A 114,447-nucleotide genomic window follows, 5' to 3' on the forward strand; every position below is an offset into this window, starting at 1 on the left:
GGCACGAGGCGGTCGGCGAGGTCGTGGAGACCGGCGCCGACGTGCGCACCGTACGGCCGGGGGACCGGGTCCTGGTCTCCTGCATCACCGCCTGCGGCCGCTGCTCCTACTGTCGCAAGACCATGTACGGCCAGTGCCGGGGAGGCGGAGGCTGGATCCTCGGTCACCTGATCGACGGCACCCAGGCCGAGTACGTGCGCGTGCCACACGCCGACCTCTCCGTGCACGCGCTGCCCGGCACGCTGGACGCCAAGGACGCCGTCCTGCTGGCCGACATCTTCCCGACCGCCTACGAAGTAGGCGTGCTCAACGGGCAGGTACGGCCCGGTGACACCGTCGCCGTGGTCGGTGCCGGCCCGATCGGGCTCGCCGCGATCGCCACGGCCCAGCTGTTCGCACCCGAGCGGATCGTCGCCGTGGACCTGGCCGCCACCCGTCTGGAGGCGGCCCGGCAGTTCGGTGCCGATGCCGTGGCCGACGCCCGCGAGGCCCCCGAGCAGCTTGTCGCCGACCTCACCGACGGGCTGGGCGCCGACGTGGCCATCGAGGCCGTCGGCGTGCCCGAGAGCTTCGAGATGTGCACGCGCATGGTCCGGCCCGGCGGCCACGTCGCCAATGTCGGCGTACACGGCAAGCCCGTAACCCTTCACCTTGAGGACCTGTGGATCAAGAACGTGACCATCACCACCGGTCTCGTCGACACCCATTCCACCCCCACCCTGCTGCGCATGGCTGCCGCCGGCCGGCTGCCCACCGCGCCACTGGTCACTCACACCTTCCCGCTCGACCACATGGAAGAGGCGTACGACGTCTTCGGCCGGGCCGCCGACACCGGCGCCCTCAAGGTCGTCCTCGCCGGGGAGCAGCACGACGTGATCGCCGTCCGGGCGGACTGACGAGAGGAAGTGACGAGCCGTGGCCGAACAGGTCCCGTCGAGGGCGACCGATTCGGCAGCAGTGGGTGACCTCGGACGCAGTCTCGCCCGGCGACCACGGAACTCGGCAACTCCCCGGAGGAGACCGCCACCCGGGCGGGCATGGCCCCGAGCTATCTGCTGTCGACCCACGGCGGCGGACGCATCTTTGTGCCCACCGTCACCGGGCCGGTCATCGTTCCCGTCAACTACAGTGTCGTCGGCGGTGTCATCGCGTTCCGGACCGCCCCGGCACGGCACCGTCGCAGGCGGCCGGCTGCCAGGTCGCCTACGAGGTCGACCGCATCGACGAGGCGTTCGCCCAGGGCTGGAGCGTGCTCCTACGGGGACACGCCCGGACCGTGACGGACCCCGACGAGGCGCGTCGGCTCGATCGAGGAAGAGGCATACAGCACGCCCTGGGCGGGTGGGCGGCGCGACCGGTGGGTGCGCATCGATCCCGTTGGTATCACCGGCGGCGGATCACGGCGTGAAAAGGGCTGTTGTCCGGCATCTCCGGGACCGATGGCCCTCGCCCGTAGCCCTCGTACGGCGAACGATGGAGTTCACAGCGCACCGCTGCATCAGGCGAAAGACGGACTGACTCATGTACCGCAACGACGGATTCCGCGAACTCGAACGGCAGGAGTGCCTGCGACTGCTGGCGAAGGTGCCCGTAGGCCGGATCGTGCACACACGCCAGGCCCTGCCCGCGGTACTGCCCGTCAACTTCTGCCTGGACGCCGACGGCGCCGTGCTGCTGCGCACCGCGGTCACGTCCGAACTGGTGCGTGCGGTCGATGGCGCGGTGGTCGCCTTTGAGGCCGACGAGGTCGACGCGGTCACACACTCGGGCTGGAGCGTCGTCGTCACGGGCACCGCCACCTTGGTCACCGATCCGGACGAGCACGAGCGCCTGGCCCGCACCGGTCCGTGTTCCTGGGTGCCCTCGCCTCGCGAGGTCTTCGTCCGCATCGACCCCGAGCTGGTGACCGGTCGCGAACTGGTCGGCGGACGCAGCATGTACGGGCTGGACCTCTCCTCCTGACCGGGTCTACGACCTCTCGCATTCGTCCGCTGCGGGGCCGAACGGCCCTGTCGCAGGGGTCGTACGGCATGTCGCCGGGTTCGCGTGGCCCCTGCTCGCGACGTCGCGGAAGGACGAGCATCGGCAGCACGGAGCAGAAAGGAGAGGGAGATGACTCTCCACCATGTGGTCGTTGGAGTGGACGGTTCCCTGAATGCCGTACGAGCCCTTGACTGGGCCTCTTCCGAGGCCGTACGCCGCGGTGCCGAACTGCGCGTCGTGCACGCGGTGCCGGACCTTGACGAGGCCGGACCCGTCCTCGCGTCGGCGGCCGCGCGCGTCGGAGAACGTCACCCCCGCCTGCCGGTGGTGACCAGGGCCGTCACGGGCAGTGCCGTAGGGGCGCTCGTGCGGGAGAGCGACGGAGCGGAACTCACCGTCGTCGGCACGCGGGGTCACGGCGGAGTCGCCGGGCTGCTGGCCGGATCGGTCAGCCTGCGGCTGGCCGCGCACGCGTACGGCCCACTGCTCGTCGTACGCGGCGACCACCGGTGCGATGGCAGGCGCGAAGTCCTGCTGGGCCTGGAGAGCGACTCCGACGCCGACGCGGCCTCCTACGCCTTCCACGAGGCGCAGCGGCGCGGTGTCCGGCTGCGGGTCCTGCACTCGGCCCACCGGCACGTCACCCCCGAACTGCCCTCGCTGATCCCCGCGACAAGTCCCGGGCAACGGCAGCTCGTCCAGGACGACCGGGCCGAGGAGGCGGTACCGCGCTTCAGCCTGGTCCGGCTGCGGGAAGAACACCCTGACGTCGACGTCGAGACCCGCACGGTGCGCACCGGACCGGGGCATGCCCTCGTGGACGCCACGCGTGAGTCCGCCGTGGTCGTCATCGGCGCACACCGACGCGCGAACGGGCTGGGACCGCAGCTCGGCCCGGTCGCCCACACCCTGCTGCACCATTCCCACTGCCCGGTGGTGCTGGTACCGATGACCGGCTGAGCGGCATACACCCTGTCGCTCCGGTGCCACTGACTCCTCAGACACCTCCACGTCCGTCAGGACGGCCGTCGCAAAGGCCGATCGGCTGCACTCAGGGACTTGTGGGCCCTCCTGGCACGGAGCTCGGGACATAAGTGTGGGGTTACACACCGAAGGAGGCCCCCCATGTCCCGTACCGTCACCGTCGGCCTCGACGGCTCCCCGGAGAGCCTCGCCGCTGCCGACTGAGCAGCCTGCGAGGCACGCCTGCGGGCGGTCCCGCTGCGTGTCGTGCACGCCGGGGAACAACAGCCGCACGCCTACGAGCCGTTCGCAGCGGAGGCCGTGGCGATGCCGGGCGAGGACCGGTCCGCCCGCATGCTGCACGACGCCGAAGTGTCCTTGACGTACCGTCTCCCCGGTCTCCGAATCACCGCCGAGCAGCTCGCCGGACAGCCCGCGGCGGTCCTGTCGTCTGCCGCGCGAAAGGCCGAGGTTCTGGTGCTGGGGTCGCGAGGGCTCGGGCGGGCCGCCGGACGTCTCTTCGGCTCCGTGGCACTGGCCGTGGTGGGCCGGGCCGAGGGACCTGTCGTCCTCGTCCGGGCCGGAGCCGGTGTCGCGGACGAACACCGGCGGGAGCGCCTGCGCGGGCACCCCGTATCGCGACGTCGTACTGGGCCTGCACTTGCGGGAGCATGCCGACGGGGTGGTTCTCGATTTCGCCTTCGACGCGGCCGCGCGGCGCGCCACCAGGCTGCGGGTCGTGCACGGCTGGAACGCGGCACCGTCTCCGTGGGTGGGGGAGACGGACCAGCCGGTCATGGAGGCCGAGGGGATCCTGACCGAGACATTGCGTCCGTGGCGGGAGAAGTTCCCCGGTGTCGAGGTGGCTGAGGAGGCCGTCGTCGGCAGGCCGGGCGCCCATTTGGCGGACGCCTCCCGAGACGGCTCGCTGGTCGTCCTCGGGCGCAGGCGCCGTCACGCGTTGGTCGGACCGCACATCGGCCTCGTGACGCACGAAGTGCTCCATCGCGCGACCGCACCGGTCGCCGTGGTGCCGCACGACTGATCGGGGGTGACGGATCACGCCTCGGTGGGCGCGAGCCGGACTCCGGTGACCAGGCCGGGGCGGATCCGGACCGTATAGTCCATGGCCTGTCCCACCCAGGGATGCAGCAAGTCCTGGTAGCGGGACAGATCGCGGGCGTCGGTCACGAGGTGGGCGTAGCCGGTGACGACCACGCTCCAGCCGAGGTGCGTGTCAGGGTCGATGGCGTCGGCCTCGTACGCCACGACCACCCCCGGCGCGCTCGCGTTCCGGGCCCGTGACGTCAGGGCCGCTCCCTCGTGGGTGCGGATGACGATGTCACCGTCATCCAGGACGTGGTTGACCGGGCGGATCGTCGGCAGGGCGTGCTGGGTGAAGACGATCCGGCCGAAGGACATGCTGCCCAGGAGCCGCAGCGCCTCGGCGCCGTCGAGGTCGATGCTCCGGCGCGGTCCTGGGGCGACCGGCAGGGTGTTGTCGCGGGCCATGGTGGGTTTCCGTAGCTGTTCGTCTCTCACTGGTTGATGTCTCCGACGGGCTCACCTGGTCCGTCACGCGGCTCAAGGCCGTGGTGGCCGCTGGTCGGGTGAGGCGACTTCATGTGTGGGTTGCTGTTCGATCAGATCATTCGAACCGCGGCGTCTCCGCGGACGCTAGGGCCGTTCGGCCCTCGCCGGTGGCCGGGCGTCCTGTTGGAGGGGTGTGTCGGGGCCGACGCCGCGTGGGGCGGCTCCGCGGAAGACCGGCACTGTTTGTACCGGTTTCGCGTGTGGCCAGTCCGCACGACGGTGCTGGTTCCGCATGGGGCAGGGGACTGGCTCGCGCGGGATCGAGCCCGCGCGGCACTTGGCCCGCGCGCATGCCTCCTCGATCGGCGCCGTGGGGGACTGGGGCCGACCCTGGCTACGCGTCCTGCCTGTTCTGTCCGACCCCCTCGTGGCCCGAAACATCCTGAGTGTCCTGCCCCTCTAGGCCACGGCGGCGGCGTCGCCGAGCTGCGCTTCGCCGCGCCCCGGTGTGCCGCACGGTCGGCCTGGCCGCGGAACCGTCCCGGAGGCGGTCCGCGAGTTCGTGGGCTGTCGCCTCGCGGGCGTGCACGACCACCAGGGCGTTGCCCACCTGTATCTCGGCCGCCGCCGACCATGGTTGCTCGACGTGCCGTGCCGTGCCGCGGTTCGGGTGACCCGCACCTCGCCGTCGACGCCCGCCACCCGCACAGTCGAACAGGACCCACGGTCCGGGCCGCGGGGCCGGATGGCCCTGGGGCCGAGCCGGTCCGCGCAGGAAGGTGGAGCCCCCTGATCAGAGGGACTGGGTCGCATGACGGGAAGGCGTTGGCATCCCGCACGGCAGAGCCGAATTGAGGGCCGTCCGGCCCTGGCCCGAAGACGGGGAAGCGAAAAGGATCTCCGTCGTTACGGGTACTCGAAACGCGCACGCGGATCACAGGACGAGGAGCATCCGATGACGGAGGGCGGACAGCCCGGCACCGACGGCCCGATCCGGGTCTTCCTGCTGGACGACCACGAGGTGGTACGGCGAGGAGTGCACGACCTGCTGAACGACGAGCCGGACATCACCGTGATCGGCGAGGCCGGCACCGCGGCACAGGCCCTGGTACGGGTGCCCGCGCTGCGCCCCCAGGTCGCGGTGCTCGACGTGCGCCTGCCTGACGGCAACGGCGTGACCGTGTGCCGGGAACTGCGCTCGCGAATGCCGGAGCTGGCCTGCCTGATGCTCACCTCGTTCGACGATGAGGAGGCCCTGCTGGACTCGATCATGGCCGGTGCCTCGGGATACGTGCTGAAGCAGATCCAGGGCTCAGACCTGGTGTCGGCCGTGCGGACCCTCGCCCGGGGCCAGTCCCTGCTCGACCCGAGCGCCACCACCAAACTGATGGAACGGCTGCGCCACGGGCGGGAGCAGGAGGAGGAGCCGCAGGCTCTGCCCGGCCTCACGGACCGGGAGATCCTCGCCCTGATCGGCGAAGGATTGACCAATCGGCAGATCGGTCAGCGCCTCTTCCTCGCGGAGAAGACCGTCAAGAACCACATCTCCCGTCTGTTGGCCAAGCTGGGCGTCGAACGGCGCATCCAGGCCGCAGTCATCGCCACCCAGGCCCAGGACCGGCTGAAGCAACAGGGCCGCTGAAGGGCGGTCCGCCGGCGACGGAGGTGGGGCCGGACGTCCCGTACCTCAGCCCCGTGCGGCCCCTCCCGCACCGGGTCCGCAGATCGGAGCCTGGCAGCGCGCCGGACACCGGTCGGGAGGGCGACGGACGTGAGCGTGCGCGTGGGCATCAACGGATTCGGTCGGATCGGCCGCAACTACCTGCGCTGCGTACTGGAGCGCGCGGAGACCGCCGCCGGAACCTCGGTGGGGGCCGTGGCGGTCAACGACATCACCTCGCCGGCGGCGCTGGATTATGTGCTGGAGTACGACTCGACGTACGGCCGCATCGGTCGCACCGTCGAGCACGACGACGACTCCATCACCGTGGACGGTCGCCGCATCGCCGTGACCGCCGAGCGCGACCCGCCGCACTGGCCTGGGGCGACCTCGGCATCGTCATCGAGTCGACCGGCCGTTTCCGCACCCGGGAACAGGCCGGCCGGCACCTGAGGGCGGGCGCTCGCAAGGTGCTGCTCTCCGTGCCGGGCAGTGACGTCGACGCCACCCTGGTGATGGGCGTCAACGAGGGAACGTATGACCCGCAGAGCGACCACGTCGTCTCGAACGCCTCCTGCACCACCAAATGCGTGGCCCCCATGGTGAAGGTCCTCGACGAGCACTTCTCGGCATCGTCAAGGGGCTGATGACCACTATCCACGGCTACACCAACGACCAAGTCGTCCTCGACGGGCCGCACACAGACCTGCGCTGCGGCCGCAGCGCCGCCTCAACATCATCCATACCTCCACCGGAGCCGCCCGCGCCGTCGGTCTGGTCCTGCCGGAGCTGGCCGGGACCCTGGACGGCATCGCCGTACGCGTGCCTGTCGAGGACGGCTCGCTGACCGATCTGAGCGTGGTCCTCGAAGGGCCGGTCACCCCCGAGGAGATCAACGCCGCGTTCCGCGAAGCCGCCGACGGACCGCTCATGGGAGTGCTGCGGGTGTCCGACGCCCCGATCGTCTCCCGCGACATCATCGGCGACCCCGCATCCTGCTTCCTGGACGCCCCGCTGACCCAGGCGCACGGCGAGCTGGTGAAGGTGTTCGGCTGGTACGACAACGAGTGGGGCTACACCAACCGGCTGCTGGACCTCGCCGAGTACGTCGCCGCCCGGCTGCCGCGTGGCTGACTGATATCACGCCCGGCCACCATGGCTGATCCCGTACCGTCCCCCGCCCCCGACCGTTACCGTGGCACTTGACCGCAATGGTCGGCTGTGGGCGTGCGGACGGGACGTGGAGGATCACCGGTGGAGAGCCAGGAGCAGGCCGGGGAGGCCCGTGTACGGCTGCCGCAGCTGAAGCTGGACGAGCTGCTGGAGGAGCTGCAGGCCCGCCTGGACGCGGCCCGCGGCACGCGTGACCGGGTGCACAGCCTCCTGGAGGCGGTGCTCTCGGTCGGCCGGGAGCTGGATCTCGAACAGGCGCTGCACAGCATCGTGGAGGCCGCGGCCGTGCTTGTTGACGCGCAGTATGCCGCGCTCGGTGTGATCGGCTCCGACGGTAAGCGGCTGTCCGCCTTCCACACCGTAGGGGTCGACGAGGAGCAGATCGCCGGCATCGGCCACTATCCGGAGGGCCACGGCATCCTGGGCGAGCTGATCCGCCACCCCGAGCCGCTGCGGTTGACGAAGATCTCCGAGCATCCCGCCTCGTACGGCTTCCCGGCGCACCACCCGCCGATGAACACCTTCCTCGGCGTACCCATCAGGGTGCGCGACCAGGTCTTCGGCAATCTGTACCTGACCGAGAAGCGGGGCGGGGCGCAGTTCGACGAGGAGGACGAGTCGGTCCTGTCGACCTTGGCCGTGGCGGCGGGCGTCGCCATCGACAACGCCCGCCTGTACGAGGAGTCCCGGTTGCGGGAACGCTGGCTGCAGGCCAACGCGGAACTCACCCAGAGTCTGATGTCCGGCAGCGAACCTGGCGAGGCCCTCGGCATGATCGCCGAACGTGCCAGGGAGATCACCGGGGCGGCGCTCGCCGTGGTTGCCATGCCTCTGGAGGACACCGAAGCGCTGAGGGTGGAACTGGCCGTCGGGCACAGCGCCGAGGCCCATCGCGGGCTCGTGCTGCCCATGAACGAGAGCCTGATCGGCCAGGCCTTCTCCGCCGCCGCTCCCGTCACCAGCCCGGACGTCACCCGCGATGAGCGCGTGCCGTCCGCCTCGCCCCGATTCGACGGGCTCGGGGCCGCCGTGGCCGTGCCCATCGGGGCGGGCGACGGGGTGCGCGGCGTCGTGCTGCTGGTGCGCGAGGCGGGGCACACGGTGTTCTCCGAGAAGGAGATCGAGCCACTCCGGGGCTTCGCGGCGCAGGCCGCGATCGCGATGGAACTGGCCGAGCGCCGCGAGGACTCGGAGCAGGTCGCCCTGCTGCAGGACCGCGACCGGATCGCCCGGGACCTGCACGACCTCGCGATCCAGCGGCTGTTCGCGACGGGTATGACGTTGCAGAGCGCCGGCCGCTTCATCGAGCACAAGGAGGCCTCGGACCGCGTGGCCCGGGCGGTGGACGACCTGGACGAGACCATCAAGATCATCCGCTCGACGATCTTCGGCCTGCTTGCCCGCGACGGCGACTCCCGGACCGGGCTGCGGGCCAGGGTGGTCCGGGCGGCCGGTGACGCCGCCACCGTGCTGGGCTTCGCGCCCAGCGTGCGCATGGAGGGCCTGGTGGACACCGACGTACCTCGGGAGATCGCCGACCATGTGGTGGCCGTGCTCTCCGAAGCCCTGACCAACGTCGGGCGGCACGCCCGCGCCGACCGTGCCGACGTCGCGCTGCAGACCGACGGCCGTGAGGTGCGGCTGACGGTGTCCGACAACGGCGTGGGCATCCCGGCCGAGGGGCGCCGCAGCGGCCTGGCCAACTTGGCCGAGCGGGCTCAGCAGTTGGGCGGTGAGCTGGAGGTGATCACTCCCGAGGGCGGCGGCAGCACGCTGGTGTGGCGGGTGCCACTGGCGGCGGAAGAGCAGTAGGCGGCACTGGGCGCATGGGTCCATCGGGCCTCTCTTGCGGGCCCTTCGGTCCTGTCGGGGCACGGTGCGCGGTGCTGGGCTGACGTTCCCGTGTTGTCGGCGAGCACGCCGACGACACCGTCCCCTACGGCGTTCTCACGGGCGACACCCTCTTCATCGGCGACATCGGCCGGCCCGACCTGCTTGCCTCGATCGGCGTCGCCGCCGACGAACTCGGCCGGATGCTCTACGACAGCGTCCAGCAAAATCTGATGGCACTGCCCGACGCCGTCCGGGTCTTCCCCGCGCACGGCGCCGGGTCCGCCTGCGGCAAGCCTCTCCACCCAGCGGCAGTCCACCATCGGGCAGCAGCGCGGCGCCAACTACGCCTGCCGGCCCATGGGCGAGGAGAGGTTCGTCGAGTTGGTGACCGCGGGGCAGTCTGCCGCACCCGCCTACTTCGTCTACGACGCCATCCTCAACCGCAAGGAGCATGGTCTGTTCCACCCGGTCGCCCTGCCCAGGCCGCTGTCCGTGGCGGAGTTCATGGACCGACGCGCGGCCGGAGCGGTCGTGATCGACGCCCGTTCCCCGCAGGACTTCGCCGCCGGACACGTGCGCGGTTCGGTCAACGTGCCCCGCCCCGCTGCACCACCTCGACGAGGACGTCGTCCTCACCTGTCGCTCCGGCGCCCGCGCCGCCCAGGCCGAACAGGCCCTCGCCGAGGCCGGACTGCCCAATCTGCGCGTCTCGACGATGGCATCCTGGCCTGGGAGAGCGCCGGCGGCCCGCTCACCCGGGGCCCCGAACGCTGGGACCTGGAGCGCCAGGTGCGCCGTCGCCGGAAGCATCGTCCTGATCACCGACATCGCTCCAGGAGCCCCGGGATATGGGAACAATCGGGGCGTCGCGGGCGCTGCCCCTAACACCCCGTTGGGTATACGGCACCGAGGACGTGTCGCCCGAAGGGGCGGAAGCCGAGGGTCTGTCCCCCAAGGAGGGTGTGAGACCGATGGTGACGGTGCGAGAAGGGCGGTCGCCGACGGTCGGCGACGCGCCTTTGGCGACGACTTGCGGCCGGCGGATCGCAGTGAGGTGCCTGAGGCTCGGGTCAACGGACCGGCCGATCAGCCGGGTCGCCCTGGACGTGGGCCGGGACCAGGGCGGTGAGCCGGGAGTCTGGGCGGCACTGACCCCGGACGAGGCACGCGATCTCGCGCGCCGCCTCCTCGCCCACGCCGCGCTCGCGGAGCGCGGCCCCGGGAACGACGCCAGCTGACGGCTCGGGCCGCTCAGTCGTGGATGCCGGTGTGCGGTTCACCCCGGACGGTCGGCTCGCGCTCCCCGGACCGGCACGACGCAGGCTCGGCGAGAACGTGCTCGCGGACCGGCTCGCCCGCTCCCGGGAACTGCTCTTCCCGCGCTGATCGGCGGCACACTGCTGTCCTTCTACGACTGGTACGCCGACCTGCCCATCGCCTCCCCGTAGATCTTCGGTGACCAGACCGACGTGCCCGAGGCCGCGGACTGGTGGAACGCGGGCTACCTCGTGATGCGGGGCTCCAGCATCCCCGGTACCCCCACACCCGACGCGCACTTCCTCACCGAGACCCATTACAAAGGCACCAAGATCCTCGCCGTCAGCCCCGACCACGCCGACAACGTCAAGCACGCCGACCAGTGGCTCGCCCCGCATCCGGGCACGGACGGCGCGCTGGCGATGACACGGGCCATGTGATCATCCGCGAGAGGGCCGGACCATAGCGATGACATCCGGCGAATCCCGCACAAGTGCCCACTGGGAGCCTGGACAAGGGCCGCTCAGCCCATGCCCTCCCCGCGCGCATGACCGAGGCTGAAGCCAGGCGACGTACGTCCACGACGACGGCCTGTCGGCCGACGCACCAGGAGGCGCACCATGACGACCGTGACCACGCCCCGGTTGACGAGGACGCTCTCCGCGGAGTACCGCGGACGGCTCATGGGCCTCGCACACGAGGCGCGTTTCCCTGCGGGCATCCGCCTGTTCAACGAGGGCGTCCGGGCCGACCACTCTGGATCATCCAGTCCGGCACCGTGGCCCTGGACATGCGTGTGCCCGGCCGCCGGCCGGTCGGGCTGGAGACCCTGGGTCTCGGTGAACTGCTCGGCTGGTCCTGGCTGTACCCGCCTCACGTGTGGCAGTTCAGCGCCGAGACGGTGGGGCCGGTGCGCGCCCACGAGTTCGACGCCGGGGCCGTACGTCGGCTGTGCGTGGACGATCCCGCGATGGGCCACGCGGTCACGCTGTGGGTCGGCGGGGGTCGTGGCCCGTCGGCTGCACGTCGCACGCACCCGCGTCCTCGACCTGTAGGCCCCCTACGGGAGCGGAAGCCGGGGCTGATCCCGGGCTGGAGCGCCGACCCCACCCGACTCCGCCGGAGGACGCCATGTCCGGCACTCCGAGCATCGTGAGCGATGTCATGACCCGCCCCGTCGTGGCCGCCCGGCGCGGGGCGACGGCCGGCCGTCGCCGCCGAGGCGCACCACACGCTCGCACAGACTGCGCGGAGCATTGCGCATTGTGGGGTCGAGTTGCCGCCGGTCGTCGACGGCGAGGGCGTGCTGAAGGGCATCGTCAGCCGGTCCGACCTGCTCAAGGACCGCGAGCTGCTGGGACCACGTCGCCGCCCCGATCTCGACCTGGATCCTCCCGACGACGGCTCGCCCGCACGGTCGTCCGGAGCCCTGGGCACCGCGCGACGAGCTCACCGTGCGGCAAAGGGCCGACCGGGTCTCCCAGAGGGCCGTTCGGCCCAGGCGCACCCTGCACCAGGGCGTGACGATGGAAGTGGGAAGAAGGGAGGGTGACATGAGCGGCATGATCGAGCGGCTGCCCGGCTGGCCGACTCTTCCCGACTTGTTCGGCTGGGGCGAGGGTGGGTTCCCTGCAGCGCACACCGTTCCGGGAACCCACGGTATCCGCGTCGAGGAGCGCCTGGTCGAGGGGACGTACGTGCTACGGGCCGAGCTCCCGGGCATCGACGCCGCGAAGGACGTCGAGATCACCATCACGGAAGGTCTGCTCACCCTGCGGGCCGAGCGCACCGAAGAGACCAAGGAGAAGCACCACACGGAATTCCGCTACGGCACGTTCACCCGTTCCGTCCGGCTGCCGGCCGGAGCCAAGGGGGACGACGCGACCGCGGAATACATGGATGGAGTCCTGACCATCAAGGTTCCGGTCCCGGAGGAGAAGACGGGCACCAGGACCATCCCCGTGCGGCACGTCTGAGCGCCGTTGCGCGCTGAGACCGCACGGCGTGTGCGTGGCCGGCCACCCGGCCACGCACACGCGTCTGCCTCTGCCCGCGACGCAACCGCCACCCAGTCCGCCGCCTACCGGGTCACCGACGGCGCCGTCCGGGAGCGCTGCCTCACGGCGATCGCCGCGTCGGGCCGCACGAGAGGTTCCGCGATGTCCCGGAGCTTGAATCGCTGACCGGTTACCTGAGTTGCGACTCCAGCTCGATGTCGATCTCGGGCGGCTGGCGCAGCGTGTTGTGGATCGTGCAGTGCGACGCGACCGCGAGGAGGGCCGCGTGGCGCTGCGCGGACAGTGCGGACGGCGGGGTGAGGATCACGCGGACGGACGCGACGCGTGCGGGGCGGTCGACGGACATGGTGAACTCCGCGCGCACCCGCAATCCGGTGTGGTGCAGCCCGTGGCGCCGCAGATAGCGGCCCGCGTAAAAGGCCACGCAGGTGGCGAGGGAGGCCGCGAACAGTTCGGTGGGTGTGGGCGCGGTGTCCTTGCCACCCGCGTCCGTGGGCTGGTCGACCAAGAGCTGGTGACCACGCACGTCGACGGCGTACGCATCCCCGTCCAGGTGGGTGACCTCGAGAACATGGGCCGCGGCGTTCTCCGGTCGCGATGTCGTCTCCGGCACTGTGCTCGTCATGGCCGCGCCTCTCTCGTGGACATCGGTTGATCCGGTTTCCAGTGGAACGCGGACGACACGGCTCGCACAGGGGCCGAGGGGAGCAGTGGCCGGGGCCGTTCGGCCCCGATGGACGACCGCCGACGCTGAGTGACCCGGTGTCCCGGACGCAGTTGCTGCCCCCTTAACTGAGATACCCCCTAGGGTATCTCGGTGGCGGCCCCGCCTCGCATGGCACCTATCCGGTGCGCAGGGAGCCCGACGCGGCTGAGGCGCTGCGCGACCACTTTGACCGAACGCTGGGCTGGACCGCAGTCGTCCCGCGCTCCGGGGAGCGGGTCCTCGTCCGCTGAGCGACCGGGCCCGGTCCAGGCTCAGTACGGAACGGGCCGCGCGGAGGGAGTGCCCAGATCCGGGGGTCGCGGCAGCTGCGGTGTCCGGGGCGCTTGGCCGCCTGTCTCCGAATAGCTCCGAGAAGCTGTGGCATGGCGGCACTCGGCGGCAGGGGCGAGGCTGGAAGGACAGGGAACGGACGGCGGGGCGGAGATCTCCTGGAGGTGCCATGACTGGTGCGGGCGGGCGTCGGCCGATCGTGGTGGGTGTCGACCCCGATCCTTCGAAGCGGCTGGCGCTCGCCTGGGCCGCCGACGAAGCGGATCGACGTGGCCTGCCGTTGCGGCTCGTCCACGCGCAGGGCATGCCGACCCGGGGATACCGGTCGGGCGAGCCACGGCCGTCCTGGGAGGAGTGGAACCGGGCGCTGCACGGCGTGGGCGACCAAGTGCTCAAGGAGGCGGTTGCCTTCGTCGAGTCGCGGCAGCCGACGGTGGAGGTGTCGACGCTGCTGGCGGAGGGTGAGCCAGCGTGGGTCCTGCGCGAGGAGGCGCGGACCGCCTCCCTGGCCGTGGTGGGGTCCTGGCACCTGAGCAGACGGCGTGAGATGTTCTCGGCCACCTCGGTGGCGCTCCCGCTCACTGCCCACGCTCCCTGCCCGGTCGCCGTCGTACCGGAGCCGGAGCACGTTGCTCAGAAGCCTCCGTACTTCGTGGTCGGCGTCGACGGCAGCGAGCATTCGGCCGCGGCGGTGGACATGGCCTTCGAGGAGGCGGCCCTTCGTGGAGCGCTCCTGCGGGCCCTGTACGTGTGGCATCCGCCGCTCCTCGGTGCGCTGGACGAGGACACCGCAGAGCAGGAATGCCGCCGTGTGCTGTCCGAGACGGTCGCGGGCCGCGCTGCGAAGTACCCGGACGTGGAGCTGCACCATGAAGTCGTCCGCGGGCACCCGGTGCAGATCCTGACGGGCGCCTCGGAACATGCCCTGGGCCTGGTCGTGGGGACCCGGGGGCATGGAGGATTCACGGGCATGTTGCTGGGCTCGGTGAGCCAGGGAGTACTGCACCACGCTCACTGCACCGTCATCACGGTCCCGGTGTGAGGGGGCTAACGGCCCGGGCCTCTGCCCCGGACGGCCCTGTCGGCGTCGTCCGGCCCGTCACACGATGAGCAGGCGCCGCCGATCGAGGGCGGCGAACCGGCGAAACGTCCGCCGACGTCCCTGGAGTCCGTGATGGCAGCCTCGTCCAAGTTCCTCCGTGCAACCCGGCCGATTCCATCGGTGACGCGGATTTTGTCACCGCACGGGATCTGATGATGCGCACCGGTACCGACCCGCTGGTACCGGGCGGAGCGGGGGACGAGGCGGTCGGCGCCGCGTCCGATTCGAGCCCGCCTCCTGCCGTACGACAACTCGCTGCCGACGAGGTCTTCGCCGCGCTGGACACGTCACGGCGTGGCCTGTCGGCAGCGCAGGCACGCGCCAGGCTGGCGCGGTACGGGGCCAACGAACTGCCCCCTGCGGGGCGCCGCGCCGTGTGGCGGCAGCTGGGGGCGCAGTTCACCGACCTCTTCGCGGTCGTGCTGATCGTCGCCTCGGGGATCACCTTCCTGGCGTACGGGCTGGAAGAGCCGAGTGACATCGGCACTTTCCAGCTGGCGGTGGCGATCCTGGGCGTCGTCGTGCTGAACGCCGCCATCGGCTTCGCCCAGGAGTACTCGGCCGAGCGGACGGCCCAGGCGCTGGAGGCGATGGTGCCCCACACCTGCCGGGTGCTGCGCGGCGGCGAGCGGCTGGAGGTGCCCGCTCAGGAGCTGGTGCCGGGCGACGCGGTCGTGCTGGAGGCCGGGGACGCGGTGTCGGCGGACTGCAGGGTGGTGGAGGCGCACGAGCTGGCCGTGAACAACGCCCCGCTGACCGGCGAGAGCAACGCCGTCGGCCGCACGGCCGACCGGGTGGCGGCCGGACCGCCGTTGGAGGCCCGCAACTGCGTGTTCATGGGAACCGACGTTGTCGCCGGATCGGGGCGGGCCGTGGTCTTCGCGACCGGTGCGAGGACCGAGTTCGGGCGGATCTACCGGCTGGCCGCGGCGGCTCCCCGGCAGAAGACCCCGCTGCAGCTCCAGGTGGCATCCATGGCCCGGCGGGTGGCGGGGGCGGCCCTGGCGATCGGAGCGCTGATGTTCGCCGTACGGCTGCCCACCGGGGAGCCCGTGGTGACGTCGTTCGTGTTCGCGCTGGGGGTGATGGTGGCGCTGGTTCCGGAGGGGCTGCCGGCCACCCTCTCGGTGTCGCTGGCGATCGGGGTACGGCGGATGGCGCGCCGCCACGCCTTGATCAAGCAGCTGCTGGCGGTGGAGGCGCTCGGGTCGACCACGGTGGTGTGCACCGACAAGACCGGGACGCTCACCCAGGCGGAGATGACGGTCACGCAGGTGTGGGCGGGGAGCGTGCCGTACCCGGTGAGCGGTGTGGGGTACGCCCCGAGCGGTGAGGTCGCCGATGCGGCTCCGGTACGTGCGCTGCTGCGGGTGGCGGCCCTGTGCTGCAACGCCCGTTTGGTTCCACCCGAAGGCGCCGGCGGTCGGGAACACTGGCGCGTGCTCGGTGACACGACCGAGGGCGCGCTGCTCGTCGTCGCCGCCAAGGCCGGCCTCGAACTGGACGCGGAGGAGGCGGCGGCCCCGCGGGTGACGGAGTTCCCCTTCGACTCGGACCGCAAGCTGATGACCACGGTGCACAAGACCGGCGCGGGCTACCAGGCGTGCGTCAAGGGAGCACCGGGGGAGCTGCTGGCGCGGTGTACCGACGTGGAGTGGCAGGGGCGGCGCGGTCCGCTGACCGAGGAGGACCGCGCGGCAGTCGTGGCGGCGAGTGACGCGCTGGCGTCGCAGGGGCTGCGGGTGCTGGCCGTCGCGAGGCGGGAGCTGGACGGGCCACGCCCCGCGCAGCACGAGGCCGAGTCCGGACTCGCGCTGCTGGGACTGGTCGGCATGCTGGACCCGCCGCGTCCCGAGGTCACCGACGCGGTCGCCGCCTGCCGCCGGGCCGGCATCCGGATCGTCATGGTCACCGGCGACCACCCGCTGACCGGGGAGGCCGTGGCCCGCCGGGTCGGGATCGTACGGCGACCCGATCCGGTCGTGATGACGGGTGACCGGCTCGACGCGATGGACGACGAGGCGCTCGACGCGCTGCTCGCCGAGCCGTCAGAACTGCTGCTGTGCCGGGTCAGCCCCGAGCACAAGATGCGTGTCGTCACTGCCTTCCAGCGGCGGGGCGAAGTGGTGGCGGTCACCGGGGACGGCGCGAACGACGCACCGGCGCTCAAACACGCAGACATCGGCGTGGCGATGGGAGCGTCGGGGACCGATGTCGCCCGGGAGGCGGCCGCCATGGTGCTGCTGGACGACTCGTTCGCGTCCATCGCGGCGGCGGTGCGGCTCGGCCGGGCGGTCTACCAGAACATCCGCAAGTTCCTCGTCTACCTCTTCAGCCACAACATCGGGGAGCTGGTCCCGATCCTGGCGGCGACTTTCGTCGGCTTCCCGCTGGTGCCGATCAGCGCGGTACAGATCCTGGCGATCGATCTGGGATCCGATGTGCTGCCCGCCCTGGCCCTGGGGGCGGAGCCGCCGGAGCCCGACGTGATGGACCGCCCGCCGCGCTCCCGCCGGGAACGCCTGTTCTCGGCCGCCGTCGTGGGGCGGATCCTGTTCCTCGGTGGCATCCAGGCGGTCTGCGTGAGCGCCGTGTTCTTCTGGCACATCGGCTCCTCGGGCATCCCGTTCGACGACTTCACCGAGGACACCCTCGCCTACCAGGAGGCGATCACCATGGTCCAGGCCGGGATCGTGCTCAGCCAGTTCTTCAACGCGCTCGCCGTGCGCACCGATCGGCAGAGCATCCTGAAAGTGGGACTGCTGTCCAATCCCGCCCTGCTGGCGGCGGGCGGCTTCGGTGTCGCCCTCATGGCGGCCATCAGCTATCTGCCGCCTCTGCAGGCCGTGTTCAACACCGCCCCGCTCGACGCCGCCGACTGGGCGGTCCTCGCCGGTCTCGGCACCCTGCCCCTGCTCGCGGACGAGGCCCGCAAGGCGTGGCTGCGTCGCCGCGCCGACCGCCGGAAAGGAGCCCCACGGTGAAGGTGATCGTCGTCGGCTGCGGACGGGTGGGATCCACGCTCGCCGGTCTTCTCGCCACGGAAGGGCACGACGTGGGGGTCGTCGACCGGCGTCCCAAGGCCGCCCGGCGGCTGCCCGACAGCCCCCGCATCCGCTTCCACGAGGGCAACGGCTACAGCCGCGCCGTGCTCCAGGCCGCCGGGATCGAGCACGCGGACGCTTTCGTCGCCGTCACCTCCGGGGACAACAGCAACATCGTCAGCGCACGGACGGCGAAGGAGACCTACCGGGTGCCGATCGTCCTCGCCCGCATCTACGATCCCCGGCGCGCCGACATCTACCGCGACCTCGGCATCCCCACCATCGCCAGCGTCCGCTGGACCGTGCACCAGATCCACCAGATACTGCTGCACCGCCACCTGAGCCCCGAACTCAGCTTCGGCAACGGAGAGACGCTGCTCGTCCGTTCCGAGGTGCCCGACTATCTCATCGGGCGGCGGCTGACCGAGTTCGACGTAGACGGCGAGGTCCGCGTTGTCGAGGTCACCCGCGGGGGCTGCTCCCTGATCCCCGCGCACAGCACGCCCGCGCAGGCGGGCGACCTGGTCACCTTCGCCGTCGCCGCCACCGCGCTGGGCAGGCTGCGCGGCTTTCTCGACAAGGAGCTGGGGACGTGAACGTGCTCATTGCCGGCGCGGGTCGGCTCGGCACCCAGATCGCCCAGGTGCTCTCCGCGGCCCGCAACGAGGTCACTCTGATCGACATTGACGACGACCGCGTGGCCGAACTGGAGGGCCGCATCGCCGTGCGGCTGGTCGCCGGGGACGCCTGCGAACCGGCCCTCCTGGAACACGCCGGTGCACTGACCGCCGATCTCGTCATCGCCACCACGGGGGACGACGAGGACAACCTCGTCATCAGTCTGCTCGCCAAACGGCAGTTCTCGGTCCCCCGCGTGGCCGCCCGGGTCAACGACGCCGACAACGCCTGGCTGTTCGACGGGCGCTGGGGCGTCGACGTCGCTGTTCCCGCCGCCACGCCGCTGATCTCCCTCATCGAGGAGGCGACCGGCGCCACGGACACGGTCGCCCTGCTACGGCTCAGTAAGGCGGGCGTCGACGTCATCGAAACGGCCATCACCCCGCAGTCCAGGGCGGTGGGCCGTGCCCTGGGAGACGTCCGTCTGCCCGAAGGGACGGTCGTCGCCACCGTCGTCCGCGACGGACAGCCCACGGTGCCGGATCCGTCGATACTGCTCCGCCCCGGCGACGAACTCCTCCTCGTGTCCCACTCCGCGACCGAACAGGAGATCCACGCGGCGTTCCAGTGAACCGCCCCCCCCGGATGTGGAGCACTGCGGAGCCCGCAACGGTCACTGCCCGGCCGCCGCCCCGTCGTCCTCGGCCGTCCTGGCGGCCCAGCGCCGGCGGACGGTGTCCTCGTGCTCGGCCTGCTCCAGGGCCAGGTCGGACCGGTCGAGTGCCTCCCGCAGACGGGGGATCCAGTGGCGCCGCAGGGCACGGACCCGGTGCCGGGTGCTGATGACCTCCGCTCCCAGCAGCTCGGCGGCGGCGTGCGCGGCCCCGTACTCCGCGGCGGCGCGCAGGGCACGGCCGTAGGCCGCCTCGGCGTGCACGAGGGCCGTGTTGGTGGGAGCGGCGGCGGTGGGCGGCCGGGCGGGTACGGATGTGGCGACCGCCGCCGGGTGGCGTACCCCCATGGAGGTCGCCCACTCCACCCTGATCTCGGCGGGATTGATGCCCGCAGCGGCCGAGTCGAGGGCTCGTTCGCCGCTCAGGAGCAGACCCAGCAGCAGCCATCTCTCGGCCTCGGGCAGCAGGTCCCGCCAGGCTCTGGCGGCTGCCTCCTCCGCGCGCAGCAGCCGCTGGTGTTCCGAGCGGAGGATGCGCAGCTTCTGTTCCAGCAGGTCGGCTCCGCGCTCGGCGACTGCGAGGCTGTGCCGCAGCCGCAGGCGTCCCGCACGACCCGGCGGCGTACGGCGGGCGCCGGTCATCGGGACACCCCCTCATCGAGACCGCCGAGATCGTCGAGGTCCTTCGCCCCGTGGGCGTCGAGGAGCCGCGCGGGGAGCATGGAGAGCTGGCTGCGGGGCAGGGTGAGGAGGGCCCGCCAGCCGCGTTCCAGCGAGGTGTCGAGGTCGCGTGGTTCGTCGGCGCGCTGGTCGGCGAAGTTCCGCAGGAACGCCTCCTCGAAGTCCAGGTAGCGGCGGTCGGTGGGGCTCAACGCCGCCCGGCCGACCAGGTCGGCGAGGTCGCGGACCTGCCGGGCGCGGGCCAGCGCGGCCAGCAGTTGGGCCGCGACGTCGAGGTGATCGTCACGGGTACGGCCGGGGCCTGCGCCCTTGCGCATCAGCCGGGACAGCGAGGACAGCGCGTCCAGCGGCGGGTACACGCCCCGCGCGTGCGTCTCGGGCGAGAGCACGATCTGGCCCTCGGTGATGTAGCCGGTCAGGTCCGGCACGGGATGGGTGATGTCGCCCGCGGGCATGGTGAGCACCGGCAGCACGGTGACCGAGCCGGGACGGCCCTTGATACGCCCGCAGCGTTCGTACAAGGAGGCCAGGTCGCTGTACAAGTAGCCGGGGTAGGCGCGGCGGGCCGGGATCTCCCCTCGGGCGGCGGAGACCTCGCGCAGGGCTTCGGCGTATGTGGTCATGTCGGTCATCACCACGAGGACGTGCCGTCCCTCGGCGAAGGCGAGGTGCTCGGCGACGGTGAGTGCGATGCGGGGGGTGAGAATCCGCTCGATCACGGGGTCGTCGGCGGTGTTCAGCAGCAGCACGAGCTCCCCGGCCGCGGACCGCTCCTCCAGGGCGTCGCGTACGAAGGAGGCGTCGGCGTGGGTCAGTCCCATGCCCGCGAAGACGACGCTGAACGCCTCTCCCGCGACGGTGGCCTGGGCGGCGATCTGGGCGGCCAGTTCCAGGTGCGGCAGTCCGGCCACGGAGAACACCGGCAGTTTCTGTCCGCGTACCAGGGTGGTCAGGGCGTCCACGGCTCCGACCCCGGTGAGGACCGGCTCGGACGGCGGTTCGCGCCGCACCGGGTTGATGGGGGCGCCGCCCACCTCGGCGGTGTGGGAGCCGAGGACGGGCGGGCCGCCGTCGAGGGGCGCGCCCCGGCCGTTGCAGACCCGCCCGAGCCAGTCCGTCCCGACGGGGACGCGCAGTGGGCTGCCCGAGAAGGCCGCGCGGACGCCTTCCGGGTCCATACCCGCGGTGCCTTCAAGGACCTGGACCACCGCCAGGTCGCGGTCGGCATCGAGGACCACGCCGTGGCGCCGTTCGCCCGAGGCGAGGGTGATGCGTACGTACTCGTCCCAGCCGATCCCGGCCACGCCTTCGATGATCGCGAGTGGCCCTCGCAGTTGCCGCACCTTCGTGTACTCGATCTCGTCGGACGGGCTCATGGCCGCACCTCTCCCAGCCTGGCGAGCGTCGCGTCCCGCCGCGCCACCACCCCGGCGGCGTCGTGCGGGCCGGTATCCTCCCGGGCCCGCAGCAGCGGACCGAAGTCGACCTCCTCGACCGAGGCCGCCGGAACGCCGGAGTCCACCAGCTCACGGCAGCGGTCGGCGACCGTGAGGACGGTGTCGGCCAGTGCGGCCGTCTTCTCCGCGCCGCAGTACGCGTCCCGCTCCGACAGCGCGCTCTGCTGCAGCACGCCCTCGCGGACCAGCGTGCCCGCCAGCACGCTGATGCGCTCGCGCGCCGGAAGGGCGGCGATGCCGATCAGATCCACCAGATCGGCCAGCCGGTCGGCCTCCGCCAGCACCGCTCCCACCCGTTCGCGGCGCCGGGCCCACGCCGGATCGCCGGCCGTCCGGTGCCCTGCCGCGAGGACCGGTACGTCCCGGGAGAAGGACCCGGCCCAGGAGACCGCCGGGTAGTGGCGGGCGTAGGCGAGGTCGCGGTCGAGGGTCCACAGGCAGCGGACGAATCGTTCGGTGTGCGCGGTCACCGGTTCCGTCATGTCCCCGCCTGGCGGGGACACAGCGCCGATCACGGTCACCGAGCCCCGGTCGCCGCCGAGGGTGGTCACTGCGGCGGCCCGTTCGTAAAAGGCCGCGATGGCGGACGCCAAGCCTGCCGGGTAGCCCTCCTCGGCGGGCAGCGCGCCGGTGCGGGAGGCGAATTCACGCAGTGCCTCCGCCCACCGGGAGGTCGAGTCGGCGATGACGACGACGTCCAGGCCCATGTCGCGGAAGTACTCGGCGACCGTCACCCCCGTGTGGACGCTCGCCTCACGGGCCATCATCGGCATGTTCGAGGTGTTGGCGATCGTCACGGTGCGGTCCGCGAGACGTCCGCCCGTGCGCGGGTCCTGGAGTTCCGCCAGCTCGGTGATGACATCGGCCATCTCGTTGCCGCGCTCCCCGCAGCCGACGTACACGATGACGTCCGCGTCGCACCACTTGGCGATCTGCTGCAGCAGCACCGTCTTGCCGGTGCCGAAGCCACCGGGCACCGCAACTGTGCTGCCCCGGGCCACGGGGAAGAGCAGGTCGATCACCCGCTGGCCGGTGTCGAGGGCCTCATGGCTGTCGACGCGCTCCCGCACCGGGCGTGGCCGACGCACCGGCCACAGGGCGCCGACGGACACCTCCGTGCCACCCATGACAGCGACCGTCGCGTCGCTCGGACGGTCCCCGGCGACGGCGATCTCTTCGACCGTGCCCCCGCAGCCGGACGGCACGAGGACCTTCACCGGCACCGGCCCCGCGTCGCGGAGCTCACCGAGCGCCTGTCCCTCGTCCACCTGCTCGCCCTGCGCCACCAGGGGGAAGAAGGACCATGTGCGTTCTCCCGCCGCGTCCCGCTGCGCGCCGGGCAGCAGCCAGTCGCCGGCACCGGACAGGGGGCGCAGGAGGCCGTCGAAGATCCCGCCGAGCAACTCAGGGCCGAGCCACACCGACAGCGGACGGCCCTGAGGCAGAGCCGTCTGCCCCGGAGCGAGCGCGCCGGTGTACTCGTAGGCCTGGACGGTGACCACGTCACCGCTGATGGCCACGACCTCGCCCGGCAGCCCGGCCGGGCCGAGCGACACCAAGTCGTACATTGCGATGCCGCTCGTGTACTCCATCTCGACCAGCGGCCCGGTGACGCGCAGGATCCGCGAGGCCCGTTGCCGGGCAGCAGGCGGCTGAAGTGTCCCAGCGGCCTGCGTCACTCCTCCCACAGGCTCCGCACCTCCGCTCCCATCCGGTCCAGCACGCGGTCGGCCAGCGCGGTCAGTGAGAGGTCGACCCGCCTCCCCGGCGCCCGGCCCACCACACCTCCGTCGGCGTGCTCGCTCACCTCGACGCCGGGCCCCAGCAGGACACGCGCCCGGCGTTCCAGCCGCTCCCGCAAGGACGTGTAGCCACTCGTCCCGCGCAGCTCCCGGACCCGTTCGGTGGCCTCGCGGCGCAGCCGCTCATGTGCCTCCCGGCGTGCGGCGAGCGTGCGCGACCTGGCGTCGCGCCGGGCTCTGACGAGGAGGTCGCGGGCAGCGTCCGCACCGTCGGCCTCGCCCTGCCGCCGGGCCTCGTCGAGGATCGACCGGGCTTCAACACGAGCCTGGTCGAGCAGGGCGTCGGCCTCCCGCTCGGCGCGGGCCAGGACCGCTTCCGCGTCGGAACGAGCCGCCCGCAGCAGCTCCACCCGGACCGGGTGGAGGGCGTCTGCCGTCCGGTCGGGGGCCGGGGTCGTCATGGCGGCATCACGGCGATCAGCGGGCGGCGGGCCCCGGGCGCCGCGAAATCGGACTCCAGGGCCTCGGCCGCGGCGGGAGTGAGGATGACCAGGTCGATGCCGTCCGGCAGGCTCCGCCAGGCCCGGCGCACGGCGTCGGGGTCGTCGGCGAGGAGGACGACGGCTCCGGCCAGGGCCAGGCCGACCACGCGGGCCCGTTCTCCTAGCGCGGCGACATACCCCATGGTCACGCCTTCCCGATCAGGATCACCGCGACGACCAGACCGTAGATGGCGATGCCCTCAGCCAAGCCGACGATGACCATGGCCCGGCCGAAGAGTTCCGGGCGTTCGCTGAGCGCCGCGAGGGCGGCCGCGCCGGTGTAGGCCACGGCGATGCCCGCGCCGATCGTCGCCCCGGCCACCGCGATTGCCGCGCCGATCAGGGCGGCGGATCCGGAGCCGGAGTCCTGTGCCACCGTGGTCGCGGCCTGCGCGGATCCTCCGCCGAGCGCCAGTGTCAGCACCACGGTGGCGGCCGCCAGGAGCACGGCGTCGGCGGCGACCATCCACCCCAGGGCCGTCCGGCCCGAGCGCCGCAGCACAAGACGTACGGCCACGAACCCCGCCACGATGACGGGCAGGGCCAAGAACCAGGTGATCACGATTACTCCTCCCCTGCGGGGGCGTACGAGAGGGCTGCTTCCCCGGCCGGCGGCGGCCCGGTGTCGACGGCCGGACCCGTGCGGAGCTCCACAGGCAGATGCCAGGGCCGGAAAGGGCGGCCCTCGCCCTCGAACAGCCGGGAGAACAGTTCGTAGAACTCCAGGCGCAGTGCCTGAACACCCGCCACCAGCGCCTCCAGTGCGAAGGCCAGGGCATTGCCGAGCAGGAAGACGAACGCCGCGGCGACGACGCCCACCGGCCCCCGCCCCGCCAGCGCCGTCGTGCCGTCCCAGACGATCGCGCCCAGCGCCGCATGCGTCAGGCCGAAGGCCGCGAGCCGCGCGAAGGACACGACGTTGGAGCCGATCCGCACCACCGCGTCGAAAAGCTGGATACCGGTCTGCACAGCACCGGCCGGACCACCCGCCGTGGTCGCGAACAGCCCCACCCCGGCCAGTGCGAGCCCGGCGGCCGCGATCACGGCCCCCACGACCCCGTACACCGCCTGGCCGAGCCACACATACCCGGCGACGACCGCGAGACCGAGATAGAGCACGGCCCCGGCGATCCCGGTCGTCGCATACAGGGCTGCCGCCGGCCCGCCCTCCCGCCACCGGTTCACGATCCCCGCGGCGTAGGCGAGGGCGAGCAGCACGGCGCCGAGCCCGACGGCGGCGGCCAACAGCCGCATGGGCTCCTCCAGCGGCTCCAGCCACAGCACGGGCAGCACCCCGGTCGGGCCGAAGAACTCGCCGTACGCCACCCCCGCCAGGGTGGCGGCCAGCCCGGCCCCGGCGACGAAGGGCCACAGCGGGCGCAGCGCCGCCGCTCGGCGCGGCCGGCCCGCGCGCAGCAGGAGCGCGATGGCGACCAGCAGCAGCCCGTGTCCGGCATCGCCGAACATCAAACCGAATATCACCACGTAGACGATCCCGGCCGCCATGGTGGGATCGAGGTCGGCGTAGGGCACCGTTCCGTATGTGCTGACCAGAGGCGTGAAGGAGTGGCGTACGGGACTCGCCGCGTATGCCGGGGGAGCGGCGTCGGCTCCTGTCAGCAAGGTCGGCGGATCGACACCACGGGGGGTCCGCAGCGGCACCAGCGCGCCCCCGGCACCGGCGATGCGCGCCGCCATGGAGCCCATCTCGGTCTCGGGGCACCAACCGGCCAGTGCCGCGACCGTTCCGTGCCGGACCGCGCTGCCGAGGCGCTCCTCCAACTGAGCCTCGCCCGCCAGCAGGTCCGTCCGGCCCTCGCGCTCCAGGGCATCCAGGTCGGGTGGGGCCTCGCTGAGAGCGGGTTGCGCAGGCTCGGTGCGCAGACGCTGGAGCCGCGTCGCCGCGGCCCTGCGGACATCCGGCCCGGCGTCCCCGGCCAGGTCGATGTCCACGCAGCCCGCCTCGGCGATCCGCACCAGGCTCTCCCGCAGTGCCTTCTCGGGGGCCACGACGGCTACCCTGCGCATCCGGACCGGGATCGCCGTCTCAGCCCGGAGCATTGAGCACCTCCGGCGGCCAGTCCCCGAGGCCGCCGCCCCGGGCGGCCAGTTCCAGCGCGCCGCGGATCCGCCACGCGTCGGCGGACAGCAATGCCACGGCCCCCACCACCGGCTGCGGACCGAACCCCGACCGGTGCAGCAGTTCATGGCCGTCCCGCTCGACCGCGTCCCACCACCGTGCCTCCGCGCGCCACAGGCCCGCCGCCTCGTCGACGTCGTCCAGCACCCATCTCGCGGTGACCGGCAGCGACTGCCGGAAGTCGGCGTACGCCCCAGCGCCCAACGCTCGCGTGCCGAGCAGCCCGGCCGCCCGGCGGGCGGAGACCTCCGGCACCGGGCGGCCGACGACGAACACCTCACGGCCGAACAGCAGGGCGAGCCGTGCCGCCGCCCAGCGCGCCGCGTCGGGGACGGTGGTGGCGAGCCGTACGGCGGCGGAGACCCGCATACCGGTGGCGACCGCGGCCGGGGAGTCGCCCCCGGGGTCACCCCAGACGGAGGCCGCCAGCGCGGTGCGCAGCTCCGACGGCGTACGAGTGCAGGCGAGCCGGGTCCAGGCCATGGCCAGTGCGCCCAGACGGTAGGGCGGGGCATGGTGCCGTTCTGCGGGTGACTGTCGCGGGTCGGCCACAAGAGCTCTCAGATGGTGCTCGGTGTTGGAGATCTCGAATCCGGCGGCGAGTGCCCGGATGACGTCCGCGCCGGTGGCCGGTTGCCAGCCCGCGAGGACCCGGAGATGCCACAGCAGTGTCGCCGAGACCGCCCGTTGGGCCTCGTCCGGCGTGGTGCCCGGGGAGACAGCGTGCCGGTACGGCGTGGCCGCCAAGTAGCGCAGGGCGTCATCGAGGGCGCGGGACGCGGCCACCTCGCTGACGCCCTCGGCGCCCAGACACCTGGTCCGCAGAGCCCGTGCGCGGGTCACGCCGGCCACCCATCCGGCACCCATCAGAGACCTCCCTCCGGTGGACTCTCCGGGCCTGGAGCCGGTTGATCCGCCGGCGTGAGTGGCGACTCCTCAGCCGAGAGGCCCTCCACCACGAGCGCGAGCACTCGATCGGCGAGCGCGGGTGTCCGGCTGCCGGCGCGTTCGCGGACGGCGACCGCCTCGCGTGAGGCCTCGGCGAGCAACTCCGCCGCCTCGGTCTCGGCCGCACGCTCCACCTGCTCGGCGGCGCGTGCCCGCACCCTGCCGGCCTCCTCCTGCGCCTCGGCAACGATCTCCTCCGCCTGCTGTTCGGCTTCGCGTCGGCGCGCCGCGGCGGCTGCCTCGGCCCGATCGCCGACGGACCGGGCTTCCGCCTCCACTTGTTCGAGCAAGGCCAGGGGCGGTGCGAGCTCCGCACGGAGTTCGGCCGAGCGGTCCGCGGGGACACCGCTTGGTGCGGCACGGCCGGGCGATGCCGCCGGCCGGAACCTCGTAAGAAAGTCCCGGAAACCCGTCACGAGCTCTCCTCCAGGTGGCCCCAGGCCCCGCTTCCCAGTCTCCTTTGTAGGCGATGGCATGTCGCGCCGCGCTGGGCCAGTCGTCCCTGATCGGGGCCGTTCGGCCCGGAGGACGCACCAGTGGATCGATGCGAGACTGACCGCGTAGAGGGACGGCGTCCACGGGAGGCAGCCGTGAGCGACTTCGAGCAGAGCTCCGCGCAGAAGGAAGCCCGCCGCACCACGCCGGGCCGCCCCTGGACACCTCAGGAGGAGCCTCGCCAGGAGGCGTTGGGCCGCTACCTCATGGCAGTCGCCGCCGCCGCGTCGGCGAGGAGCGCCGAGGAGCCGGAGCGTGCTCCCGGTACCCAGCCGCGCACCCCTGACGTACCCGAGCCGCCCGCCGGAGGACCGGCTGTACTCCGGGTACGGGATGTCATGCAGGTACCGGCGGCCTCCGTCCCCGGTGACATGCCGTTCCGGGACGTGGCCCACGCTCTCGCCCGCGAGCACGTGAGCGCCGTACCGGTCGTCGATGCCGACGACCACGTGATCGGTGTCGTCTCGGAGTCGGATCTGCTGGCCAAGGCCGCCGTCACGGCGGAACCACGTCGGCACGGACCTGTCGGCAGGCTGTGGCAGCACCACCTGTACGAGAAGGGCCACGGGGACACGGCTGCCAGTTTGATGACCTTCCCGCCGGTCACCGTCCACCCGGCGGAGCGAGTGGCGGATGCCGCGTGGACCGCCGCCCACGCCCGGTTGAAGCGGCTGCCCGTGACCGACTATCGCGGCAGGCTTGTCGGCGTGGTGAGCCGGCGCGATTTGCTGCGGGCGCTGATCCGTGACGATGCCGAGATCCGGGCCGAGGTCGAGTCGTTGGTCGGTCAGCACCTGCTGGATCCGCGCGCTGTCGAAGTGAGCGTGGAGAACGGCGTGGTGACGATGAGGGGGAGGCTGGACAAGGCTCCCGCCCCCGAACTGCTCGCGTCGGTACGGGACATCGACGACGTGGTCGGTGTCGTCGACGACACCGAGGCGGTCTGAGGCGTGACCGTCCCCGGGGCGCACGTCACCGCGTGTAGGCGACGAGGAAGTCGGCGCTGCCCGACAGCGTGGTGAGCCGGGGCGTGTCCTCGTCCTCGATGCGGATGCCGGATCTTTCGCTGAGCACCTCGACAAAGCTCAGGAAGTCCAGCGAATCCATTTCCAGAGCGTCGCGGAACGCCTCGTCGGGCCCCAGGGCGGCGATGTCGGCGCCGGGGATGACGCGAGAGATTGACTCCCTGACCATGTCCAGTGCATCGGTTCGGTTCATGTTCACAGCTGCTCCGGATTCTGCAGGAGGCGGGTGACCGCCATGAGGTAGCGGGCACCGACGGCACCGTCCGTCGCTCGGTGGTCGGCCGAGAGGGTCGCCGTGACCACGGGCCGCACGCCCAGCAGGCCGTCGACGGCGCACGCCCGGTCGACCACCCGCCCGAAGCCGACCAGGGCCACTTGTGGCGGGTGGATCACGCCGAAGACGGTCTCCACGCCCTGATCGCCGAGGTTGGTGACCGTGACCGTGGCGTCAGACACCTCGGAGCCGCGCAGTCTGCCCGTGCGGGCCCGGGTGACCAGGTCTTTGAGGGCGGTCATCAGCTGCGGAAGCGCCAAGGTGTCGGCGTGGTGCAGCGCCGGGGCGACGAGCCCTCCGCCGCGCAGGGACACGGCCACGCCGAGGTGGACGCCCTGGCCCGCGGTGAAGTGCTCGTCGGTCCAGAAGCCGTTGAGTTCGGGTACTTCCCGGGCCGCAAGGGCCGCTGCCTTCAGCAGCAGGGCCGCGGGGAGCAGCCGTTCACCGACCGGGCTGCGCCGGTTGTGGTCGTGCAGCCAGTCCATGGCGGTCGCCATGTCCACGGTCGTGGAGAGGTAGTAGTGGGGGATGTCCCGGTTGGCGCGGGTCATCAGGGCCGCGATCGCCTGGCGCACGGCCGCCGTCCGTGCTTCGGACGGACGTGCGGAGCGTTCCGGGGTGACGCCCACATGAGCGGGCGGGGGCGGGGCCGCCGGGCCGGGGGCCGCCCGGCGCACGTCCGCGGCACGGACGGCCGACTCCTTGCCTGTCCCCGTCACCGTGGTCAGGTCGACGCCCAGTTCGGCGGCGAGTCGCCGGGCGAGGGGGGTGGCGCGCACGCGCGGTGGCAGCGGAGTGGCCCGGGCGGCCGCAGCTTCCTCGACGTCGGTTCGGGTGACGCGCCCTCCTGGGCCGGAACCGTGCAGCGTCTCCAGATCGACGCCGCTGTGCTCCGCGAGATGCCGGACCAAGGGGCCGGCCTCCATGTGGCCGCCCTGCTGGGCGGCGGACGGCATCGCCACCGGGATCGCCGGGCTCGGGAGTGGAGCAGGTTCGGGTGGCGGGGACGGGGGCTGGGGCTTGCGCTCGGAGGGCTTGCCCTTCTTCGGTGCGTGAGGCACCGGTCGTCGCTCCTCCGCCTTGCGGGGTTTCTCCGGTTTCCTTGGCATTTCCGCCAGCGGCTCTATCAGCGCGAGCGGCGTCCCCACCGGCACCGTCGTGCCGGGCTCGACGAGCATCTCCGTCATGGTGCCGGTTTCGAAGCACTCCACCTCGATGGTCGACTTGGCGGTTTCGACGACTGCGACGGGTTCGCCCTTGTGCACGAGGTCACCGGGTCCCACCAGCCATTCCAGGAGCATGCCCTCGTCCATGTCGGCACCGAGGGACGGCATGGTGAACTCGCCCATGGTCAGTCCACCGCCCGGTGGACCGCCGCGACGATGTCGGCGGTCTGTGGCAGGGCGGCCTCCTCCAGTCGCCGCGCGTACGGCATGGGTACCTCCGCGCTGCACACCCTCTCGACGGGCGCGTCCAGTTCGTAGAACGACCCTTCCCCGATGCGGGCGGACACCTCGGCGGCGAGGCTTCCCGTCCGCCATGCCTCGTCGATGACCACCGCACGGTGGGTCCGGGCCACGGAGGCCGTGATGGCCGCGTCGTCGAGGGGGCGCAGCGTGCGCAGGTCGATCACCTCGCCGCTGATGCCCTCGGCGGCCAACTCGTCGGCTGCCGCGAGCGCCTTGGGCAGCGAACCGCCGTACGTGATCAGGGAGATGTCGGTGCCGGGCCTGCGGATCGCGGAGTGGTCCAGGTCCACCGGCGTGGTGGGCGGGAGGAGTTCGCCGGAGACGTTGTAGAGGCTTCCGTGCTCGAAGATCAGTACGGGGTCGGGGTCGGCGAGCGCAGGAGCCAGCATGTGGCGTGCGTCCTCGAGGGTGGCGGGGGCGAGGACGCGGATGCCGGGGATGTGCGCGTACCAGCCTTCCAGGCTGTGCGAGTGCTGGGCGCCGAGTTGCCGTCCGGCGCCCGTGGTCATGCGGATGACCAGCGGAACGGGCAGTTGGCCGCCCGACATGTGCAGCAGGGTGGCGGCGTTGTTGAGGATCTGGTCGAGGGCGAGCAGGCTGAAGTTGACCGTCATGATCTCGACGATGGGCCGCAGACCGGCCAGGGCCGCGCCGATGCCGGCGCCCACAAACGCGGACTCCGACAGCGGGGTGTCGCGAACGCGTTCGGGGCCGAACTCCTCCAGCAGGCCGAGGCTGACGCCGAAGCAGCCGCCGTACCGGCCCACGTCCTCGCCCATGAGGAAGGCACGGTCGTCGGAGCGCAATGCCTCGCGCAGCGCCTCGCGCATGGCCTCGCGGTAGGTCGTCTTCGCCTCTACCGTCGCTTCGGCGCCCATGGTCAACTCACCGCCTCCGACGAAAAACTGGTGACGTGGCGGAGAAGGTGCTCGACAGGCTCCTCTGGTGCCTGTTCGGCCGCTTCCACGGCGTGGTCGATCTCGTCGGCGATCCGCTGCTCGATCCGGGCGAGTTCCTTGTCACCCAGCTCACCTGTCTCGCGCATGCGGTCCATGAGCAGGCTGACCGGGTCCCGGGACTTCCACTGCTCGACCTCTCCCTTCTCGCGGTACCGGTCCGGGTCGTACATCGAGTGGGCGCGGAAGCGGTAGGTGCGCAGTTCCAGGAAGTGCGGTCCGGTGCCGGCCCGGATGCCCTCGACGGCCCGTCCGGCGGCCTGCTCGACGGCCTCGACGTCCATGCCGTCCACGGCCCAGGCGACCATGCCGTAGGAGGCGGCGCGCATGGCCAGGTCGGTCTGTGCCTCGTGCCGTTCGAGGGCCGTGCCCATCGCGTAGAGGTTGTTCTCGCAGACGAGCAGCAGGGGCAGCTTCCACAGGGCCGCCAGGTTGGCCGTCTCGTGGAACTCGCCTTCGGCGAAGGCCCCGTCGCCGAAGAAGCAGCAGGTGACGTGGGACTGTTCGCGCATACGATCGGCGAGCGCGAGGCCGGCGGCCAGGGGGAGTCCGCCGGCGACGATGGCGTTTCCGCCGTAGAAGCGCCGGCTCGCGTCGAACAGGTGCATGGAACCGCCCCGGCCTCCGCTGCACCCCGTCGTCCTGCCGTACATCTCGGCCATGACGGCCTCGGCCGTGATCCCGCGGGCCAGGGCGTGGCCGTGTTCCCGGTATGTGGAGACGACCGCGTCCTCGGGGGTCAGTACCTCGTTCACGCCGACGGCGACGGCCTCCTCGCCGATGTACAGGTGGACGAAGCCGCGGATCTTCGCGGCGCTGTACAACTCGACGCACCGCTCCTCGAAGCGTCGGATGCGCAGCATCGCCTCCAGCAGGTTCGTCCGGTGCCCGGGACCCGGCCGGCCGACCTGCCCGGTGCTCGCTTTGCGCTTACTCGTCTTGGCCGTCGCGGCCTTCTTGCCGGACTTCGGGGGCGCCGGGTCCTTCCGCGTACGGTTGGCGCGGGCCACGCTCATGTGGATCCCTCCAAGGTCGACAAGTCGCCGGTGGGCAGGCCGAGTTCACGCGCACGCAGCAAACGGCGCATCACCTTCCCGCTGCGGGTCTTGGGCAGGTTCTGGTCGAACACGATCTCCCGGGGCGCGACGGCGGGGCCCAGCTTGCGGCGGCCGAAGGCCAGCAGCTCCCGCTCCAGCTCCGGGGTCGGCTCGACACCAGGGCGCAGTGACACGAACGCCTTGACGACGTTCCCGGCGACCGGATCCGGCCGTCCGATCACCCCGGCCTCAGCCACTGCCGAGTGCTCCATCAGCGCGCTCTCCACCTCGAACGGGCCGATCAGATGCCCCGCCGACTTGATGACGTCGTCGGCCCGTCCCACGAACCAGTACCAGCCGTCCGCGTCCCGGCGGACAAGGTCTCCGGTCAGGTACCAGCCGTCCGCGAACGCGGCGTCATAGCGCTCCTTGTCGTGCAGATAGCCGCGGAACATCGACGGCCAGTCCGGCCGCAGCGCCAACTCGCCCTCGACGTCGGGGCTTTCCACCTCGGTGATCCTGCCGTCGGTGACCAGTGCCCGGCCGTCCTCCCCCTGCTTCAGCACGGTCGCCTCGACGCCGGGCAGCGGACGGCCCATCGAGCCGGGCCGGATCTCGCAGGCCGCGAAGTTCGCGATCATGATGCAGCCGGTCTCCGTCTGCCACCAGTTGTCGTGCACCGGCAGTCCCAGGACGTCCCGGCCCCACACGACGGCCTCCGGGTTGAGGGGCTCGCCGACGGAGGCGATGAAGCGCAGCGCCGACAGGTCGTGGGAGCGCGGCAGGTCGTACGGGCCCTGGCGGGGTGTGGCGCGCATGAGCATCCGCAGGGCCGTGGGCGCGGTGTACCAGACGGTGACCCGCTGTTCGCCGAGGATCCGGTACCAGCGCCGGGCGTCGTAGTCGCCCTCGTCGACGACCACCGTCACACCGTGGACCAGGGGCGCGATGATTCCGTACGACATACCGGTGACCCAGCCGGGGTCGGCGGTGCACCAGTACACGTCCTCGGGGTGCAGGTCGAGCGCGTACGCGGCTGTGGCGTAGTGCGCGACCACGGCCTCGTGCACATGGACCGCGCCTTTGGGGGTGCCGGTGGTCCCGCTGGTGAAGTGCAGCAGGGCCATGTCGTCGGTCGAGGTCGGCGGGATGGTGAAGGTGTCCGGGGCGCCACTCATCAGATCGTCGAAGGATGCGGTGCCGGGCAGGTCCTCCGCGCCGGGTCCGACGATCAGGACGTGTTTCAGCCCGGGGAGCGATGCCCGGCGCTCGGCGACCTTGCGCCGGTAGAGGGCCGCAGTGGTGACCAGGACCTGCGCATCGCCGAGACGCAGCCGCTGCTCTACCGGATCGGGTCCGAACGCGGAGAAGAGCGGGCAGAGCACGCTGGTGTTCTTCAGCGTGCCCAGCACCGCCGTGTACAGCTCGGGACAGCGGCCGAGCAGGGTGAACACCCGGTCCCCGTGGCCGGCGCCGAGTGACCGCAGGACGTTCGCGAAGTGGGCCGTACGGCGGGCCAGTTCCGCGTAGGTGACGGTCGAGACGGAGTCGTCCCGGGCGACGCACCGCAGCGCGATCTTGTCCGCGTGGTCCGAGGCCGCGTGCCGGTCGACGGCCTCGTGGGCCATGTTCAGCCCGCCGTCGGGCAGCCCCGTCAGGGCCGTGCGGGCCTGCACCCAGGTGAATTCGGAGCGGGCCAAGTCGTAGTCGGTGAGACGGGGCGGGACGACCTGTGTGGTGTCTTTGCGGATCGTTTCCCAGTGCATGGGTGCTCCTCCCGGCACTGCCCCCGATCTCCAGGGTCGTCGAGCCGGGCCGCGGCTGCACTTCGGCCACAGGAGACGACCCGACGGGACGGCGTGCGGAGCACAGCCGACGTGTATGGGGCCGAGGGCCGCCCGCTTCTTGTGGGCCCGAATTGCACGGTGCGCGGTGTCGCTCCGTTTCGCCGTGCCTCCTTGTGGCCCTCGGCTCACTTCCATGGCACCGCCGTCGGCCGGCGAGTGGTAGGGCCGAACGGGCCGGGACAAGGGACTGGACGGCCTTGTTCGGACTCTGCGGACCGGGCTTCACTCAGGATGCAGTACGACTTTGAGGGCGCCCGAGGTGGTGCTCTGCGCGGCCGCTTCGTAGGCGTCCTCCATCCGATCGAGGTCGAAGGTGTGGGTGACCAGCCGGGAGACGGGCAGGTGCCCGAATCGCACCAGCTCCAGCAGCCACGGCGTGGAGGACGTGTCCACCTGGCCGGTACTGATCGTCACGTTCTTGCGCCACAGGGACTCGAGATGCAGAGTGACCGGTTTGCCGTGGGTGCCGATGTTGGCGATGTGCCCTCCGGCGCGGACGGCGCGGGTGCACAGGACGAAGCCGTCCGGTTCCCCCGACGCCTCGATGACCACGTCGGCGCCCGGTCCCTCGGACAGATCGGCGATCATCGTTCCCGGTGGTTCGGCGGCATCGGCACCCACCCGGGCCGCGGCTTGCAGCCGGGCGGTGGACAGGTCCGCCACGATGATCCGGCGGGGCGAGTAGAGCCGTGCGAGGATCACCACGGCGAGACCGACGGGACCTGCGCCGACGACGACGACGGTGTCTCCAGGGCCCACGTGCCCGTTCCGCACTCCGACCTCATAGGCGGTGGGGAGGAGCTCGGAGAGCAGGACCGCGTCATCGAGGGGGAGCGCGTAAGGCCGCTGGGTCGTGGAGCAGTCGGCGAAGGGCACCCGCACGAACTCGGCCTGGGTCCCGCTGATCTGGTTGCCGAGGATCCACCCGCCACCCCCACTGCACTGGCCGAGCTTGGTGTCACGGCAGGCCGGACAGTGGCCGCAGGCCGACACCGAGGACACGATCACCTGACTCCCGGGGGTCAGGTCGTGGACGTCGCGGCCCACCTCCACGACCTCGCCGACTGCCTCGTGGCCGAGGACCGTCCCCGGCTTCACCTCGGGCAGGTCTCCGCGCAGGATGTGCAGATCGGTGCCGCAGATGGTGGTGGCGTCGACGCGCACGACCGCATCTGTGGGTTCCTCGATCGCCGGATCCGTGACAGTGTCCCAGGAGATCTGCCCGTGGCCGTGGTAGACGAGGGCTCGCATGGTCACCCACTCCCTGGCTACTCGGCCGACTCTCTCCACCGTCGCTCCGGAAGGACGCCAGGGCAACCGGGGCCATTTGGGCGTCGGGCTGCTCAGGACCATTGACTCCGTGGCCAGGCGGTCATGAGCCCGGTGTTCACGGCCGGACGCGTGGAGTTGCCGCTGCGCCGATCAGTGCCAGCCAGCTGCTCAGCCCGGCCGGGTCGGCGTTCCCGCACCGGAAGCCGACATGCCCGTCCGGACGGACGGCCACGAGACCGCGACCGGGGCTGTTCGCCAGCCGGAGGACAGTGATGTGCGGACCGGCCACCGCGTCCGGGGGCGGGTCGGCGTCGCCCTGCAGCAGGAGGTGCACACCCGGGCGGGCCAGCAGCTCGTGCAGCCGCCTGGGAGGTCCTCCGACGCTGACGGTCGCGTCCGGCAGGCGGTCTCCGGAGCGAGGAGCACCTCGCAGGCGCGGTGTTCCCTCCACCGACAGAGGGCTGCGCCGGTAGTTGACCCGCAGTTGGGAGACGAGACGGATACCCTCGGCGACAAGCCGTCGCCGGTCCAGGAGGGCGGGTATGGCCGGGGCTGCGCGCGGAGCGGCAACTGCCCTCAGCCATGAGGGGATCCGGCCGGTCGATGCCTCTGCCCAGAACGCCGTGTGAGTGAGGATCAGCCGTCGGTGCGCAGCAGGCCTGCGCTCCTCGTCGTAGGAGTCGAGCAGCACTTCGGCACCGAGCCCGTTCCCGGACTCGTCCCAGGAGTGGCCTGCCGCGAAGCCGAGCTTCCAGCCGAGGTTGGCCGCGTCCTGGATGCCGGCGTTCATGCCCTGGCCGGTGGCCGGTGAGTAGTTGTGGGCCGCGTCTCCCGCGAGGAAGAGCCGCCCGCTGCGGAAGCGCCGGGCGAGGCTGCATTGCAGCGACACCCGCGCGGACCACGCGAGACGCTCGATCCGTGCCTGAAGCCCCGCGTCGTTCAGGAGGCGCTGGAGCTCGGCTCTCGGGACGGCGGGTCCGGGCTGTCCGAAGTTCTGTCCGGCCCCGCCGTCAGATGCCCGCGTGGCCAGCAGTCGCCAGGTGGCCTGCTCTCCGAGCGGGAAGAGGAACAACAGTCCTTGGCGTCCCGCGAACACCTGGGCACCGGAAGGGCCGGGGACGCCGCCGAGGCCGAGGTCGAGGTCGGCGAGGACCACTTCTTCGCTGTAGGGCCTGCCGTGCCACCCGATGTCGGCACAGGCCCGCACGGTACTGGCCGGGCCGTCGCAGCCGACGACGAAGGGGCAGCGGATCTCCTCGATGCCGTGCCGCGAACGCAGCACGGCCCGCGCGCTCTGCCCGTCGTCGTGGGCAGTGATCAGTTCGGTGCCTCGTTCCACCGTCACCCCGCGGTCGGCGAGTGCCTGCGTCATCGCTCTTTCGACGTCCATCTGCCGCACGAGAGACAGATGGGGGAACGCCGTGTCGGGCAGCGCGAGGTCCGCGAGCCGGGTTTCGACGACGCGGGAGCCGAGATGAAGGGCGACTGCCGGGGCGGTGTCCGCGAGCTCGAGCAGGGCGTCAGTGACGCCGAGTGGACGCAGGACTTCCAGGGTGCGGGGGTGCAGAATGAGCGCGCGGGAGGGCCGGAACGGCTCGGGCCGCCGCTCGACCACCCGGATGCGTGCTCCATGGTCATGGGCCTGTAGCGCCAGCGTGAGGCCGGTCGTACCGGCTCCGACGACCAGGATGTCCACCGCTGTCGTCACGTCCCGGCCTGTATGCGCGACCATGCTTCGGCGTCGTGTGAAGCCGAGCCCTCGATCAGCCCTGGGTCTGCGATCACGTCGTCTCGGCGCAGCCCGGGCAGAACGGCGTAGCGGATCGAACCCGGCACGCTGACCAGCGCCAGAACCCGCCACAGCGACCGCGCGTAATGTTCGGCTCGCTCCGGGCCGTCCCACTCGTACACGCCGCGGTAGCGACCGTGCTCGTCGTGGGCCAGCCACAGCTTCGAGGTGAAACCGGGGAAGCCGACGAACAGCGGGGTATTCAGCATGCTCTCCTTGCGGAACAGCGCGTGTGCGGGCCCACGGACCAGGCGCAGGGTCCCTCGCCAAGCCGCTGCCGAGACGTGTTTCCCGGTACACCCGGGCGGAGGTGTCGTCGGCGAAGCGGAGTCGCATCCCCAGCCGTTCCTTCGACAGGTGGACCTGGTGCCGCGCGAGCAGCGCGAAGCTGGCGAGAATGCATGCGGCCACGGCCCGCCATGCCTCGCCAGGAGCGAGCGGTGTCTGTTCACCCGTGGTGGCGCCCATGGTGGCCTCCTCCCGAAGGGCCGAAACGGGCGTACGACGCCCAGTTCTGCCGCCCCGGCCAGACCGGCCGGGTTCCCCCTCCTACAACCCACCGTGCGGGAATGCGCCACGTCCCGCGAACCGTGGCGGCTTCCCGCTTATCTAGTCCGGCTCCATGTAGGGGCGGCGGAAAACCGGGGCCTGGCCGGTGCCCCACGGGCGTACGGTTGCCAGTGCCTGGGCGACCACGGACTCCAACGGACCACTGGTGTCGACCGCGACGGCCTCGGGCCACGGCGGTTCCGCGGCCGCCATGGCGGAGGCGATGTCGAGGTCGGCGTCGGATGCTCCGGGGGCACGCGCGCTCAGGCGGGCCGCTGACACCTCGCCCGGTACGTGGCAGTGCAAAGCCACCAGGTCGGCACTGGTGCGTTCGGCCACGCGCAGAGCCGCTTCGCGCTGTTCCGCGTCGGACCAGGTGGCGTCCAGGACGACGGATTCGCCGGAGGACAGCAGGGCGGAGGCGTGGTCGAGGAGGGTGGTGTAGGTCCTGGACGTCCACTCGGGGGTGTACAGGCCCTCGCCATAGCCGGCCGCTGCGGACTGCTCGGCGGGGATGCCCGCCAGCTCCTTGCGGAGGCGGTCGCTGCTGAGCAGTGTGACCCCCAGCCGGTCGGCCAGAGCTCCGGAGAGGGTGGACTTCCCACTGCCTGGCAGCCCGCCGACAAGGATCAGGCCGACGGCGGAGGTGCGCAGGTGACGCAGCGCCGTCGAGACCAGGCGCCGCGCCACTGCCTCAGCGCCGGGCACGCCTTGTCGTGCCTGGATCAGGGAGACCTTGGCGCGGACGAAGGCACGGTAGGCGACGTAGTGGTGCCACAGGGAGGGGGGCGCGGGGTCGCCGGAGTACTCGCTGTACTGGGCGAGAAAGTAGGCCGCGGCTTCCGGGGCGCCGAGCTGTTCCAGGTCCATGGCGAGGAAGGCCGCGTCGTCGAGGCCGTCGACATACCGGAGGTGGTCGTCGAACTCCAGGCAGTCCAGGACACGAGGACCGTCGTCGAGACAGAAGATGTCCTCGGAGAGCAGGTCACCGTGGCCGTCGACCACCCGCCCATGTTCGATACGGGAGTCGAACAACCGCTTGCGGCCGGCGAGATAACGGCGTACCAGCCGCTCGACCTCCGCCACGCCCTCGTGTATGAAGCCGTCGTCGGCCAGTGTCCGGACCTGCGCGAAACTGGCCTCCCAGCGCGATGACAGCGCATCCCGCGTGCCTTGCTCGTCCACCTCGCGGCCGCGGGGCGCCTCGGCGTGCCATGCAGCGAGGTGCCGGGCGACGGCCCGCAGGATGTCGTCGACGGAGGCCCCTTCTCGCACCAGGCGGGAGAGGCGACGGTCCGCCGGCATGCGGCGCATCACCACGAGTGGTTCGGCTTCTCCCGCGTCGGGGCTGTGGATCTCGCCCAGGCCCAGGTAGACGTCGGGGGCGAAGCGGCGGTTGAGGGCGACTTCGCGTTCGCACGCGGCCCGGCGAGCCGTCACCGTCGTGTAGTCCAAGAACTCCAGGTCCACCGGTTTCTTGAGCTTGTAGGCGCGGTCGCCGGCGAAGAACACGATCGCCGTGTGGGTCTCACGTACCTCCGCGCGTGGCAGTGGCGTGCCGTCGTGGTCGGCACTGGGCCGGAGCACGGAAGCGTCGGCCCACCCCACCGACCCTGCCGATTTCTTGCGCAGTCCAGGCTCAGCCATGAGGAACGACGACGACGGGGCAGCGCCCGTGGTGAATGGCGGCCTGGGCGACGGGACCGAGGTGAGGCGCGAGGCCGCGACGGTGCTCCCGCCGGCCGACGACCAGCAGCGCGGCACCTTCGGCGGCCTGTACGACGGCCTTGGCAGGGCTTGCGAGACGGATGCTGTCGGCCACCTCCACATGCGGGTACTTCTCGCGCCATGGGCGGAGCGCCGCGCTCAGCTGCGCCTGCGCGTCCCGTGTCATCTCCTCGGTGACGTCGTGGTCCACACCCCAGGGCACACGCGCGTGGAGCGGCACGCTTCGGCCGTGGACGGCCAGGAGAGGGACGCCCCTGGCCGCAGCGGTGTGGAAGGCGAAGTCGAGCAGGTCCTCGGAGGACCCGTGCAGTTTGAGGGCCACGACCACGCGGCTCGCCGGTGCCGGAACCGGTCCCTCCTCCTGGGTCTCAGCGCGGACCAGGACCACCGGCCGCTCGGCCCGTGCCACGACAGCCATGCTGACGTCGCCCAGAAAGTAGCTCTGGACGAGCTCCAGTCCCCGCGAACCGAGGACGATCATCTCCGACTCCGACGCCGCCTGGAGCAGGGCGTTCTCCGCGTCGTCGGCGACCAGGCTCTCGACGATGGACAGGCCGGGGTGGCGTGCTTGGAGTTCCGCTCGCGCGGTGTGGACGAGACGCTTCGCCCAGTAGTTCTGATCGACTTCGGAGGGGACGCTGGTCGGTTCCGGCGCCAGCATCGGCCAGGCGTGCAGCAGGCGCAGGGTGAGCCCCCGCTTCTCGGCCTCGTCGGCGGCCCAGCGGGCAGCGGCAAGACTCTCGGGTGAGCCGTCGAGGCCCACGGTGAGGACGGGTTGCATGGCGGCTGCCTCCGTGTCGTAGGAAGCTGGAAATGACGGTTGATGAGTCTCAATGCCGGACTGTTCGGATGGTGCCGACAAGCCGAGCGTGGCGCGTTCCCTCATTCGAGGAGTACCCCAATCCCCTCCGCGGCGCATGTGGACCTGTGAGTGAGGGGGGGCGGAGGCGTGAAGTCCGGCACGAGAGGAGACAGGGGCGGTGACGATTCCCCTGGTGGCCGGCGTCGACGGGTCCGAGGCGAGCCTGGAGGCGGTGGACTGGGCCGTTGACGAGGCGGTCCGCCACGCGGTGCCACTGCACCTCCTGCACGCGGCGGCGCGAGACCACGAGGTGTCCGACGTGATCGGCCACGCCTTGGAACGTGCCACGGAGAGGGGTGCCGCGGTGCGGCTGTCGAGTGAGGTGCTGCATGAGGACGCGGCCTCCGCACTGATCGACAGGGGGCGCAACGCCTTCGCCCTGGTACTCGGGTCCAGGGGGCTCGGAGGCCTCGCCGGAATGCTTTTGGGCTCGGTCAGCCTGGCCGTGGCGGCACGAGCGGACTGCCCGGTGGCCGTGGTGCGTGGCACGGCGGAGCACCGGGGTGCCCGGTTCGGGAGTGTCGCCGTCGGTGTCGAGGACGGGGAGGGAAGCGGCACGGCCGTGCAGTTCGCGTTCCGCGAGGCCCATGTCCGGCAATGTCCGCTGGTCGCGGTGCACGCCTGGAGCGCACAGTACGGTGCTCTCACCTCACCTCAAGCCCCCTCGCGGTACGCCGTGGAGGCCCATGGCCGCTCGCCGGCGCAGGTACTCGACGACGCCCTGCGCGACCCGGCGGAGCGTTACCGCGACACCTCGGTGAGCCGGCGGGTGGTCGAGGGACCGGCACGCCGGGCACTGTTGGAGGCAGCGTCGGAGGCGGACCTGCTGGTCGTCGGCGCCCGTAGACGACAGGGGCACCTGGGCCTGCAACTAGGCCTGACCAATCACGCGGTACTGCATCACGCGCCGTGTCCCATCGTGATCGTTCCCCAGATGTGACCGCGGACAACCGGAGACGGACCACGTCGACGGTCGGCGCCCGCTGGGCCGGAAGTCGGTCCCACAGGGACTTTCGGCCCTGTGGCCGGAGGCAGCTGCCGTCGGATGCTGGGACGACGAAGCGGGGGAACGGACCAGCAAGTTGCTGGAGGCCGACTCATGAGCGCAGAAGATTCGCCGCACGCGTCCGGCCCGCACCCGTCGCGCCAGGAGCACACGTCAAAGGAGGCGAACCCTCTGCGACGTACATCCGACAGGTTCGAGTCCTGGATCCGCGGCTTCCTGATGCTGCTCCTCGTCCTCGGCCTGCCGGTGGCCGCGCTCAGCGCGGGGCTGACGGCGTACGAGTCGTCGATGCGCACCGTGCAAGCCCAGTCGGCGGAACGGCAGGAGGTCACCGCCCGCCTGACGTCGGACGGCAAGGGCGGCACCGTAAGCGGGAAGCAACAGGTGTCGGTCCGTTGGACAGACGACAACGGCACGGTGCGGACGGCGACCACCCTCGTGAAGTCGGGAACGCCCAAGGGCGCCACCGTGCGGGTGTGGGTGGACAGGGACGGAACCATCACCGGTCCGCCGAACAGCGAGCTCAACGCGAGGAGCACTGGCTGGTTCGTGGGTGGTTTGGCGGCGCTCGGCGTGGCCGGCTGCTTCTTCGCCGCCGGGGCAGGCATGCACCACCTGCTGGACCGGAGAAGGTACGCGCAGTGGGACGCGGAGTGGGACCTGGTGGAGCCCCTGTGGTCCGCGCGCTTCCGCCGGTGACGGACGGGCGACCGGACGTGAGCTGAGGAGGCGACGTCGATGTCCGATGCGACGACCACCGATCTGTACGAAGTGACGATGGCCATGTCCTATCTGCGGGAGGGGATGACCGGCCCGGCGACGTTCAGCCTTTTCGTCCGCGACCTTCCTCCTGAGCGCGGCTTCCTCGTCGCCGCGGGACTTGAGTCGGCCCTGGACTACCTGTCCGGCTTCCGCGTCGGCCCTGAGGACGTCGACGTCTTCGCTTCCGCGCTACACCGGCCGCGGCGGGATCTGGAGCACCTGCTCGAGCTCGAGTTCACCGGCCTTGTGCGGGCGGTGCCGGAGGGGCGGATCGCGCTCGCGGGAGAGCCCTTGCTGGAGGTGACCGCGCCGCTTCCGCAGGCGCAGCTGGCCGAGACGTATGTCCTCAACCAGCTCAGCCATCAGACGGCGATCGCCTCGAAGGCCGCGCGGTGCGTGCTCGCGGCGGCGGGGCATCCGGTCGTGGACTTCTCCCTGCGGCGCACCCACGGGACGCAATCCGGGTTCCAGGCCGCCCGTCTTGGTGCGATGGTCGGCTTCGCCGGGACCAGCAACGTGGCTGCGGCCACGGCTGTCGGCATACCTGCCGTGGGCACGATGGCCCACTCCTTCGTGGAGGCGTTCACCTCGGAGGAAGAGGCCTTCCGCGCGTTCGCACGGTCCCACCCCGGCCCGTTGACCTTCCTGGTGGACACCTACGACACCGTGGAGGGCGTCCGTGTCGCGGCGCGCGTCCTGAAGGACCTCGACCGCGGGCCCGGCTCCGCTGTACGGCTGGACAGCGGCGACCTCGGAGCCCTGGCGGTCCGGGCCCGCTCCGTCCTCGACGACGCGGGCCTGCCGGACGTACGGATCATCGCGAGCGGCGGTCTCGACGAGTACGCCGTGGACGACCTGGTCCGCTCCGGAGCCCCGATCGACACGTACGCCGTCGGCACCCGCGTCGGGGTCTCGGCCGACGCGCCCTATCTGGACTCCGCGTACAAGATGGTGGAGTACGACGGACGCCCGGTGATGAAGCTTTCGTCGGCGAAAGTGACCGCACCGGGCCCCAAGCAGGTGTTCCGCCGTGCCGGCTGCGCCGACGTGATCGGTCTCGCCGACGAGCAACCACCCGACGACGGCAGTCCGTTGCTGGAGACGGTGATGCGGAACGGGCAGCGCATCGGAGCCAGGTCCGGGCTCGACGAGTGCCGGGAGAGATTCGCCGGAGACCTGGGCGGGCTGCCCTCGGCGGCCCGTCGGATCCGAGCGCCGGTCGCGCCTCGCGCGACGGCCTCCGAGCACCTCAGCGCACTCACCGTCCGAGTCCGCAGGCGTATCGAGGAGCAGATGCAGGCCGTCTCCACACGGAGCACGGTCTCGGAACGAACCGCATCCGGATCACATCGGTCCGAACCGAGGTGAGGAGGAAAGCGATGCCGCATACGGTGGAATGGAAGGTCCGTCTCCATCTTTTCGAGGACGACGAGGGAACGACGAAGGCACGGGTGGTAGTGGACACCGGCACCACGGCCCTCACCGGCCACGGGGCTGCGCACTGTCATCCTGCGGACATGAACGTGCCGGAGATCGGCGACGAACTGGCGGCGGGCAGGGCCATGCACGACCTCGCCCAGCAGCTGGTGAATGCCGCCGAGCGCGACATCGAAGGCGCGGGCACACCCCGACCGAGCGCCGGTCAGGTCGCCGGATGGCCCTTGTGACCGATGGCGGTGCGGCAGCCCCGCACGACCTCCGGTGTCCCGTGCCGGATCGGGAGTCCGGCAGATTTCCAGCAGGCCTCTGCTGTGTCGTGCGGGGGCTCAGCTGCCGGTGGGGGATCGCCGGGTGTCGTCCGTCCGGAAGGTGATGTGCTCGGCGACCGAGACCACGCCGTCGACGCTCCGGCACAGCCGCTCGATGACCGGGATCAGGCTCCTGACCTCGACGGAGCCACTGAGGTCGACCCGCCCGTCCCGCACCTCGACGGTCACTTCCGAGGGAGCAAGCCCCATGGTTCGCCACAGCACGTCTTGGGTGATCTCGTCGCGGATGGCGTCGTCCCGGCGCAGGAAGATCCGCAGCAGGTCACCGCGGCTGACGATGCCCAGGAGGCGGTCCGCCTCGTCCACCACGGGCAGCCGCTTGACGTGGTGGGCCTCCATCAGCCGGGCGGCTTCGACCACGCCCCACTCCGGGCGCGCGCACACCGCGGGAGCCGACATCAGTTCCTCGGCGCGGGAACCCTCGGCCTTGGCGCGTTCCCATGCCTCCAGGTGAGGAACCGGGACGCGACCGGACGGGTCGGCCTGGTCGGCGCTCTTGCGCAGCAGGTCGGCTTCGGACACCACACCAATGGGGTGGTCCAGATCGTCTACCACGGGTACGGCGGTGACGTCGTTCTCCGTCAGCAGCCTGACGATCTCCTTGAACGGCATGTCACGCCGCGCCCGGACGACGCCTCGGGTCATGAGCTCCGCGACCGTTCGGTGGTGCATGTCGGCTCTCCTTCCGGGACGTGACAGCCAGTCGCACGGCCCATCCTGCGTGCGGAAAAGGGGGTCTGTCGGCCCATGCGGCGGTGTGTCGTACGTGGCAGGTTGGATACAGCACCATTCTGAGGAGAGGGCGGCGATCATGCGAGCTCATCTCGGCGACCATCTCGTCATCCAAAGCCCGGCGACCGGCGTCACCAGGCGCGACGGCGAGATCGTCGGACTCCACCATGGGGATGGAACACCCCCCTACGATGTGCGCTGGTCGGACACGGACGAAGTGACGCTCGTGTTCCCCGGGCCCGACGCACACATCCGCCTCGTCGAACACGGTGATGCGGGGGCCGCGCCCGGGGCCGCCCCGCCGACCGGGACACCCAACCCCGGAGACGTCGGCCGGCGCGTGGCCGTCGAACGCCACAGGCAGAGGCTCAGCCGAGGGGAAACGGCCCGTCGCGCCCGCATGTCTCCGGACTATCTCGCATACCTGGAGGAACAACCCGCCGACCCGACCGTGGCGACTCTCATCAGGCTGGCCGACGCGCTGGGCACCACCGCCGCTGCCCTGCGCGGGGGCGGCATCGATCTGCCCCCCGGCCAGGGCCACGCACTGCTGCACCCTCAGCTGCGGGATCTCAGCCCGGAGGAATGCCGCACCCTGCTCTCCACACATGGCGTGGGGCGCATCGCGGTGTCGGCGACCGACGGACGCCCGGCGGTCGTCCCGGTCAACTACGAGGTCGTCGATGACGCGATCCTCTTCCGGACCGCGCCCGGCTCGGCGCCCGCGGCAGCCGTGGGAAAGGAGGTCGCCTTCGAGGTCGACCATGTGGACGACGCTCTGAGCCAGGGCTGGAGCGTGCTCGCCGTCGGCCCGGCGCGCGTCATCACGGAGCCCGACGCCGTGCGCGGGCTCACCCAGCGCGCCCACACCTCGCCATGGCCGGGCGGCGCACGCGAGATGTGGGTGTCGATCCGGCCCACGAGCCTCACGGGCCGGCGCATCACTCCTGCCGACCAGTGAGCGGCCCCGGGACGCGGCCCGCCCTACGCGCACCCGTCACCAAGCGAAGAGTGATCGACTGATCCCGTCCCGGGGGGTGCCGCCGACTCGCGAGAGGAGGATCCGGTGAGCGAACAAGCACTGTCCGACGAACGCGTGACGGCCCTGGCCCACGATGCTGCCGCTGCCCCGTCGATGCACAACGCACAGCCCTGGCGCTTCCGCTACGTCCGGCACAGCCGCACGTTCGAGATGCGCGCCGACTTCGAGCGCGCCATGCCGCACTCCGACCCCCGAACCCGCGGCCTCCACATCGGCTGCGGTGCCGCCCTGCTGAACCTGCGGGTCGCCGCGGCCCACGAGGGCTGGTATCCGCAGACCCGGCTGCTGCACGAGCCGGCCGACCCGGCGCTCCTCGCGAGCGTGCGGCTGAGCGGACCCGGAAGCGGGGAGAGCGACCTCGGCGCGCTGTATCCGGCGATTCGCGAGCGGCACAGCAGCCGCTTCCCGTTCGAGGAGACGGAGATCCCCGATGCCGTACGGAGGGCGCTCAGCGAGGCCGCTCGCCTTGAGGGAGCCGTACTGACGTTTCCCACCTCATGGCATCTGCAGGAAGTGCTGGACATGGTCCAGGAAGCCGAGGCGCGCAACCTCACCGACCGTGGCACCGACCAGGATCTGGCCGAATGGACCCGTATCGATGCCCCGTCAGTGAACATGACCGACGACGGAGTCCCGGACTACGCCTTCGGGCCGCGCAAGCGCGGGGGCAAGGCTCCGATGCGCGACTTCGCGGGCCCGCGACAGGTGGCGGGACGGAGCGCGGCGGACTTCGAGCGGAACCCTCAACTGGCCCTGGTCAGCACGATCCACGACCGCCCGGAGGACTGGTTGCGCGCCGGCCAGGCCATGGAACGCGTCCTGTTGCTGGCCACCCTGGAGGGCGTGTCCAGCTCCTTCGCCACCCAACCCGTCGAATGGACGGACCTGCGCTGGCCGCTGCGCGACCCGGTGTCCGGGACGGGCTACACGCAGATGCTGCTGCGCCTGGGATACGGCCCCAAAGGCCCCAGCACACCGCGCCGCCCGGTGTCGGAGGTACTCGACATCCGGCCCTGACGCGCCAGGGGACTGCAACAGGTCGGCGTCCATGACTGGCAACCGCTCACACAGATTCCTCGGGGCCGTCCGGGTCGGCTGACGGACCGGTGAGATGGGGCTCGACGTCCACGACGCCTTCCACGGCGCGCACGAGGCGTGCGGCGACCGAGATGAGCGAGGTGTCGTGGATGTGCCCGCGAAGGGTGACGACCCCCTCGTGGACGTTCACGTGGATGCCGTGGCTGAGGGCCGGGAAGAGGTAGGACACCACGGTGCGGCGGACCTCCTCCTCGATGTCCTCGTCCGATCGCAGGAAGACCTTCAGCAGATCGGCGCGGCTGACGATGCCCTGGAGCATGCCGATGTCGTCGACCACGGGCAGCCGCTTGACGTGCCTGACGGCCATGATCCTTGCCGCCTGGGCCAGGGTGGCGTCGGGGTGGACGGTGATCGCGGGGGTACTCATGAGCTCCTCCGCCGTCACTGCCCCGGCCTTGGCGAGATCGGACAGCCGTCGGCGCTGTTCGAAGCGGCTCGGATCGCTGTCGCGGAACTCCTCCTTGGGCAGCAGGTCGGCCTCCGAGACGACGCCGATGACGCGCCCTTCTCCCTCCAGCACCGGCATGGCACTGACCTTCCACTGCTCCATGGTCCGGACGATCTCCTTGAAGGGTGCGTCGCGTCCGACGGCCACGACCGTCTGCGTCATCACATCGCTCACGATGTGCGGGGTCTCAGGCACTTCGCACCTCCTCGTCCTGCCTCGTCAGGGCACTTCGCCGGCGCCGTGGGGCGCATACAGGTCGAGCAGCCGCACCCGGGCGGACCTGAGCCGCCCTGCGATCACTCCGGCCACATAGGTCCACAGCGCTTATTGCGTCAGCTCGGGGTCGTTCTCGCACAACTCAAGGACCGCGGCCGCGTCGAACTCGTAGGCACGTACCGGGCTGGCGGCCCGGGCCCCAAGGTGCCAGTGATGGGGCGGGACCAACCAGGACCACACCAGCAGTGCCCCGGCACCGAGGGTCTCGATGACCGCCGCACGGCGGCCGGGGCCTGCTGCTCCTTGGTCAGGGCGCCGAAAAGCACCGGACCTGGCAATCACAATCGCCGTCCCTTCACCATGACCTCGAAGCGGAGGCGGGCTCGTATCAGGCCGATGAGACGGCCGTGGTGACGACGCACGACGCGAGTAGCGGCACTGCGCCCGCTCTCTCACCTGACTCCACAATCGTCGCAAATCGACACAGTGCAACCCGGGTCCAGGCCCCCTGGCGAGAGCCGGTCCACGTGTCGCGATGGCCCCACGGGGGTGCGACGGTATTGACAGGGGGTTTCCGGCAGTGGCCCGGCAGGAAGGTGGTGGTGACCATGGAACTCCCGCTCGTGGTGGGTGTCGACGGATCGGATTCCAGCCTGCAGGCCGTGGACTGGGCGGTGGACGAGGCGGCGCGCCTCGGGCTGTCTCTGCGGCTCGTCTATGCGTCTTTGTGGGAGCGGTACGAGGGACGCCGCCCCTCCTTCAGCGCCGACCGTCCGGCAGAAGAGGTCATGGCCGAGCACATCGCCGCGTCCTGCGCGGAACGCGCCGGACTGCGCAACCCAGAGGTCAAGGTGTCGAGCGAAGTGCTGCCGAGCGATGCCGTGTCCGCGCTGCTGCACGCGGCTCATGAATCCTCTGCTTTGGTCACGGGTTCTCGCGGACGTGGCGAGATCGCCGGGTTGCTGCTGGGATCGGTCAGCCTCACGGTGGCCGCCCGTGCCGTGTGCCCGGTCATCGTGGTCCGCGGCGGGGAGCGGAACCGGCAGGGGTCCTTTGGTCGGGTGGTGGTCGGCGTCGGTGACTCAACAGACGGCTCGGCCGCTGTGCGGTTCGCCTTCCGCGAGGCCGAGGCGCGCGGCTGCGCCCTCACTGCCGTACGGGCCTGGCGCCGCCCCGCCAATGAGCACGCGGGCCATCCCCTGACCGCGGGCGATACCGCCGGTGCCGATGAGGAACCCGCCTCCGCTCTCCTCACCGACGCACTGCGCGACGCCGTACGGAATCACCCGCAGGTCGATGTGCATCGCCAAGTCGTCGAAGGCCCCGCGCACAAGGTCCTCCTGGACGCCTCGGTCGAGGCCGACCTGGTGGTCGTCGGTGCGCTGAGGCGGCACGGCCGCTTCGGTCTGCAACTCGGCAGGGTCGCCCACGCCCTGCTGCATCATTCGGAATGCCCGGTGGCCGTCGTTCCGCAGCGGGCCTGATCCGGCGTTGGGCGACGGATGTCGGAGTGGATGTGGCAGTACGAGGGCTACGACCCCGCTGCCGAGCGGCTGCGTGAATCGCTCTGCACGCTCGGCAACGGCTACTTCGCCACGCGCGGCGCGGCGCCCGAGTGCCGGGCGGGCTTGGTGCACTACCCGGGAACCTACGCGGCCGGGTGCTACAACCGCCTGGAGTCGACCGTGGCGGGACGGCGGGTGGTGAACGAGGACCTGGTCAACCTCCCCAACTGGCTGCTGCTGCGGTTCCGTCTCCGTACCGCTGAGGGAGCCTGGCGCCCGTGGTTCTCCCCGGACACGCACTCCCTCCTGGACTACCGGGTCACCCTGGACCTGCGCCGTGCCACGCTCACCCGCGCGTTCCGCCACCGGGACGACGAGGTGGGCGTGCTCGACGTTGCACAGATCCGCCTGGTGCACGTGGGGGATCCTCATCTCGCCGCGCTGCGGACGGTTTTCACGGCCGAGAACTGGTCAGGAGAGATCGAGATCGAGTCCTGTCTCGACGGCGAGGTGATCAATGGCAATGTGCACCGTTACCGTGCTCTCAACGGGAGACATGTGACCCGTGTGCGGACAGGGACACAAGAGCCCGACACGGTCTGGCTGAGCTGCCACACCAGTCGGTCGGACATCAGTGTGGCCATGTCCGCCCGGACGGTACTCGCGGACGGGTCTGCGGCCTCGTCGGGGTTTCGCGCAGCCCGCCGCCGCGCCGTCCACCGCCTGGTGGTCCCGATCGCACCCGGCCGGCCGGTCGCTGTCGAGAAGACCGTGACGCTGCACACCTCACGCGACACGGCGATCAGCGACCCGCTCGAAGCAGCACTCGACCGCGTTTCCACGGCTGCGGACTTCTCGTCCCTGCTGGACTCCCACTTGGCCGGGTGGGAACGGTTGTGGCGGCGAGCGGAGATCCAGGTGCCCGGCCAGGCCGGCCGCGTCCTGCGCCTCCACCTCTTCCACGTCCTGCAGACGCTGTCCCCGCACACCGCGGATCTGGACGTGGGCGTGCCGGCCCGAGGACTGCACGGTGAGGCGTACCGGGGGCATGTCTTCTGGGACGAGCTGTTCGTCCTGCCCTATCTCAACCTGCACTTCCCAGAGGTCTCCCGCGCCCTGCTGAACTACCGGTACCGACGCCTTCCGCGAGCACGCCGGGCGGCCGCCGCGATCGGCCGGGCCGGGGCGATGTACCCCTGGCAGAGCGGCAGCGACGGCCGCGAAGAGACCCAGGAGTGGCATCTCAACCCCCGCTCGGGGCGCTGGCTTCCGGACCACTCCCGGCTCCAGCACCACGTGGGCTCGGCGATCGCCTACAACGTGTGGCAGTACTGCGAGGCAACCGGCGACACCGAGTTCCTGCACACCAAAGGCGCGGAGATGCTGCTGCAGATCGCTCACTTCTGGGCGGACCTTGCCGTCTTCGACCCCGATACGGGCCGCTACCGAATCCGCGGCGTCGTCGGCCCCGACGAATACCACGACAGCTACCCGGGTGCCGACCGGCCGGGACTGGACGACAACGCGTACACCAACGTCACCGCCGTATGGGTCCTCACCCGCGCCCTGGACCTCCTGCGGCGCCTTCCCGCCTGGCGCCGGGAGGAACTGTTCGATCGCGTCGGGCTGGAGGCGGGCGAACTCCCGAAGTGGGACGAGATCTCCCGGCGCTTGCTGGTGCCGTTTCACCAGGGCGTCATCAGCCAGTTCGAGGGCTACGACGACCTCGCCGAGCTGGACTGGGACGCCTACCGGGCGCGCTACGACAGCATCCGGCGGCTGGACCGGATCCTGGAGGCCGAGGGCGACACGGTCAACCGCTACAAGGCGTCCAAGCAGGCCGATGTCCTCATGCTCGGCTACCTGTTCTCGCCCGCCGAGCTGGGGCACCTCTTCCAGCGCCTCGGATACGCCCTAGACGACGAGATCTGGCGCAGGACCGTCGACTACTACCTCCAGCGCACCAGTCACGGCTCCACGCTCAGCGGGCTCGTCCACGGCCTGGTCCTCGCCAGGGCCAGGCGAGCCGAGGCGTGGCAGTACGTCCAGGAGACCCTGGAGGCAGACATCGCCGACATCCAGGGCGGCACGACCGGCGAAGGCATCCATCTCGGGGCCATGGCCGGGACCCTCGACCTGGTCCAGCGCGGTCTGACGGGACTGCAGACGCGCGAGGACGCCCTGTGGCTGGACCCCGTGCCCCTTCCGGCGCTCTCCGAGTACGGATTCTCGCTGCGCTACCGCGGCCACTGGGGTGTCGGCGTACGGCGCAGGAGGGGACAGCTTGAGATCGTCGTACCCGACTCGGAGGAGTCACCGATCCGCGTGGTGCTGGCCGACCGGGCCGTGAGCGTCGCGCCCGGAGAGACCTGCACGCTCGTGCTGCCGGCGAGTTGACCCCTTAGGAGACGTGGATGAAGTGGTTGGTCTCGCTGGCCGGTGCCGGGCTCGTCATGGTCACCTTGCGGGACCTGTTCCACACCCTTTGGCACCCCACCCGCCATGGCGGCCTGAGCCGCCTCGTGATGACGGCGCTGTGGCGACTGGCTCGGCGTTTTCGCTCGCGTGGGCGTGTGGTCGGGCTCGTTGGGCCACTCGCCATGGTGACGGTCGTGGGCATGTGGGCCCTCACCGTCATCCTCGGCTGGGCCATCGTCTACTGGCCCCACATGCCCGGGGCCTTCACCTTCTCACCCGGTTCCGAAGCGGCGCAGGAGGCGGCGTGGCTCGACTCCCTGTACCTCTCGCTCGTCACGGTGGCCACGTTGGGGCTGGGGGACATCGCACCCGCCGAGGGCTGGCTCCGCCTGGTCTCACCATTGGAAGCCCTGGTCGGCTTCGCCCTCCTGACAGCCACCGTCTCCTGGGTGCTGGAGATCTACCCGGCGCTGACCCGCAGGAGGGTCCTGGCGATCCGGCTTGCGCTGCTGCGTGACTCGGACCCGACGACGCCGCAGATCGACTGCACGGCGGGGGCCCTGCTGCTGGACAGCCTGGCCACCGAAGTCGTACGTGTCCGTATCGACTTCACCCAGTACGCCGAGGCGTACTACTTCCACGACGGGGAGGACCACTCGTCGCTGGCAGCCATGGTCGGCTACGCAGCCGACCTCGCCCAGCACGGACAGGCAGCGCGGCGGCCGGAGGTACGACTGGCCGGTGACCTGCTCGACGGTGCACTGCAGGACCTCGCCGCCATCCTTGACCAGCGCTTCCTCCATACGGGAGGAACGCCGACGCAAGTCTTCGCCGCGTACGCCGCCGATCACGGCCGCAACCATGCCGAGCCCTGAGTAGCGGCTGATGGTGCTGTGCTGGTCGTCGGAGCCAGAGGGTCGTGGCGCAGGTCGAGCGGGAACTCGGCCCGGTCTCGGTGCTGGTCAACAACGCCGGGATCCTTGAGTGGGGGACCATCGAGGAACAGAGCCTCGAATCCTTCCGTCGGGCCATCGACGTCTTCAGGGTGCTTGGGTGGGCATGCGCACGGCGGCACCGTCACTTCGCCGGGCCGGCGGAGGCGTGATCGTGAACATCTCCTCGATCGCCGGCATCACCGGGTATGCCGGCATCGGATCGTATGTGGCCAGCAAGTGGGGACTGCGCGGCCTGACCAGGTCCGCAGCGCTGGAACTGGCCCCGGATGGGATCCGTGTCTGCTCGGTCCACCCCGGTGCGGTGCGCACCGCGATGAGGGCCGACTTCGATGACTCCTTCACCGCCGGACAGCCCCTCCCACGGTTCGGTGAGCCTGAGGAGGTCGCCCGTATGGTGCTCTTCATCGTCACCGACGCAACCTTCTCGACGGGCGTGGAGTTCGTCCTGGACGGCAATGTCACCGCGGGTCCGCCGACTGTCCTGACACCCGGCCACTGACCCGACCGGGGTGGCCTGGAACGGCGGACAGGCCCGCCTCACCGCCGAGGCCGCCGTGCAGGGGATGCGTCGTAGACGCAGGGTCTTGTGCATGTGCCCGGCTACGCCGTCGGGCGGGGTGCCCGGTCAGGCGATGGTGATGCTGTCGTCGAGGTAGACGTCCTGGACGGCGTGGAGGAGTTCGATGCCCTCGTCGGTGGGCCGTTGGAAGGCTTTGCGGCCGGTGATGAGCCCGGTGCCGCCGGCCCGCTTGTTGATCACCGCTGTGCGTACGGCCTGTGCGAGGTCCGTTTCGCCAGCTGATGCACCGCCGCTGTTGATGAGTCCAACCCGGCCCAGGTAGCAGTTGGCGACCTGCCATCGGGTGAGGTCGATCGGGTGGTCGGTGGTGAGCCTGTCGTACAGGAGAGGGTCGGTCTTTCCGAAGTCCAGTGCCCGGTAACCGCCGTTGTTCTCCGGCTGCTTCTGCTTGACGACGTCGGCCTCGATGGTCACGCCGAGGTGGTTGGCCTGGCCGGTGAGGTCGGCCGACACCGCGTAGTCCACGCCGTCCTTCTTGAACGCCGGGTTGCGCAGGTAGCACCACAGGACGGTGAACATGCCCAGTTCATGGGCCCGTGCGAAGACCTCGCTGGCTTCCTGCAACTGGCGGTCCGACTGCTCCGAGCCGAAGTAGACCGTGGCGCCGACGCCGGCCGCGCCGAGGTCGAAGCACTGCTCGGCGTTGCCGAACATGATCTGGTCGTAGTGGTTCGGGTAGGTCAGCAGCTCGTTGTGGTTGAGCTTCACGATGAACGGGATCTTGTGCGCGTAGCGCCGCGAGACGGCCCCGAGCACCCCCAGGGTGCTGGCGACCGCGTTGCAGCCGCCCTCGACGGCGAGTTCGACGATGTTCTTGGGGTCGAGGTAGCGGGGGTTCGCGGCGAATGCCGAGGCCGCCGAGTGCTCGATGCCCTGGTCGACCGGCAGGATCGACACGTACCCCGTGCCGGCCAGACGGCCGTGGTCGAACAGGGACTGCAGGTTGCGCAGCACCCGGGGCGAGCGGTCGGTTGCGGCAACGACCCGGTCGACGAAGTCATGACCCGGCAGTACCAGGTCTTGCTTGGGAATCCCCTGGGCGGTATGAGCCAGCAGGTCCTTGGCCTCGTCGCCCAGCAAGTCTTGGATGTCGGTCATCGGCTCGTCTTTCCGGTCATTCGGAATCGACGGATGCACCTCCAGGCTCCCGCAACCGCCAGGCTCATGTAAGTCCGTACGCGCTTCTCTCGAACGCGGGGCCAGTGGTCGGCCCGATCGCCCCGCCCGGCGGGCCTGCTGCCAGGTGCCGACTCTGCGAGAGCGGCCTGGTGGATCCAGCTGTGATCGGCCCACCAGAACCTTCCGGGACCTCACATCCGATGCGGGCGCCGCACCGGGCCTGCCATGGAACAGTGGAAGAGAGGAGACAGGGGCCGTGCGGCGGTCGCTGAGGTACAGGCCGGTCGAAGGAGGACACGATGAGTCACCCTGTGCTGGCGGGTATCGACGGGTCCGAACGCAGTTCGGCGGCGGCCGACTGGGCGGCGTGGGAGGCCGCGTCGCGTGGGGTTCCACTGCGCCTGGTACATGCCTCGCCACCGCTCCCGGGCACTGTCCTGCCGGGCCCGGCGTTGGACAGGCTGCACCATGTGGGTGCGCGGATGCTTCAGCGGGTGGTCACCGACCTCCGCGACCGTTACCCGGATGTCGAGGTGCGGGGCGAGCAGACCGATGAAGCCCCGGCTGCTGCTCTCCTCGCCGCCGCCCGCGATGCCGGGCTCCTCGTCGTCGGCACACGGGGGACGGGAGGGTTCGACGGTCTCGCGGTCGGATCGGTGGCTCTGCGGGTGGTGGCAGCAGCCACTTGCCCCGTCGTGCTAGTGCCCCAAAGGCCAGGCGCCTTCGGCGAGGGTCTGCCCGCGGCGCACGGCGCCCCCCAGGTCGTTGTGGGGTTCGACGGGCATCACCCGGTCGGTGAGGTGGCGGACTTCGCGTTCTCGGTGGCTGAGGCACGCGGAGCACGTCTTCGGGTGGTCCAGGCATGGGCGTTTCCTGCCGAGGCCGTATCTCCGACGACGCTGGTGGTGACCGAGGAGGACCGTGCCACCTGGGAGGATCAGGAGGTCTTGCAGCTCTCCGATGAGCTGCGCGCGTGGCGGGAGAAGTATCCCCGTGTGACGGTCCGCACCGATGTCGTGCTGCTCCATCCCGCGGAAGCGCTCTTGACCACTTCCCGGGATGCGGCCCTGCTCGTGGTGGGCCGCCGCACCGATCCGCAGGCGGCCGAAGGCCGACTGGGCCCGGTCACGCACGCCGTACTGCACCACGCCCGCTGCCCGGTGGCGGTTGTACCGCACGCCGGATGACGACCGGCCAGAAGACTGGTGGCGGTGGTGGGACTTGTCGCGGATCGGCTGGTCCCACGGCGATTCGGCGAGCGCCGGGGCGGGTCAGCCGAAGAACACCTCGAACTCGTCGTACAGCGACGGGTCGACCAGCTTGGTCTGCGCTGTGGCATCGGCGAGGGGCAGGCGGACGATCCGGGTGCCCTGCAAGGCGACCATGACGCCGAAGTCGCCGTCCTTGACCGCGTCGATGGCGTGCAGCCCGAAGCGTGTGGCCAGCCACCGGTCGAAGGAGCTCGGAGTGCCGCCGCGCTGGACGTGTCCCAGGACCGTGGTGCGGGCGTCCTTGCCGGTGCGTTCCGAGATCTCCCGGGCCAGCCATTCACCGATGCCGGACAGCCGGACATGGCCGAACTCGTCCAGCGACTGGTCCTTGAGGATCATCTGGCCCTCCTTGGGGACGGCCCCTTCGGCGACCACGACGATCGGCGCATAGTTGATCTTGAATCGGCTCTTCACCTGCTCACAGACCTGATCGATGTCGAACGGCCGTTCCGGGATGAGGATCACGTTGGCGCCACCGGCGATGCCGGCGTGCAGGGCTATCCACCCGGAGTGGCGCCCCATCACCTCCACCACCAGGGTGCGCATGTGCGATTCGGCAGTGGTGTGGAGGCGGTCGATGGCCTCGGTCGCGATACCGACGGCGGTGTTGAAGCCGAAGGTGTAGTCGGTGCCGGAGACGTCGTTGTCGATGGTCTTCGGCACGCCGACCAGGTGGATTCCCTGTCGGCTCAGCTCGGATGCCACACCGAGCGTGTCCTCGCCGCCGATCACGACGAGCGCATCCATGTCGTGCGCGGCAAGGGTGTCGTGCACGCGTCGCAGCCCGTCCTCGTGTTTGAACGGGTTGGTGCGGGAGGAGCCGAGGATGGTCCCGCCGCGGGGGAGGATCCCCCGCACGGTGGAGATGTCCAGCGGTCTGACGTCACCCTGGAGCAGACCGAGCCAGCCGTCCCGGACGCCGGCGAAGTCGAAGGAGTATTCCTGGACGCCTTTGCGGACGACGCTGCGGATCACGGCGTTGAGGCCGGGGCAGTCACCGCCGCCGGTCAGCACTCCGACCTTCATGGGCTCTCTCCCATCCGCTGATCGCTTCGCCCGGTCCCGGGCCTTCTCGGCGATCGCGACCGCTGTCGGGCACATGGATCGCCTGCTTCTCCCTCATCCAGCCTCCCTCCGTTCGATCCGCAGTGGCCACTCGACCGGCGCAGGATCCAGGCGGTTCGCTCGTTGGGGACTTCTGTCCGGCCTTCGGCTCGGTCTGGAGCCCGCCGGTCGAGTGCGGGCCCGTGTCGGAGGGGCGACCTGTGCGACCGGTCCTGGGACAACCTCGTTTCGATGCCGCGCAGCGAACATTGGTCAGGGTCCGAGAGCTGCGGGGCGCCGGTAGACCGCGCGAGGGCGAATTGGCCCGGGGAAGGACCGGTGTCGAGCTTCGCGGGCGCCCATGCGGTGCGGGAGCCCGCCAACCGGGTAGTGCAGGACGGATCGGCCCTCGGTCGGTGCGTCCTGCACTGCATGCGTGGCCCAGCGGGTCGTGACGGTGCTCCGGGAACCAAGACCGCGGCGCTGGAACTGGCCCCGGACCGGATCCGTATCTGTTGGGGGTCTGGCCTGCGCACGGCCAACCGGCTCACCTCCGGCCGGCTCTGCTGTTGGCGTCCCCGGTGCCAGGGCCCATCCAGCCCTCCGTTCGGGCCGTACGGCCCATGTGCGGCCGGTCTTATCGGAGTTGGCTGGAAGTACGGGGGAATGGCATCGACCCGAGGGGGAGATGATCGTGGGCACGAGTCTCACGCGGGAGTTCTGGGAGCGGCTCGCGTTCCTGCTGGTCGCGTCGACGGGAGTGGCCTTCGCCCTCGCCGCGCTCTTTGACTCGCTCGCGCTGCGCAGGCAGAACCGCCGCGCGCACCGGCCACCGATCAAGCCGGTCAAGCCGATACGGGCCCCGCACCGGCCCGGGACCGAGGACCACCGCCCGTCCGTCCATGTGTGAGGCCAACGTCCGTCCACACCTCAGGGCACTACACCGCCACAGCTCAGAGCAGCACACCGATCGGCCGGGAAACCTGCGGCCAGCCTCGTCAAGGCCCCGCCCTCATGGCGGGATTCGTCACGCACGAAGCAGCTCCGCCGCGATCCCGGCCGTCCAGCCGTCGACGGCCGCCCAATCGCGAAAGTCGCCGTACCGGCCGCCCAGCAGCCGGAACCTGATCCGTCCGCCGAGCGGCAGCTGCGAGGCGCGGATGACGCCGGAGAAGAGCGCATGGCCCCGGTAGGACAGACCGGCGGGCAGGCTCTGGACGATCACCGGAGCCTCCATCGGCCCCAGCCTCTTCCACGGCCCCCGCAGCGCTCCTGGCATTCCTACGCTGTAGATCCAGACGGGGCGTGACGCCAGCAGGTCGAGGTTCTCGCGTACGAACCTCCGGGCCGGGTCGAGCCAGCTCTGATTGTGCACGGCGCTGCCGAGGACGAACGCGCCGTACGCGTCGGCGTCAGCGACACCCTCCAGGGGGCGCACGTCGGCTTTCAGCCCCGCTCGGCCCAGGCCGACGGCCAGCCGCTCGGCTACCCCACGGGTGGAGCCGTGTGCAGTCGCGTATCCCACCAGGACATCCATGATGTTCACCTCTGCCTGGGTTGACATGCTCGGGGACCTCGAAGTCGGCCCGCCTTGGCCTCGCGCCGCCCGGCTATGCGGCTCCGCTGCGGACGACGGCCGATGTTCCGGCACGCAACAGGGTCGGCTGCCGGGCGGGGGCGGGCACCGTCACCACGGGGACCGTGGCGTGCCGCAGGCATTCGCGGCCCACCGTGCCGATGGCCGGCAGCTCCCACCGACCATGGGCCGTGCGCCCCAGGGCCAGCAGCAGGGCTCCGCGCGCATGCCGCAGGAGTACTCTCGCTGGCGCCCCCTCCTCGACAACGGCCCGCAGGTCGGTGTCGATGTGTGGACCGAAGGCCGCTCGAACGGTCGAGGCGAGCAACTCGGCGGCCCGCTCGTGCTGATCCGCGGCCGTGGGGCGGCCCGCCGTCGGCGCATAGGGTGCGAACCCGGCCGCGGTGACCGGTTCCCAGGCGTGCAGGGCGAGGACCCACGTGCCGAAGGCTCGCGCCTGCTCCGCAGCCCATTGCAGCGCGGCCACGGAGGCCTCGGAGCCGTCGACGCCCACCACGATTCCACCGGCGTGTTCGGCCATGGTTGCCTCCCCGGACGGCCTCTGCTTCCACGGTGCCCCTACCGGGCGGGCGGTGCGCGGGCCGAGGGGCTCCGGGGCAGTGCCGAACGGTCCCTTGCCGATGACCGGCTCAGTACAGCGAACCCAGCCAGCTCATCCCCGCGGACCGTCTCAGGGACGGCTCGGGCAGGTGGTCGGGCCGATCGGCCCTTACCGTCGGTGTGCAGGTCGCACATAGTCTCGCCCGCCCCGGGCTTGCCCGGGGTGCACTCCCGCTTGGGTCCAACGGCCCTGGGCGGGGCCGACCGACCCCTGCGGCTGCCCGCGCGGGCGTGTGACGGTGGAGTGGAAAGGGCGCCGCACCGTGCTGCGGCCCGACGAAAGGCGGTGGGCGTGATGGAGCTGCCCCTGGTCGTGGGTGTCGACGGATCGGAGCCGAGCCTCCGGGCAGTCGACTGGGCCGTGGACGAGGCGGCCCGGCACGGTCTGCGGCTACGCCTGGTGTACGCCTCCCTGTGGGAGCGATACGAAGGCGGCGCGCCGTCCGTCGGCCCTGAGCGCCCGTCCGAGGAGGCGATGGCGGACACCGTGGTCGCCACCGCGGCGGAGCGCGCCCGCCGACGCGACCCCGACGTGAAGGTCACCGTCGACGTGGTCCCCGGCGAGGCGGTGGACGTGCTCCTGAGCGAAGCCCACCACGCGTTCGCCGTGGTGACGGGGTCACGGGGCCGCAGCGAGTTCACCGGTCTGCTCCTCGGCTCGGTCGCCCTGACCGTTTCGGCCCGCGCCCACGGGACGGTCATCGTGGTCCGTGGCGACAAGGCCGGTCTGGCAGGCACCCACGAGCGGATCCTGCTCGGCGTGGCCGACCCCACGATCGCCGGTGAGGCGGTGCGGTTCGCCTTCCGCGAGGCCGAGGCACGCGGGTGCACGCTCGATGCCGTACGGGCCTGGCGTGCTCCCGCGCACAGGATGTCCGACCATCCTCTGATCGCCGGAGAGCCCGCCCACTACGCGCAGGAACAGGCGTCCGCCCTGCTCGACGCCGTGCTCCACGGCCCGATGGCGGACCACCCTGGGGTCTGGATCCGCCGCGACACGGTGGAGGGCCAGGCCCGCCGGGTGCTCCTGAGGCGATCAGCGGCGGCGGACCTCGTCGTCATCGGAGCGCGGCGCCGATCCGGCCGCTTCGGGCTCCAACTGGGCCGGGTAGGGCACACGTTGGTGCACCACGCCGCCAGTCCCGTAGCCGTCGTACCGCAACCGGAGTGACCGTGGAGCGCCCGCTGACCCGGACTACGCCCCTCAACGCACCTGCCCCGGTGGGGTGATCACCGACTCGGCCCGGGTCCGGCCAGCCGCCACGTGCACGCTTCCGGCGTCGGGGCGCAGTAGGCCGCACACCATCCTGATCGTCGTCGTCCTTCCGGGCCGTTCGGCCTGAGCAGGCCGTAGATCCCGCCCGGCGATGGCGCGGCTGAGGTCGTCGGTGGCGTGCGCTCGCCGAACCGGCGGACGAGGTGGGCGCCTTCGAGCACGTTCTGCCGGGCTTAGGGGTGCCCACTGGTTCGTTTCATCTGCTGTCACGTCAGGGCGCGAGGGAGAAGTAGTTCTCTTCTTCTTGCGTGAAGTGCAGTCGCAGCACCGTGTGCAGCCCGTACAGGCAGGCCCGCAGGTCGTCGAGCTGCTCCGGGGCCAGGGCCCCGTCGGGGCCGGCCAGAGCGAGGTGGGTTTCGACGCGGCGGGCGAGGCGGTAGATCTCGACATGGGCTCGGCTCATCGTGGCAGTCGCCTCGGGACCGCCGAGCGTGGGGGCGAGGGCAGGGTAGAGCTGGTGCTCCTCGGCGTACTCATGCGGCAGCAGGCGCTCGGTGAGCAGGCGGTGGACCTCCCGCACGGCTGTGACGGCCTCCGGCCCGGGGCTGTCCGAGAGGTGGTCGGCAGCGGAGCGCACGGCCTCCAGGACATCCTGGAGATCGTCGTGCTCGGCCGCGAACCGGTGGATGAGCGCCTCGGTGGAGGGCTGGAGCGCCGGCTGTACCGCGCGGTCGTCGCCCAACGCGCGCAGGGCGTTGAGGATCACCGCGACGTCGATGCCTTCCTGCAGTAGGGCGCCGAGGGCGGGCGGGAGCAGACCGAAGGCGGCCGCGGCCATCGCGGCCAGGGACAGCAGCATGCCGCCGAGCGCGCTCTGCACGGCGATGCGCCGGGACCGTACGGCGATGGCGACGGCGTCGGCCAGGCGGTCCACCCGGTCGGTGGTCAGCACGATGTCGGCGGCCTCGGAGGACGCCGTGGAGCCACGGGCACCCATCGCCACGCCGATGTCGGCGGCGGCCAGGGCTGGAGCGTCGTTCACGCCGTCGCCCACCATCACGGTGACCGCGCGTTCTCGTTCGGCGCGCACCGCGGCGACCTTGTCCGCCGGGGAGAGGCCGGCCCGCACGTCGTCCAGGCCGAGGACGGCGCCAACCTCGCGGGCGGGTTCCGCACGGTCGCCGGTGAGCATCACGAGCCGTTCGATGCCGGCGGAGCGCAGTCGGCGCAGGGTGCGCGGCGCGTCGTGGCGCAGCGGATCGGACAGCAGGACGGCCCCGACCGGGTGGTCTTCGACGGTGAGCCAGGCGACGGCCGCCCCGTCCAGGGCGGCGCGGTTGTCCACCGAGCGGGCCCAGGCGGGTTTCTCCGCACCGTCGTCGAGGCGGCCAACGGCCATCCGGCGTCCGGCGACGGTGCCGACGGCGCCGCGGCCGGGTTCCTCGGTCATGTCCGAGGGCACGGTCAGGCGCAGGCCCCGTTCGCGGGTCGCCTCGACAAGGGCCCGGGCCAGCACGTGCGGCGAGTACTGGTCGAGTGAGGCGGCCAGCCGCAGTACCTGCGACGATTGCCAGCCGTGGGCGGCTACCACGTCGATGACGTGGGGACGCCCGCCAGTGAGGGTGCCGGTCTTGTCCAGCAACAGGGTGCGCGCCCGGCCGAGGTTCTCCAGCGCACCGCCGTCCCGGACCACCACCCCGCGGCGTGAGGCGCGCGACAGACCGGAGACCACGGCCACGGGCGCCGCCAGCAGCAGCGGGCACGGCGTGGCGACCACCAGGACCGCCACCGCCCGCACGGCGGAACCCGTGACCAGCCACGCCAGGCCCGCGACGGCGACGGCGAGCGGCAGGAACCAGGCCGCGTACCGGTCGGCCAGCCGCACCACGGGCGCCGACTCGGCCCCGGCCTGCCGGGCCAGCCGCACGATCCCGGCGTAGGTGCTGTCCCGTTCGGTCGCGGACGCGCGCAGCTCGAACGCACCGCCCGCGTTGACCGCACCGCTGCGCACCGAACGGCCCGGGGCGTGATGCACGGCCAAGGGCTCTCCGGTGAGGACCGACTCGTCGAGTACGGCGGTGTCGCCGACCACGGTCCCGTCGACGGGGACGACCTCGCCGGGCCCCACCACGAGCAGATCCCCGACGGCGACCTCGGCCGACGGCACCACGTGCACCTCGCTGCCGGTGCGGCGCCGGGCGGTGCGGGGCGCGTGCTCCAGCAGGGCGCGCAGATCATGGGAGGCCCGCTTCCGGGCGGCCGCCTCCAGGACGCGGCCGGTGGCCAGCATCAAGGCGATCAGGGAACCGGCCAGATACTCGCCCACGGCGAGCGTGCCGCCCAGTGCAAGGACCGCGATCAGGTCCACGCCTGCGTGACCGCGCCGCAGCGCGCCGAGTACCCAGCCCACCGCGGGTCCGATGGCGACGACCGTGCCCACGGCCCAGCACAGGTTGGCGAGATCGCGGGCACCCGCCCACCAGAAGATGCCGCCGACCGTCAGGGCGACAGTGGTGCCGGCCAGCAGGAGCGACTCCAGCGGTGGCATACGGGAGAGGGCCGACAGCACGCGGTGCAACGGCTTTCGGGGAAGAAAGTGGTCCATGACGGTCCTCGCCCCGGTGATCGTGGTCGATTCAGTCGTGCGGAATGACGGCGACCGGGCAGGGCACGTGATGCAGCGCCGCGTGGGCGACGGGGCCGAGCTTCCACGTGAGGTGCGTCGCGTGGTGCCTGCGCCCGACGACTGTGAGGGAGCCGCGCTCGGAGGCCGTCAGCAGCACCTGCGTGGCGTGGCCCGTGGCGACGTGCTTGGTGACGGGGACGTCGGGGAACTTCTCCCGCCACGGCGCCAGTACCTCGGCCAGCCGCACGCGCTCCTCGGCCTCGACGTCGTCGTCCTGGAAGGGGACGAGGGAGGACAGCGGCAGTGCCCGTACTGCCCGCACGCGCCTGCCGCGCGGTGCGGCCATGGCGAAGGCGAACTCAAGCAGCGGGTCGGCAGCGGTGCCGGACTCCGCCAGCCCGACGACGACCTCGTCGCGGTCCGCCGCCGCGGGGTGGTCCCAGCCCGCCTCGACGGCGCGGTCGCCCGCCCGGACGGCGATGGTCGGGCAGGGCGCCAGGCCCAGCACGTGCAGGCTGATGGAACCGAGCAGGAAGCTCGCCACGGAGCCGTGCCCGCGTGAGCCGAGCACCAGCATCGACGCGCTCGCGCCACGTTCCAGAAGGGCCTGCGAGGCAGGGACGGAGATCAGTTCGGTGGTCAGGTTCAGCTCTCCGTCACGGTGCAGCAGTTCGGCCGCGGTCCGCTGCAGAACGTCCCGGCCGTAGCGCTGCTTGGTATGCGCCTCCTGCCGGATGGGCACGTCCAGCGGCTGCGTGGTCCACGAGTGGAGCAACACGATGGGCAGATGCCGGTCCGCCGCTTCGCGGGCGGCCCACCAAGCGGCCGTCACGCTCGCGGGTGAACCGTCGAGTCCGACGACGACAGGTCCGGTCATGACGCACCTCCGGTGTTGGTGCGGCACCGGATGCCGAAGTGCCGCGCGTGTACTCCCTCCCCTCCAGAGTCCGCGCGCGGCGCCCGCATGGCGAGGGCCGGATGGGGTGCCCAGCGGGGCCCGTACGGCCCTGTGCGGGATCCGGTGGAGGGGCGAGGCTGGGAGGAGAACAGCGAGGAGAGGCCGCACGGCCGAGGTCGCCGGGCTCGGTGCCCGGCTGCTTGGTGCTGCCCTCTTCGCGTCATGAGGAGCCCGGCGGGGACCCGCCTGGGGAGGGCCGTACGGATTTCGGCGGGGCTTGCCCTGAGAAAGCCGAACGGCACCCGCGGATCCTGCCCGGAAAGGGGAGAGCGATGAACGGCCCGGTTGTCGTAGGGGTTGACGGCTCACCGTCGAGTCTGACGGCCGTGGAGGTCGCGGCGCGCGAGGCCGGTCTGCGGGGGGTGGGGCTGCGGCTGGTGCATGCCTTCGGCTGGCCGGCTGCGCACGTGCTGCCCGGCCTGCCCTGGGAGCCGAGCGGCGCCGGACTGCGCGAGCTGATCGACGGCACGCTCGTCAAGGCCGAGCGGCGCGCCCACCAGGCCGCACCCGGGATCGAGATCATGCGCGAGGTCGTCGTCGGTGAACCGGTGATGGTGCTGGAGATCGAGTCGCGCACCGCGTCCCTTACGGTGGTCGGCAGCCGCGGGCTGGGCCGATTCGGTGCCCTGCTGCTCGGCTCCACCGCAGGCCATCTGGCCGCTCACGCCGCCTGCCCGGTGCTGGTGGTGCGCGGCCGGTCGAGCCCGGCAGGGCCGGTCCTCCTCGCTGTGGACGGATCGCCCGCGGCCCGGGGGGCCGTCGAGTTCGCCTTCGCCCAGGCCGCCCTGCACGGCACGGACCTGATCGCGCTGCACGCCTGGAACGCCCAGACCGAGCGCGCCTACGACACCCCGTCCGACCCGCCCTTCGTGACGTATGACGAGGACCGGCTGCGCGACGAGGAGCAGCGCGTGCTCGCCGAGGCGCTGGGCGGGCTGGGGGAGAAGTACCCCGACGTCACCGTGCACCGCAGGCTGGTGCGCGGCCGGATCCGCCACACCCTCATCGAGGCGAGCACCGACGCCGGACCTGTCGTGGTGGGCGCACGCGGCCGGGGCGGTTTCACCGGGCTGCTGCTGGGCTCGGTCAGCCAGGCCCTGCTGCACCACGCGCACTGCCCGGTCGCCGTCGTCCGCACGAGTGAGGAGTGACCGTGGACGGGCGAATGGCGGCAGAGGTCTCTTCCGGGCCCGTCGCTGGGGCGGACGTCCATCAGCTCGCACCCGCGCAGGTGGCGGCCGGCCTCGGTGTCGACCCGGCGACCGGCCTGAGCACACGGGAGGCCGACGAACGCGCGACGGCCTTCGGGCCGAACCGGCTGGCCGAACCGGAACGCCGGCCCGAGTGGCTCAAGTTCCTGGACCAGTTCCGCAACTGGCTGATCGGCATCCTGCTGATCGCCGCCGTGGTGGCCGGAGCCATCGGCGACATCAAGGACGCCCTGGTAATCACCGTCGTCCTTCAGATCAACGCCGTACTCGGCTACCTCCAGGAGCGCCGCGCCGAGCGCAGCCTGGAGGCGCTGCGCCGGATGCTCGTGCCTACCGCCCGCGTCCGCCGCGACGGTGCGGAACGGGTGGTCGAGGCCCACACCCTCGTACCCGGCGACGTCGTCCTGCTGGAGGCAGGCGACCGGGTCCCCGCCGACGGGCGGCTGACCGTCGCGGAGTCGGTGGAGGTCGCGGAGGCGGCCCTCACCGGCGAGTCCCAGCCGGTCGCCAAGAGCACCGCGGCCGTCGAGGCCACCGCGACCGGACCGGTGCCGCTCGCCGACCGCAGCAGCATGCTGTTCATGAACACAGCCGTGACCCGAGGCCGCGCCGAAATGATTGTCACGGCCACCGGCATGCGCACCGAACTCGGTGCGATCGCCGAGGCGCTGCGCACCGGCGCCGAACCGGCCAGCCCGCTCCAGATCCAGCTGGACAGCCTCGGCCGCCGCCTCGCGCTGATCAGCGGCATCGCGGTTGTCGCCTACGCGCTGGTCTCCCTGCTCCGCGGCGAGGGACTCGCGGACATCGCCCTGCGGGCCGTGGCCCTCGCCGTCGCAGCGATCCCCGAAGGGCTGCCCGCCGTCCTGGCCCTGACGCTCGCGCTCGGCGTGCACCGCATGGCCCGGCGCGGCGCCATCGTCAAACGCCTGGCCTCGGTGGAGTCCCTCGGCTCGGCGACGGTCGTCTGCAGCGACAAGACCGGCACGCTGACGCTCAACGAGATGACGGTACGGGCGCTTTGGACCGCCGGAAGGCTCTACGAAGTGACCGGCGAGGGCTACGGCACCCAGGGCGCCGTCCGCGGCGGCGAGGCACGCGCCGACCAACTCCTCTCCGCCGTACTCCCGTTCGCCCTCTGCAACGACGCACACCTGACCGGTGACGGCTTCGTCGGCGACCCCACGGAGGCCGCGCTCGTCGTCCTGGCCGCGAAGGCCGGTATCGATGCGGACGGACTGCGGGCCGAGTTGCCGCGCATCGGTGAGCTGCCCTTCGACGCGGCCACCAAGTACATGGCCACGTTCCACGCCGAACCCGACGGCCGCACCCGCGTCCACGTCAAGGGCGCGGTGGACGTCCTGCTGGGCCTGTGCACCGGCGTACGGACCGACGAGGGCGTGCGCGACCTCGACGACGGGCGGCGCGGCGAGATCGAGGCCGTTACCGCGCAGTTGGGCGGTTCGGGGCTGCGCGTACTGGGCGCCGCAACCGCCCTGGTGGACGGCACGCCGGACCCCTCCGCGCTCCCCGGGCTCACCCTGGTCTCCGTCGCCGGGATCGCCGACCCGCCGCGCCCCCAGGCACGGGACGCGATAGCGCTGTGTCGCTCGGCGGGCGTCGCGGTGAAGATGATCACCGGCGACCACGCCGACACCGCCACGGCCATAGCCCGCGAGCTCGACATCGACCGCGACGTGGTGACCGGTGCCGAGCTGGACCGGATGACGGAGGACGAACTCGCCGCGCGCATCGACGACGTCGGCGTGTTCGCGCGGGTCGCCCCGGAGCACAAGGTGCTGATCGTGCGGGCCCTGTCGAGCCGCGGCCACATCGTCGCCATGACCGGCGACGGCGTGAACGACGCGGCGGCGCTGCGGGCCGCCCACATCGGTGTGGCGATGGGGCGCACCGGCACGGACGTGGCCAAGGAGGCCGCCGACGTCGTGCTCACCGACGACGACTTCTCCACCATCGTGCGGGCCGTGCGCGAGGGACGGGCGATCTACGACAACATCGTCAAGTTCGTCCGCTTCCAGCTGGCCACCAATGTGGGCGCCATCCTGACCCTGCTGGGCGCCTCCCTGGCGGGCCTGCCCGCCCCGCTGACCGCGGCGCAGCTCCTGTGGGTCAACATCATCATGGACGGCCCGCCCGCCATGGCGCTGGCCGTCGATCCGGCTCGCGACGACGTGATGCGCCGCCCGCCGCGGGCACCGGCGGAGCGAATCCTGGACGCCCGTCGGCTGCTGGGCATCTCCCGGGCCGGCGCGGTCATGGCCCTGGGCACTGTGGTCCTGCTGGCCCTGGCCCGGGAACAGGTCGACACGGACACCGCGCTGACCATGGCGTTCACTACGTTCGTCCTGTTCCAGCTGTTCAACTCCCTCAATGCCCGCGCCGACGACGGCCCCCTGCTCGGCCGCCACCAGTTCCGCAACCGCACCCTGTGGCTGTGTCTGGCCGGTGTTCTGGCGGTGCAGATCGTCGCGGTCCATCTGCCATGGGCACGCACGGTGTTCGGCACGGTGCCGCTCAACGCGGGCCAGTGGGCGCTGTGCCTTGGCACGGCATCCACGGTCCTGCTGGTGGAGTTGGGCGTGCGCGGAGTGCGGTGGCTCGCGCAGACGGTTCGCTCAGCTCAGAACCGGCCGCAGACCGCTCTCCAGCACCTGCGACGCCGGACGCCGCGGTGACAGCGGGCCCTCGGGGCCGTAGCCCAGGCGGATCACCATCTGCGCGTGCGCCCACCGGTCGTCGGACGGCGCGGACACCAGCCGCTCGCGCAGGTCGGGCCACTCCAGCGCCTGGTGCAGCAGCGACGCCCGGACGCCGTGAACGGTGGCCACCAGAAGGACACGTTGCAGGGCCTGCCCGGCGCGCAGCCAGTCGGCGCGCCGGTCGTGTGCGGTGGTCAGCACCACGAGGCACGGTCGGGCCTCGAAGGGGCGGGCCGTCAGGGCGGCCGCGTGGCGGTGGGCGCCGAAGTCCCGCATCGGGATGTGCTCGCGGTAGTGCCACCTACGGTGCCGTTGTAAACCCCTCTGAGTGTTTTGCGTGTGTTTACGTAACTCTTCCGGCCGAGAACCGGTTCCTGCGGCCCGACGGCCGTCGGCGGCACCCCGAGCCCCGTGTGGTCCGGCTCCCGGACCCAGCGACGGCTCTCAGCGGCCCGCTCCCGGTCGGCCCTGGTGCGCTGCTCGCACTCCCGCGTCAGCCGCAGCAACCGGTCAGCCGTGCCGGGCTCGGGCCGTCCGAGCACGGCACTCTCCGTGTGGGCCGCCTCGGCGAGCTCTGCCAGCACCGCGCCGGGCAGTGGGCGCTCGGAGAAGGGTAGTCGGCTGCTGTGCCGGCGCCACAGGACGTCGTAGAGCCGCGGGGCCGCCGAGAATCGGGCGGGACCGCCCAGCCGTACGGTGGCCAGTAGGCCGGGCTCATCCGGCCGAGGCAGCAGCCGGGTCACCGGCTCCCGGCCGAATTGTGCCACCGCGATCCGCAGATTGAGCAGCGCAGCCGACGGGAGACGTGCAGCGCGCGCCCCGTCGGGTCGGTGTGGCGCAGGCCGCGCTCGGTAAGCGCCCGGACCTCCAGCGTGCCTGTGTCCCGGGGCGAACCGGAACCGCCAGGGCTGGGTGTTGTGGATCGAGGGCGCGGCCGCAGAGGCGGAGGCGAGCGTCTCCAGGGTCGGGCCGTCGGGAACCGTAGTGGGCATGGGGACGGGACTTCTCCCCGTCCCGGGCCGAATGGGCGGCGGGCGGCTTGATGACCCTCACCACGGTGGCCCGCCCGGGGCAGGGCCGGGCATGGGTCGTACGGCCCGATGGTGTGCCAGCAGGCCCAACGTGGATTCGGGCGCAGCCGGTTCCGTTTGTCGCGGTGGACGGCCGACGGCGTACCGGGCGGCGACGTTTCGGGTCACGCAACCGGGCGCTCCGGGGTGTCGCCTGTCACCAAAGTGCCGGCCCAACACACCTAGCGCGGGGCGGTACCCCTCCAGCGGCGCGACTGCCCGCAGGCTGGAGGGACGTCAGCGCGCCGGACGCTCACCCGTCGACTCGGGCTGCTCCAGATGCGTGGCGAGCACCGCGGCCTGCACGCGCCGCTGGACGCCCAGCTTGGCCAGCAGCCGGGAGATGTGGTTCTTGACGGTCTTCTCCGACAGGTACAGTCGCTTGCCGATCTCGCGGTTGGTGAGGCCGTCGCCGATCAGCGCGAGGATGTCCCTCTCGCGCGGGGACAACCCCGCGAGCTCCGGCGGTTCTGCGGGTGCCTCGGCGGGTTCCGCGCGCAGAGAGCGCATCAGCCGGGCCGTCGTCGCGGGATCGAGCATCGACTGACCGGAGGCGACGGTACGCACCGCCGACACCAGGTCCGAGCCTCTGATCTGCTTGAGCACATAACCGGACGCTCCGGCCATGATCGCGTCGAGCAGGGCGTCCTCGTCGTCGAAGGAGGTCAGCATCAGCACGGCCAGCTCCGGCATCCGGCTGCGCAGCTCTCGGCAGACGGAGATGCCGTCGCCGTCCGGGAGACGCACGTCCAGGACGGCCACGTGCGGCCGCACCGCCGGGGCCCGGACCAGCGCGTGCTCGACGTTCTCGGCGTCCCCGACGACGGAGATGTCCGGCTCGGCGTCCAGCAGATCGGACAGCCCGCGCCGGACCACCTCGTGGTCGTCCAGCAGGAAGACGCGGATCGGGTCCTTCGCGGTGAAGGTGCGTGCCTCGGTCATGTCGACCCCTTGTTCCCCGGGTGTGTGACGGACTGCGGGCCGTTCGTGATGACGATCATCACGTACCCGAGCTGAAGGCACTAGGGCCGACCGGCCCCAGTCGTACCTGTGGCGCGCTGTGACCGGCCTCTTCGGGACGGTCCGATCAGAGGGCAGATCGATCCTCAGGCCGCTGAAGTGCCCCGCCCGTCAGGTCGAACTCCACGTCCACGACTCCCTCCACAGCCCGCACCAGCCGCGCCGCCACCGGCAAAAGCGAGGTGTCCCTGACCCGGCCGCCCAGCCGTACGACCCCGTCCCGGACCTCGACCCGCACGGTCGATGCCGGCGCCGTGAAGAGGTGGGCCACGACCTCCCGCCGGACCTCCTCCGCGATCTCCTCGTCGCCCCGCAGGAACACCTTGAGCAGATCGGCCCGGCTGACGATGCCCTCCAGCCGCCCCGCCGCGTTCACGACCGGCAGGCGCTTGACCCTGGCCCGTGCCATGGTCCGTGCGGCCTGCGCGAGCGTCGAGTCGGTGGTGACGGTGAGGGCAGGGGAGGTCATCAGCTCGCCCGCGGTGACTGAACCGGCCTTCTCCAGGTCGGACAACCGGCGCAACTGCGTGTAGCGGTCGGGGTCGCTGTCGCGGAACTCCTCCTTGGGCAGCAGGTCGGCCTCGGAGACGACTCCGAGGACCCGTCCCCCGTCGTCGACCACAGGCAGGGCACTGACCTTGCGGTCCTGCATGGTCAGCACGATGTCCTTGAAGGCGGCGTCGCGGCCGACAGCGGCGACGTCACGGGTCATCACGTCACACACGATGTGCGGGGATCCGGGCACGATGACTCCTCTGACTCCTCGATCGGGTGGGTACGCACGGTGCCGGGCTCGGTCAGCTCGGGCTCCCGCTGCCGTGCGGGCCGTACAGGTCCAGCAGCCGGACACGGGCCGCCTGCAGCCGGTGGGCGACGACCTCGCCGACCCACCGGGCGATGCTCCGGCCGAACTCGGGGTCGCCCTGGCACATCGCGCGTACGGCGGTGGCGTCGAACTCGTACGCCCGCAGCGGCGAGGACGCCTCCGCGCCCAGGTGCCAGACATGCGGCGGGTACAGCCAGGACCAGCCGAGGAGTTCGTTGTGGCCGAGCGACTCGATGACGGCGGCACGGCGGCCGGGCACGCGCATGTCGAGGTCGACCGTGCCGGTCCGGATGATCCAGAACCGGTCGGCGTGTCCACCCTCCTCGAAGAGCCGGGCGCCTTGCGGGAACGACACCTCCCGGGCGATCCGCAGCAGCCGATCCCGGTGCTCGACAGGCAGCGCCCGAGGCATGCTCATCGTTGATGGTGCGTTCATGGGGTGCCTCCAGGTCGGGCGTATGGAGCTACCACCTCCAGTGTGAGCACGCGCGACCGCCGGAACCATGGGCCACCCGGCCCCCAGGACCGGGCCACCCGGCGGCCTGCGGAAGCCCTTCAGCACCCTGTGCGGCCGGGCGGTCCGGCGTTCGATGATGGAGAAAGGGAGAGCCACTCGGCGCGGACTCGACGCCGAGGCGAGGGGAGAGGCGGAAACCATGCGCATCGTCGTCGCCCTCGGCGGCAACGCCCTGCTGCACCGCGGTGAGCGCCCCGACGCGGACGTCCAGCGGACCAACATCGTCCGCGTCGCCACCGCGATCGCCGCCCTCGCCCACGACCACGAACTCGTCGTCACATACGGCAACGCACCGCAGCTCGACCTCCTCGCCGCCCAGAGCACGGCCGACGCGGCCCTCACCGCCCCTTACCCACTGGATCTGCTCGGCGCGCAGACCCAGGGCATGATCGGCACCCTCCTCATGCGTACCCTGCACGACGTGCTGCCCGGACGCAGGGTCGTCACGCTCGTCACGCACACCCGGGTACGCGTCGACGACCCCGCCTTCGAACACCCCACAGAGCTGGTCGGACCCCTCTACCCGGAGAAGCCGGCCCGGTTCCTGGTGGCGAAGTACGGCTGGCACATGGCAGAGGACCGGCACGGCTGGCGGCGCGTGGTCCCCGCGCCCTCGCCCGAGCGGATTCTGGAGGCCGATACCGTCCGGGTGCTGCTGGAGACGGGGGCTGTGGTGGTGTGTGCCGGCGGGGGAGGCGTCCCCGTCGTTGCCGACTGGGCCACCGGCGCGCTGCGCGGAGTGGACGCTGTCGTCGACAAGGACCTTGGCGCCGCCCGGCTGGCCGAGGACGTGAAGGCCGACTTCCTGCTGGTCCTCACCAATGTCCCGAACATCTACGCCGAATACGGCACCCGCGACCAGCGGCCCGTCCTGGACGTCACGCCCACCGAACTGCGCGGCGCCCACTACCCGGAGGAGTCGATGGGGCCCAAGGCCGAGGCCGCCGCCCGGTTCGTCGAGAACACCGGCCGGCTGGCCGCCATCGGCGCGCTGGACGCGGCGTACGAGATCGTGCACGGGCGCTCCGGAACCCTCGTGCGGCCCGATCTGCTGATCGCCTGACTCCCGGTCAGCGCTCCCGACACCACGTCCGGTACGCCGCCACGGCCGTCGGCAACGTCGGGTAGATCCGCCCCCTGCCCACCGAGTCCGCGAGCCCGTACGCCTCCAGATCGTCCAGGAGATCCTGCTTCACCCGGGCCAGGGCGAAGACGATCCCGCGACGGGTCAGTTCGCGGCGCAGTTCGTCGACCGCGTCCAGGGCTGTGATGTCCACCTCTACGTTCGCCTCGGTGTTGAGGACGAACCAGCGGACGGGGCCGGTCTGTTCGTCGACGGCGGCCAGGGCACGGCGATGGAAGTCCTCGGCGTTGGCGAAGAACAGCGGGGAGTCGTAGCGGTAGACGAGCAGTCCGGGGACGGTGCGCGCCTGCGGATAGTCGTCCACGTCGTGCATGCCCGCCACGCCGGGGACCAGCCCCTCGACGGCGTCGTGCGGCCGGGCCACCCGGCTCAGCAGCTCGGCCACGGACAGCCCGACGGCGACCAGGACGCCGTAGAGCAGATCCAGGGCGAGCACGCCGACCAGGCAGCCGACCGCCAGCAGCAGTTCCCGCCGCCGGAAGGCAGCCAGCCGGGCGAAGCCCGCGAGGTCCATCATGCGCACCGCCGCGTACACGACGAGGGCGCCAAGTACCGCAGACGGCGTGCGGGCCAGCAGTGGGCTGAGGAACAGCAGCACGGCGAGCACCGCCACGCCTGCCACCAGGGAGTACACCTGACTGCGGGCGCCCGCCGAGGAAGCGAGCGCGGTGCGGCTGGCGCTGCTGCTCACGGGGAAGCCCTGCAGCCAGCCGGCGCCGAGGTTGGCCGCGCCCAGGGCCAGGAACTCCTGGTCGGCGTCGAGGCGCCCACCGTCCTCGTGGCGGCCGGCGAAGGCGCGCGCGGTGAGGATGAAGTCCGTATAGGCGACGAGGAGAACGCCCATTGCGGGCAGTAGCAGATGTGGCAGCTCGGTCAGGTCGGGTGCGGCGAGGGAAGGCAGTCCGGCCGGGACCTCGCCGATGACCTCGACGCCGTACCTCTCGTCGAGATCGAAGGCGGCCACGGCCCCCGTGCCCAGTACCACCGCCAGCAGGGGGCCCGGCACAATGCGCAACAGCCACGCCGAGGTGAACAGGAATGTGACGATGACGGCGGAGAAGATCACCGTCTCCAGATGTGCGTGGTCCAAGTTCCGCACGAATGACCAAAGTTGAGGGAAGAAGCCCGACCCCTCCGTTTCGACACCGGTCAGCTGGGGCAGCTGGTCCACGATCATGATCAGGGCCACGCCCGCCAGATAGCCGATCAGGACCGGGCGGGACAGGAGGTCGGCGACGACGCCCAGGCGCAGCAGCCGAGCCGCCAGGCACAGCAGGCCGACCGTCACCGCGAGGGTGGCGGCCAGGGTGGCGTAACGGTCGGAGTCCGCGGCGGCCAGCGGGGCGACCACGGTCGCCGTCATCAGCGCGGTCGTCGACTCGGGGCCGACCGACAGCAGCCGGGACGAGCCCAACACCGCGTACAGGCCGAGTGCGGGCAGGATCGCCCACAGTCCGGAGACCGGCGGCAGCCCGGCCACGCCGGCGTACGCCATCACCTGCGGCACGAGATACGCGGCCACGGTCACACCGGCGAGCAGATCGCCGCGCAGCCAGGAGCGGCGGTAGCCGGTGAGGACAAAGGCCCCGGGGGCCAGTCGGTGGATCACGGGCATCAGGCGGTGCGACCCCGAGGCGTGCCCGCCCGAGCCGTGGGACATGGGGTGGTTCCTTTCGCCGGCTGTTTCCAGGATCGGTCGCGACCACCCCGACCGGTGGTCCGGCGTCAAGGTTCGGTAGCCCGACAGGACCCGAGGAAGGGGCCGTTCAGCCCCACGGACGCCGACTTTCGGCACCAGGCCACGGCATGTCCGCGCCACGAGAGTGGACGCCGTCAACAACGAATCCGTCCCGAGGGGGATGAAGATCATGGCAGTTCACGATCAACCGCACCGGCACCTGGGATTCCGTCTACCGACCTCGCGCAGGACCCGGACGGCCGAGGCGGCGGCCGACACCACCGCGACGAGCGCATACGTCTTTGCCGGGCTGCGGCTGCTGACCGGGTTCATCTTCCTGTGGGCGTTCCTGGACAAGACCTTCGGGTTCGGCTACGCCACCCAGTCCGGCAAGGGCTGGATCGACGGCGGCTCGCCCACCAAGGGCTTCCTGAGCGGCGTGGCGGCGGGTCCGATGGAATCGACCCTCCACGACTGGGCCGGGGACGCCTGGGCGGACTGGCTGTTCATGCTCGGCCTGCTCGGCATCGGTGTGGCGCTGATCCTGGGCATCGGGCTGCGGCTGGCCGCCGTCGCGGGCACGTTGATGATGGCGCTGATGTGGATCGCCGAGTGGCCGCCGGCCAAGCACCTGTCCGACGGTTCGCCCAGCATGTCCACCAACCCGTTCGCCGAGTACCACGTCGTGTACGCCGTTGTCCTGATCGCGCTCGCGGCCGTGGGGGCCGGCGCGGTCTGGGGACTCGGCAGGGCGTGGGCCCGGCTGCCGATCGTCAGCCGCAACCCCTGGCTGCGGTGAACCCCAGGGCCCGTTGGGCCGGTTGGTCCCGACCGGGGACCAGCGGCCCCTGACGCAGCAACTCCTCAAGTCCGACGCTGGTGACAGATCCCCGATCAGGAGGCAGAACCATGGTCCGCACCGTTGTCGCAGGTCTCGACGGCTCGTCCGAGAGCCGGGCCGCGGCCGAGTGGGCGGCCCGCGAGGCGAAGCTGCGCGGCCTGCTGTTGAAGATCGTCCATGTCTGGGAGCCCGTCCCGGAACCCATGGCCCAGGCCCCGCTGCTCGGCGCCGAGACCCAGCAGCACTGGAGCGAGCGCATTCCGCGCGAGGCCGCCGAGGGGATCAGGGTGCGCCACCCCGGCGTCGAGGTGACCACCGAGCAGTTGGTCGGCGGATCGGCCGACACCCTGGTCAAGGCCGCCGCGGACGCGGAACTGCTGGTTCTCGGCTCGCGTGGGCTCAGCGGGTTCGGCGGATTCATGGTCGGCTCCGTCGGCCTCTCCGTCGTGGCGCACCTGAAGCGACCCGTCGTCCTGGTCCGTGCCGGGGAGCAGGCCGCCGACGAGCACGAGCCGGACCCGGCGGGCATCCCGTCGGCCGCCACGCCCTACCGGCCCGTCGTCCTCGGCCTCGACGCGGCGAACCCCGACGACTCGGTGATCGAGTTCGCCTTCGAGGCGGCCGCCCACCGCGAGACCGGCCTGCGGGCGATCCACGGCTGGAACCTGCCCCCGTACTACGTCTACGGCCTTTCCGCCGATCTCCAGCTGCACGACGAGATCGGCCGGCAGCAGGCCGCCGTTCTGGCGGAAGTGCTGCGGCCCTGGCGCCAGAAGTACCCGAACGTCGAGGTCACCGAGGAGACCCCGTCCGGCAGCCCCGGCATCCGGCTGGTGGACGCCTCCCACGAGGCCTCCTTGGTCGTCGTCGGCCGCCGCATCCGCCGCAGCCCGCTCGGAGCCCACATCGGCCCCGTCACCCACGCTGTCCTGCACCACGCCGCGGCCCCCGTGGCGGTCGTCGCCCACAACTGACCACCATCCCTGAGGAGTTGACCCCATGAAGGCAGCGGTCGTCCGAGCCTTCGGCGAACCTCTGGTCATCGAGGACCGCCCCGACCCCGAGCCCGGCCCCGGCCAGGTCCGCATCCGCGTCGAGGCCTCCGGGCTGTGCCACACCGACATCCATGCCGCCCACGGCGACTGGCCGGTCAAGCCGAACCCGCCGTTCGTGCCCGGTCACGAGGGAGTCGGCCTGGTCGAGAAGCTGGGCGACGGCGTCACCCACCTGAGCGTCGGCCAGAGGGTTGCCGTGCCCTGGCTCGGCAAGGCCTGCGGGCGGTGCGAGCACTGCCTCTCCGGCTGGGAGACGCTGTGCGAGCACCAGATCAACACCGGCTACGGCTGTGACGGCGGCTACGCCGAGAAGATGCTCGCCTGGGCCGACTTCGCGCAGCCCGTCCCGCAGGGCGTCGGCGCCGTGGACGCCGCACCGCTGACCTGCGCCGGCGTGACCACGTACAAGGCGCTCAAGGTCGCCGACGTGCGGCCCACGCAGCTGGTCGCGATCTCCGGTGTCGGCGGGCTCGGTCACCTGGCCGTGCAGTACGCGAAGATCGCCGGGGCCACCGTCGCCGCGATCGACGTCACCGACGAGAAGCTCCAACTCGCCGCGGAACTCGGCGCCGATCTCACCATCGACGCCCGCAAGCACGACGTCGGCGAGGTCCTCAAGCGGTACGGCGGCGCCCACGCGGCCGTCGCCCTCGCCGTGAACGAGGACGCGTTCGCCGCCGTCAACTCCGGCCTGCGGCGCGGCGGCAAGCTCGTCATGGTCGCCCTCCCGGCGCACGGCACCGTCCAGGTCCCGATCTTCGACACCGTTCTCAACGGCACCTCGGTCATCGGCTCCATCGTCGGCACCCGACAAGACCTCACCGAGGTCCTCCAGCTCCACGCGGCCGGCCGCACCAGGGTCATCTGCGAGACCCGTCCGCTGGCCTCCGTCAACGAGTCCATCGAGGACGTGCTGCGCGGTCAGGTCAAAGCCCGCATCGTCTTCGACTTCGACCTCGGCGCGGGGCGGTGACGGCGATGGACCTGCCTCTGGTCGTCGGAGTCGACGGCTCCGAGCCCAGCCTGCGCGCCACGGACTGGGCGTCCGACGAGGCCGTGCTGCGTGGGATCCCGCTCCATGTCGTGTACGCCTGCCTGTGGGAGCGCTACGAGGGCGCCTCACTCGCCAGGGACATCGGCAAGCCCAGCGCACAGGTCATGCCCCAGGAGGTCGTCGAGGCCGCCGCCCAGCGGGCGCAAGCTCGGCACCCGGAGCTGAAGGTGACCTCCGACGTGGTGTTCGAGCAGCCCGAGTACGCCCTGGTGTGCGAGAGCCGGAACGCGTCCGCGCTGGTCGTCGGCACCCGCGGCCGCACCGGCCTCGCCGAGGCGCTGCTCGGTTCCGTCAGCCTCACTGTGGCCGCGCACGCCCACTGCCCGGTGATCGTGCTGCGCGGCAGCCACGACAACCAGGCCACGCCCCCGGTTCACGGACGTGTCGTGGTGGGCGTGGGCGAGGATGCCGAGGCCTCGTCGGCCGTGCGTTTCGCCTATGAGGAGGCCCGGCGCCGCGGGGTCCCCCTGGAGGCCGTACGAGCCTGGCGCTGTCCCGCGCACGAGACCACCGACCACCCTTTGCTCGCCGACGCACCCGCCCGGCTGCACGAGCAGCACGCCGAGGAGACCCTCGCCGACGCTCTGCGGGACGCCCCGCCGGACCTGGAGCTGCACCGCCGTGCCGTCGAGGGCCACGCCCGCCGCGTGCTGGTGGACGCCTCGCACGGTGCCGACCTCCTGATCGTCGGCGCCAAGCGCCGCACCGGCCACCTCGGGCTCCAGCTCGGCCGCGTCGCCCACGCGGCACTGCACCACTCCGCCTGCCCGGTCGCCGTCGTACCGCAGCCGGTGTGAGCGCCGTGCCCGGCAAGGAACAAAGGAACGGGTGGTGCTCCTCCTTGGCGCCAAGGCCCATGACGTGCTCGATGTACCGCGGGAAGTACCACTGGGTGCGCTCGCGTTCGCTCGGCTTGGGCAGGGCCGCGATCCGTGCCACCCTCGGGTTGAGGTGTTCGGTGATCCGTTTGACGGTGCCGCCCCTGCCGGCCGCGTCCCGCCCCTTGAGGATGACGACGACGTGGGCGCCCGCCCCGCGTCCCCGCTCCTGCACTTTCGCCAACTCCATCTGCAGGCACGCAGCAGTTCCTTCTCGTACGTCTTGCGCGGCAGTTTCCTCGCCTTGTTGCCGGCCGCACCGCCTCCCACCGCCCGTCGCCCGCGTACTCGATGACCTACGGAGTCACCCATGCCCGAGTTCGAACACCAGGACAGCACCGTACTGACCGACGACGAGTTGCGAACGCTGGACGCCCACTGGCGGGCCGCCAACTATCTGGCCGCCGGACAGATCTATCTGCTGGCCAACCCGCTGCTGCACGAGCCGCTGAGGGCCGAGCACATCAAGCCGCGGCTGCTCGGGCACTGGGGCACCTCGCCGGGGCTGAACCTCGTGTACACCCATCTCAACCGGGTGATCAAGGCGCGTGGCCTGGACGCGCTGTGCGTGTGGGGCCCGGGCCATGGCGGCCCGTCGGTGCTCGCCAACTCCTGGCTTGAGGGGTCGTACAGCGAGACCTATCCGGACGTCGGCCGGGACGGGGCCGGTATGGGGCTGCTGTTCCGGCAGTTCTCCTTCCCCGGCGGCGTGCCGAGCCATGTGGCGCCGGAGACGCCAGGGTCGATCCACGAGGGCGGTGAGCTCGGCTACGCCCTCTCGCACGCGTACGGTGCCGCCTTCGACAACCCCGGCCTGGTGGTCGCCTGTGTGATCGGCGACGGCGAGGCTGAGACCGGGCCGCTGGCCGCCTCCTGGCACTCCAACAAGTTCCTCGACCCGGTGCACGACGGCGCCGTTCTGCCGATCCTGCACCTCAACGGCTACAAGATCGCCAACCCGACGGTGCTGGCCCGTCTGCCGGAGCAGGAACTCGACGCCCTCCTGCGCGGATACGGCCACGAACCCATCCACGTGACCGGCGACGACCCGGCCACTGTCCACCGTGCCATGGCCCGTGCCTTGGACGATGCGCTCGACCGCATCGCACTGCTCCAGCGCACCGCCCGCGAGGAGGACGTCGGCGAGCGTGTTCACTGGCCCGTGATCGTCCTGCGGACGCCGAAGGGCTGGACCGGCCCCGCCGAAGTCGACGGTGTGCCGGTCGAGGGCACCTGGCGCGCTCACCAGGTCCCGCTCGCCGGCGTACGCGAAAACCCCGAGCATCTGCGCCAGCTGGAGGCGTGGCTGCGCTCGTACCGGCCCGAGGAGCTGTTCCATCCGGACGGCCGCCCCGTCCCCGACGTACTCGCCTGCGTCCCCGACGGTGCCAGGCGCCTGGGCGCCACCGCGCACGCCAACGGCGGCCTCCTCGTCCGTGACCTGCCCATCCGCTCCCTGGACTCTTTCGCCGTACCGGTCGACAAGCCGGGTACGACTCTGCACGAGCCGACCCGGATCCTCGGAGACCTCCTGGAACAGATCATGAAGGACACCTCGGCCCGCCGTGACTTCCGAGTCGTCGGTCCGGACGAGACCGCCTCCAACCGGCTCCAGGCCATCTTCGACGCCAGCGGCAAGGCCTGGCAGGCACAGACCCTCCCGGTCGACGAACACCTCGACCGGCACGGCCGGGTCATGGAGATCCTCTCCGAGCACACCTGCCAGGGCTGGCTGGAGGGCTATCTGCTCACCGGACGGCACGGAGTGTTCTCCTGCTACGAGGCGTTCGTGCACATCGTCGACTCGATGGTCAACCAGCACATCAAGTGGCTCAAAACGTCCAGGGAACTGCCCTGGCGGGCCCCCATCGCCTCCCTCAACTACCTGCTCACCTCGCACGTCTGGCGGCAGGACCACAACGGCTTCTCCCACCAGGACCCCGGCTTCGTCGACCACGTCCTCAACAAGAGCCCCGAGGTCGTCCGGGTCTACCTGCCGCCGGATGCCAACACCCTCCTGTCGGTCGCCGATCATGCGCTGCGCAGCCGCGACTACGTGAATGTGATCGTCGCCGGCAAGCAGCCCTGCTTCGACTGGCTGTCCATGGACGCCGCCCGCGCCCACTGCGCTCGCGGAGCCGGTATCTGGGACTGGGCCGGCACGGAGAACGGCGGTGAACCGGACGTCGTGCTCGCCTGCGCCGGCGACGTACCCACCCAGGAGGTCCTGGCCGCCGCCCAGCTGCTGCGGGGCCACCTGCCCGACCTCGCTGTGCGCGTGGTCAACGTCGTCGACATGACCCGACTGATGCCCCGCAAGGAGCACCCGCACGGCATGACCGACTTCGAGTACGACGGCCTGTTCACCACGGACAAGCCCGTGATCTTCGCCTACCACGGCTATCCCTGGCTGATCCACAGGCTCGCCTACCGGCGCACCGGCCACCCGAACCTGCATGTTCGCGGCTACAAGGAGTCGGGCACCACGACCACGCCCTTCGACATGGTCGTCCGCAACGACCTGGACCGCTACCGCCTGGTCATGGACGTCATCGACCGCGTCCCCGGACTCGCTGTCCGCGCCGCTGCCGTCCGGCAGCAGATGGCCGACGCCCGCACCCGCCACCATGCCTGGATCCGCGAGCACGGCACCGATCTGCCGGAGATCGCGGAGTGGGCCTGGAACGCCTGATACACGGCCTTGCTTTGAGGGCCGACCGGCCCACCTGCACCGCCCGGACAGCCCATGGGGCCGCCGCCCGTTTCGCTGGACGCTCGTAGTGACGAGAAGACTCGAAGGAGATCCGCGATGACGGACGACACGCTCAGCCGGCCCACGGTCCACGCCCTGCTCGCGGACGGCACCACCGTGTGCATCCGTCCCGTGCGGCGGGACGACCACGACCAGGTGCAGGGCCTGTACGAGGAGATGTCCCCGGAGACCCTGCGGCTGCGGTTCTTCGCCGTGAGCCGCCGCTCCGCCGCGACGGCCGCCGACCGGGCCTGCGCCGAGCAGCACCCCGGATACCGGTCGCTGCTGGCCGAGACGGGCGGCCGGGTGATCGGCCTCGCCGAGTACGACAGCGGCGGGGCCGGGGACACCGCGGAGATCTCCATCGCGGTCGCCGACGGACTGCACCATCGAGGCGTCGGCACCCTCCTGGTCGAGCACCTCGTCTCCGCCGCCCGTGCCGAGGGCATCACCGGCTTCACGGCGGACGCGCTCAGCGAGAACCACGAGGTGCTGAAGCTCTTCGCCGACCTTGGCCTGCGCACCGCCCGCCGCTTCGAGGGCCCCGAGGTGCGCTGCACCATCGCCCTCGACCAGAGCGACACCTATCTGACGGCCGTGGAGGAACGCGGCCGCGCCGCCGACGTCGCCAGCCTGGAACCGTTGCTGCGGCCGAAGGTCGTCGCCGTCGTCGGCGCTGGACGCAAGCCAGGGTCGGTGGGCCGGGCGATCCTGCACCAGCTCCACTCGGGCGGCTACACAGGCCGTCTGTTCGCGGTCAACCCCGCGGCGAGCTCGATCCTCGGGGTGCCGTGCCATCCGTCGGTCAGCGCCCTGCCCAGGACCCCCGACCTCGTGGTGCTCGCCGTACCGGCCGCCGCGATCCCGGCCACCGCCGAGGAGTGCGGGAAGGCGGGCGTACGGGCAATCCTCGTCGTCACCGCCGGGTTGGACGCGGACCAGGCCCGGGCCCTGCTGGCGGCATGCCGCTCGCACGACATGCGCCTCGTCGGTCCCAACTGCCTGGGCATCTCCAACACCGACCCGAAGCTGCGCCTGAACGCCACCTTTGCCGCCGGCCACCCGCGCCCCGGTACCGCGGGTGTCGCCGTGCAGTCCGGCGGAGTGGGCATCGCCCTGCTCGATGGCATGTCCCGCCTGGGCATCGGGGTCTCCTCCTTCGTCTCCCTCGGTGACAAGTACGACGTCAGTGGCAACGACATGCTTCAGTGGTGGGAGAGCGACGGCCGCACCGACCTCGCCCTGCTGCACCTGGAGTCGTTCGGCAGCCCGCGCGCGTTCTCCCGTACGGCCCGCCGGGTGACCCGCCGCATGCCGGTCCTGACCGTCGACGCCGGCCGTACCGAGGCGGGCCGCCGCGCCGCCGCCTCCCACACGGCGGCGGCCGCCACCCGCACCATGACCCGCGGGGCTCTGTTCACCCAGGCCGGCATCACCGCCACCCGCTCGGTCGGCGAACTCCTCGAAGCCGCCGCCCTGATGCACTCCCAGCCGCTGCCCGCAGGACCGCGCGTGGCCATCGTCACCAACGCCGGGGGAGCGGGGGTCCTCGCCGCCGACGCTTGCGCCGAGGTCGGGCTGGAGCTCCCGGCGCCCGGGTCGGAGCTGATCGACGATCTGCTCGACGCGTTGCCCGCGGGCGCCGCCGCCGGCAACCCCGTCGACGCCACCGCCGCGGTCACGGAGCAGCAGCTCGGCGACTGCGTGGACCGGATCATGCGGAACGGCGCCGTCGACGCCGTCCTCGTGGCCCTCGTCCCCACGGCGGTCGCCGCGGCGACCGGCGACGACCTGGTCCGGGCCCTCACCCACGCCGCCCCCGGACGGCGCCCCAAGCCGATCGTCGCGGTACGACTCGAACAAGGCCTGCCCGTCGAGCTCCTGCCCGCCACCGAAGTCGGCACCGTCCCCTCCTACGCCGAACCTCAGGCGGCGGCCCGGGCGCTGGCCCACGCGGCCCGCCGCGCCGCCTGGCTGGCCCGGCCCGCCGGGACGGTCCCCGACCTCGACGGCGTCGAGACGCAGCGCGCCCACGCCGTCGTCGAGGCCTACCTCGGCCGGCATCCCGACGGCGGCTGGCTCGACCCGCGCGAATGCGCCGAACTCCTCGGCTGTTACGGCATTCCCCAGCTGGCCTGGGGCTGGGCCGGCACCGAAGACGACGCCGTTCTCACCGCCGACCGGCTGCGCGGCGCCGACGGCCGGGTCGTGATGAAGGGCCACTGGCCGGGACTGGTGCACAAGACCGCCGAGCACGCCGTCCACCTCGACCTCCGGGGGGACCACCAAGTCCGCGCCGCCTTCCGTGACTTGGAGACGCGGTTCGCCGGTCTGCTGGAGGGCGTGGTCATCCAGCCCCTCGCCGACCGCGGCACCGAGCTGTTCGCCGGCGTCGTCCAGGACCAGGTCTTCGGCCCTCTCGTCCTGTTCGGGCTCGGCGGCACCGCGACCGAGGTCCTCGCCGACCACGCCGCACGGCTCGCCCCGCTCACCGACCACGACGTCCACGACCTGATCACGGCCCCGCGCTGCGCCCCGCTCCTGCTCGGCGCGAACGGTGCCCGACAAGTCGACCTCAAGGGCCTCGAAAACCTGCTCCTCCGGCTGTCCCGCATGGCGAGTGACCTGCCGCAGCTGGCCGAGGCCGATTTCAACCCCGTTCTCGCGTCACCGGGCGGAGTCACCGTCCTCGATGCGCGCGTACGCCTGCTGCCGCGCCGGCCCCAGGATCCGTATCTGCGCCGGCTCCGCTGAGGAGGGACAACCATGAAGCACAACAAGGTCGGCTCCGTGATGACCACGGAGGTCGTCCGCGCCGAGTACGGCACCCCGTTCAAGGAAGTGGCCAGGCTGCTCGGCGACCACCGCATCAGCGGACTGCCCGTGGTCGACGACGACGAGAAGGTCGTCGGCGTCATCTCCGAGACGGACCTGCTGGTCCGTCAGGCGGAGACGCCCGACCCGTACGAGCCGAAGAAGCGCTTCCGCTTCGACCGGCTGACCCGCGCCGGCCGGACGCGGGCCGCGAAGGCCCGGGCCCGCACCGCCGGTCGGCTGATGAGCGAGCCGCCCATCACGGTCCACGCCGACGACACCATCGTCGAGGCCGCCCGGACGATGGCGCAGCACCACATCGAACGGCTGCCCGTCCTGGACGAGGAGCACCGGCTCGTCGGCATCGTCACCCGCCGCGATCTGCTCCAGGTCTTCCTGCGGCCCGACGCGGACATCCGCGCCGAGGTCGTCGACGAGGTGCTGGTACGGGCCCTGTGGCTGCCGCCGCGCAGCATCGCCGTCTCCGTGACGGAGGGCGTGGTCACGCTGCTGGGCCAGATGGAGCGCAAGAGCGAGACGGAGATCGCCGTCTCCATGACCCGTCAGATCGACGGCGTGGTCGCGGTCGTCGACAAGCTCAGCCACCGGCTGGACGACTCGCACGTCCGGCCCGACGAGCAGGCGCTGCACGGCATCGCCGACGACTGGCTGCGCAAGCTGTGAAGTCGTGAAAGGAGGCGGAGCAACATGACCACCAAGGTGCTGGTCGCCTATGGGACGACGAACGGATCGACCGCGCAGATCGCCGAGGCCGTCGCCGAGGTCCTGCGCAAGGAGGGCCTCACCGCCGAGGCGCTGCCGGCCGGCTCCGTCGCACGCGTGGAGCCGTATGACGCCGTCGTGGTCGGCGGCGGGCTGTACGCCGGACGCTGGCACAAGGACGCCCGCCGGTTCCTCCGTCGGCACCGCCGGGATTTGGCAGATCGCCCGCTGTGGTTGTTCAGCAGCGGCCCGCTCGACCCCTCCGCATCGGAGCGGGACATCCCGCCGGTGCCCGGCCTGAAGCGGGCCATGACCCGGTTCGACGTGAACGGGCACGTCACCTTCGGTGGCTGCCTGCAGGAGGGCGCCAAGGGGTGGGTCGCCCGGATGATCGTCAAGAACGGAAAGGGCGGCGACTTCCGGGACTTCGCCCAGATCGAGGACTGGGCGCGGACAGTCGCCGACGAGTTGGTCACCAAGGGCTAGCAAGCTCCGCGGGTCAGGAACGTTCCCGAGCGGCACGGCCGGGCCGCACGTGGGACTTGCCACGCCCTCCAGGACAAGGTCTGGGTCCACTGTCCCGGCCAGGAACCCTGGGAGGCGTACGTCGTCAAGGCCGACGCCGACACGCTGGCCAAGCAGCAGGGCGGGACCTGTTGCGCCCGCCCGGCCGAGGCCGACACCATCTCGAAGGCACCGGCCGTCGCGGGCGGCTGCTGCTGATCCGCGGATGACCAACCTCCACACCAGCGAGGCCGCGACCGGAACGGGAGACCGGTCACGGCCTCGCGCCGCCCTGCCCGCCACCCAGATCACCAGCTGGGGAATCGTCCACTACGCCTTCCCGGTCCTGAACACCCGCATCACGGCCGCCACCGGCTGGTCGACGACCGCCACCTCCACCGCCTTCTCCGGCGCCCTCCTAGTCTCCGCCCCCACCGGCATCCCCGTCGGCCGCACCCTCGAGCGCCGAGGCCCCCGCACGAAGATGACCCCCGGCTCCATCCTTGGCGTCGTCGCGGTGCTGGCCATCGCCTACGCGCCCAACCTCGCTGCCCCACCGCAGCATGGCTGCTGGCCGGCGTGGCCATGGCCGCCACCTCTCTCAGCAGATCCTCGGGAGCTGCTCCCCGAGCGGCATGTCCACGATCCGCCGGGCGCCCACCAGCGTGCGCAGCGTCACCCGCCCCGCCGGCCCGTCCGGCAGCACCTCGCCGATCCGTACCGCTCCTGCGCCCTCGCCCACCGACCGCATCGCGCTGAGCACGGCCTCAGCCGCGTCGGCGGCGACGAAGGCGACGAGACAGCCCTCGTTGGCGACGACCAGCGGGTCCAGCCCGAGCAGATCGCAGGCCGAGGCAACCGGCTCGGGCACCGGCACCGCGCTCTCCTCGATCTCGACGGCGACCGACGAGTCACGCGCGATCTCGTTGAGGGAGGCGGCGAGTCCGCCGCGCGTCGGGTCGCGCAGGACGTGGACGTCGGCGCCGAGCGGCACCAGGGTGCGCACCAGGCGGTGCAGCGGCCGGGTGTCGGAGGCGATGTCGCCCTCGAAGCCGAGGTTTTCACGGGTGCTCAGCACGGTCGTGCCGTGCAGCCCGATCGGCCCGGACAGCACAACCGCGTCACCGGGTCGGGCCAGCGCCGCGGACGGATGCAGCGAGCCGTGCCGCTGTCCGATGCCGGTGGTGTTGATGAACAGTCTGTCGGCGGCACCACGTCCCACGACCTTGGTGTCACCGGTGACCACCGGCGCGCCCGCGTCCTGAGCCGCCTTCCCCAACGAGGCCATAACCGCCCGGAGTTCGGTCAGCGGCAGCCCTTCCTCGATGATGAGGGAGACGGACAGCGCGACCGGCCACGCACCCCGCATGGCGAGGTCGTTGACCGTGCCGTGGACAGCGAGGGACCCGATGTCGCCGCCGAGGAAGAACAGCGGGCTGACGACGAAACTGTCGGTGCTGATCACCAGTTCCCGGTAGCCGGGCAGCAGTGCCGCGTCCTCCATGGGACCCGAGTCGCCGTCGAGGGCGGGCAGGATCAGCCGGTCGAGGAGTTCCGAAGTGAGGCGACCACCGGCACCGTGGCCCAGCAGGACGACCTCGCCCTCATCGTGCGGCGTGGGGCATTGGAGGGTCATGCCGTTCTCCTCACAGGCGTGCGTCCGGCCGCGTGGAAGGCGGCACATGTGCCCTCGGACGACACCATCGGCGCGCCGAGGGGATGGCGGGGCGTGCAGCGAGTGCCGTACGCGGCGCAGTCGGTGGGCAGCTTGGCCCCGGTGAGGATGGCGCCGGCGATGCACTCGGCGTCCTCGACGGGACACAGGCCGCCCACGTCGAATCGCCGGGCGGCATCGAAGTGCCGGTATTTCTCGGCCAGTTCCAGCCCGCTGTCAGGCAGCGCCCCGATGCCCCGCCAGGCCCGGTCGGTGACCCGGAACACCTCACGCACCGCCTCCTGCGCCTCGGTGTTGCCGGAGCGCCGCACGGCCCGTACGTACTGGTTCTCCACGTCGTGCCGACCCGCCTCCAGCTGCCGTACGGCCATGAGGATGCCCTCCAGCAGGTCCAGCGGCTCGAACCCGGTCACCACGATCGGCACCCGGTACTCCGTGGCGATCGGCTCGTACTCCCGCCAGCCCATCACCGCACACACATGCCCCGCCGCCAGGAAGGCCTGCACCTCGCAGTCCGGGTCCTCCAGCAGCGCGGTCATCGCGGGCGGCACGAGGACGTGGCTGACGAGCATCGAGAAGTTCGTCAGCCCGAGGCGGGCCGCGTGCAGCACGGCCGTCGCGTTGGCCGGCGCGGTCGTCTCGAAGCCGACCGCGAGGAAGACGACCTCCTTATCGGGGTGTTCGGCGGCCAGGCGTACGGCATCCATCGGGGCGTAGACCACCCTTACGTCCGCTCCCCGCGCCCGCAGCGACAGCAGGTCGGTGTCCGTGCCGGGTACCCGCAGCATGTCGCCGAAGCTGGTGAGGATCACACCGGGCCGGGCCGCGACGGCCATGGCCCTGTCCAGGGTCTCCAGCGGGGTCACACAGACTGGGCAGCCCGGGCCGTGGATCATCCGCATCCCGGCCGGCAGCAGCTCGTCGATGCCCTGGCGGACGAGGGTGTGGGTCTGGCCGCCGCACACCTCCATGATCCGCCAGGGATGCGTGACGGTCTGCCGCAGCTCGTCCAGCAGGCGCCGGGCGAGGACGGGATCGCGGTACTCGTCGAGGTACTTCATCGCTGGTCGGGACCTTTCAGCGGTGGGTCAGATCCACCTGGACGTCGACGACTCCCTCGACCGCCCGCAATGCCCGGGCCACCACTGGCACGAGCCCGCGCTCGGGCATCGAACCGGTCAGCGTGACGACGCCCTCGGTGACCGAGACCCCCAGCGCGGTGGTGACCGGCAGATGGGTCAGCACACTGCTGCGGATCTCGTCGGCGATCTCGGTGTCGGTCCGCAGAAACACCTTCAGCAGGTCACTGCGGCTGACGATGCCCTCCAGCATGCCGACGCCGTCCACGACCGGCAGCCGCTTGACATGCCTACGGGCCATGATGCGCGCCGCCTCGGCCAGCGAGGCGTCCGCGTGCACGGTCACCGCCGGGGTGCTCATCAGCTCGCCCGCGGTCAGCGCGCTCGCCTTGAGCCGCTCGCCGAAATCGCTCTCGGCCTCGTTGCCGTCGCGGAATTGCTCCTTGGGCAGCAGATCGGCCTCCGAGACCACCCCGATGACCCGCCCCTCACCGGCCAGCACCGGCAGGGCGCTGACCTTCCACTGGTCGAGCAGCTCGACGATCTCCTTGAAGGACGCCTCACTGCCGACGGCGACGACGGTATGCGTCATCACATCGCTCACGGTGTACGGAGATTCGGACATTGCAGCCTCCTGCATAGCTCCTCAGGTACGGACGACCGTCAGGTCGAGGAAGTGGGTGGAGCAGGAGATGCACGGGTCGTGATTGCGGATCGCCCGCTCGCACAGGGCCGTCAACTCGGAGTCGTCCAGGTCACCCTCACCGATCGCTCGCTGGGTCAGCCGCCGCAGGTCGTCCTCTATCGCGCCCTGGTTCTGCGCGGTTGGCGGCACCAGCATCGCGCTGGTGACGATGCCGTCGGCGTCGAGTTCGTAGCGGTGGTAGAGCAGCCCGCGCGGCGCCTCCGTGGCCCCGTGTCCGACCCCGGCGGCCGGGGGCACCTCGGTGTACGGACGCACGGGCGGCTCGTACGCCTCGATGATCCGCAGCGCCTCGCCGACGGCGTACACCGTCTCCACCGCCCGCACCAGGATCGACCGGAAGGGGTTGCGGCACACGGCGCCCTCGCGCGGATCGCCGAGCCCGGCCTCCACGGCCGCATGCAGGGCCACCGGCGACAGCCGCGCCCCGCTGATCGCGAACCGGGCGAGGGAGCCGGTGAGATGGAGCTGCCCGTCGAGCCGCGAGTGAAGTGCCGTGGAGTGCGGCAGGTGTGTCTCGGTGACGTGCTCGGTGAAGTCCCGTACGGGGAAGGTGCCTGTGGTCCCGTCGGATCGCAGGACGGTCGGTGTCCCGCTCTCGATGGCGTACGTGTCCGGCTCGGCCAGTGCCAGCAGATCGGCCTCGACCCTGGCCTCCGGGAACTCGAAGCCCGCGACCCAGCGCACGGTGTCCCACGCGTCGTCGTGTGCCTTCTTCAACTCCTCTGCGATCGGCCGGAGTTCGTCGCGTGTGGGCGCCCGGTAAAAGCCGCCGAGACGTACGTTGACGGGATGCACGGCCCGACCGCCGAGCAACTCCATGAGAGAGTTTCCGGCCTTCTTCAGCCTGAGCCCCCGCTCGACCTCGGTCCGGTGTGTGCGGGCCAGCTCGATCGCGCTCGCGCGGCCCAGGAAGTCCGGGGCGTGCAGCAGATAGATGTGCAGGGCCTGGCTCTCGATCCACTCGCCGCAGTACAGCAGCCGGCGCAGATCACGGATCGCCGGATCGACCGTGACCCCGCACGCGTCCTCGATCGCCGCGCAGGCACTCATCTGGTACGCCACCGGGCAGATCCCGCACACCCGCGCCGTGATGTCCGGCGGTTCGGTGTACGAACGGCCGCGCAGGAACGCCTCGAAGAAGCGCGGCGGCTCGTAGATCTCCAGCCGCGCCTGGGTGACCGTGCCGTCGTGGACGTGCAGGCGCAGCGCACCCTCGCCCTCGACCCGGGACAGCGAGCCGACGTGCAGCAGACGGGAACCGCGGTGCGTCACTTGGCCGACTCCTTCTCGATCTTCTCGAACGCTGCGGCGTTGAAGGTGTGCAGGAACCGCTCCACCGCGTCGTCGTCGAGACCGTCGCGGCGCAGCAGCGGGATCAGAGCGGGCAGGTTCACCGACCCGGACGGGCCGAAGCAGCCGAAGCAGCCGCGGCCGTACGCCGGGCACAGCGCTCCGCACCCGGCATGGGTGACCGGTCCGAGACAGGGCGTGCCGTGAGCGACGATGACGCAGACAGTGCCGCGCCGCTTGCACTCGAAGCACACGCTGTGGTCCGGGACGTCCGGCTTGCGGTCGGCGAGGAACGCGGTGATCACCTCGATGAGCTGACGCCGGTCGATCGGGCAGCCGCGCAGCTCGAAGTCGACGTCCACATGCGCCGACACGGGCGTGGAGGTGGCGAGGGTCTCGACGTACTCCGGGTGCGCGTACACCACGCGCCGGTACTCGTCGACGTCCGCGAAGTTCCTGAGCGCCTGAATGCCACCGGCGGTCGCGCACGCCCCGATGGTCACCAGGTGGCGCGAGGCCGCCCGGATCGCGCGGACCCGCTCGGCGTCGTCGGCCGTGGTGACGGAGCCCTCGACGAGGGACAGGTCGTACGGTCCGGGCGCCACCGCACTGGACGCCTCCAGGAAGTGGGCGATCTCCACCTCGCCCGCCAGCGCCAGGAGTTCGTCCTCGCAGTCCAGCAGGGTGAGCTGGCAGCCGTCACAGGAGGCCAGCTTGAACACCGCGAGTGTGGGTGCCATCTCACAACTCCCTTACTGACAGAAGGGGTTCCGCGCGCTCCCAGTCCACGACGGGGCCCACCTGGCACAACAGCAGGGGGCCGAGCTGGCAGTGCCCGCAGTGCCCTGTCGCACAGCGCATGTTCCGCTCCAGCGAGACGCGGATACGGTCGCGGGGGACACCCCGCTGGGCGAGTTCGCGTGCGGCGGCACGGATCATCGGCTCCGGCCCGCACACGAACGCCCAGGTGCTGCCCGGCTCGAAGTGCGCACGCCCCAGCAGCTGGGTGACCACGCCGACGTCCCCGCGCCAGTCCGGGTCGGGCCGGTCGACCGTCACTCCGGTGAACGCCGTGGGCCAGCTCTCGATCTCCTGCCGGGCGATCACGTCGCCCGGCGTGCGTGCCCCGACCAGGACGTTGACACGGCGATACGCCTCCGGCTCGGCCAGCGCGCTCAGGATCAGCGGCCGCAGCGGGGCGAGACCGATGCCGCCGGCCACGACCAGCACGTCACCGCCGCGCGCCCGCTCCAGTTCCCAGCTGTTGCCGTACGGGCCACGCAGGCCGACGACATCGCCGACCCGGGTCGTGCACAGCCCGTCGGAGACCGCACCCACCGAACGGATCGTGTGCGCCAGGCCGCCCGTGGCTTGCACGGAACTCATTGAGACGGGGATCTCACCGCGGCCGAAGGAGTGCACCATCGCGAACTGCCCCGGAGCGAAGTCCTCCAGCGCCGCGCCGACCGGTTCCAGACGCAGCGTGACCGTGTCCGTGGTCTCCGGACGGCGGGCGACCACGCGATGGGGCACCGGTACGGCGGTCATCGCGGATCCTTCTCGTGGATCCCGTACAGGTCGAGCAGCCGGGCGCGGGCCGCGTTGAGCCGGTGTGCCAGCACCCGGCCGACCCAGTGCTCGACGGCACGCCCGAACTCGGGGTCGTTCAGGCACATGAGCCGGACGGCGACGGCGTCGAATTCGTAGGCGCACAGCGGGGTCAAGGTCTCGGCGCCCAGCTGCCAGACGTACGGCTCGTAGAGCCAGGACCAGCCGACGAGATCTCCGATGCCGAGTGTCTCGATGACCGGCGGCCGGCGGCCGGGCACATGCATGTCGAGGGCGGCCGTACCGTCACGGATGATCCAGAAGCGGTTTGCGTGACCGCCCTCCTCGAACAGGCGGGTGCCCTGCGCGAAGCTCACCTCCCGGCCGACGCGCAGCAGCGGTTCGCGGTGCTCGACGGGCAGAGCATGGTTCATGCGCAGGGCGATTGAGGGAGGCATCAGTCCGTCTCCGTTCCGGGACCCGGGTGTTCCACGTGCTCGGCGCGTTCGGCGTCCAGTGCGGCGACTTCCTCCGTGATGTCGATACCGGCCGGGCACCAGGTGATGCAGCGCCCGCAGCCGACGCACCCGGTCGTGTCGAACTGGTCGTGCCAGGTGGAGAGCTTGTGGGTGAGCCACTGCCGGTAGCGGCCGCGGGCGGAGGAGCGGACCGGGCCGCCGTGCAGATACGAGAAGTCCAGATCGAAGCAGGAGTCCCAGCGCTGCCAGCGCTCGGTGTGGTCACCGGTGAGGTCGGTGACCTCCTCGGTGGTGGTGCAGAAGCAGGTCGGGCAGACCATGGTGCAGTTGCCGCAGGTCAGACACCGGGCGGCCACGTCGTCCCAGCGCTCGGCGTCCAGGCTCGCGCCCATCAGGGCACGCAGGTCGACCGGCGGCAGTGCGCGGCCCATGCGGTCGCGTGCGGCGTCCACGACAGTACGGGCGGTGGCCTCGGTGTCCGGGTCGGCGGCGCGATGGGGCAGCTGCTCCAGCAACTCGGCGCCTTCCTCGCTGCCGACGCGCACGAGGAAGCGGTGCCCGTCCGTGTCCACGACCTCGGTCAGCGCCAGGTCGTATCCGGGGTCGGCCGCGGGGCCGCCGCCGGTGGACACGCAGAAGCAGGTGGCCCCGGGTTCGGTGCATTCGGCGGCGATCAGGAACGCTCCGGAACGCCGCTTCCCGTACCCGGTGTCCTCGTACCGCCCGCCGGTCAGCACCTTGTCCTGGATCGCGATGGCCCGCAGGTCACAGGGGCGGACGCCGAGGAAGGCGTACGACGGCGGGTCCGGCTCGTGCGGGGTGAAGTGGATGTCCCCGTCCGGCGTCCGGTCGGCGCTCCACAGCCGCTCCCGCGACGGGTGCAGGTAGGACTTCCACGACTGAGGCCCCGCGCTGTGTGCGAAGGCGGCCCCGTCCTCGCGGTGGACGAGTCGATAGCGTCCGGCGTCCAGCTCGACCCCCCAGCCGTAGGGCAAAGCGTCGGCCGAGGTCAACTCGGCCAGCACGATCGCACCGTCCCGCACGGTCGGCCCGACCACGGTCCGCCCCTCTGCCACCAGTGCCGCGACCAGGGCGTTCAGACCGTCCCGGTCGAGCACGGCCGGGTCTGCGATGGCGGTCATGACGGTCCTCCTTGTCCGGGCGGCTCCGTGCTCCTCCACCGTCAGGTTGCGACCGCGAGGGGTGCCTGCGGCAGGGGCTGACCGGCCCTCTTGACGGGCCGACTGGGCCCCAGGGCGGGGAGTCGCACGAGGAAGGCCGATCCGTTGTCCAGGATGGGCTCATTCTGGACGGGGCGCCCGGCGCCTCGCCGAGCAGATGCCAGGCCCGGGCACGATGCCTCATCGTTACCTGCCCGCGGTTCTCGGAGAGCGGACTGACTGACGGTCAGGGCAGTGGCTCACCCAGCTCGCCCTCGACCGCGCCCGCCATCGCCCGCAGCACGTCGAGCGTCCGCTGTGCCTCCGCCTCGTCGACCTGGGTGATCGCGAAGCCGACGTGCACGATGACGTACGACCCGACGCCCGCCTCGGGCGTGCAGCTCAGGCAGACCTCGCGCCGGATTCCGCCGAAGTCGACGGTCGCCATGCGAAGTCCGGCGTCGTCGTGGATCTCCAGGACGCGGCCGGGGATGCCCAGACACATGTGCTTTCACCCCTCCTCGGCCAGCCGTGCGGCCGCGACTGCCGCCTGGCCGTAGCTGATGCCGCCGTCCCCGACCGGGACCTGACCGCCGACCAGCACTCGCAGCCCCTGCGCGTGTAGCCGGCGCTTCACCTCGGTCAGCAGCCGCCGGTTGACGAAGCAGCCGCCGCCCAGGCACACCGTGCGCGGCGCACCCTCGGCAACGGCCCGCGAGACGAGTTCGGCGGTGACGATCGCGAGCGTCAGATGGAAGGCCGCCGCCAGTGGTGACACCGGCTCCCCGTCCAGCTGCCGCCGCAGCAGATCGGCCAGGCTCGGTGTCGGGTCGTACACCCACAGGCCCTGCGACCGTACGACCCGATGGGCGAGCGGTACGGCATGCTCGTCGCCGGCCGTCGCTTCGAGCAGGACGGCCGCCTCACCCTCGTAACGCACCTGGTCGGCGAGGCCGAGCAGTGCGGCCACCGTGTCGAAGAGCCGTCCGGCGCTCGAGGCCCGCGGGCAGTTGACGTCCCGCGCGATCATGGCGCGCACCGCAGTGGCCTCGGCCGGGTCGAGCCGGTCGGTGAAGGGCCGGGTGAGCCAGGGGTACGGGCGCGGCGAGCCCAGCGCCTCACCGCCCAGCAGATGGCCGAGGGCTGTGCGGGAGGGATGGCGTACCGCCGCGTCGCCGCCGGGCAGGGGCGCCGTGGCGAACCGGCCCACGCGGCGGTAGCCGCTCAGACTGGCGACGAGGATCTCGCCGCCCCACAAGGTACCGTCGTCGCCCAGCCCCAGCCCGTCGTAGGCGATGCCGAGGAAGCGCCCCCGCACCCCGTGCTCGGCCGCGCAGGCGGCGACATGCGCGTGGTGGTGCTGCACCGGGATCCGGCGAAGCGGTTGTGCCTCGGCCCACTGCGTGGACAGGTAGCCGGGGTGCAGATCGTGGGCGAGGACCACCGGTTCGATGCCAGTGAGCTCCTTGAGGTGCGCGTACGACGCAAGGAACGCGTCGTAGGCCGGCAGATCGGCCAGGTCCCCGGTGTGCGGTCCGATATGGGCCCGTCCGTCGGCTGCCAGCGTGAAGGTGTGCTTCAGCTGGGCGCCGACGCCGGCCACCGGCTCCCGTACGGGAAGCGGCAGCGGGGCGGGGGCGAGCCCGCGCGCCCTGCGGATCGTGATCCGGGTCCGCCCGGTGAACTGCACCACGGAGTCGTCGTACCGCGACCGGATCGGCCGGTCGTGCGTGAGGAATCCGTCCGCCACGGCGGCCAGGGCGCTCCGGGCTTCGTGGTCGTCGATGGCGATCGGCTCGTCGCTGCGATTGCCGCTGGTGATCACGAGCGGCCGGGCCAGCTCGTCCAGGAGTAGGTGGTGCAGGCCGGTGGTGGGCAGGAACAGGCCGACCCGGGTCAGGCCGGGGTGGACTTCGGGAGCGAGTGGAGCCGTTCGCCCTCGCCACCGGCGCCTGCCGAGCAGCACAACGGGCCGCTCCGCCGAGGTCAGGGCCTGGCGCTCACCGGCGCCGATCTGCGCCAGCCGCGCGGCCGTCTCGATGTCCTGGACCATCACGGCGAACGGTTTCGCCGGACGCCGTTTGCGGCGCCGCAGCTCAGTCACGACCGCCGGATCGCCCGCATCGCACACCAACTGGTAGCCGCCCAGCCCCTTCAACGCGACGATCCCGCCCTCGTCGACCGTCTTCACCGCCGCCCGCAGCGCCTCCTCGCCGCGCAGCTCCTCCCACGCCAGATGCGGCCCGCAGACGGGGCAGACGACGGGTTCCGCGTGGAAGCGCCGGTCGCCCGGATCGGTGTACTCAGCGGCGCACGCGGCGCACAGCGGGAAGCGGCGCATGGTCGTGCGGATCCGGTCGTACGGCAGATCTTCGATGATCGTGGCTCGCGGGCCGCAGTCCGTGCAGTTGATGAACGGATAGCGGTAGCGGCGGTCGCGGGGGTCGCGCAGCTCGCTCAGGCAGGCATCGCAGATCGCCGCGTCGGGCGGGATCTCGCGGGATGCCTTGTCCGAGTCATCGGGGGCGCTGTGCCGTACCTGGAAGCCGGTGTCGTACGGAGACTGCCGCGTGCCGCCGGTCAGCTGGACGCAGCGCACCCGGGCGAGGGCCGGTGCGTCGCTGCGCAGACGCGCGGCGAACTCCTCGATGGCCCGCGTCGGTCCGGCGACCTCTCCCTCCACGTGCCCGTTGACGTTGGCCACCCAGCCGTCCAGACCGAGCGCGGCCGCGGTGCGATACACGAAGGGTCTGAAACCGACGCCCTGGACGATGCCCTCAACGTGGAAGCGACGCATGGTCATGCCGGCCTCCCGGCTGTGGCGCCCCCATGGCGTGCGATCTCGTCCTCGATGGCCGCCACCAGCGGTTCCACGGCGTCCGCGACGGTGGGGGAGAGGCCGCTGCCCATGTCGCTCTCGGCGCCTTCCACCGCGTACACCACCAGGTGCTCCGGCAGACGGCCCAGCACCCGGGCCAGTTCGACGGCCTCGCCGAGTCCCAGCCCGTGCGAGCTGGTGGTCGGCGGGTGGGCAGGAAGCCCGGCGTCGAGTTCCAGGCGGTGCACTCTGCCGGGGGTGCCCGGGTGGGCATGGGCCGCGTCGACGACCACGGCGAGCCAGGCGCCCTCCCACAGGCCGATCAGCCGTCCGGGTTCGCCGTCGCAGGTCGCAAGGTCGGTGTCCGGCGGCAACGGCCGGTCCTCGGCCCGCTCGCGCAGCCGGGCGAGTACGGCCCAGCCCACGCCGTCGTCGCGCCGGAACTCGTTCCCGACGCCGATCACAGCGATCCGACCGCGCCTCCTCATGCCCCCACGATGGTCCCTGACCGCCTGGTCCGCATGGGCCGAACGACCCAAGCCGACGGGCCGACCGGGGCCGACCGATACAGCGACGACACGGGTCACGCGGGCACGACGGCGACCGGGCACTTGGCATGTCGCAGCAGGGCGAGCGCCGTGCCGCCCGAACGGCGTCCGGCCACCACCAGGCCGGAGTTCCCGGCGGCGTGAGCGAGCGCCTTCTCCGGAGTGAGCAGTACGACGTCCTCCAGGACGTCGACCTCCGGATACTTGCCGCGCCACGGCCGTAGCGCGTCCGACAGCCGCTGCACCTCGTCGTCCTCCCAGGTGGCGCGGTCCTCCTCCAACACGGGGAAGGGCGATTCGGCTGCCCGGGCCGGCAGCGTCCAGGCGTGCACCGCGTGCAGCCGCGCGCCACGCAGCCGGGCCGCCTCGAAGGCGAGGTCGACAGCCCCGTCCGCCGGCCTGCGGGCCTCGATCCCCAGGGTCACGGTGTCGGTACGGCCCGGCGGCCCGTCACCGGCAAGCGTGCCGGGCACCAAGACCACTGGGCGGGTGCACTCCGCGGCCAGGGCGGAGGCGGTCGAGCCCACGACGATCCCGGCGTGACCGCCCTCGCCGCGCAGCCCGAGGACGAGCAGCTCCGCTTCCTCGGCCAGCGCGCGCAGGGCGATCACGGGCGCCCCGGTCTGGTTCATGCTGCGGGCCGTCAGCGCCGGGTGCCGGTGGGTGAGTTCGGCCGCCACGCGGTCCGCTACCGTCGCCGGGTGGTACGGCCACCGCTCGGCCGGATCCGGACCGTCCGGCGACGCCACATGGACCACCCGCAGGGGCAGCCCACGCAACAGCGCCTCGCGCGCGGCCCAGTCGGCGGCGGCACGGCTGCGTGCCGACCGGTCGACGCCAGTGATGATCACTCGCTCCATGATGTGCCGCCTTCCGCCCAAGGAGAACTCGGCCCCGGGCAAGCCCAGCATCGCCGCGCGGCCCGCTGTTACGCAGGGGCCGAATGGTCCCGGATCGGAGCCCTGACGGCCCATACCCGCCGGTAAGGCGCGGGAGGACGCTCGCACCGAGGAGCAGATCGAGCACAGGAGGTGCGCGCCATGCTTCCGCCCATCATGGTTGGAGTCGACGGATCCGCCGAGCGTCTTGCCGCCGCCATGGGGGTACCTCCCACGCCCTTTGGGCTGCAGGGGAGGGCCGCCCGCGAGGCGGTGCGCCGCGACCGGCCGCTACGTCTGGTGCACGCCTGGAACCGGCACCCCTGCGAGGGCGTCGGCGAACCGGCGACGGCAGCCCAGAGCTATCTGGCCCGGCGTGCGCTGCGCCAGGCGGAGGAGCGCATCCGTCGCACCTGCCCAGGCGTCAAACTCGACGACGAGCAGATCGAAGGACCCGCGACCGCCGCCCTTGTGTACGCCGCCGAACAGGCCGACCTGCTCGTGCTGGGTTCTCGCGGCCTCAGCGGTTTCACCGGGTTCCTGGTCGGGTCGGTCGCCCGCGTGGTGGCACGGGCCGTCCGGCCGGTCGTCCTCGTCCGGGCGGGGGAAGAAGCGCCGGACGAGCACCTTCCGGCCGACGACGGCAGTCCGTCCACCCGCACCGGCTACCGGGACGTCGTCCTAGGCATCGACCTCGGCGATCCCTGCGACGAGGTGATCGAGTTCGCCTTCGAGGCGGCCCGGCTGCGCGGCGCGCGCCTGCACGTCGTGCACGCCTGGCAGGCACCGTCCCCGTTGGGGCTCGGCCCCGGCGACATCGGCCTGGTGAGCGGCCCGGAACAGGCCGACGAGTGGCTCGGCTTTCTCACCGCCGTTATGAAGGTGTGGAGGGACAAATGCCCCGAGGTCGAGGTGGTGGAGACCGTGATCGAGGGCCGCGCCCAGTCCGTGCTGTTCCGGGCCGCCACCGGGGCGAGTCTCCTCGTGGTCGGCCGCCGGGTGACCGGACGCCCGACGGGCGCCCGCACCGGACCTGTCACGCACGCCGCGATCCATCACGTCGGCTGCTCCGTGGCCGTCGTCCCCCACGAGTGAGAGGCCGAGACCTGATGAGCGCGCCCACCAAATACGTGTACGAATTCGCCGAAGGCGGCCGTGACATGGCCGAGCTCCTCGGCGGTAAGGGAGCCGGTCTCGCCGAGATGACCCGGCTCGGCCTGCCTGTCCCGCCGGGCTTCACTGTCACCACCGAGGCCTGCAAGGTCTACCTGGCCGCGGGCGAGGAACCGGACGAGCTCGGCGTCGAGGCGGCCCACTCGCTGGCCGCCCTGGAGCGGGCCATGGGCCGCACCCTCGGCGCGCCCGACGACCCCCTGCTGGTGTCCGTGCGCTCCGGCGCCCGCTTCTCCATGCCCGGCATGATGGAGACCATCCTCGACATCGGCCTCAACGACCGGTCCGTCACCGGGCTCGCCAAGGCCTCCGGTCAGGAACGGTTCGCCTGGGACTCCTACCGGCGCCTCATCCAGATGTTCGGCCGCACCGTGATGGGCGTCGACGGCAAGCTGTTCGAGCAGGCCATCGCCGCCCTCCCCCAGTCTCGGCTTCGCTCGACCGGGGGGACCCCCATGGCCCAGCGTGCCCTCGCCACCGACCACGACCTCGACACCGCCGAACTCGTCAAGCTCACGGAGGAGTTCAAGGACATCATTCGCAAGGAGACCGGCGAGGAGTTCCCACAGGACCCCGCCGACCAGCTCGCCCGCGCCATCCGCGCGGTCTTCGACTCCTGGAACGGCGAACGCGCCCGCATCTACCGCCACCGCGAACACATTCCCGAGGACCTCGGCACCGCCGTCAACATTCAGGTGATGGTCTTCGGCAACCTCGGCACCGACTCGGGCACCGGCGTTGCCTTCACCCGTGACCCCGCCACCGGCGAGAGCGGCATGTACGGCGACTACCTGCCCGACGCCCAGGGCGAGGACGTCGTCGCGGGAGTCCGCGACGCGCTGCCGCTGAGCGAACTCAAGGTCCTCGCCCCGCGCACGTACATCGAACTCGGCGACCACCTGCGCGCCCTGGAGGCCCACTACCGCGACCTGTGCGACGTCGAGTTCACCGTCGAGCGGGGCAAACTGTGGATCCTCCAGACCCGCGTCGGTAAGCGCACCGCCGAGGCCGCTTTCCGTATCGCCCACGACCTCGGTGACGACGGCACGATCAGCACCGACGAGGCCCTGATGCGGGTCGACGGCGCCGCACTGACCCGGTTGATGTTCCCCCGTTTCGACGCCACCCCGGCCGACGTGCCCCTCGCCCACGGCGTGCCTGCCTCGCCCGGCGCCGCGGTAGGCGTCGCCGTCTTCGACTCCGCCGAGGCCGTACGGCGCGCCGCGGCCGGCGAGCACACGGTCCTGGTCCGCAGGGAGACCACTCCCGACGACCTGCCCGGCATGATCGCCGCGCAGGCGCTGCTGACCAGCCGGGGCGGCAAGACCAGCCACGCCGCCGTCGTGGCGCGCGGCATGGGAAAGGTGTGCGTGTGCGGCGCCGAGGCCCTGGCCGTCGACCCGGTCGCCCGTCGGTTCACCACGGAAACGGGCGTCGTCGTGCAAGAGGGTGACATCCTCTCCGTCGACGGCACCGCCGGCACCGTCCACCTCGGCGCGCTCCCGCTCACCGCGTCCGACGTCGGCCGTGCCCTGGAGACCGGCACCGGTACCGGACAGCTGACGCGGGCCGTCCTGGGCGCGCTGGCCCACGCCGACTCCGTGCGCGGCCTGGAGGTGCGGGCCAACGCCGACACGCCCGAGGACGCCGCCCGGGCCCGCGCCCTCGGTGCCCAGGGCATCGGCCTGTGCCGCACCGAGCACATGTTCCTCGGTGAGCGCAGGGCACTGGTCGAGGCGATGATCCTGGCCCGCGACGACACCGCGCGCGAGGCGGCCCTCGCCGACCTGCTGCCGCTGCAACGGGAGGACTTCACCGGCATCTTGAAGGCGATGGACGGGCTGCCCGTGACAATTCGGCTACTGGACCCGCCGCTGCACGAGTTCCTGCCGGACCGCACGGAGCTCGCCGTCCGCCTCGCCTCCGCGGTGCACCCTGACCCGCACGACCGTGAACTCCTCCAGGCCGTCGAGCGGATGCACGAGCAGAACCCGATGCTCGGTCTGCGCGGTGTGCGACTGGGCCTCGCCGTGCCCGGTCTGATGGCGATGCAGGTACGGGCCGTCGCCGATGCCGTCATCGACCGCCTCGGCGCGGGCGGCCGACCTCACGCCGAGATCATGATCCCGCTCGTCGGCACGGTCGAAGAACTGCGCCTGGCCCGCGCCGAGGCGGAACGCGTCCTCGCCGAGGTCGCGGCCGAGACCGGCACGACCCTCGACTGCCCGATCGGCACGATGATCGAGCTGCCGCGCGCCGCCCTCACCGCCGGACGCATCGCCGAGTCCGCCGACTTCTTCTCCTTCGGAACCAACGATCTCACCCAGACCACCTGGGGCCTGTCCCGCGACGACGCCGAGGCCTCCTTCTTCCCTCTGTACCTGGAGAAGGGAGTCTTCGGAGTGTCGCCGTTCGAGTCGATCGACCAGGAAGGCGTCGGACGGCTCGTGGAGCTGGCCGTCGAGGCCGGACGCGCCGTCAACCCCGGCCTGCAGACCGGGGTGTGCGGCGAGCACGGCGGCGACCCCGACTCCATCCACTTCTTCCACCGCGTAGGCCTGGACTACGTCTCCTGCTCGCCGTTCCGCATTCCGGCGGCCCGACTGGAGGCGGGCCGGGCGGCCGTCGCCGACCGCACCGGGATCAGCGACACGAGGTGAGGCGCACGGGTCGAATGCCCCGGCAGTGTTCAATCGGTCCAGCGCCGACTGCTGTGTCGCATACCCCATTTCCTCACGCTGGCGGCCGGTCGCGTCGCGATAGCGAATGGCGTATGGGTGCGAGCAACGGCTCTGCCGAGCGCAGGCGCAGTTCTTGAAGAAGCTGCCCATCCCGCGTATCAGCTGGATCGCCAACGTGCACGTCTCCTGACTCATGCTGGGAGTTTGCTGACCAACGGGCTCACAGCATGGTCCTGACCTGCGGCCGCACCAAACTACGAGACGTTGATCAACATCTTCATGTCTACCTCCGGTGCGAGTGGCGGATGGGCCTCTGGTCAGTGTCGTCGCTGATCAGATCCGGATGCTGGATTACCGCTGTTTCCACGATGACGGTGCATGAGGTGTCTGTCGGCAGTATCGACCTTGCGGCAGCGAAGGTCACGTGCGCGGGCGCTCGGCTGAGGCTCACCCTTCCGGCCCTCTCCCTCTCCACCTGACCACTGAAGTGCCGGAACGGCAGCACGGGCCGCATCGCGGCGCCGTCCCTGTGACGGACGTACGGCCGTGCTGTCAGGGGCAGTGGCGGGAATGCGTGCGCGGCACAACCCACTAGGTGGCCCGACGGACGCCAGGAAGCGAAGATCGGCTCAGCACAGGAGGCGGTAGCGGAGCGCGAGCCGCCCCGACGCACCGGGCCCACGCCACCGCAGCCCGCGAGGAGGAGGATCACCATGGCCGACCACCGGCAGGGGACCGAGTCGGGCGACGGATCCACGGCACGGCCGCCGCGGGCGCACGGGGCGAGCGCACGGGACACGGTGCGCGCCTCGCGGTGGTCGTCGGCGCCCTCGGTGTGGTCTTCGGCGACATCGGGACCAGCCCGATCTACACCATCCAGACCGTGTTCAACCCCGACGACCCGCACCCCGTCCCGGTCAGCACGGACAACGTGTACGGAGGGGTGTCACTGGTGTTCTGGTCGGTGATGATCATCGTGACGGTCACCTATGTGCTGCTCGCGATGCGCGCCGACAACGACGGCGAGGGCGGCATCATGGCGCTCATCACCCTGCTGCGACGGTGGAACGCCCAGCGTGGCCGCAGAGCCGCCGTCGTCCTCGCCGCGCTCGGCATCTTCGGCGCGTCGCTCTTCTTCGGCGACAGCATGATCACCCCCGCCATCTCGGTGCTGTCCGCGGTCGAGGGGCTCAAGGTCGTCGAACCGTCACTCGGGGACGCGGTCGTCCCCATCACCGCGGTGATCATCGTGCTGCTGTTCCTGGTGCAGCGCCGGGGAACCGCGGCGGTGGGCCGGGTCTTCGGGCCGGTCATGATCGTCTGGTTCGTGGCCATCGGCGCGTGCGGCGTCGTCGGCATCACGGACCACCCGGACATCCTGAAGGCGCTGTCGCCGACGTACGCGTTGGGCTTCTTGTTCGGCCACTGGGGTACCGCCTTCTTCGCGCTGGCCGCGATCGTTCTCGCCGTCACCGGCGCCGAGGCGCTGTACGCGGACATGGGGCACTTCGGCCGCCGGGCGATCACCCGAGGCTGGCTGTTCCTCGTCCTGCCTGCCTGTGTCCTCAGCTACATGGGTCAGGGTGCGCTGATCCTCGACGATCCGGACAACATCAGCAGCCCGTTCTTCCTGCTCGTGCCCGACTGGGGACGCTGGCCGATGGTGCTGCTGGCGACGGCGGCGACCGTCATCGCCTCCCAGGCGGTGATCACCGGCGCGTACTCGGTCGCCTCCCAGGCGGCCCAGCTCGGCTACCTGCCGCGGCTGCGTATCGCGCACACCTCCGAATCCACCATCGGCCAGATCTACGTCCCCTGGATCAACTGGCTGCTGATGGTCTCGGTCCTCACCCTGGTCTTCGCCTTCCGCTCCTCCGCGGAACTGGCCTACGCGTTCGGCATGGCGGTCACCGGCACCATCATCATCACCACCCTGCTGTTCTTCTATGTCGCCCACGCCAAGTGGGACACGCCCAAGTGGCTGCTCGCCATCGGCGGGGGCGCGCTCCTCTTCGTGGACCTGCTGTTCGTGGCGGCCAACATGACCAAGCTCGTGCACGGCGCGTGGCTGCCCCTGCTGATCGGCCTCACCGCGTTCACCGTCATGACGACGTGGCAGCGCGGCCGCGAGGTGATCACCGCGGAACGGGGGCGCGCCGAAGGGTCGCTGCCCGAGTTCGTCGACGACCTGCGCAGCGGCAAGGCCGCGACGCGCCAGGTCCCGGGCACGGCCGTCTTCCTCAACCGGGGCAAGGAGGCCGCGCCGCTGGCCATGCGGGCCAACGTCGAGCACAACCATGTCCGGCACGAGCATGTCGTGATCCTCGCCCTGAAGACCGAGCCGGTGCCCCGTGTCCTGGCCGACCAGCGGGTCGTCGTGGACGACCTGGGCTACGCCGACGACGGGATCATCCACGTCACGGCCCGGTTCGGCTACCGGCCCGGTTCGGCTACATGGAGACCCCGGACGTGCCCGGCACCCTGGCGCTGCTCGACCCGTCCTCGACCGAAGGGCCGTTGCGGCTCGACGAGGCGTCCTACTTCCTGTCGAAGATCGAGCTCCGGCGCGGCAAGGAATCCACCATGGCCTCCTGGCGCAAGCGGCTGTTCATCGCCACCTCCTACATCACGGCCGACGCCGCCGAGTACTTCGGCCTCCCGCGCGACCGAACGGTCATCATGGGCTCGCACATCGAGGTGTAGCCGCGCGGGAGAGGATGCGGTCCGCGCCCGCACCGGCAGGCGCGGACCACAAAGCCGTCAGTGCAGCCGTCAGTTCGACTTCCACCAGGCCGCGGAGGCGTCCCGCAGGGTGTTGGTGCCGCAGTGCACCTCGCCCATGCCCAGGTGGTAGGTGTACCAGTCGTCGATGTACGACACCTTCAGACCGGCGCGCGTGTACACGGCGGTGACGGCCTGCGTGAAGATGTCCTTGCCGCCGATGACCGGACCCCACTGGCGCGGGGCGAGATAGCGGTCGCGGGCGAGCAGGACGCCGTTGACGGCCCCAGGGACGTAGGCGCTGGTCGGGACGGCGGCGGCCGGGGCGGCGGAGGCGCCGCTGCCCTTGTCCAGCCACTTCTGCTGGCCGTACCGGCCGAGGGTGTCCACCAGTGCCGGGGCGCCGCCCATGCGGGTCAGACGCGGCACGGGCACGTCCTGTCCGTCGGCCGCCGACATCGCGGACTCCCGGGTGTACAGGCCCGGCACCCGCACGATCTCGTCGTCGGTGACGCCGGTCTCGCGCCTGAGGATGTCGAGGTTGGCCTCGATGCGCTCGGCGGCCATGGTGTTGTCGGCCACGAAGTGCCGGGTGGCGAGGGCCTGGTCGATGGTCTCCTTCGGCGCCGGCTGGTCTGCCAGGCGGGGCACGGAGAACATCTTGGTCCCGCCGTGGCCGTCCCGCTGTGCGTCGCGCAGCAGTTTCAGCCCGGCCTTCGGGTCGGCGACCCCTATGCGCCAGCCGCGCGGGGTGTCGGCGGGCAGGAACTGCACGAACTCGTCGACATGGCCGACGCCCAGCCATGAGGTGTCCAGCAGGAGCGGGTCCTGCAGGCCCTGGGACTTCAGCAGGGTGCGCATCGCCAGCGCCGGCTTGGAACCCGTGTCCTTGCGGTGGCCCATGATGACGCGTCCGGCCGGGAAGGAGCGTCCGCCGTGGGTGTAGGGCGGAATGGTCTCCAGGTTCCCCGTGGAGTTGAGCGTCCCCTCCTCCGAGTCGCGCACACCGGAGACCTGCACCACCCCGACGTCCCGGCCGCGCACCTTCTCGAACAGCTCCCGGCCCGCCTCACGATCGGGCTGCGCCGAGCGCAGCATCACGCGCATCGCGTGCCGTCGCCCGCCCGGGCCGGCCATGCTGACGTAGGCCGGCTCGACGAAGTCCTGCGCCCAGATGTCGCCGTACTTCTCGAAGGTCACGAGCGGCTTGGTGATGCCGGCGCGCCGCACCTCCGTCTCCAGGTTCTTCACGAACTGCCGGTAGGGCCGGTCGGCGGAGCTGTTGCCGGGCAGCTTGGTGACCATGACCTGCTGGGCGTTCTGCAGGTGGTGGTGGGTCAGGAGCGGGGCGACGCGCAGGGTGACCGTGTCGGACGTGGTCCGGCCGGCGGACGTCACGCTCAGCCGGATCACCGCCCGGCCGTCCCACTTCGCGGTGTCCCGGATGATGTCGGTGGCCTCGACGCCGAACTCCACGCCGGAGCGCAACTCGGCCGCCGAGAGACGAGTGTCGGCCGTGACCAGGACCCAGGCACCGGAGCGCTTGAGGAAGACCCGGGTGTGCTTGGCCCCGGCCGTCACCTGCACGCTGCCCTTGGCGCCGGACGCCAGGCCCGGCATCGGTACCGAGCGGACCCGCGCGAGATCGGCGGCGTCGGCACCGCCGTTGACCTTCTTGTCGGCGGCGTCATTGCAGGCGGCCAGCTTGGCGTCCGACAGCGGCCGACCGTCCGGGCCCTTGACCGGGCAGCGCTTGGTGTCGTCGTCGATGTTGGGGAGGTAGACCGCTCCCCGGCCGACGGACCAGCTGTCCTCACCGGCCGTGTCGGTGTCGCCGGTGACGTCGACCCGTCCGTCGCGGTCGACGTCCGCTCGGAGGTCGGCGGTCGCGGCCGACGGTGCCGCGAAGGCGGGGGAGAGAGGGGTGGCGAGCACGGAGCCGGTCGCGGTGAGGGCGAGGAGCACCTGTCCCGCAGGGGTCGTACGTATACGCGTACGTCTGCGCACGGCGTATCCCTTCCAGGTGGGGGGTGTTTCGCCGTGCAAGAGGGCGAACGCACACTGTGCGTTCACTGTGGGACGACAGTTCATACCTGGGTCTGACGGCGACTCCCACCAGGGTGGGGAGAGATGACGTGCAGACGTCAGTCGGCGCGGGCCGGGAGCCGCAGCCGTACCTGGTAGCCGCCGTCGGCGGTGGGCCCTGACTCGAAGGTGCCGTCGAGGAGTTCGGCCCGCTCCCTCAGACCGACCAGACCCTGGTGCGAGCCGGGCAGAGGCAGCGAAGGGCGAGTGGGCGGCGTGTTCGTCACGGTCACGCCCACAGCCGCACCGTCGTCGGCCCGCCACAGCCGTACCGTCGCGGCGGCGCCCGGGGCGTGTTTGCGGACGTTGGTGAGGGCTTCCTGGACCGTGCGGTACAGCGCCCGCTGCGCGGGTGTGCCGATGTCCGGCGGGAGTTCACCGGTGAGGTCCGCGGTGATGCCGCTGTTCGCGACGAGCTTGCGCAGGTCGGCGAGCGTGGGCTGCGGGGTCAGCTCGGTGGCGTGGCCGCCGGAGGCGCGCAGCAGCGTGACCATGTGGCGCAGTTCGTCGAGCGTGTCGACGCTCAGGGAGCGGATGGTGCGGACGCCCTCCTTGATGTCCGGGTCGCGGGCTGCGACTTGGAGGGCACCGGCCTGTACGGCGATCAGGCTGACCTGGTGGGAGACGACGTCGTGCATCTCGCGGGCGAGCTGGGCGCGCTCGCGGGCCAGGACCGCCTGGGAGTGCAGCAGCCGTTCGTGTTCGCGGGCCTCCTCGATCTCCACGAGCCGGCCTGCCAGGTCCCGTCGGGCCTGGAGGAGTTGGCCCAGCAGGACGGGCGTCGCGGCGGTGGCCAGCGTGTAGAAGAAGTAGACCAGGGTCCAGGTGCGGTCGTGCGAGGCGAGTTCGTCGAGCGGCCACGGGGCCGCGGAGGCGAGGGCGAAGAGCACGGCGCAGCCGATGAGGAGCCGTCGGTCGCGGGACCGCTCGGCCAGGGTGAACAGCGCGGCGAACGGGGCGAACACGATGTCCAGCATCAGGCTGGCCGGGAGCGTCAGCAGGAACACCGCGAGCGGGAAGCGCCGGCGGACGGCGAGCGCGAGACAGGCGAGCGCGGCCGTCGCCAGCTCCACACCGCCCTCGTCGCCCAGGCTGAACCAGACGTCCGCGACCGCGACGGCCACCACCAGGGCGTCGACGACCGGAGCCGGGACACGCGCCCACCACGGCCGGCGCGCGGTCATCGCTCCGCCCCCGAGCGCGGCACCTCGTCGAGCAGCCCGGCCCGCTGGGCGAGCAGGGCCGCCCGGACCCGGCTGCCGACCCGCAGCTTGGTGAGAATGGCGCTCACATGGTCCTTGACCGTGCCGGCGCTGAGGTGGATGCGGGCACCGATGTCGGCGTTGGAGAGCCCCTCCGCGATCAGGACGAGCACCTCGCGCTCCCGTTCGGTCAGCAGCCCGACACGGCGGGCCTCGGCGTCGTCCGCTGTGGCGGCGCCGGGGTGGTTCTGCCAGACGGCGCGGGAGGCCTTCGGTGACAGGACCACCCCGCCCGCGGCCAACGTCCGGACCAGCTGGGCGAGTTGCTCCGGCTCGGTGTCCTTGAGCAGGAACCCGGCCGCGCCGGTGCGCAGCGCGGTGAGGATGTACTCGTCGGCGTCGAACGTCGTCAGCATCGCCACCACCGGCGGCTCCGGCAGCGTACGCAGCCGCCGCAGCACGGTCAGCCCGTCGACGTCCGGCATCCGGATGTCGAGCAGCACGACGTCCGGCCGCTCCCGCCGCACCGTGTCGACCGCCTCTGCGCCCTGCGTGGTGGCGACGACCTCGATGTCGTCGGCCGCGCCGAGGATGAGCTTGAAGCCGGACCGCACCAGGGCCTCGTCGTCCACCACCACTACCCGGATCACGCGTGTCCCGCCTCGTCGTTGTCGTGCTGTGCGTACGACGCCGGCCGCACGCTCGGCCGACGCTGATCGTCGGCACCGTCGCTCCGACGGTAAACCCGACCGTAGAGCGTCACGCGCGGTGGGAGACGGCTCGGCCTGGTACTCCCGCCACTCGGGGGGACGGGACCAGCCGACCGGGGGGTTCATGGGGACCGGGGGGTGGGGTGGTTCCGGTGGTGTGACGGATGGCGGTGCCCGCGTCCGATCGGTTGTCGTGGACGGATGCGTGCCCTCCCCTCCCTCCGCCACTGCGTCCGCGGCCTGCGCCGCGCCGCCGCCCAGCCCAACGTGCTGTTCGGAGGTGTGTACGGGGCTGTGCTGGCCAGCTCGCTGGTCGCCGCGCTCACGCAGTACGGCGAAACCGGCCGCCCCGAGCGGCTGAACGACGCCAAGTGGCTGCTGATCACCGCGGCGGCCTCGGCGCTCGCGCACGGCTACGCGCACATCATCGCCCGACGCGGCGACGGCTCCCGGCCGGGCGTACGGGGAGCCCTGCGTGTGCTGCTGGACGAGTGGCCGGTCCTGGCGGCGGCCCTGCCCACGGCGGTGATGCTGCTCGGGGCCGGCTGGGGCTGGTGGCGGTCCGAGGGGATCGAGTACGTGGCGTTCGGCTTCAACATCGTGCTGCTCTTCGGCTGGGGCCTCACCGCGACTCGGGCGGCGGGCCGCTCCTTGGGCTCCGCGCTGGCCGTCGGCGGTGTGGACGCGCTGCTCGGGGTGATCGTCGTGGTGGCCAACGCGCTCATCAAGTAGCGGCCCCCTTCCGGCGGGGGCGCGCCCGCCGGTCGGCGGGGACGGACCGGACACTCGCCGGATACACCGGGCTCAGGCCGCTCTCCAGCCTGGGAACATGACCCAGAACGCACATGACACGGCACTCGTCGCGCCCGATGCCGCCCGTCCCGAAACCCCGGCGAGTGACCAGGCCGCCGCCGCGCGGACCGGACGCTCCCAGGTGGGACGCCTGATCGGCGTGGACCTGGCCCGAGGCCTCGCGGTCTACGGCATGTACGCGGCCCATGTCGGCCCCGACCCCTCCGAGGGCGGCGTCACCGGGCACCTGATGGAGCTGGCGCACGGCCGCGCCTCCGCGCTCTTCGCCTTCCTGGCCGGCTTCTCGATCATGCTGATCACGGGGCGGCGTGCCCCGAAGACGGGCCGGGCGGGCCGCCAGGCGGTTGCCAAGGTGGTCGTCCGGGCGCTCATCCTGCTGGTCGTGGGCACCGCGCTCACCATGAGCGGCACCCCGGTCGAGGTGATCCTCGCCTTCTACGGCCTGTACTTCCTGCTGGTGCTCCCGTTGTACCGGCTGGGTGCCCGCGCACTGGCGATCATCGCCGCGGCGGGCGCGCTGATCCTGCCGCAGGTCCTCCACGTCGTCCAGCAGGCCCTGAACTCGGGCGGCGTCTACGGCGGCTCGGGTGGCGCGGTGGGCGGCGGCACAGGGGCCTGGCCCGAAGGCGGCGACGGCATCGTCTCCCTGCTGTTCACCGGCAGCTACCCGGCCCTGACCTGGATCCCCTTCGTCATCGCCGGCATGGCCGTGGCCCGTCTCGACCTGGCCGCCACCGCCGTACGCGTCCGTCTCGCGATCACCGGTGTCCTGCTGGCCGCGCTCGGCTACGGCGGCTCATGGCTGGCCCTGCACCTGGTCCCCGGCGCCCTGTCGAAGCTGAGCGACGGCGGTTGGGGCGAGGGCGGATCGGCCGCGTCGGCCTGGTGGTCGGACACCTGGGGCTACCCGAGCGGTGACACCCCGTACGGTCTCCTGGTGGCCTCGCCGCACAGTGAGACGACCCTGTCGGTCGTGGCCAACACCGGTGTGGCCCTGGCGGTGCTGGTCGCGTGCATCGCGGCCGTCGACGCCTTCCCGCGCTTCCACCGCCTGGTCCGCCCGGTGATCGCGGTCGGCACGATGTCCCTGACCGCCTACGTCCTCCACGTGGTCGCCATCCAGTTCCTCGGCATCGAGGAACTGCCCGGATCCCCGCTGCACGTCCTGCTGGGCTTCATCGTCGCGGTCACCGTGTTCGCCGTGCTGTGGTCCCGTCACTTCCGCCGGGGACCGCTGGAGTGGCTCCTCGGCAAGGCCACCAAGGTCGCGGAGCTGGTGCGGTGAGGGTCCGGCGGGACGTGCCTCCGGGGGCGGCCGCCCCCGGCTGCCCCGCACGCCTGCGCGTCGGCCCCTCGACGCGTCAGCCCCTCGACGTCAGAATGCTGAGCGCGTTGGCGGCCACGATGGCACCGATGGCCGCCCACTCCGGCGCCCCAAGACCCTGGCCCAGACCGATCAGGCCGACCAAGGCCGCGAGGACCGGGTTGACGCTCATGAACAGCCCGAAGGCCCGGGCCGGGACATGGCGCAGGGTGAACAGGTCCGCGAGGTACGGCACGGCCGAGGACAGGACACCGGCGGCGACCGCGCAGGCGACGGCGCCGGCCGTCGGCGGATGACGGAGGGCGACGACGACACCGATCGGCAGGAACATCAGGGCGGACAGGCAGGACGCGGCCGCCGCACCCTGCGCTCCGGGTATGCGTCGGCCGACGGTGCGGTTGAGCAGGATGTACGACGCCCAGCAGCCGGCGGCCAGCAGGCCCAGGGCCATCCCGAGGTAGTCGGCCGAGGGCTGCGGGCGCATCAGGGTGACGACGCCGGCCGCGGCGATGACCGCGCAGCAGACGTCCATCCGTCGGCGGGAGGTCGCCAGTGCGATGGCGAGCGGGCCGAGGAACTCCAGGGTCACCGCCAGGCCCAGGCCGACGCGGTCGATCGCGGAGTACAGCGAGAGGTTCATGGTGCCGAGCACCAGCGCCAGCAGGACGACCGGCCACCACTGACGCCACGTGAAATTGCGCAGCCTCGGCCTGCCGACGGCCAGCAGGACCAGGGCGGCGACGTACTGGCGGACGGCGACGACGCCGACGGGACCGAGGACGGGGAAGGCGAGGGAACCGATGGCGGCGCCGGTCTGGTTGGACAGACCGCTGCCGACCATGGTGGCCACACCGGCGAGACGTCCGCCGGGCGGCTCGGGGGCCGCGGGTGAGGCCGCGAGCGAGGGCGCGGAGGCTGGCGTCGGAGTGGGCGCTGATGCGGTGCGGGTGCGCATGCGCCCATCGTGGGGCCGTGCCATCCTTGCGCAAAATGCGTGGACGACCCCAGCTATACGCTTGAGTCATGGATCCGTCGGTCATGGATGTGGAGCTGAGGCAGCTGCGCTGTCTCGTCGCGATCGTCGACGAGGGCACCTTCACCGACGCCGCCCTCACCCTCGGCGTCTCCCAGGCGGCCGTCTCCCGCTCGCTGGCCTCCCTCGAACGCGCCCTGGGCGTACGGCTGTTGCGTCGGACCTCCCGCGAGGTGACCCCGACCGGCACCGGGCTGCGGGTCCTGGCGCACGCCCGGCGCGTGCTCGGCGAACTGGACGACCTGGTCCGGGAGGCCACATCCGGGCACGCCCGGCTGCGGATGGGCTACGCCTGGGCGGCGCTCGGCCGGCACACCCCCGCCTTCCAGCGCCGCTGGGCCGCCGCACAACCCGGGACCGATCTGCACCTCGTGCGCCACAACTCGACCACCGCGGGGCTCGCGGAGGGCGCCTGCGACCTGTCCGTCGTACGCCGGCCGGTGGACGACCGGCGGTTCGACTCCGCCATCGTCGGGCTGGAGCGGCGGCTGTGCGCCGTGGCCGCCGACGACCCGCTGGCCCGGCGCCGCGCCGTCCGGCTGGCCGACCTCAGCGGCCGTACCCTCCTGGTCGACCGCCGCACCGGGACCACGACCTCCGACCTGTGGCCGCCCGATGCGCGACCGGTGACCGAGGAGACGCACGACGTCGACGACTGGCTCACGGTGATCGCCACCGGCCGCTGCGTCGGCGTGACCGCCGAGGCCACCGCCAACCAGTACCCGCGCCCCGGCGTCGTCTACCGGCCGGTACGGGACGCCGAGCCCATCGCCGTCCGACTGGCCTGGTGGCGTGACGACCCGCATCCCGCCGCGCAGGCGGCGATCGAGCTGCTCACGGCGCTGTACCGGGGCGGCTGACGCCGGGCCACAACCGGGCCACAGCATGGGGCGGGAAGGGCCCCATCCACTTCTCGCGGATCCTGATTGCGCGGTGCACGGCCGCCAGCCGTTTCTCCGCGTCTTCCTGGGTCCTTCCCGTCACCTCCAGCACACCACGGGCGCGGCGGATGCGCCAGGGCCGTTCGTCTCCGTTCGCCGCCGTTGCGGCAGCAGGCGGCGACCGGAGGTGACAAGACGGGCCTGGCGGGTACCCATGAGCGGATCCCGCCGGGCGCGGGACAGCCGTCGAGCGGAGGTGAGGAGGCCGTGCGGTTCGCGTTCCGTGACGCCATCGCGAGCGGGCATCCCCGGATGGCCCTGCCCGCACCGTGTCGCGCGGCACCCGGCCGGGTAGTCGTCCCGCCGCGGCGGTGGTGACCGATGCAGCTGCCCCACAGCCCCGACACGTCCCGCACCCCCGACACGTCCAGCGACGCGCTCGCCCCCGCCTTGCGTGACGTACATGCCGTCGTCTTCGACACCGACGGGGTGATCACCGACTCGGCCAGGGTGCACGCCGCCGCCTGGAAGGAGGCCTTCGACGCCTTCCTGCACGATCACCCGCCCGAGGACCCCGACCTGCGCCGCCCCTTCGACGAACGGGACGACTATCTGCGCCACGTCGACGGCAAGTCCCGCCTCGACGGAGCCGAGGCCTTCCTCGCCGCACGCGGCATCGAGACGTCGGCAGAGACGGTTCGGGCCGTCGCCGCGGACAAGGAGCGCCACTTCACGCAGCGCCTGCGTGAGCAGGGCGTCGACGCCTACCCGGGGACCATACGGCTGGTGAAGGCGCTGCGCGCCGCAGGAGTGCCCCGTGCCGCCGCCTCCGCCTCCCGGCACGCCGGCGAGCTGCTGCGCCGGGCAGGGGTGCTCGACCTGTTCGACGCCCTGGTGGACGGCGGTGAGGCCGCCCGGCTGGGCCTTCCGGGCAAGCCGGAGCCCGACCTGTTCCTGGAGGCGGTCCGCCGGCTCGGTGTTCCCGCCGACCGGGCCGCCGTCGTCGAGGACGCGCTGGCCGGTGTCGAGGCGGGCCGGCGCGGCGGCTTCGCCCTGGTGGTCGGCGTGGACCGGGCCGCCGGCGCGGACACCGGGGCCCGGCTGCTGCGGCACGGCGCCGACATCGTCGTGCAGGACCTCGGAGAACTCTGCGCGGGAGGAGCGCCGAAGTGACGGATGACCGGAACCCGGAGGCGGAAGGGACGGGATGGAGCCCGGAGGCTGAGAGGAAGGGTTGGAGCCCGGGGGCCGAGGGGACCGCCTGGAGCCCGGGGGTCGAGGGGAAGGGCTGGAGCCCGGGGCACGAAGCGGCGGGCTGGAGCTGGGAGTACGAGGGCTACCAGCCCGCCGACGAACGCCTCCGGGAATCGCTGTGCACGCTGGGCAACGGCTACTTCGCCACCCGGGGCGTGCTGCCCGAGTGCGCCGCCGACGACGTCCACTACCCGGGAACCTATGTGGCCGGCATCTACAACCGCCTCACCTCCAAGGTCGCGGGCCGCCGGGTGGAGAACGAGGACATGGTCAACGTCCCCAACTGGCTGCCCCTGCGCTTCCGTCTACCCGGCGGCCACTGGATCGCCCCCGACTCCACACCCGTGCTCGACCACCGGCAGCTGTTGCATCTGTCCGTGGGCCTGCTGGAGCGCCGGACGCGGTACGACCTCGGCGGAAACCGGGTGTTGACGGTGCGTCAGCACCGGATGGTGCACATGGGAGACCCTCATCTCGCCGCCCTGCGCACCGAGTTCACGGCCGAGGGGTTCGCCGGCCCGCTCGAGGTGGAGGCGGCCCTCGACGGCTCGGTCACCAACTCCGGAGTGCCGCGCTACCGGGACCTCGACGGCCGTCATCTCACCCACATCCACACCGGCACGGCCGCCCCGGACACGGTCTGGCTGCGCTGCCGAACCCGCACCTCCGACACCCGGATCGGCATCGCGGCCCGACTGACCGCTCAGGGCGACGCCGAGACTCCCCTCACGATCCGCCATGAACGGCCGTACGCCATCCAGCGGTTGACGCTCCACATGGTGCCCGGCCACACCGTCACCGTCGACAAGACAGTGGCCCTGCACACCTCCCGTGACCCGGCGATCAGCGACCCGCTGCACGCCGCCGTCGACCGGGTGGGCCGGGCCCCCGGCTTCGAGGCGCTGGCCGACACGCACCGCACCGCCTGGGGTCAGCTCTGGCGCCGCGCCGAACTGGACGTCCCCGGCGAGTCGGGCCGCATCCTGCGGCTGCACCTCTTCCACGTCCTGCAGACCCTCTCCCCACACACCGCCGACCTCGACGTCGGCGTGCCCGCCCGGGGACTGCACGGAGAGGCCTACCGCGGACACGTCTTCTGGGACGAGCTGTTCGTCCTGCCCTTTCTCAACCTGCACTTCCCGGAGGTCTCCCGCGCCCTGCTCCGCTACCGCCACCGCCGTCTCGAACAGGCCCGCACGAGCGCCGGGGCAGAGGGCCGCCGGGGCGCCATGTACCCGTGGCAGAGCGGCAGCGACGGGCGTGAGGAGACCCAACAGCTCCATCTCAACCCGCGCTCGGGACGCTGGCTGCCCGACCACTCCCATCTCCAGCACCATGTCGGTTCGGCGATCGCGTACAACGTGTGGCAGTACTGCGAGGCGAGCGGCGACATGGAGTTCCTGCACACCAAGGGCGCCGAGATGCTGGTGCAGATCGCCCGCTTCTGGGCCGACAAGGCGGTCTACGACGAGAGCCTGGGCCGCCACCGCATCAAGGGCGTCGTCGGCCCCGACGAGTACCACGAGTCCTACCCGGACGCCGCCGTGCCCGGCCTCGACGACAACTCGTACACGAATGTCACGGCCGCCTGGGTACTCACCCGGACCATGGAGCTGCTCGCCATCCTGCCCGAGCCCCGCCGACGCGAACTCGTCGAGCGCGCAGGCCTGGACGGGGGCGAACTCGAACGGTGGGAGGACGTCTCGCGCACGCTCCACGTCCCCCTTCACGACGACGTCATCAGCCAGTTCGCGGGCTACGGCGACCTCGCCGAGCTCGACTGGAACCGCTACCGCGAGCGGTACGGCGACATCCGGCGGCTGGACCGGATCCTGGAGGCGGAGGGCGACACCGTCAACCGCTACCAGGCCTCCAAACAGGCCGACGTCCTGATGCTCGGGTACCTCTTCGCGCCGGCCGAACTGGAGGGCCTGTTCCGCCGGTTGGGGGTCCGGCTGGACGAGGACATGTGGCGGCGCACCGTCGACTACTACATGCACCGCACCAGCCACGGCTCCACCCTCAGCGGCCTGGTGCACGGCTGGGTGCTGGCCCGGTGCCGACGCAGTGAGGCATGGAAGTTCTGCCAGGAGGCCCTCCAGGGCGACATCGCCGACGTACAGGGCGGCACCACCGGCGAGGGCATCCACCTGGGCGCCATGGCGGGCACCCTCGACCTCGTCCAGCGCGGGCTGACCGGCCTGGAGACCCGGGGCGGCGCACTGTGGCTCGACCCCGTGCCGCTGCCCGAGCTGTCCTCCTACGGGTTCGCTCTGCGTTATCAGGGCAACTGGGGCGTACGGCTACGTCTGGAACGCGGACTGCTGGAGGTCGCGGTCCCGTCCCACGACGTCTCACCGATCGGCGTCCGGCTGCCGGGCCGCGAGGTGACCCTGCAGCCGGGGGAGACGGGGCGGCTGGTCCTTCCCGACTGACCCGGCCCTGTGCGGGAGGCGGCCGGCCGGGAGAGGCTGGAGACAAGAGCCGACGGCCCGCGCGGGGCGGGCGGGGAGAGTCCACCGACCCGGCGTGCAGGAAGGCGTACGGCCCGCGGATCCCGCACGGAAAGGGGAGCGCGATGAGCGGCCCGGTTGTCGTAGGAGTGGACGGTTCGCCGTCGAGCATGGCCGCCGTGGAGGTCGCGGCGCGTGAGGCCGGGCTGTGGGGCGTGGGGCTCCGGCTGGTGCACGCCTTCGGCTGGCCGGCCGCGCACATTCCGCCTGGCGGGCGGATCTGGGAGCCGAGCGGCGGCGGGGTGCGCGAGCTGATCGACGGCACGCTCGCCAAGGCCGAGCGGCGCGCTCACGAGACGGCTCCGGACGTCGCGATCATGCGCGAGATCGTCGTCGGAGAGCCGGTGACGGTGCTGGAGATCGAGTCGCGCACGGCGTCCCTGGCCGTGGTCGGCAGCCGGGGCCTGAGCCGGTTCGGCGAGCTGCTGCTCGGCTCCAC

Annotated in this window: 95 protein-coding genes and 12 pseudogenes (2 of these 107 running past the window's edge); 55 read left to right on the forward strand and 52 right to left on the reverse strand. The window is 71.6% G+C overall.

Annotated elements, in window-relative coordinates; translation table 11 throughout:
* From ACIA8X_RS25345 to ACIA8X_RS25370, 6 genes and pseudogenes are all read left to right on the forward strand, one after another.
* Positions 1-896: the 3' portion of a zinc-dependent alcohol dehydrogenase family protein gene (locus ACIA8X_RS25345; RefSeq protein ID WP_393443742.1), read on the forward strand. The gene continues 175 nt to the left of window position 1, outside the view; only the last 896 of its 1,071 coding nucleotides appear in the window; its start codon lies beyond the left edge, outside the window; its stop codon occupies positions 894-896.
* A 65-nt stretch (positions 897-961) separates the two neighbouring features.
* Positions 962-1,408 (forward strand): pyridoxamine 5'-phosphate oxidase family protein, encoded by a 447-nt coding sequence (locus tag ACIA8X_RS25350; protein WP_393443740.1) that lies wholly within the window; start codon positions 962-964, stop codon positions 1,406-1,408.
* A 113-nt stretch (positions 1,409-1,521) separates the two neighbouring features.
* Positions 1,522-1,962, forward strand: coding sequence for a pyridoxamine 5'-phosphate oxidase family protein (locus tag ACIA8X_RS25355; RefSeq protein WP_393443738.1), 441 nt, complete (start codon positions 1,522-1,524; stop codon positions 1,960-1,962).
* A 150-nt stretch (positions 1,963-2,112) separates the two neighbouring features.
* Complete coding sequence (locus ACIA8X_RS25360; RefSeq protein WP_393443735.1) at positions 2,113-2,943, forward strand: universal stress protein; 831 nt, start codon at positions 2,113-2,115, stop codon at positions 2,941-2,943.
* A gap of 270 nt (positions 2,944-3,213) precedes the next feature.
* Positions 3,214-3,465: pseudogene (locus ACIA8X_RS25365) on the forward strand (universal stress protein); the annotation flags it as partial.
* Between the two features lie 70 nt (positions 3,466-3,535).
* Positions 3,536-3,991 carry a universal stress protein gene (locus tag ACIA8X_RS25370; RefSeq protein ID WP_393443733.1) on the forward strand — a complete coding sequence of 152 codons (456 nt, stop codon included), beginning with the start codon at positions 3,536-3,538 and terminating at the stop codon, positions 3,989-3,991.
* 14 nt (positions 3,992-4,005) lie between these two features.
* On the opposite strand, the gene ACIA8X_RS25375 is transcribed toward ACIA8X_RS25370, so the two are convergent.
* Positions 4,006-4,458, reverse strand: a complete 453-nt coding sequence (locus tag ACIA8X_RS25375) for a pyridoxamine 5'-phosphate oxidase family protein (protein WP_393443731.1) — start codon at positions 4,456-4,458, stop codon at positions 4,006-4,008.
* Between the two features lie 976 nt (positions 4,459-5,434).
* Here ACIA8X_RS25375 and ACIA8X_RS25380 point away from each other — a divergent pair.
* The 9 genes and pseudogenes from ACIA8X_RS25380 to ACIA8X_RS25420 all read left to right on the forward strand — a co-directional run bounded on the left by ACIA8X_RS25380 (position 5,435) and on the right by ACIA8X_RS25420 (position 12,378).
* Positions 5,435-6,121 carry a response regulator gene (locus ACIA8X_RS25380; protein WP_393443728.1) on the forward strand — a complete coding sequence of 229 codons (687 nt, stop codon included), beginning with the start codon at positions 5,435-5,437 and terminating at the stop codon, positions 6,119-6,121.
* Between the two features lie 129 nt (positions 6,122-6,250).
* Positions 6,251-7,273, forward strand: a pseudogene (gene gap, locus ACIA8X_RS25385) (type I glyceraldehyde-3-phosphate dehydrogenase).
* A 120-nt stretch (positions 7,274-7,393) separates the two neighbouring features.
* On the forward strand, positions 7,394-9,124 hold the full coding sequence (locus ACIA8X_RS25390; RefSeq protein ID WP_393443722.1) for a GAF domain-containing protein: 1,731 nt from the start codon (positions 7,394-7,396) through the stop codon (positions 9,122-9,124).
* A gap of 86 nt (positions 9,125-9,210) precedes the next feature.
* Positions 9,211-9,742, forward strand: a pseudogene (locus ACIA8X_RS25395) (rhodanese-like domain-containing protein); the annotation flags it as partial.
* 374 nt (positions 9,743-10,116) lie between these two features.
* Entirely contained in the window at positions 10,117-10,383 is a 267-nt protein-coding gene (locus ACIA8X_RS25400; protein WP_393443719.1) for a hypothetical protein, read from the forward strand.
* A 141-nt stretch (positions 10,384-10,524) separates the two neighbouring features.
* A pseudogene (locus tag ACIA8X_RS25405) lies at positions 10,525-10,853 on the forward strand (molybdopterin-dependent oxidoreductase); the annotation flags it as partial.
* Between the two features lie 169 nt (positions 10,854-11,022).
* Positions 11,023-11,457 (forward strand): annotated as a pseudogene (locus ACIA8X_RS25410) (cyclic nucleotide-binding domain-containing protein).
* A gap of 155 nt (positions 11,458-11,612) precedes the next feature.
* Positions 11,613-11,954, forward strand: a pseudogene (locus tag ACIA8X_RS25415) (hypothetical protein); the annotation flags it as partial.
* 1 nt (position 11,955) lies between these two features.
* Positions 11,956-12,378 (forward strand): Hsp20/alpha crystallin family protein, encoded by a 423-nt coding sequence (locus tag ACIA8X_RS25420; RefSeq protein WP_393443717.1) that lies wholly within the window; start codon positions 11,956-11,958, stop codon positions 12,376-12,378.
* Between the two features lie 211 nt (positions 12,379-12,589).
* On the opposite strand, the gene ACIA8X_RS25425 is transcribed toward ACIA8X_RS25420, so the two are convergent.
* Entirely contained in the window at positions 12,590-13,045 is a 456-nt protein-coding gene (locus ACIA8X_RS25425) for an OsmC family protein (protein ID WP_393443715.1), read from the reverse strand.
* A 541-nt stretch (positions 13,046-13,586) separates the two neighbouring features.
* On the opposite strand from ACIA8X_RS25425, the gene ACIA8X_RS25430 reads away from it, so the two are divergent.
* From ACIA8X_RS25430 to ACIA8X_RS25445, 4 genes are all read left to right on the forward strand, one after another.
* Positions 13,587-14,459 (forward strand): universal stress protein, encoded by an 873-nt coding sequence (locus ACIA8X_RS25430; protein ID WP_393443713.1) that lies wholly within the window; start codon positions 13,587-13,589, stop codon positions 14,457-14,459.
* A 212-nt stretch (positions 14,460-14,671) separates the two neighbouring features.
* Positions 14,672-17,503: a cation-translocating P-type ATPase gene (locus tag ACIA8X_RS25435; protein ID WP_399459171.1), complete on the forward strand. Its 2,832-nt coding sequence runs from the start codon at positions 14,672-14,674 to the stop codon at positions 17,501-17,503.
* Positions 17,500-18,159, forward strand: coding sequence for a potassium channel family protein (locus ACIA8X_RS25440; protein ID WP_399459172.1), 660 nt, complete (start codon positions 17,500-17,502; stop codon positions 18,157-18,159). The genes ACIA8X_RS25435 and ACIA8X_RS25440 overlap by 4 nt, the downstream gene beginning before the upstream one ends.
* A complete protein-coding gene (locus tag ACIA8X_RS25445; protein WP_393443706.1) occupies positions 18,156-18,812 on the forward strand; it encodes a potassium channel family protein in 657 nt (218 codons plus the stop codon). The genes ACIA8X_RS25440 and ACIA8X_RS25445 overlap by 4 nt, the downstream gene beginning before the upstream one ends.
* A gap of 42 nt (positions 18,813-18,854) precedes the next feature.
* Here the strand turns inward: ACIA8X_RS25445 and ACIA8X_RS25450 are convergent, their stop codons facing one another.
* The 9 genes from ACIA8X_RS25450 to ACIA8X_RS25490 are packed head-to-tail and all read right to left on the reverse strand — an operon-like array spanning position 18,855 to position 26,654.
* Positions 18,855-19,496, reverse strand: coding sequence for a V-type ATP synthase subunit D (locus tag ACIA8X_RS25450; protein ID WP_393443704.1), 642 nt, complete (start codon positions 19,494-19,496; stop codon positions 18,855-18,857).
* Positions 19,493-20,911, reverse strand: coding sequence for a V-type ATP synthase subunit B (locus ACIA8X_RS25455; RefSeq protein ID WP_393443702.1), 1,419 nt, complete (start codon positions 20,909-20,911; stop codon positions 19,493-19,495). Before ACIA8X_RS25455 ends, ACIA8X_RS25450 begins: the two co-directional genes overlap by 4 nt.
* Positions 20,908-22,671, reverse strand: coding sequence for a V-type ATP synthase subunit A (locus ACIA8X_RS25460; RefSeq protein ID WP_399459173.1), 1,764 nt, complete (start codon positions 22,669-22,671; stop codon positions 20,908-20,910). The genes ACIA8X_RS25455 and ACIA8X_RS25460 overlap by 4 nt, the downstream gene beginning before the upstream one ends.
* Positions 22,668-23,195 carry a hypothetical protein gene (locus ACIA8X_RS25465; RefSeq protein ID WP_399459174.1) on the reverse strand — a complete coding sequence of 176 codons (528 nt, stop codon included), beginning with the start codon at positions 23,193-23,195 and terminating at the stop codon, positions 22,668-22,670. The genes ACIA8X_RS25460 and ACIA8X_RS25465 overlap by 4 nt, the downstream gene beginning before the upstream one ends.
* Positions 23,192-23,419 (reverse strand): hypothetical protein, encoded by a 228-nt coding sequence (locus ACIA8X_RS25470; protein WP_399459175.1) that lies wholly within the window; start codon positions 23,417-23,419, stop codon positions 23,192-23,194. Before ACIA8X_RS25470 ends, ACIA8X_RS25465 begins: the two co-directional genes overlap by 4 nt.
* Before the next feature lie 2 nt (positions 23,420-23,421).
* Entirely contained in the window at positions 23,422-23,838 is a 417-nt protein-coding gene (locus tag ACIA8X_RS25475; protein ID WP_399459176.1) for an ATP synthase subunit C, read from the reverse strand.
* Between the two features lie 2 nt (positions 23,839-23,840).
* Positions 23,841-25,304 carry a V-type ATPase 116kDa subunit family protein gene (locus ACIA8X_RS25480; RefSeq protein ID WP_399459177.1) on the reverse strand — a complete coding sequence of 488 codons (1,464 nt, stop codon included), beginning with the start codon at positions 25,302-25,304 and terminating at the stop codon, positions 23,841-23,843.
* A gap of 19 nt (positions 25,305-25,323) precedes the next feature.
* Positions 25,324-26,283, reverse strand: coding sequence for a V-type ATPase subunit (locus ACIA8X_RS25485; RefSeq protein WP_393443691.1), 960 nt, complete (start codon positions 26,281-26,283; stop codon positions 25,324-25,326).
* Positions 26,283-26,654: a hypothetical protein gene (locus ACIA8X_RS25490; protein WP_393443689.1), complete on the reverse strand. Its 372-nt coding sequence runs from the start codon at positions 26,652-26,654 to the stop codon at positions 26,283-26,285. Before ACIA8X_RS25490 ends, ACIA8X_RS25485 begins: the two co-directional genes overlap by 1 nt.
* 300 nt (positions 26,655-26,954) lie before the next feature.
* Here ACIA8X_RS25490 and ACIA8X_RS25495 point away from each other — a divergent pair, with 300 nt between their 5' ends.
* Positions 26,955-27,806 carry a CBS domain-containing protein gene (locus tag ACIA8X_RS25495; protein WP_393443687.1) on the forward strand — a complete coding sequence of 284 codons (852 nt, stop codon included), beginning with the start codon at positions 26,955-26,957 and terminating at the stop codon, positions 27,804-27,806.
* Positions 27,807-27,831: 25 nt separating this feature from the next.
* Here the strand turns inward: ACIA8X_RS25495 and ACIA8X_RS25500 are convergent, their stop codons facing one another.
* The 10 genes from ACIA8X_RS25500 to ACIA8X_RS25545 form a co-directional block, all read right to left on the reverse strand.
* Entirely contained in the window at positions 27,832-28,077 is a 246-nt protein-coding gene (locus ACIA8X_RS25500) for an acyl carrier protein (protein ID WP_393443685.1), read from the reverse strand.
* A gap of 2 nt (positions 28,078-28,079) precedes the next feature.
* Entirely contained in the window at positions 28,080-29,507 is a 1,428-nt protein-coding gene (locus ACIA8X_RS25505; protein ID WP_393443683.1) for a dihydrolipoamide acetyltransferase family protein, read from the reverse strand.
* Between the two features lie 2 nt (positions 29,508-29,509).
* Positions 29,510-30,505 (reverse strand): alpha-ketoacid dehydrogenase subunit beta, encoded by a 996-nt coding sequence (locus ACIA8X_RS25510; protein WP_393443681.1) that lies wholly within the window; start codon positions 30,503-30,505, stop codon positions 29,510-29,512.
* Positions 30,506-30,507: 2 nt separating this feature from the next.
* On the reverse strand, positions 30,508-31,599 hold the full coding sequence (gene pdhA, locus ACIA8X_RS25515) for a pyruvate dehydrogenase (acetyl-transferring) E1 component subunit alpha (protein WP_393443679.1): 1,092 nt from the start codon (positions 31,597-31,599) through the stop codon (positions 30,508-30,510).
* Entirely contained in the window at positions 31,596-33,386 is a 1,791-nt protein-coding gene (acsA, locus tag ACIA8X_RS25520; RefSeq protein WP_393443677.1) for an acetate--CoA ligase, read from the reverse strand. Before acsA ends, pdhA begins: the two co-directional genes overlap by 4 nt.
* 303 nt (positions 33,387-33,689) lie before the next feature.
* Positions 33,690-34,718 (reverse strand): alcohol dehydrogenase catalytic domain-containing protein, encoded by a 1,029-nt coding sequence (locus ACIA8X_RS25525; RefSeq protein WP_393444368.1) that lies wholly within the window; start codon positions 34,716-34,718, stop codon positions 33,690-33,692.
* A gap of 136 nt (positions 34,719-34,854) precedes the next feature.
* Positions 34,855-36,447: an FAD-dependent monooxygenase gene (locus ACIA8X_RS25530; protein WP_393443675.1), complete on the reverse strand. Its 1,593-nt coding sequence runs from the start codon at positions 36,445-36,447 to the stop codon at positions 34,855-34,857.
* Entirely contained in the window at positions 36,444-36,737 is a 294-nt protein-coding gene (locus tag ACIA8X_RS25535; protein WP_393443673.1) for a hypothetical protein, read from the reverse strand. The genes ACIA8X_RS25530 and ACIA8X_RS25535 overlap by 4 nt, the downstream gene beginning before the upstream one ends.
* A gap of 400 nt (positions 36,738-37,137) precedes the next feature.
* On the reverse strand, positions 37,138-38,724 hold the full coding sequence (locus tag ACIA8X_RS25540; protein WP_393443672.1) for an AAA family ATPase: 1,587 nt from the start codon (positions 38,722-38,724) through the stop codon (positions 37,138-37,140).
* A complete protein-coding gene (locus tag ACIA8X_RS25545) occupies positions 38,717-39,586 on the reverse strand; it encodes a universal stress protein (RefSeq protein ID WP_393443670.1) in 870 nt (289 codons plus the stop codon). The genes ACIA8X_RS25540 and ACIA8X_RS25545 overlap by 8 nt, the downstream gene beginning before the upstream one ends.
* 199 nt (positions 39,587-39,785) lie before the next feature.
* On the opposite strand from ACIA8X_RS25545, the gene ACIA8X_RS25550 reads away from it, so the two are divergent.
* From ACIA8X_RS25550 to ACIA8X_RS25565, 4 genes are all read left to right on the forward strand, one after another.
* Positions 39,786-40,607 (forward strand): universal stress protein, encoded by an 822-nt coding sequence (locus tag ACIA8X_RS25550; RefSeq protein ID WP_393443668.1) that lies wholly within the window; start codon positions 39,786-39,788, stop codon positions 40,605-40,607.
* A gap of 159 nt (positions 40,608-40,766) precedes the next feature.
* Positions 40,767-41,372 (forward strand): hypothetical protein, encoded by a 606-nt coding sequence (locus tag ACIA8X_RS25555; RefSeq protein ID WP_393443667.1) that lies wholly within the window; start codon positions 40,767-40,769, stop codon positions 41,370-41,372.
* A 39-nt stretch (positions 41,373-41,411) separates the two neighbouring features.
* Positions 41,412-42,803, forward strand: coding sequence for a nicotinate phosphoribosyltransferase (locus ACIA8X_RS25560; protein ID WP_399459179.1), 1,392 nt, complete (start codon positions 41,412-41,414; stop codon positions 42,801-42,803).
* Positions 42,804-42,814: 11 nt separating this feature from the next.
* On the forward strand, positions 42,815-43,102 hold the full coding sequence (locus ACIA8X_RS25565) for a DUF1876 domain-containing protein (RefSeq protein WP_393443663.1): 288 nt from the start codon (positions 42,815-42,817) through the stop codon (positions 43,100-43,102).
* Between the two features lie 99 nt (positions 43,103-43,201).
* On the opposite strand, the gene ACIA8X_RS25570 is transcribed toward ACIA8X_RS25565, so the two are convergent.
* Complete coding sequence (locus ACIA8X_RS25570) at positions 43,202-43,876, reverse strand: CBS domain-containing protein (protein ID WP_393443661.1); 675 nt, start codon at positions 43,874-43,876, stop codon at positions 43,202-43,204.
* A 139-nt stretch (positions 43,877-44,015) separates the two neighbouring features.
* On the opposite strand from ACIA8X_RS25570, the gene ACIA8X_RS25575 reads away from it, so the two are divergent.
* On the forward strand, positions 44,016-44,897 hold the full coding sequence (locus ACIA8X_RS25575; protein ID WP_399459180.1) for a pyridoxamine 5'-phosphate oxidase family protein: 882 nt from the start codon (positions 44,016-44,018) through the stop codon (positions 44,895-44,897).
* A gap of 105 nt (positions 44,898-45,002) precedes the next feature.
* Positions 45,003-45,995 carry an Acg family FMN-binding oxidoreductase gene (locus ACIA8X_RS25580; RefSeq protein WP_393443657.1) on the forward strand — a complete coding sequence of 331 codons (993 nt, stop codon included), beginning with the start codon at positions 45,003-45,005 and terminating at the stop codon, positions 45,993-45,995.
* A gap of 46 nt (positions 45,996-46,041) precedes the next feature.
* On the opposite strand, the gene ACIA8X_RS25585 is transcribed toward ACIA8X_RS25580, so the two are convergent.
* Positions 46,042-46,719, reverse strand: coding sequence for a CBS domain-containing protein (locus ACIA8X_RS25585; protein ID WP_393443655.1), 678 nt, complete (start codon positions 46,717-46,719; stop codon positions 46,042-46,044).
* Between the two features lie 24 nt (positions 46,720-46,743).
* Positions 46,744-47,031 (reverse strand): annotated as a pseudogene (locus ACIA8X_RS25590) (hypothetical protein); the annotation flags it as partial.
* Positions 47,032-47,348: 317 nt separating this feature from the next.
* Between ACIA8X_RS25590 and ACIA8X_RS25595 the strand changes: the two are divergent.
* The 4 genes and pseudogenes from ACIA8X_RS25595 (at position 47,349) to ACIA8X_RS25610 (ending at position 52,118) form a co-directional block, all read left to right on the forward strand.
* On the forward strand, positions 47,349-48,224 hold the full coding sequence (locus tag ACIA8X_RS25595; RefSeq protein WP_393443653.1) for a universal stress protein: 876 nt from the start codon (positions 47,349-47,351) through the stop codon (positions 48,222-48,224).
* Positions 48,225-48,242: 18 nt separating this feature from the next.
* Complete coding sequence (locus ACIA8X_RS25600; protein WP_393443651.1) at positions 48,243-50,642, forward strand: glycoside hydrolase family 65 protein; 2,400 nt, start codon at positions 48,243-48,245, stop codon at positions 50,640-50,642.
* Between the two features lie 17 nt (positions 50,643-50,659).
* The gene (locus ACIA8X_RS25605) at positions 50,660-51,538 is read left to right on the forward strand and encodes a potassium channel family protein (protein ID WP_393443649.1); all 879 of its coding nucleotides are present in this window, start codon (positions 50,660-50,662) and stop codon (positions 51,536-51,538) included.
* Positions 51,539-51,618: 80 nt separating this feature from the next.
* Positions 51,619-52,118 (forward strand): annotated as a pseudogene (locus tag ACIA8X_RS25610) (SDR family NAD(P)-dependent oxidoreductase).
* Positions 52,119-52,244: 126 nt separating this feature from the next.
* Here ACIA8X_RS25610 and ACIA8X_RS25615 read toward each other — a convergent pair.
* Positions 52,245-53,297 carry a class I fructose-bisphosphate aldolase gene (locus ACIA8X_RS25615; protein ID WP_393443647.1) on the reverse strand — a complete coding sequence of 351 codons (1,053 nt, stop codon included), beginning with the start codon at positions 53,295-53,297 and terminating at the stop codon, positions 52,245-52,247.
* Between the two features lie 320 nt (positions 53,298-53,617).
* Here ACIA8X_RS25615 and ACIA8X_RS25620 point away from each other — a divergent pair, with 320 nt between their 5' ends.
* Positions 53,618-54,505 carry a universal stress protein gene (locus tag ACIA8X_RS25620; protein WP_393443645.1) on the forward strand — a complete coding sequence of 296 codons (888 nt, stop codon included), beginning with the start codon at positions 53,618-53,620 and terminating at the stop codon, positions 54,503-54,505.
* A gap of 84 nt (positions 54,506-54,589) precedes the next feature.
* Here ACIA8X_RS25620 and ACIA8X_RS25625 read toward each other — a convergent pair whose 3' ends face one another.
* On the reverse strand, positions 54,590-55,615 hold the full coding sequence (locus ACIA8X_RS25625; RefSeq protein WP_393443643.1) for a 6-phosphofructokinase: 1,026 nt from the start codon (positions 55,613-55,615) through the stop codon (positions 54,590-54,592).
* A 712-nt stretch (positions 55,616-56,327) separates the two neighbouring features.
* Here ACIA8X_RS25625 and ACIA8X_RS25630 point away from each other — a divergent pair.
* Positions 56,328-56,543 (forward strand): hypothetical protein, encoded by a 216-nt coding sequence (locus ACIA8X_RS25630; RefSeq protein WP_399459181.1) that lies wholly within the window; start codon positions 56,328-56,330, stop codon positions 56,541-56,543.
* A gap of 117 nt (positions 56,544-56,660) precedes the next feature.
* On the opposite strand, the gene ACIA8X_RS25635 is transcribed toward ACIA8X_RS25630, so the two are convergent.
* Together ACIA8X_RS25635 and ACIA8X_RS25640 are read right to left on the reverse strand one after the other, a co-directional pair.
* The gene (locus ACIA8X_RS25635; RefSeq protein WP_393443639.1) at positions 56,661-57,197 is read right to left on the reverse strand and encodes a flavodoxin domain-containing protein; all 537 of its coding nucleotides are present in this window, start codon (positions 57,195-57,197) and stop codon (positions 56,661-56,663) included.
* Between the two features lie 46 nt (positions 57,198-57,243).
* Positions 57,244-57,750, reverse strand: a complete 507-nt coding sequence (locus ACIA8X_RS25640) for a universal stress protein (RefSeq protein WP_399459182.1) — start codon at positions 57,748-57,750, stop codon at positions 57,244-57,246.
* 375 nt (positions 57,751-58,125) lie between these two features.
* On the opposite strand from ACIA8X_RS25640, the gene ACIA8X_RS25645 reads away from it, so the two are divergent.
* Positions 58,126-59,001 carry a universal stress protein gene (locus tag ACIA8X_RS25645; protein ID WP_399459254.1) on the forward strand — a complete coding sequence of 292 codons (876 nt, stop codon included), beginning with the start codon at positions 58,126-58,128 and terminating at the stop codon, positions 58,999-59,001.
* Positions 59,002-59,317: 316 nt separating this feature from the next.
* On the opposite strand, the gene ACIA8X_RS25650 is transcribed toward ACIA8X_RS25645, so the two are convergent.
* A complete protein-coding gene (locus ACIA8X_RS25650) occupies positions 59,318-61,651 on the reverse strand; it encodes a heavy metal translocating P-type ATPase (RefSeq protein ID WP_399459183.1) in 2,334 nt (777 codons plus the stop codon).
* A gap of 31 nt (positions 61,652-61,682) precedes the next feature.
* Positions 61,683-62,549, reverse strand: a complete 867-nt coding sequence (locus tag ACIA8X_RS25655; RefSeq protein WP_399459184.1) for a universal stress protein — start codon at positions 62,547-62,549, stop codon at positions 61,683-61,685.
* Between the two features lie 353 nt (positions 62,550-62,902).
* Between ACIA8X_RS25655 and ACIA8X_RS25660 the strand changes: the two genes are divergently transcribed.
* Positions 62,903-63,781 carry a universal stress protein gene (locus ACIA8X_RS25660; protein ID WP_399459185.1) on the forward strand — a complete coding sequence of 293 codons (879 nt, stop codon included), beginning with the start codon at positions 62,903-62,905 and terminating at the stop codon, positions 63,779-63,781.
* Positions 63,782-63,783: 2 nt separating this feature from the next.
* Positions 63,784-66,537 (forward strand): cation-translocating P-type ATPase, encoded by a 2,754-nt coding sequence (locus ACIA8X_RS25665; RefSeq protein ID WP_399459186.1) that lies wholly within the window; start codon positions 63,784-63,786, stop codon positions 66,535-66,537.
* Here ACIA8X_RS25665 and ACIA8X_RS25670 read toward each other — a convergent pair.
* From ACIA8X_RS25670 to ACIA8X_RS25685, 4 genes and pseudogenes are all read right to left on the reverse strand, one after another.
* A pseudogene (locus tag ACIA8X_RS25670) lies at positions 66,478-67,553 on the reverse strand (Acg family FMN-binding oxidoreductase). The gene ACIA8X_RS25665 and the pseudogene ACIA8X_RS25670 sit on opposite strands and share 60 nt — an antisense overlap.
* A 315-nt stretch (positions 67,554-67,868) precedes the next feature.
* Positions 67,869-68,573, reverse strand: a complete 705-nt coding sequence (locus tag ACIA8X_RS25675; protein WP_393443623.1) for a response regulator — start codon at positions 68,571-68,573, stop codon at positions 67,869-67,871.
* Between the two features lie 145 nt (positions 68,574-68,718).
* Entirely contained in the window at positions 68,719-69,396 is a 678-nt protein-coding gene (locus tag ACIA8X_RS25680; RefSeq protein ID WP_393443621.1) for a CBS domain-containing protein, read from the reverse strand.
* 52 nt (positions 69,397-69,448) lie between these two features.
* The gene (locus ACIA8X_RS25685) at positions 69,449-69,913 is read right to left on the reverse strand and encodes a cyclic nucleotide-binding domain-containing protein (RefSeq protein ID WP_393443619.1); all 465 of its coding nucleotides are present in this window, start codon (positions 69,911-69,913) and stop codon (positions 69,449-69,451) included.
* 220 nt (positions 69,914-70,133) lie between these two features.
* On the opposite strand from ACIA8X_RS25685, the gene ACIA8X_RS25690 reads away from it, so the two are divergent.
* Positions 70,134-71,057 (forward strand): carbamate kinase, encoded by a 924-nt coding sequence (locus ACIA8X_RS25690; RefSeq protein ID WP_399459187.1) that lies wholly within the window; start codon positions 70,134-70,136, stop codon positions 71,055-71,057.
* 7 nt (positions 71,058-71,064) lie between these two features.
* On the opposite strand, the gene ACIA8X_RS25695 is transcribed toward ACIA8X_RS25690, so the two are convergent.
* Positions 71,065-72,798: a SulP family inorganic anion transporter gene (locus ACIA8X_RS25695; protein ID WP_399459188.1), complete on the reverse strand. Its 1,734-nt coding sequence runs from the start codon at positions 72,796-72,798 to the stop codon at positions 71,065-71,067.
* Between the two features lie 208 nt (positions 72,799-73,006).
* Between ACIA8X_RS25695 and ACIA8X_RS25700 the strand changes: the two genes are divergently transcribed.
* The 4 genes from ACIA8X_RS25700 to ACIA8X_RS25715 all read left to right on the forward strand — a co-directional run bounded on the left by ACIA8X_RS25700 (position 73,007) and on the right by ACIA8X_RS25715 (position 76,563).
* Positions 73,007-73,615: a hypothetical protein gene (locus ACIA8X_RS25700; protein ID WP_393443613.1), complete on the forward strand. Its 609-nt coding sequence runs from the start codon at positions 73,007-73,009 to the stop codon at positions 73,613-73,615.
* Positions 73,616-73,725: 110 nt separating this feature from the next.
* Positions 73,726-74,631: a universal stress protein gene (locus ACIA8X_RS25705; protein ID WP_399459189.1), complete on the forward strand. Its 906-nt coding sequence runs from the start codon at positions 73,726-73,728 to the stop codon at positions 74,629-74,631.
* 25 nt (positions 74,632-74,656) lie between these two features.
* Complete coding sequence (locus ACIA8X_RS25710) at positions 74,657-75,685, forward strand: zinc-dependent alcohol dehydrogenase (RefSeq protein ID WP_393443609.1); 1,029 nt, start codon at positions 74,657-74,659, stop codon at positions 75,683-75,685.
* 5 nt (positions 75,686-75,690) lie between these two features.
* Positions 75,691-76,563 carry a universal stress protein gene (locus ACIA8X_RS25715; protein WP_393443607.1) on the forward strand — a complete coding sequence of 291 codons (873 nt, stop codon included), beginning with the start codon at positions 75,691-75,693 and terminating at the stop codon, positions 76,561-76,563.
* A 49-nt stretch (positions 76,564-76,612) separates the two neighbouring features.
* On the opposite strand, the pseudogene ACIA8X_RS25720 reads toward ACIA8X_RS25715, so the two are convergent.
* Positions 76,613-76,956 (reverse strand): annotated as a pseudogene (locus tag ACIA8X_RS25720) (polyphosphate kinase 2); the annotation flags it as partial.
* On the opposite strand from ACIA8X_RS25720, the gene ACIA8X_RS25725 reads away from it, so the two are divergent.
* The 5 genes and pseudogenes from ACIA8X_RS25725 to ACIA8X_RS25745 form a co-directional block, all read left to right on the forward strand.
* Positions 76,955-79,336, forward strand: a complete 2,382-nt coding sequence (locus ACIA8X_RS25725) for a phosphoketolase (protein ID WP_393443605.1) — start codon at positions 76,955-76,957, stop codon at positions 79,334-79,336. The pseudogene ACIA8X_RS25720 and the gene ACIA8X_RS25725 overlap by 2 nt on opposite strands.
* 117 nt (positions 79,337-79,453) lie before the next feature.
* Positions 79,454-82,150 (forward strand): GNAT family N-acetyltransferase, encoded by a 2,697-nt coding sequence (locus tag ACIA8X_RS25730; protein ID WP_399459190.1) that lies wholly within the window; start codon positions 79,454-79,456, stop codon positions 82,148-82,150.
* Between the two features lie 12 nt (positions 82,151-82,162).
* Positions 82,163-82,894 (forward strand): CBS domain-containing protein, encoded by a 732-nt coding sequence (locus ACIA8X_RS25735; protein ID WP_393443601.1) that lies wholly within the window; start codon positions 82,163-82,165, stop codon positions 82,892-82,894.
* Positions 82,895-82,918: 24 nt separating this feature from the next.
* Positions 82,919-83,419, forward strand: a complete 501-nt coding sequence (locus ACIA8X_RS25740; RefSeq protein WP_393443599.1) for a flavodoxin domain-containing protein — start codon at positions 82,919-82,921, stop codon at positions 83,417-83,419.
* Positions 83,420-83,476: 57 nt separating this feature from the next.
* A pseudogene (locus ACIA8X_RS25745) lies at positions 83,477-83,656 on the forward strand (glyoxalase/bleomycin resistance/dioxygenase family protein); the annotation flags it as partial.
* A 382-nt stretch (positions 83,657-84,038) separates the two neighbouring features.
* On the opposite strand, the gene hypE reads toward ACIA8X_RS25745, so the two are convergent.
* The 12 genes from hypE to ACIA8X_RS25805 form a co-directional block, all read right to left on the reverse strand.
* Positions 84,039-85,073 carry a hydrogenase expression/formation protein HypE gene (hypE, locus tag ACIA8X_RS25750; protein ID WP_393443597.1) on the reverse strand — a complete coding sequence of 345 codons (1,035 nt, stop codon included), beginning with the start codon at positions 85,071-85,073 and terminating at the stop codon, positions 84,039-84,041.
* Entirely contained in the window at positions 85,070-86,173 is a 1,104-nt protein-coding gene (hypD, locus tag ACIA8X_RS25755) for a hydrogenase formation protein HypD (protein WP_393443595.1), read from the reverse strand. Before hypD ends, hypE begins: the two co-directional genes overlap by 4 nt.
* A gap of 16 nt (positions 86,174-86,189) precedes the next feature.
* Positions 86,190-86,816, reverse strand: coding sequence for a CBS domain-containing protein (locus ACIA8X_RS25760; RefSeq protein ID WP_393443593.1), 627 nt, complete (start codon positions 86,814-86,816; stop codon positions 86,190-86,192).
* Positions 86,817-86,837: 21 nt separating this feature from the next.
* Positions 86,838-88,169, reverse strand: a complete 1,332-nt coding sequence (locus tag ACIA8X_RS25765; protein WP_393443591.1) for a Ni/Fe hydrogenase subunit alpha — start codon at positions 88,167-88,169, stop codon at positions 86,838-86,840.
* Positions 88,166-88,927 (reverse strand): oxidoreductase, encoded by a 762-nt coding sequence (locus ACIA8X_RS25770; protein WP_393443589.1) that lies wholly within the window; start codon positions 88,925-88,927, stop codon positions 88,166-88,168. The genes ACIA8X_RS25765 and ACIA8X_RS25770 overlap by 4 nt, the downstream gene beginning before the upstream one ends.
* Before the next feature lies 1 nt (position 88,928).
* Complete coding sequence (locus ACIA8X_RS25775; protein WP_393443587.1) at positions 88,929-89,735, reverse strand: FAD/NAD(P)-binding protein; 807 nt, start codon at positions 89,733-89,735, stop codon at positions 88,929-88,931.
* Positions 89,732-90,193: a Crp/Fnr family transcriptional regulator gene (locus tag ACIA8X_RS25780; RefSeq protein WP_393443585.1), complete on the reverse strand. Its 462-nt coding sequence runs from the start codon at positions 90,191-90,193 to the stop codon at positions 89,732-89,734. Before ACIA8X_RS25780 ends, ACIA8X_RS25775 begins: the two co-directional genes overlap by 4 nt.
* Complete coding sequence (locus ACIA8X_RS25785; RefSeq protein WP_393443583.1) at positions 90,193-91,356, reverse strand: 4Fe-4S dicluster domain-containing protein; 1,164 nt, start codon at positions 91,354-91,356, stop codon at positions 90,193-90,195. Before ACIA8X_RS25785 ends, ACIA8X_RS25780 begins: the two co-directional genes overlap by 1 nt.
* Before the next feature lie 265 nt (positions 91,357-91,621).
* The gene (locus tag ACIA8X_RS25790; RefSeq protein WP_393443581.1) at positions 91,622-91,879 is read right to left on the reverse strand and encodes a HypC/HybG/HupF family hydrogenase formation chaperone; all 258 of its coding nucleotides are present in this window, start codon (positions 91,877-91,879) and stop codon (positions 91,622-91,624) included.
* A gap of 6 nt (positions 91,880-91,885) precedes the next feature.
* Positions 91,886-94,177 carry a carbamoyltransferase HypF gene (gene hypF, locus ACIA8X_RS25795; protein WP_393443579.1) on the reverse strand — a complete coding sequence of 764 codons (2,292 nt, stop codon included), beginning with the start codon at positions 94,175-94,177 and terminating at the stop codon, positions 91,886-91,888.
* Entirely contained in the window at positions 94,174-94,680 is a 507-nt protein-coding gene (locus tag ACIA8X_RS25800) for a hydrogenase maturation protease (protein ID WP_393443577.1), read from the reverse strand. Before ACIA8X_RS25800 ends, hypF begins: the two co-directional genes overlap by 4 nt.
* A gap of 95 nt (positions 94,681-94,775) precedes the next feature.
* Positions 94,776-95,600, reverse strand: a complete 825-nt coding sequence (locus ACIA8X_RS25805; protein ID WP_393443575.1) for a universal stress protein — start codon at positions 95,598-95,600, stop codon at positions 94,776-94,778.
* 180 nt (positions 95,601-95,780) lie between these two features.
* Here ACIA8X_RS25805 and ACIA8X_RS25810 point away from each other — a divergent pair, with 180 nt between their 5' ends.
* The 4 genes and pseudogenes from ACIA8X_RS25810 to ACIA8X_RS25825 all read left to right on the forward strand — a co-directional run bounded on the left by ACIA8X_RS25810 (position 95,781) and on the right by ACIA8X_RS25825 (position 102,175).
* A complete protein-coding gene (locus ACIA8X_RS25810) occupies positions 95,781-96,713 on the forward strand; it encodes a universal stress protein (RefSeq protein WP_393443573.1) in 933 nt (310 codons plus the stop codon).
* Between the two features lie 14 nt (positions 96,714-96,727).
* On the forward strand, positions 96,728-99,451 hold the full coding sequence (gene ppdK, locus ACIA8X_RS25815) for a pyruvate, phosphate dikinase (protein ID WP_393443571.1): 2,724 nt from the start codon (positions 96,728-96,730) through the stop codon (positions 99,449-99,451).
* 856 nt (positions 99,452-100,307) lie between these two features.
* Positions 100,308-101,810 (forward strand): annotated as a pseudogene (locus ACIA8X_RS25820) (potassium transporter Kup); the annotation flags it as partial.
* 116 nt (positions 101,811-101,926) lie between these two features.
* Complete coding sequence (locus ACIA8X_RS25825) at positions 101,927-102,175, forward strand: hypothetical protein (protein ID WP_393444364.1); 249 nt, start codon at positions 101,927-101,929, stop codon at positions 102,173-102,175.
* A 69-nt stretch (positions 102,176-102,244) separates the two neighbouring features.
* Here the strand turns inward: ACIA8X_RS25825 and ACIA8X_RS25830 are convergent, their stop codons facing one another.
* The 3 genes from ACIA8X_RS25830 to ACIA8X_RS25840 form a co-directional block, all read right to left on the reverse strand.
* The gene (locus ACIA8X_RS25830; protein WP_399459192.1) at positions 102,245-104,200 is read right to left on the reverse strand and encodes a protein-arginine deiminase domain-containing protein; all 1,956 of its coding nucleotides are present in this window, start codon (positions 104,198-104,200) and stop codon (positions 102,245-102,247) included.
* A gap of 137 nt (positions 104,201-104,337) precedes the next feature.
* Positions 104,338-105,462 carry a sensor histidine kinase gene (locus tag ACIA8X_RS25835; RefSeq protein WP_399459193.1) on the reverse strand — a complete coding sequence of 375 codons (1,125 nt, stop codon included), beginning with the start codon at positions 105,460-105,462 and terminating at the stop codon, positions 104,338-104,340.
* Entirely contained in the window at positions 105,459-106,130 is a 672-nt protein-coding gene (locus tag ACIA8X_RS25840) for a response regulator (protein WP_393443565.1), read from the reverse strand. The genes ACIA8X_RS25835 and ACIA8X_RS25840 overlap by 4 nt, the downstream gene beginning before the upstream one ends.
* 261 nt (positions 106,131-106,391) lie before the next feature.
* On the opposite strand from ACIA8X_RS25840, the gene ACIA8X_RS25845 reads away from it, so the two are divergent.
* Positions 106,392-106,922 carry a hypothetical protein gene (locus tag ACIA8X_RS25845; protein ID WP_393443563.1) on the forward strand — a complete coding sequence of 177 codons (531 nt, stop codon included), beginning with the start codon at positions 106,392-106,394 and terminating at the stop codon, positions 106,920-106,922.
* A 97-nt stretch (positions 106,923-107,019) separates the two neighbouring features.
* Positions 107,020-108,288, forward strand: a complete 1,269-nt coding sequence (locus tag ACIA8X_RS25850) for a DUF418 domain-containing protein (RefSeq protein ID WP_399459194.1) — start codon at positions 107,020-107,022, stop codon at positions 108,286-108,288.
* A gap of 76 nt (positions 108,289-108,364) precedes the next feature.
* Here ACIA8X_RS25850 and ACIA8X_RS25855 read toward each other — a convergent pair whose 3' ends face one another.
* The gene (locus ACIA8X_RS25855; RefSeq protein ID WP_399459195.1) at positions 108,365-109,282 is read right to left on the reverse strand and encodes an EamA family transporter; all 918 of its coding nucleotides are present in this window, start codon (positions 109,280-109,282) and stop codon (positions 108,365-108,367) included.
* Positions 109,283-109,365: 83 nt separating this feature from the next.
* On the opposite strand from ACIA8X_RS25855, the gene ACIA8X_RS25860 reads away from it, so the two are divergent.
* From ACIA8X_RS25860 to ACIA8X_RS25875, 4 genes are all read left to right on the forward strand, one after another.
* Entirely contained in the window at positions 109,366-110,220 is an 855-nt protein-coding gene (locus ACIA8X_RS25860; RefSeq protein ID WP_399459255.1) for a LysR family transcriptional regulator, read from the forward strand.
* 402 nt (positions 110,221-110,622) lie between these two features.
* A complete protein-coding gene (locus ACIA8X_RS25865) occupies positions 110,623-111,414 on the forward strand; it encodes an HAD family hydrolase (RefSeq protein ID WP_399459196.1) in 792 nt (263 codons plus the stop codon).
* Positions 111,415-111,611: 197 nt separating this feature from the next.
* Complete coding sequence (locus ACIA8X_RS25870) at positions 111,612-113,930, forward strand: glycoside hydrolase family 65 protein (RefSeq protein WP_393444360.1); 2,319 nt, start codon at positions 111,612-111,614, stop codon at positions 113,928-113,930.
* A gap of 143 nt (positions 113,931-114,073) precedes the next feature.
* Positions 114,074-114,447, forward strand: partial view of a universal stress protein gene (locus tag ACIA8X_RS25875; RefSeq protein ID WP_393443555.1) — the beginning only. Its footprint extends 508 nt past the window's final position; 374 of the gene's 882 nt are visible here — the first part of the coding sequence; the start codon lies at positions 114,074-114,076; the stop codon falls past the right edge of the window.

The sequence above is a fragment of the Streptomyces sp. NPDC051738 genome, from assembly GCF_044453205.1.
Taxonomy (GTDB): domain Bacteria; phylum Actinomycetota; class Actinomycetes; order Streptomycetales; family Streptomycetaceae; genus Streptomyces.

Bases quoted from the DNA above. Each gene is read 5' to 3' on its own strand.
- ACIA8X_RS25645 (WP_399459254.1), top strand. From the start codon at position 58,126: ATGGAGCTGCCCCTGGTCGTGGGTGTCGACGGATCGGAGCCGAGCCTC.
- ACIA8X_RS25360 (WP_393443735.1), top strand. From the start codon at position 2,113: ATGACTCTCCACCATGTGGTCGTTGGAGTGGACGGTTCCCTGAATGCC.
- hypE (WP_393443597.1), bottom strand. From the start codon at position 85,073: ATGACCCTCCAATGCCCCACGCCGCACGATGAGGGCGAGGTCGTCCTG.
- ACIA8X_RS25400 (WP_393443719.1), top strand. From the start codon at position 10,117: ATGGTGACGGTGCGAGAAGGGCGGTCGCCGACGGTCGGCGACGCGCCT.
- ACIA8X_RS25685 (WP_393443619.1), bottom strand. From the start codon at position 69,913: ATGAACGCACCATCAACGATGAGCATGCCTCGGGCGCTGCCTGTCGAG.
- ACIA8X_RS25715 (WP_393443607.1), top strand. From the start codon at position 75,691: ATGGACCTGCCTCTGGTCGTCGGAGTCGACGGCTCCGAGCCCAGCCTG.
- ACIA8X_RS25620 (WP_393443645.1), top strand. From the start codon at position 53,618: ATGAGTCACCCTGTGCTGGCGGGTATCGACGGGTCCGAACGCAGTTCG.
- ACIA8X_RS25845 (WP_393443563.1), top strand. From the start codon at position 106,392: ATGCGTGCCCTCCCCTCCCTCCGCCACTGCGTCCGCGGCCTGCGCCGC.
- ACIA8X_RS25510 (WP_393443681.1), bottom strand. From the start codon at position 30,505: ATGGGCGCCGAAGCGACGGTAGAGGCGAAGACGACCTACCGCGAGGCC.
- ACIA8X_RS25375 (WP_393443731.1), bottom strand. From the start codon at position 4,458: ATGGCCCGCGACAACACCCTGCCGGTCGCCCCAGGACCGCGCCGGAGC.
- ACIA8X_RS25380 (WP_393443728.1), top strand. From the start codon at position 5,435: ATGACGGAGGGCGGACAGCCCGGCACCGACGGCCCGATCCGGGTCTTC.
- ACIA8X_RS25780 (WP_393443585.1), bottom strand. From the start codon at position 90,193: ATGCCTCCCTCAATCGCCCTGCGCATGAACCATGCTCTGCCCGTCGAG.
- ACIA8X_RS25525 (WP_393444368.1), bottom strand. From the start codon at position 34,718: ATGCGAGCCCTCGTCTACCACGGCCACGGGCAGATCTCCTGGGACACT.
- ACIA8X_RS25465 (WP_399459174.1), bottom strand. From the start codon at position 23,195: ATGACGACCCCGGCCCCCGACCGGACGGCAGACGCCCTCCACCCGGTC.
- ACIA8X_RS25705 (WP_399459189.1), top strand. From the start codon at position 73,726: ATGGTCCGCACCGTTGTCGCAGGTCTCGACGGCTCGTCCGAGAGCCGG.
- ACIA8X_RS25770 (WP_393443589.1), bottom strand. From the start codon at position 88,927: ATGGCACCCACACTCGCGGTGTTCAAGCTGGCCTCCTGTGACGGCTGC.
- ACIA8X_RS25545 (WP_393443670.1), bottom strand. From the start codon at position 39,586: ATGCAACCCGTCCTCACCGTGGGCCTCGACGGCTCACCCGAGAGTCTT.
- pdhA (WP_393443679.1), bottom strand. From the start codon at position 31,599: ATGAGCGTGGCCCGCGCCAACCGTACGCGGAAGGACCCGGCGCCCCCG.
- ACIA8X_RS25565 (WP_393443663.1), top strand. From the start codon at position 42,815: ATGCCGCATACGGTGGAATGGAAGGTCCGTCTCCATCTTTTCGAGGAC.
- ACIA8X_RS25825 (WP_393444364.1), top strand. From the start codon at position 101,927: ATGGAGACCCCGGACGTGCCCGGCACCCTGGCGCTGCTCGACCCGTCC.
- ACIA8X_RS25570 (WP_393443661.1), bottom strand. From the start codon at position 43,876: ATGCACCACCGAACGGTCGCGGAGCTCATGACCCGAGGCGTCGTCCGG.
- ACIA8X_RS25485 (WP_393443691.1), bottom strand. From the start codon at position 26,283: ATGGGTGCCGGATGGGTGGCCGGCGTGACCCGCGCACGGGCTCTGCGG.
- ACIA8X_RS25355 (WP_393443738.1), top strand. From the start codon at position 1,522: ATGTACCGCAACGACGGATTCCGCGAACTCGAACGGCAGGAGTGCCTG.
- ACIA8X_RS25470 (WP_399459175.1), bottom strand. From the start codon at position 23,419: ATGGGGTATGTCGCCGCGCTAGGAGAACGGGCCCGCGTGGTCGGCCTG.
- ACIA8X_RS25740 (WP_393443599.1), top strand. From the start codon at position 82,919: ATGACCACCAAGGTGCTGGTCGCCTATGGGACGACGAACGGATCGACC.
- ACIA8X_RS25700 (WP_393443613.1), top strand. From the start codon at position 73,007: ATGGCAGTTCACGATCAACCGCACCGGCACCTGGGATTCCGTCTACCG.
- ACIA8X_RS25540 (WP_393443672.1), bottom strand. From the start codon at position 38,724: ATGGCTGAGCCTGGACTGCGCAAGAAATCGGCAGGGTCGGTGGGGTGG.
- ACIA8X_RS25480 (WP_399459177.1), bottom strand. From the start codon at position 25,304: ATGCGCAGGGTAGCCGTCGTGGCCCCCGAGAAGGCACTGCGGGAGAGC.
- ACIA8X_RS25560 (WP_399459179.1), top strand. From the start codon at position 41,412: ATGTCCGATGCGACGACCACCGATCTGTACGAAGTGACGATGGCCATG.
- ACIA8X_RS25535 (WP_393443673.1), bottom strand. From the start codon at position 36,737: ATGCTGAATACCCCGCTGTTCGTCGGCTTCCCCGGTTTCACCTCGAAG.
- ACIA8X_RS25790 (WP_393443581.1), bottom strand. From the start codon at position 91,879: ATGTGTCTGGGCATCCCCGGCCGCGTCCTGGAGATCCACGACGACGCC.
- ACIA8X_RS25735 (WP_393443601.1), top strand. From the start codon at position 82,163: ATGAAGCACAACAAGGTCGGCTCCGTGATGACCACGGAGGTCGTCCGC.
- ACIA8X_RS25555 (WP_393443667.1), top strand. From the start codon at position 40,767: ATGAGCGCAGAAGATTCGCCGCACGCGTCCGGCCCGCACCCGTCGCGC.
- ACIA8X_RS25860 (WP_399459255.1), top strand. From the start codon at position 109,366: ATGGATGTGGAGCTGAGGCAGCTGCGCTGTCTCGTCGCGATCGTCGAC.
- ACIA8X_RS25505 (WP_393443683.1), bottom strand. From the start codon at position 29,507: ATGGGCGAGTTCACCATGCCGTCCCTCGGTGCCGACATGGACGAGGGC.
- ACIA8X_RS25865 (WP_399459196.1), top strand. From the start codon at position 110,623: ATGCAGCTGCCCCACAGCCCCGACACGTCCCGCACCCCCGACACGTCC.
- ACIA8X_RS25850 (WP_399459194.1), top strand. From the start codon at position 107,020: ATGACCCAGAACGCACATGACACGGCACTCGTCGCGCCCGATGCCGCC.
- ACIA8X_RS25710 (WP_393443609.1), top strand. From the start codon at position 74,657: ATGAAGGCAGCGGTCGTCCGAGCCTTCGGCGAACCTCTGGTCATCGAG.
- ACIA8X_RS25660 (WP_399459185.1), top strand. From the start codon at position 62,903: ATGAACGGCCCGGTTGTCGTAGGGGTTGACGGCTCACCGTCGAGTCTG.
- ACIA8X_RS25600 (WP_393443651.1), top strand. From the start codon at position 48,243: ATGTCGGAGTGGATGTGGCAGTACGAGGGCTACGACCCCGCTGCCGAG.
- ACIA8X_RS25625 (WP_393443643.1), bottom strand. From the start codon at position 55,615: ATGAAGGTCGGAGTGCTGACCGGCGGCGGTGACTGCCCCGGCCTCAAC.
- ACIA8X_RS25575 (WP_399459180.1), top strand. From the start codon at position 44,016: ATGCGAGCTCATCTCGGCGACCATCTCGTCATCCAAAGCCCGGCGACC.
- acsA (WP_393443677.1), bottom strand. From the start codon at position 33,386: ATGCACTGGGAAACGATCCGCAAAGACACCACACAGGTCGTCCCGCCC.
- ACIA8X_RS25615 (WP_393443647.1), bottom strand. From the start codon at position 53,297: ATGACCGACATCCAAGACTTGCTGGGCGACGAGGCCAAGGACCTGCTG.
- ACIA8X_RS25450 (WP_393443704.1), bottom strand. From the start codon at position 19,496: ATGACCGGCGCCCGCCGTACGCCGCCGGGTCGTGCGGGACGCCTGCGG.
- ACIA8X_RS25655 (WP_399459184.1), bottom strand. From the start codon at position 62,549: ATGACCGGACCTGTCGTCGTCGGACTCGACGGTTCACCCGCGAGCGTG.
- ACIA8X_RS25455 (WP_393443702.1), bottom strand. From the start codon at position 20,911: ATGAGCCCGTCCGACGAGATCGAGTACACGAAGGTGCGGCAACTGCGA.
- ACIA8X_RS25675 (WP_393443623.1), bottom strand. From the start codon at position 68,573: ATGACCGAGGCACGCACCTTCACCGCGAAGGACCCGATCCGCGTCTTC.
- ACIA8X_RS25435 (WP_399459171.1), top strand. From the start codon at position 14,672: ATGATGCGCACCGGTACCGACCCGCTGGTACCGGGCGGAGCGGGGGAC.
- hypD (WP_393443595.1), bottom strand. From the start codon at position 86,173: ATGAAGTACCTCGACGAGTACCGCGATCCCGTCCTCGCCCGGCGCCTG.
- ACIA8X_RS25805 (WP_393443575.1), bottom strand. From the start codon at position 95,600: ATGGAGCGAGTGATCATCACTGGCGTCGACCGGTCGGCACGCAGCCGT.
- ACIA8X_RS25605 (WP_393443649.1), top strand. From the start codon at position 50,660: ATGAAGTGGTTGGTCTCGCTGGCCGGTGCCGGGCTCGTCATGGTCACC.
- ACIA8X_RS25730 (WP_399459190.1), top strand. From the start codon at position 79,454: ATGACGGACGACACGCTCAGCCGGCCCACGGTCCACGCCCTGCTCGCG.
- ACIA8X_RS25855 (WP_399459195.1), bottom strand. From the start codon at position 109,282: ATGCGCACCCGCACCGCATCAGCGCCCACTCCGACGCCAGCCTCCGCG.
- ACIA8X_RS25635 (WP_393443639.1), bottom strand. From the start codon at position 57,197: ATGTCAACCCAGGCAGAGGTGAACATCATGGATGTCCTGGTGGGATAC.
- hypF (WP_393443579.1), bottom strand. From the start codon at position 94,177: ATGACCATGCGTCGCTTCCACGTTGAGGGCATCGTCCAGGGCGTCGGT.
- ACIA8X_RS25640 (WP_399459182.1), bottom strand. From the start codon at position 57,750: ATGGCCGAACACGCCGGTGGAATCGTGGTGGGCGTCGACGGCTCCGAG.
- ACIA8X_RS25760 (WP_393443593.1), bottom strand. From the start codon at position 86,816: ATGTCCGAATCTCCGTACACCGTGAGCGATGTGATGACGCATACCGTC.
- ACIA8X_RS25500 (WP_393443685.1), bottom strand. From the start codon at position 28,077: ATGAACCGAACCGATGCACTGGACATGGTCAGGGAGTCAATCTCTCGC.
- ppdK (WP_393443571.1), top strand. From the start codon at position 96,728: ATGAGCGCGCCCACCAAATACGTGTACGAATTCGCCGAAGGCGGCCGT.
- ACIA8X_RS25595 (WP_393443653.1), top strand. From the start codon at position 47,349: ATGGAACTCCCGCTCGTGGTGGGTGTCGACGGATCGGATTCCAGCCTG.
- ACIA8X_RS25695 (WP_399459188.1), bottom strand. From the start codon at position 72,798: ATGTCCCACGGCTCGGGCGGGCACGCCTCGGGGTCGCACCGCCTGATG.
- ACIA8X_RS25650 (WP_399459183.1), bottom strand. From the start codon at position 61,651: ATGGACCACTTTCTTCCCCGAAAGCCGTTGCACCGCGTGCTGTCGGCC.
- ACIA8X_RS25425 (WP_393443715.1), bottom strand. From the start codon at position 13,045: ATGACGAGCACAGTGCCGGAGACGACATCGCGACCGGAGAACGCCGCG.
- ACIA8X_RS25775 (WP_393443587.1), bottom strand. From the start codon at position 89,735: ATGACCGCCGTACCGGTGCCCCATCGCGTGGTCGCCCGCCGTCCGGAG.
- ACIA8X_RS25690 (WP_399459187.1), top strand. From the start codon at position 70,134: ATGCGCATCGTCGTCGCCCTCGGCGGCAACGCCCTGCTGCACCGCGGT.
- ACIA8X_RS25810 (WP_393443573.1), top strand. From the start codon at position 95,781: ATGCTTCCGCCCATCATGGTTGGAGTCGACGGATCCGCCGAGCGTCTT.
- ACIA8X_RS25835 (WP_399459193.1), bottom strand. From the start codon at position 105,462: ATGACCGCGCGCCGGCCGTGGTGGGCGCGTGTCCCGGCTCCGGTCGTC.
- ACIA8X_RS25785 (WP_393443583.1), bottom strand. From the start codon at position 91,356: ATGACCGCCATCGCAGACCCGGCCGTGCTCGACCGGGACGGTCTGAAC.
- ACIA8X_RS25800 (WP_393443577.1), bottom strand. From the start codon at position 94,680: ATGAGGAGGCGCGGTCGGATCGCTGTGATCGGCGTCGGGAACGAGTTC.
- ACIA8X_RS25430 (WP_393443713.1), top strand. From the start codon at position 13,587: ATGACTGGTGCGGGCGGGCGTCGGCCGATCGTGGTGGGTGTCGACCCC.
- ACIA8X_RS25420 (WP_393443717.1), top strand. From the start codon at position 11,956: ATGAGCGGCATGATCGAGCGGCTGCCCGGCTGGCCGACTCTTCCCGAC.
- ACIA8X_RS25725 (WP_393443605.1), top strand. From the start codon at position 76,955: ATGCCCGAGTTCGAACACCAGGACAGCACCGTACTGACCGACGACGAG.